This is a genomic window from Pseudoalteromonas sp. APC 3358, from assembly GCF_030408075.1.
Taxonomy (GTDB): Bacteria; Pseudomonadota; Gammaproteobacteria; order Enterobacterales; family Alteromonadaceae; genus Pseudoalteromonas; species Pseudoalteromonas arctica.
This window is the reverse complement of the sequence record NZ_JASDCE010000003.1, coordinates 346,029-461,371: the sequence shown is the minus strand read 5'-3', so window position 1 is coordinate 461,371 and position 115,343 is coordinate 346,029. Positions and strand designations below refer to the sequence as shown.

At 38.9% G+C, this 115,343-nt stretch carries 108 protein-coding genes (2 of these 108 cut by a window edge); 67 read left to right on the top strand and 41 right to left on the bottom strand.

The features are described 5' to 3' along the window. The 3 genes from QL995_RS07225 to QL995_RS07215 all read right to left on the bottom strand — a co-directional run. Positions 1–38 carry the 5' end (the start) of a 2OG-Fe(II) oxygenase gene (locus tag QL995_RS07225; RefSeq protein ID WP_007584723.1) on the bottom strand. 583 nt of this gene lie to the left of the window's left edge, so the window shows 38 of its 621 coding nt (coding positions 1–38); its start codon is at positions 36–38; the stop codon falls past the left edge of the window. Positions 39–130: 92 nt separating this feature from the next. Continuing rightward, positions 131–1,015 (bottom strand): LysR substrate-binding domain-containing protein, encoded by an 885-nt coding sequence (locus QL995_RS07220; RefSeq protein WP_007584725.1) that lies wholly within the window; start codon positions 1,013–1,015, stop codon positions 131–133. Between the two features lie 377 nt (positions 1,016–1,392). Next, positions 1,393–1,815 (bottom strand): DUF2721 domain-containing protein, encoded by a 423-nt coding sequence (locus QL995_RS07215; RefSeq protein WP_007584730.1) that lies wholly within the window; start codon positions 1,813–1,815, stop codon positions 1,393–1,395. Between the two features lie 75 nt (positions 1,816–1,890). On the opposite strand from QL995_RS07215, the gene QL995_RS07210 reads away from it, so the two are divergent. From QL995_RS07210 to tsaD, 3 genes are read left to right on the top strand one after another with little or no spacing between them, the layout of a single operon-like run. Then, positions 1,891–2,244, top strand: coding sequence for a DUF2007 domain-containing protein (locus tag QL995_RS07210; RefSeq protein ID WP_010554404.1), 354 nt, complete (start codon positions 1,891–1,893; stop codon positions 2,242–2,244). Continuing rightward, positions 2,237–2,827, top strand: coding sequence for a YjaG family protein (locus tag QL995_RS07205; protein ID WP_290293835.1), 591 nt, complete (start codon positions 2,237–2,239; stop codon positions 2,825–2,827). Before QL995_RS07210 ends, QL995_RS07205 begins: the two co-directional genes overlap by 8 nt. 38 nt (positions 2,828–2,865) lie before the next feature. Then, complete coding sequence (tsaD, locus tag QL995_RS07200) at positions 2,866–3,879, top strand: tRNA (adenosine(37)-N6)-threonylcarbamoyltransferase complex transferase subunit TsaD (protein ID WP_007584734.1); 1,014 nt, start codon at positions 2,866–2,868, stop codon at positions 3,877–3,879. An 11-nt stretch (positions 3,880–3,890) separates the two neighbouring features. On the opposite strand, the gene plsY is transcribed toward tsaD, so the two are convergent. Beyond that, complete coding sequence (gene plsY, locus QL995_RS07195) at positions 3,891–4,502, bottom strand: glycerol-3-phosphate 1-O-acyltransferase PlsY (RefSeq protein ID WP_007584736.1); 612 nt, start codon at positions 4,500–4,502, stop codon at positions 3,891–3,893. A gap of 230 nt (positions 4,503–4,732) precedes the next feature. On the opposite strand from plsY, the gene folB reads away from it, so the two are divergent. From folB to QL995_RS07180, 3 genes are read left to right on the top strand one after another with little or no spacing between them, the layout of a single operon-like run. Beyond that, positions 4,733–5,092 (top strand): dihydroneopterin aldolase, encoded by a 360-nt coding sequence (folB, locus tag QL995_RS07190; RefSeq protein ID WP_007584738.1) that lies wholly within the window; start codon positions 4,733–4,735, stop codon positions 5,090–5,092. Further along, positions 5,093–5,581: a 2-amino-4-hydroxy-6-hydroxymethyldihydropteridine diphosphokinase gene (folK, locus tag QL995_RS07185; RefSeq protein WP_007584740.1), complete on the top strand. Its 489-nt coding sequence runs from the start codon at positions 5,093–5,095 to the stop codon at positions 5,579–5,581. It abuts the gene before it with no gap. Further along, on the top strand, positions 5,578–6,378 hold the full coding sequence (locus QL995_RS07180) for an undecaprenyl-diphosphate phosphatase (protein WP_007584742.1): 801 nt from the start codon (positions 5,578–5,580) through the stop codon (positions 6,376–6,378). The genes folK and QL995_RS07180 overlap by 4 nt, the downstream gene beginning before the upstream one ends. Positions 6,379–6,443: 65 nt before the next feature. Here the strand turns inward: QL995_RS07180 and QL995_RS07175 are convergent, their stop codons facing one another. Further along, on the bottom strand, positions 6,444–7,232 hold the full coding sequence (locus QL995_RS07175; RefSeq protein ID WP_007584744.1) for a hypothetical protein: 789 nt from the start codon (positions 7,230–7,232) through the stop codon (positions 6,444–6,446). 251 nt (positions 7,233–7,483) lie between these two features. Between QL995_RS07175 and mpl the strand changes: the two genes are divergently transcribed. From mpl to QL995_RS07150, 5 genes are read left to right on the top strand one after another with little or no spacing between them, the layout of a single operon-like run. Further along, on the top strand, positions 7,484–8,839 hold the full coding sequence (gene mpl, locus QL995_RS07170; protein WP_290293834.1) for a UDP-N-acetylmuramate:L-alanyl-gamma-D-glutamyl-meso-diaminopimelate ligase: 1,356 nt from the start codon (positions 7,484–7,486) through the stop codon (positions 8,837–8,839). A gap of 1 nt (position 8,840) precedes the next feature. Continuing rightward, positions 8,841–9,461 carry a flavin prenyltransferase UbiX gene (locus tag QL995_RS07165; protein WP_002961027.1) on the top strand — a complete coding sequence of 207 codons (621 nt, stop codon included), beginning with the start codon at positions 8,841–8,843 and terminating at the stop codon, positions 9,459–9,461. Beyond that, the gene (locus tag QL995_RS07160) at positions 9,461–10,390 is read left to right on the top strand and encodes an ABC transporter ATP-binding protein (protein ID WP_165736231.1); all 930 of its coding nucleotides are present in this window, start codon (positions 9,461–9,463) and stop codon (positions 10,388–10,390) included. The genes QL995_RS07165 and QL995_RS07160 overlap by 1 nt, the downstream gene beginning before the upstream one ends. Further along, positions 10,391–11,158: an ABC transporter permease gene (locus QL995_RS07155; RefSeq protein WP_010554413.1), complete on the top strand. Its 768-nt coding sequence runs from the start codon at positions 10,391–10,393 to the stop codon at positions 11,156–11,158. Next, positions 11,158–11,829, top strand: a complete 672-nt coding sequence (locus tag QL995_RS07150) for an SAM-dependent methyltransferase (RefSeq protein WP_007584750.1) — start codon at positions 11,158–11,160, stop codon at positions 11,827–11,829. The genes QL995_RS07155 and QL995_RS07150 overlap by 1 nt, the downstream gene beginning before the upstream one ends. Positions 11,830–11,835: 6 nt before the next feature. Here QL995_RS07150 and QL995_RS07145 read toward each other — a convergent pair whose 3' ends face one another. Further along, a complete protein-coding gene (locus QL995_RS07145) occupies positions 11,836–13,719 on the bottom strand; it encodes a GGDEF domain-containing protein (protein ID WP_010554415.1) in 1,884 nt (627 codons plus the stop codon). Positions 13,720–13,983: 264 nt separating this feature from the next. On the opposite strand from QL995_RS07145, the gene panP reads away from it, so the two are divergent. Beyond that, positions 13,984–15,609 (top strand): pyridoxal-dependent aspartate 1-decarboxylase PanP, encoded by a 1,626-nt coding sequence (panP, locus tag QL995_RS07140; protein WP_010554416.1) that lies wholly within the window; start codon positions 13,984–13,986, stop codon positions 15,607–15,609. Positions 15,610–15,676: 67 nt separating this feature from the next. Here panP and serA read toward each other — a convergent pair whose 3' ends face one another. From serA to metK, 5 genes are all read right to left on the bottom strand, one after another. Further along, positions 15,677–16,906, bottom strand: a complete 1,230-nt coding sequence (gene serA, locus QL995_RS07135) for a phosphoglycerate dehydrogenase (protein WP_007584756.1) — start codon at positions 16,904–16,906, stop codon at positions 15,677–15,679. A 9-nt stretch (positions 16,907–16,915) separates the two neighbouring features. Further along, on the bottom strand, positions 16,916–17,569 hold the full coding sequence (gene rpiA, locus QL995_RS07130; protein ID WP_010554417.1) for a ribose-5-phosphate isomerase RpiA: 654 nt from the start codon (positions 17,567–17,569) through the stop codon (positions 16,916–16,918). A gap of 53 nt (positions 17,570–17,622) precedes the next feature. Then, on the bottom strand, positions 17,623–18,219 hold the full coding sequence (locus QL995_RS07125) for a 5-formyltetrahydrofolate cyclo-ligase (protein ID WP_290293833.1): 597 nt from the start codon (positions 18,217–18,219) through the stop codon (positions 17,623–17,625). 18 nt (positions 18,220–18,237) lie between these two features. Continuing rightward, positions 18,238–18,786 (bottom strand): hypothetical protein, encoded by a 549-nt coding sequence (locus tag QL995_RS07120; RefSeq protein WP_290293832.1) that lies wholly within the window; start codon positions 18,784–18,786, stop codon positions 18,238–18,240. A 175-nt stretch (positions 18,787–18,961) separates the two neighbouring features. After that, entirely contained in the window at positions 18,962–20,113 is a 1,152-nt protein-coding gene (gene metK, locus QL995_RS07115) for a methionine adenosyltransferase (protein WP_101164183.1), read from the bottom strand. Positions 20,114–20,417: 304 nt separating this feature from the next. On the opposite strand from metK, the gene tkt reads away from it, so the two are divergent. From tkt to QL995_RS07090, 5 genes are all read left to right on the top strand, one after another. Next, positions 20,418–22,409, top strand: coding sequence for a transketolase (gene tkt / locus QL995_RS07110; RefSeq protein WP_290293831.1), 1,992 nt, complete (start codon positions 20,418–20,420; stop codon positions 22,407–22,409). Positions 22,410–22,593: 184 nt separating this feature from the next. Beyond that, positions 22,594–22,908, top strand: coding sequence for a pyrimidine/purine nucleoside phosphorylase (locus QL995_RS07105; RefSeq protein WP_002958974.1), 315 nt, complete (start codon positions 22,594–22,596; stop codon positions 22,906–22,908). A gap of 177 nt (positions 22,909–23,085) precedes the next feature. After that, positions 23,086–23,442, top strand: a complete 357-nt coding sequence (gene raiA, locus QL995_RS07100; protein WP_007584763.1) for a ribosome-associated translation inhibitor RaiA — start codon at positions 23,086–23,088, stop codon at positions 23,440–23,442. A gap of 202 nt (positions 23,443–23,644) precedes the next feature. Next, the gene (locus QL995_RS07095) at positions 23,645–24,820 is read left to right on the top strand and encodes a divalent metal cation transporter (protein ID WP_290293850.1); all 1,176 of its coding nucleotides are present in this window, start codon (positions 23,645–23,647) and stop codon (positions 24,818–24,820) included. A gap of 71 nt (positions 24,821–24,891) precedes the next feature. After that, on the top strand, positions 24,892–25,344 hold the full coding sequence (locus QL995_RS07090) for a GNAT family N-acetyltransferase (RefSeq protein ID WP_290293830.1): 453 nt from the start codon (positions 24,892–24,894) through the stop codon (positions 25,342–25,344). 21 nt (positions 25,345–25,365) lie between these two features. Here the strand turns inward: QL995_RS07090 and QL995_RS07085 are convergent, their stop codons facing one another. From QL995_RS07085 to QL995_RS07065, 5 genes are all read right to left on the bottom strand, one after another. Continuing rightward, on the bottom strand, positions 25,366–26,223 hold the full coding sequence (locus QL995_RS07085; protein WP_149606559.1) for a hypothetical protein: 858 nt from the start codon (positions 26,221–26,223) through the stop codon (positions 25,366–25,368). A gap of 191 nt (positions 26,224–26,414) precedes the next feature. After that, complete coding sequence (locus tag QL995_RS07080) at positions 26,415–26,837, bottom strand: hypothetical protein (protein ID WP_290293829.1); 423 nt, start codon at positions 26,835–26,837, stop codon at positions 26,415–26,417. A 1-nt stretch (position 26,838) separates the two neighbouring features. Further along, entirely contained in the window at positions 26,839–28,026 is a 1,188-nt protein-coding gene (locus QL995_RS07075) for a VWA domain-containing protein (RefSeq protein ID WP_290293828.1), read from the bottom strand. A 1-nt stretch (position 28,027) separates the two neighbouring features. After that, on the bottom strand, positions 28,028–28,876 hold the full coding sequence (locus QL995_RS07070) for a MoxR family ATPase (RefSeq protein ID WP_024610526.1): 849 nt from the start codon (positions 28,874–28,876) through the stop codon (positions 28,028–28,030). A 52-nt stretch (positions 28,877–28,928) separates the two neighbouring features. Further along, on the bottom strand, positions 28,929–29,168 hold the full coding sequence (locus tag QL995_RS07065) for a DUF1653 domain-containing protein (protein WP_024594065.1): 240 nt from the start codon (positions 29,166–29,168) through the stop codon (positions 28,929–28,931). A gap of 60 nt (positions 29,169–29,228) precedes the next feature. On the opposite strand from QL995_RS07065, the gene QL995_RS07060 reads away from it, so the two are divergent. From QL995_RS07060 to rpoS, 11 genes are all read left to right on the top strand, one after another. After that, entirely contained in the window at positions 29,229–29,708 is a 480-nt protein-coding gene (locus QL995_RS07060; protein WP_010554439.1) for a DUF2947 domain-containing protein, read from the top strand. A gap of 74 nt (positions 29,709–29,782) precedes the next feature. Then, the gene (locus QL995_RS07055; RefSeq protein ID WP_290293827.1) at positions 29,783–30,418 is read left to right on the top strand and encodes a hypothetical protein; all 636 of its coding nucleotides are present in this window, start codon (positions 29,783–29,785) and stop codon (positions 30,416–30,418) included. A 37-nt stretch (positions 30,419–30,455) separates the two neighbouring features. Beyond that, positions 30,456–30,743, top strand: coding sequence for a cell division protein FtsB (ftsB, locus tag QL995_RS07050; RefSeq protein WP_007584772.1), 288 nt, complete (start codon positions 30,456–30,458; stop codon positions 30,741–30,743). Beyond that, entirely contained in the window at positions 30,733–31,434 is a 702-nt protein-coding gene (gene ispD / locus QL995_RS07045) for a 2-C-methyl-D-erythritol 4-phosphate cytidylyltransferase (protein WP_290293826.1), read from the top strand. The genes ftsB and ispD overlap by 11 nt, the downstream gene beginning before the upstream one ends. After that, complete coding sequence (gene ispF / locus QL995_RS07040) at positions 31,431–31,928, top strand: 2-C-methyl-D-erythritol 2,4-cyclodiphosphate synthase (RefSeq protein ID WP_010554441.1); 498 nt, start codon at positions 31,431–31,433, stop codon at positions 31,926–31,928. Before ispD ends, ispF begins: the two co-directional genes overlap by 4 nt. Continuing rightward, a complete protein-coding gene (locus tag QL995_RS07035; protein ID WP_197237022.1) occupies positions 31,925–32,977 on the top strand; it encodes a tRNA pseudouridine(13) synthase TruD in 1,053 nt (350 codons plus the stop codon). Before ispF ends, QL995_RS07035 begins: the two co-directional genes overlap by 4 nt. After that, positions 32,958–33,722 (top strand): 5'/3'-nucleotidase SurE, encoded by a 765-nt coding sequence (gene surE, locus QL995_RS07030; protein WP_007584778.1) that lies wholly within the window; start codon positions 32,958–32,960, stop codon positions 33,720–33,722. The genes QL995_RS07035 and surE overlap by 20 nt, the downstream gene beginning before the upstream one ends. Then, positions 33,712–34,350, top strand: a complete 639-nt coding sequence (locus QL995_RS07025) for a protein-L-isoaspartate(D-aspartate) O-methyltransferase (RefSeq protein ID WP_007584780.1) — start codon at positions 33,712–33,714, stop codon at positions 34,348–34,350. The genes surE and QL995_RS07025 overlap by 11 nt, the downstream gene beginning before the upstream one ends. Positions 34,351–34,359: 9 nt before the next feature. Further along, complete coding sequence (locus QL995_RS07020) at positions 34,360–34,938, top strand: YqaA family protein (protein WP_007584782.1); 579 nt, start codon at positions 34,360–34,362, stop codon at positions 34,936–34,938. Positions 34,939–34,979: 41 nt separating this feature from the next. Further along, on the top strand, positions 34,980–35,804 hold the full coding sequence (locus tag QL995_RS07015) for a peptidoglycan DD-metalloendopeptidase family protein (protein WP_165736245.1): 825 nt from the start codon (positions 34,980–34,982) through the stop codon (positions 35,802–35,804). A 35-nt stretch (positions 35,805–35,839) separates the two neighbouring features. Beyond that, entirely contained in the window at positions 35,840–36,814 is a 975-nt protein-coding gene (rpoS, locus tag QL995_RS07010) for an RNA polymerase sigma factor RpoS (RefSeq protein WP_007584786.1), read from the top strand. Positions 36,815–36,905: 91 nt separating this feature from the next. Here the strand turns inward: rpoS and mutS are convergent, their stop codons facing one another. Further along, entirely contained in the window at positions 36,906–39,491 is a 2,586-nt protein-coding gene (gene mutS, locus QL995_RS07005) for a DNA mismatch repair protein MutS (protein ID WP_290293824.1), read from the bottom strand. Positions 39,492–39,512: 21 nt separating this feature from the next. On the opposite strand from mutS, the gene QL995_RS07000 reads away from it, so the two are divergent. Continuing rightward, positions 39,513–40,001 carry a CinA family protein gene (locus QL995_RS07000; protein WP_101217726.1) on the top strand — a complete coding sequence of 163 codons (489 nt, stop codon included), beginning with the start codon at positions 39,513–39,515 and terminating at the stop codon, positions 39,999–40,001. A gap of 68 nt (positions 40,002–40,069) precedes the next feature. Further along, positions 40,070–41,113 (top strand): recombinase RecA, encoded by a 1,044-nt coding sequence (gene recA / locus QL995_RS06995; protein WP_007584792.1) that lies wholly within the window; start codon positions 40,070–40,072, stop codon positions 41,111–41,113. Positions 41,114–41,400: 287 nt separating this feature from the next. On the opposite strand, the gene QL995_RS06990 is transcribed toward recA, so the two are convergent. Next, a complete protein-coding gene (locus QL995_RS06990; RefSeq protein WP_165726514.1) occupies positions 41,401–43,509 on the bottom strand; it encodes a TonB-dependent siderophore receptor in 2,109 nt (702 codons plus the stop codon). A gap of 268 nt (positions 43,510–43,777) precedes the next feature. Beyond that, the gene (locus QL995_RS06985) at positions 43,778–44,944 is read right to left on the bottom strand and encodes a DcaP family trimeric outer membrane transporter (protein ID WP_010554447.1); all 1,167 of its coding nucleotides are present in this window, start codon (positions 44,942–44,944) and stop codon (positions 43,778–43,780) included. A 440-nt stretch (positions 44,945–45,384) separates the two neighbouring features. Between QL995_RS06985 and acs the strand changes: the two genes are divergently transcribed. Together acs and QL995_RS06975 are read left to right on the top strand one after the other, a co-directional pair. Next, positions 45,385–47,325 (top strand): acetate--CoA ligase, encoded by a 1,941-nt coding sequence (gene acs, locus QL995_RS06980; protein ID WP_197237025.1) that lies wholly within the window; start codon positions 45,385–45,387, stop codon positions 47,323–47,325. Positions 47,326–47,429: 104 nt separating this feature from the next. Next, entirely contained in the window at positions 47,430–48,080 is a 651-nt protein-coding gene (locus QL995_RS06975; protein WP_007584799.1) for a response regulator transcription factor, read from the top strand. Between the two features lie 181 nt (positions 48,081–48,261). Here the strand turns inward: QL995_RS06975 and purU are convergent, their stop codons facing one another. Together purU and QL995_RS06965 are read right to left on the bottom strand one after the other, a co-directional pair. Beyond that, positions 48,262–49,092: a formyltetrahydrofolate deformylase gene (purU, locus tag QL995_RS06970; RefSeq protein ID WP_007584800.1), complete on the bottom strand. Its 831-nt coding sequence runs from the start codon at positions 49,090–49,092 to the stop codon at positions 48,262–48,264. A gap of 213 nt (positions 49,093–49,305) precedes the next feature. Beyond that, positions 49,306–51,192, bottom strand: coding sequence for a hypothetical protein (locus QL995_RS06965; RefSeq protein WP_024593962.1), 1,887 nt, complete (start codon positions 51,190–51,192; stop codon positions 49,306–49,308). 312 nt (positions 51,193–51,504) lie between these two features. Between QL995_RS06965 and QL995_RS06960 the strand changes: the two genes are divergently transcribed. The 3 genes from QL995_RS06960 (at position 51,505) to QL995_RS06950 (ending at position 55,030) form a co-directional block, all read left to right on the top strand. Beyond that, a complete protein-coding gene (locus tag QL995_RS06960; protein ID WP_290293823.1) occupies positions 51,505–52,482 on the top strand; it encodes a DNA topoisomerase IB in 978 nt (325 codons plus the stop codon). Positions 52,483–52,691: 209 nt separating this feature from the next. Continuing rightward, the gene (locus tag QL995_RS06955; RefSeq protein ID WP_290293822.1) at positions 52,692–54,017 is read left to right on the top strand and encodes a L,D-transpeptidase family protein; all 1,326 of its coding nucleotides are present in this window, start codon (positions 52,692–52,694) and stop codon (positions 54,015–54,017) included. Between the two features lie 11 nt (positions 54,018–54,028). Continuing rightward, complete coding sequence (locus QL995_RS06950) at positions 54,029–55,030, top strand: D-Ala-D-Ala carboxypeptidase family metallohydrolase (protein ID WP_290293821.1); 1,002 nt, start codon at positions 54,029–54,031, stop codon at positions 55,028–55,030. Between the two features lie 110 nt (positions 55,031–55,140). Here QL995_RS06950 and QL995_RS06945 read toward each other — a convergent pair whose 3' ends face one another. From QL995_RS06945 to QL995_RS06910, 8 genes are all read right to left on the bottom strand, one after another. Next, on the bottom strand, positions 55,141–55,458 hold the full coding sequence (locus QL995_RS06945) for a hypothetical protein (RefSeq protein WP_290293820.1): 318 nt from the start codon (positions 55,456–55,458) through the stop codon (positions 55,141–55,143). An 88-nt stretch (positions 55,459–55,546) separates the two neighbouring features. Further along, positions 55,547–56,911, bottom strand: a complete 1,365-nt coding sequence (pelG, locus tag QL995_RS06940; RefSeq protein ID WP_024591494.1) for an exopolysaccharide Pel transporter PelG — start codon at positions 56,909–56,911, stop codon at positions 55,547–55,549. Next, entirely contained in the window at positions 56,899–58,416 is a 1,518-nt protein-coding gene (gene pelF / locus QL995_RS06935) for a GT4 family glycosyltransferase PelF (RefSeq protein WP_290293819.1), read from the bottom strand. The genes pelG and pelF overlap by 13 nt, the downstream gene beginning before the upstream one ends. Further along, complete coding sequence (locus tag QL995_RS06930) at positions 58,409–59,392, bottom strand: HEAT repeat domain-containing protein (protein WP_007584805.1); 984 nt, start codon at positions 59,390–59,392, stop codon at positions 58,409–58,411. Before QL995_RS06930 ends, pelF begins: the two co-directional genes overlap by 8 nt. Further along, complete coding sequence (locus QL995_RS06925; RefSeq protein WP_007584806.1) at positions 59,389–60,687, bottom strand: PelD GGDEF domain-containing protein; 1,299 nt, start codon at positions 60,685–60,687, stop codon at positions 59,389–59,391. Before QL995_RS06925 ends, QL995_RS06930 begins: the two co-directional genes overlap by 4 nt. Next, the gene (locus tag QL995_RS06920) at positions 60,684–61,199 is read right to left on the bottom strand and encodes a hypothetical protein (RefSeq protein WP_007584808.1); all 516 of its coding nucleotides are present in this window, start codon (positions 61,197–61,199) and stop codon (positions 60,684–60,686) included. Before QL995_RS06920 ends, QL995_RS06925 begins: the two co-directional genes overlap by 4 nt. Before the next feature lie 14 nt (positions 61,200–61,213). After that, positions 61,214–64,495 (bottom strand): tetratricopeptide repeat protein, encoded by a 3,282-nt coding sequence (locus QL995_RS06915; RefSeq protein ID WP_290293817.1) that lies wholly within the window; start codon positions 64,493–64,495, stop codon positions 61,214–61,216. Continuing rightward, complete coding sequence (locus QL995_RS06910) at positions 64,495–67,203, bottom strand: endo alpha-1,4 polygalactosaminidase (protein WP_290293816.1); 2,709 nt, start codon at positions 67,201–67,203, stop codon at positions 64,495–64,497. The genes QL995_RS06915 and QL995_RS06910 overlap by 1 nt, the downstream gene beginning before the upstream one ends. A 486-nt stretch (positions 67,204–67,689) precedes the next feature. Here QL995_RS06910 and QL995_RS06905 point away from each other — a divergent pair, with 486 nt between their 5' ends. The 5 genes from QL995_RS06905 to QL995_RS06885 all read left to right on the top strand — a co-directional run bounded on the left by QL995_RS06905 (position 67,690) and on the right by QL995_RS06885 (position 73,663). After that, complete coding sequence (locus tag QL995_RS06905; RefSeq protein WP_024593969.1) at positions 67,690–69,357, top strand: methyl-accepting chemotaxis protein; 1,668 nt, start codon at positions 67,690–67,692, stop codon at positions 69,355–69,357. A 120-nt stretch (positions 69,358–69,477) separates the two neighbouring features. After that, the gene (locus tag QL995_RS06900; protein ID WP_290293815.1) at positions 69,478–69,996 is read left to right on the top strand and encodes a MarR family transcriptional regulator; all 519 of its coding nucleotides are present in this window, start codon (positions 69,478–69,480) and stop codon (positions 69,994–69,996) included. Between the two features lie 133 nt (positions 69,997–70,129). Next, positions 70,130–70,879 carry a hypothetical protein gene (locus QL995_RS06895; protein WP_007584826.1) on the top strand — a complete coding sequence of 250 codons (750 nt, stop codon included), beginning with the start codon at positions 70,130–70,132 and terminating at the stop codon, positions 70,877–70,879. Between the two features lie 314 nt (positions 70,880–71,193). Beyond that, positions 71,194–72,546 (top strand): magnesium transporter, encoded by a 1,353-nt coding sequence (locus tag QL995_RS06890; RefSeq protein ID WP_007584828.1) that lies wholly within the window; start codon positions 71,194–71,196, stop codon positions 72,544–72,546. A 55-nt stretch (positions 72,547–72,601) separates the two neighbouring features. Beyond that, positions 72,602–73,663: a CNNM domain-containing protein gene (locus QL995_RS06885; RefSeq protein WP_007584829.1), complete on the top strand. Its 1,062-nt coding sequence runs from the start codon at positions 72,602–72,604 to the stop codon at positions 73,661–73,663. Positions 73,664–73,695: 32 nt separating this feature from the next. Here the strand turns inward: QL995_RS06885 and QL995_RS06880 are convergent, their stop codons facing one another. After that, complete coding sequence (locus tag QL995_RS06880) at positions 73,696–74,301, bottom strand: TIGR04211 family SH3 domain-containing protein (RefSeq protein WP_007584830.1); 606 nt, start codon at positions 74,299–74,301, stop codon at positions 73,696–73,698. Between the two features lie 294 nt (positions 74,302–74,595). Here QL995_RS06880 and QL995_RS06875 point away from each other — a divergent pair, with 294 nt between their 5' ends. From QL995_RS06875 to QL995_RS06860, 4 genes are all read left to right on the top strand, one after another. Continuing rightward, positions 74,596–76,119 carry a CYTH and CHAD domain-containing protein gene (locus tag QL995_RS06875; RefSeq protein ID WP_007584831.1) on the top strand — a complete coding sequence of 508 codons (1,524 nt, stop codon included), beginning with the start codon at positions 74,596–74,598 and terminating at the stop codon, positions 76,117–76,119. Continuing rightward, complete coding sequence (locus QL995_RS06870) at positions 76,120–76,350, top strand: hypothetical protein (protein WP_290293814.1); 231 nt, start codon at positions 76,120–76,122, stop codon at positions 76,348–76,350. 192 nt (positions 76,351–76,542) lie between these two features. Beyond that, positions 76,543–77,352, top strand: a complete 810-nt coding sequence (locus QL995_RS06865) for a phosphate/phosphite/phosphonate ABC transporter substrate-binding protein (protein WP_165728470.1) — start codon at positions 76,543–76,545, stop codon at positions 77,350–77,352. A gap of 73 nt (positions 77,353–77,425) precedes the next feature. Next, the gene (locus QL995_RS06860; RefSeq protein ID WP_290293813.1) at positions 77,426–79,570 is read left to right on the top strand and encodes an ATP-binding protein; all 2,145 of its coding nucleotides are present in this window, start codon (positions 77,426–77,428) and stop codon (positions 79,568–79,570) included. 39 nt (positions 79,571–79,609) lie between these two features. Here QL995_RS06860 and QL995_RS06855 read toward each other — a convergent pair whose 3' ends face one another. Then, on the bottom strand, positions 79,610–81,127 hold the full coding sequence (locus QL995_RS06855) for a carboxypeptidase (RefSeq protein WP_290293812.1): 1,518 nt from the start codon (positions 81,125–81,127) through the stop codon (positions 79,610–79,612). Between the two features lie 365 nt (positions 81,128–81,492). Between QL995_RS06855 and QL995_RS06850 the strand changes: the two genes are divergently transcribed. The 4 genes from QL995_RS06850 (at position 81,493) to mrcB (ending at position 87,007) form a co-directional block, all read left to right on the top strand. Next, complete coding sequence (locus QL995_RS06850) at positions 81,493–82,716, top strand: diguanylate cyclase (protein ID WP_290293811.1); 1,224 nt, start codon at positions 81,493–81,495, stop codon at positions 82,714–82,716. A gap of 220 nt (positions 82,717–82,936) precedes the next feature. Beyond that, on the top strand, positions 82,937–83,275 hold the full coding sequence (locus QL995_RS06845; protein ID WP_004587162.1) for a P-II family nitrogen regulator: 339 nt from the start codon (positions 82,937–82,939) through the stop codon (positions 83,273–83,275). Positions 83,276–83,284: 9 nt separating this feature from the next. After that, positions 83,285–84,514 carry an ammonium transporter gene (locus tag QL995_RS06840; RefSeq protein ID WP_010555509.1) on the top strand — a complete coding sequence of 410 codons (1,230 nt, stop codon included), beginning with the start codon at positions 83,285–83,287 and terminating at the stop codon, positions 84,512–84,514. Positions 84,515–84,664: 150 nt separating this feature from the next. Further along, on the top strand, positions 84,665–87,007 hold the full coding sequence (gene mrcB, locus QL995_RS06835) for a penicillin-binding protein 1B (RefSeq protein ID WP_290293810.1): 2,343 nt from the start codon (positions 84,665–84,667) through the stop codon (positions 87,005–87,007). Between the two features lie 65 nt (positions 87,008–87,072). Here mrcB and QL995_RS06830 read toward each other — a convergent pair whose 3' ends face one another. From QL995_RS06830 to QL995_RS06810, 5 genes are all read right to left on the bottom strand, one after another. Continuing rightward, positions 87,073–88,914 (bottom strand): methyl-accepting chemotaxis protein, encoded by a 1,842-nt coding sequence (locus tag QL995_RS06830; RefSeq protein WP_007584858.1) that lies wholly within the window; start codon positions 88,912–88,914, stop codon positions 87,073–87,075. A 178-nt stretch (positions 88,915–89,092) separates the two neighbouring features. Continuing rightward, positions 89,093–90,373, bottom strand: coding sequence for a glutamate-1-semialdehyde 2,1-aminomutase (gene hemL / locus QL995_RS06825; RefSeq protein ID WP_010555199.1), 1,281 nt, complete (start codon positions 90,371–90,373; stop codon positions 89,093–89,095). 33 nt (positions 90,374–90,406) lie between these two features. Further along, positions 90,407–91,423 (bottom strand): aspartate carbamoyltransferase, encoded by a 1,017-nt coding sequence (locus QL995_RS06820; RefSeq protein ID WP_007584862.1) that lies wholly within the window; start codon positions 91,421–91,423, stop codon positions 90,407–90,409. A 114-nt stretch (positions 91,424–91,537) separates the two neighbouring features. Then, positions 91,538–91,972, bottom strand: a complete 435-nt coding sequence (locus QL995_RS06815; RefSeq protein ID WP_007584864.1) for a CopD family protein — start codon at positions 91,970–91,972, stop codon at positions 91,538–91,540. Between the two features lie 15 nt (positions 91,973–91,987). Then, the gene (locus QL995_RS06810) at positions 91,988–93,670 is read right to left on the bottom strand and encodes a chloride channel protein (protein WP_007584866.1); all 1,683 of its coding nucleotides are present in this window, start codon (positions 93,668–93,670) and stop codon (positions 91,988–91,990) included. 322 nt (positions 93,671–93,992) lie between these two features. Between QL995_RS06810 and erpA the strand changes: the two genes are divergently transcribed. Beyond that, complete coding sequence (gene erpA / locus QL995_RS06805) at positions 93,993–94,331, top strand: iron-sulfur cluster insertion protein ErpA (RefSeq protein ID WP_002958911.1); 339 nt, start codon at positions 93,993–93,995, stop codon at positions 94,329–94,331. Positions 94,332–94,380: 49 nt separating this feature from the next. Here erpA and QL995_RS06800 read toward each other — a convergent pair whose 3' ends face one another. Beyond that, positions 94,381–94,569 (bottom strand): hypothetical protein, encoded by a 189-nt coding sequence (locus QL995_RS06800; RefSeq protein ID WP_290293809.1) that lies wholly within the window; start codon positions 94,567–94,569, stop codon positions 94,381–94,383. 452 nt (positions 94,570–95,021) lie between these two features. Here QL995_RS06800 and QL995_RS06795 point away from each other — a divergent pair, with 452 nt between their 5' ends. Further along, positions 95,022–95,261, top strand: coding sequence for a helix-turn-helix transcriptional regulator (locus QL995_RS06795; RefSeq protein WP_007584874.1), 240 nt, complete (start codon positions 95,022–95,024; stop codon positions 95,259–95,261). A gap of 70 nt (positions 95,262–95,331) precedes the next feature. Here the strand turns inward: QL995_RS06795 and QL995_RS06790 are convergent, their stop codons facing one another. The 4 genes from QL995_RS06790 to QL995_RS06775 are packed head-to-tail and all read right to left on the bottom strand — an operon-like array spanning position 95,332 to position 99,088. Continuing rightward, positions 95,332–96,711, bottom strand: a complete 1,380-nt coding sequence (locus QL995_RS06790; RefSeq protein ID WP_010555197.1) for an MFS transporter — start codon at positions 96,709–96,711, stop codon at positions 95,332–95,334. 50 nt (positions 96,712–96,761) lie between these two features. Then, the gene (locus tag QL995_RS06785; RefSeq protein ID WP_010555196.1) at positions 96,762–97,382 is read right to left on the bottom strand and encodes a peptidylprolyl isomerase; all 621 of its coding nucleotides are present in this window, start codon (positions 97,380–97,382) and stop codon (positions 96,762–96,764) included. A gap of 2 nt (positions 97,383–97,384) precedes the next feature. Next, a complete protein-coding gene (locus QL995_RS06780; protein WP_290293808.1) occupies positions 97,385–97,945 on the bottom strand; it encodes a YajG family lipoprotein in 561 nt (186 codons plus the stop codon). Continuing rightward, complete coding sequence (locus tag QL995_RS06775; protein ID WP_290293807.1) at positions 97,946–99,088, bottom strand: methyltransferase; 1,143 nt, start codon at positions 99,086–99,088, stop codon at positions 97,946–97,948. A 42-nt stretch (positions 99,089–99,130) separates the two neighbouring features. Between QL995_RS06775 and QL995_RS06770 the strand changes: the two genes are divergently transcribed. The 17 genes from QL995_RS06770 to cyoE all read left to right on the top strand — a co-directional run. Next, the gene (locus QL995_RS06770) at positions 99,131–99,742 is read left to right on the top strand and encodes an alpha-ketoglutarate-dependent dioxygenase AlkB (RefSeq protein ID WP_024589283.1); all 612 of its coding nucleotides are present in this window, start codon (positions 99,131–99,133) and stop codon (positions 99,740–99,742) included. A gap of 62 nt (positions 99,743–99,804) precedes the next feature. Further along, on the top strand, positions 99,805–100,116 hold the full coding sequence (locus tag QL995_RS06765; protein WP_007584885.1) for a BolA/IbaG family iron-sulfur metabolism protein: 312 nt from the start codon (positions 99,805–99,807) through the stop codon (positions 100,114–100,116). Between the two features lie 107 nt (positions 100,117–100,223). Continuing rightward, positions 100,224–101,417 (top strand): enoyl-ACP reductase FabV, encoded by a 1,194-nt coding sequence (gene fabV, locus QL995_RS06760; protein WP_290293806.1) that lies wholly within the window; start codon positions 100,224–100,226, stop codon positions 101,415–101,417. A gap of 629 nt (positions 101,418–102,046) precedes the next feature. Then, on the top strand, positions 102,047–103,390 hold the full coding sequence (locus QL995_RS06755; RefSeq protein ID WP_290293805.1) for a Na(+)-translocating NADH-quinone reductase subunit A: 1,344 nt from the start codon (positions 102,047–102,049) through the stop codon (positions 103,388–103,390). Positions 103,391–103,394: 4 nt separating this feature from the next. Next, positions 103,395–104,597 (top strand): NADH:ubiquinone reductase (Na(+)-transporting) subunit B, encoded by a 1,203-nt coding sequence (locus QL995_RS06750; protein WP_290293804.1) that lies wholly within the window; start codon positions 103,395–103,397, stop codon positions 104,595–104,597. Beyond that, entirely contained in the window at positions 104,590–105,342 is a 753-nt protein-coding gene (locus QL995_RS06745) for a Na(+)-translocating NADH-quinone reductase subunit C (RefSeq protein ID WP_007584890.1), read from the top strand. The genes QL995_RS06750 and QL995_RS06745 overlap by 8 nt, the downstream gene beginning before the upstream one ends. Next, positions 105,342–105,974, top strand: a complete 633-nt coding sequence (locus QL995_RS06740) for an NADH:ubiquinone reductase (Na(+)-transporting) subunit D (RefSeq protein WP_007584891.1) — start codon at positions 105,342–105,344, stop codon at positions 105,972–105,974. Before QL995_RS06745 ends, QL995_RS06740 begins: the two co-directional genes overlap by 1 nt. Before the next feature lie 10 nt (positions 105,975–105,984). Beyond that, on the top strand, positions 105,985–106,593 hold the full coding sequence (gene nqrE, locus QL995_RS06735) for an NADH:ubiquinone reductase (Na(+)-transporting) subunit E (protein ID WP_007584892.1): 609 nt from the start codon (positions 105,985–105,987) through the stop codon (positions 106,591–106,593). 19 nt (positions 106,594–106,612) lie between these two features. After that, entirely contained in the window at positions 106,613–107,842 is a 1,230-nt protein-coding gene (nqrF, locus tag QL995_RS06730; protein WP_007584893.1) for an NADH:ubiquinone reductase (Na(+)-transporting) subunit F, read from the top strand. Between the two features lie 109 nt (positions 107,843–107,951). Then, complete coding sequence (locus tag QL995_RS06725; RefSeq protein ID WP_007584895.1) at positions 107,952–108,983, top strand: FAD:protein FMN transferase; 1,032 nt, start codon at positions 107,952–107,954, stop codon at positions 108,981–108,983. A gap of 101 nt (positions 108,984–109,084) precedes the next feature. Beyond that, positions 109,085–109,297 (top strand): (Na+)-NQR maturation NqrM, encoded by a 213-nt coding sequence (gene nqrM / locus QL995_RS06720; protein WP_007376137.1) that lies wholly within the window; start codon positions 109,085–109,087, stop codon positions 109,295–109,297. 1,079 nt (positions 109,298–110,376) lie between these two features. Further along, positions 110,377–110,796, top strand: coding sequence for a hypothetical protein (locus QL995_RS06715; protein WP_007581161.1), 420 nt, complete (start codon positions 110,377–110,379; stop codon positions 110,794–110,796). Positions 110,797–111,116: 320 nt separating this feature from the next. Continuing rightward, complete coding sequence (cyoA, locus tag QL995_RS06710; protein WP_024608764.1) at positions 111,117–112,076, top strand: ubiquinol oxidase subunit II; 960 nt, start codon at positions 111,117–111,119, stop codon at positions 112,074–112,076. Positions 112,077–112,078: 2 nt separating this feature from the next. Beyond that, the gene (gene cyoB, locus QL995_RS06705) at positions 112,079–114,067 is read left to right on the top strand and encodes a cytochrome o ubiquinol oxidase subunit I (RefSeq protein ID WP_007581166.1); all 1,989 of its coding nucleotides are present in this window, start codon (positions 112,079–112,081) and stop codon (positions 114,065–114,067) included. Continuing rightward, positions 114,064–114,690, top strand: coding sequence for a cytochrome o ubiquinol oxidase subunit III (gene cyoC, locus QL995_RS06700; protein WP_007581168.1), 627 nt, complete (start codon positions 114,064–114,066; stop codon positions 114,688–114,690). The genes cyoB and cyoC overlap by 4 nt, the downstream gene beginning before the upstream one ends. Beyond that, positions 114,690–115,046 (top strand): cytochrome o ubiquinol oxidase subunit IV, encoded by a 357-nt coding sequence (gene cyoD / locus QL995_RS06695; RefSeq protein ID WP_024589276.1) that lies wholly within the window; start codon positions 114,690–114,692, stop codon positions 115,044–115,046. Before cyoC ends, cyoD begins: the two co-directional genes overlap by 1 nt. Positions 115,047–115,055: 9 nt before the next feature. After that, positions 115,056–115,343 carry the beginning of a heme o synthase gene (gene cyoE / locus QL995_RS06690; protein WP_007581172.1) on the top strand. Its footprint extends 597 nt past the window's final position, so only the first 288 of its 885 coding nucleotides appear in the window; the start codon lies at positions 115,056–115,058; its stop codon lies beyond the right edge, outside the window.

Here is a 115,343-nt window from a genome sequence, read left to right as displayed (position 1 = left end):
TCATCTAAATAGACATCAGGACCAAAAAGTGTGTTCATTCACATCAGCTGTTTAAAAAAGGTGCGACAGTGTAGCCGAAAAGCGATTTAAAGCTACTGTTTATTGTGCCGCACTTTTTCAAAAAGAAGGGTTAGTTAAATGCAGCTCCCGCTTTTTTTATAAGCGACAACAAGTGTTCTACATGTTCGGTAATAGACGTTTGTTGGCTTGTCTGTACAACGAGTTGTTCGTGATTTAAATCTTTATTTGTTTTTAGTTGCACGAGTTCAGAGTTCTCTGCGATTGTGTTCGCATGCTCAATGCTTGCTATAGCAAAGTGATCTGATTTAACTACACCAGCCATTACTTGCTCAATGCTACCCACTTTAATACTTGATGATTTATTTAAAGAATCAATTGCTTCATTAAGCATAGTTTGCACTTGTTTAGATTGAGAGAAGCAGCCAAACATAGGGTAGCTATCAAGATTTTGCTTACTTATATCGTTTTTATGTGCAAGAGGGTGATTTTTTGAAACAAATAATACAAGCTGATCAGGTAAGTGAATGTCACTGCCAATACTATTAATAGCTTGAGAGTATACACTTATGTCTATTTCACCTTGTTGGAGTCTGCGTGTTAGCTCTTGTTGATCTTGTAACTGCATTTCAATTTTTATATGAGGATATTGAGCTAAAAACTGTCCACAAGAAATAGGTACTATGCTGCTTGCCTTATTGGTATAGCCAATAACAAGTTTTTCATTAGCATTACCGTTTACTGATTGAAAAATCCGTTTTTTCGTTAGCTCAAGTTCCGATAGAGTCGTTTTAGCATATTCAAGGAAAAGTTCGCCTTCAGGCGTTAATTTAACAGAACGAGTTGAGCGTTTTACTAACTCATATCCCATTTCATTTTCAAGTGTTTGAATGCTGCGCGTTAGCGCTGAAGTACTAATTTGGGTTTGTTCAGCTGCTTGTCTAAAGTGACGTAATACACCAAGTGCTACAAATTGCTCTAATTGTTCAAATCTCACTTTATAGTCCCTTTTTATAAGTAAGTCGCAGATACCACGGATATCAAATATATTAATTTTTATTCTAAAGTTTAGTAAAATTCTATATTGAAATACGGTTGCAAGTTCATACGTGTTTCCAGCAGGATACCCCCCTTTTAGTATTAATTAAAGAGGAAAGCGACCAAATAGTATTACTTTTTTAATTGATAACTAGTTGTTTATTGTGTTTTGTCTATATTTTTGCAATTAACTATCTAGGCAAAGTTATTTTAACTCAGTGGGTTAGTTAGGATATTGGAATTTAATTGTTCTAATTAATAAAAAAGTACGCCCCAAGATAGGGCGCACATATAACATGATTATGACAAATAATAGGGTGTTTTATCTATAAGAGTTTATTTTACAAAATTTCTATTTATTCGGCTGCTTAATGGTTTATTTTCAATGCTTTGTAGTTCTATTTCAATCGCATCACAAGAAATATGTATTTCGAATAAAGACGTTAATAACGATAAACTTAAGCAAGCTAAGCTAATGCCAAATAAAATAATCCCTGTGGTATTAAATTCAATAAATAAAGCAAACATCGAAAATGTACACAGTAAAAAAGAGGCTACGCCGTATACCTGCATTGTTCTGATTAAGTTTATTCGTTTACGTAAGTTAGTGATTTGAGCGACTACAACAGGTCGGATAGATTCACCTTCGCGTGCATTTAACTCCCTAATTAATTGCGCTAAAACTAAAAATCGGTTTGTATAGGCTAATAATAGCAGCGATATGGCCGGAAAAAGTAAGCCCGGGGTTGTAAGTGTCATGTTTATTCCTTAAAAGTGCAGCATGCTAATAATTTAGCGTAGGATATTGTTAACACAAAATAAATGAGGTGAATATTGCAAAATATTAATAATAAAAATTCAACTGATAGCTCTTTTCAATGGGTTACAATTTATAAAGCCGAAAATACCCTTGAAGCTAATATTATTAAAGGTTTAATACAAACCAGTGGCATCGAATGCAAAATAAAAGGTGAGATGCTCCAAGGCGCATTGGGAGAAATTCCATTTGATCAAGCACAAGTTAGTGTGCAGGTTTATGCGATAAAAGAGCGCCATGCGCGCCAAATATTGGTAAACTATCAACAAGTAAAACAATCCGCTCCAGATTGGGTATGCCCTAACTGTAATGAGCATAATGGATCAACATTTGATTTTTGTTGGTCGTGTGAGACGTTAAAGAATGACTAAAGCAAATAATTTTCAGCGTATTAGAGAGCTTAACTATTTACAAAAAGCTGTTTTAGCAAGTGCTTTAATAGAGCGAATGCTGCCAAATTACGGTTTATTTAGCGAAGCAACGGGGTTTGGTGATGAAATCTTACTTCGTAATTCGCTTAATGTTTGTTGGGAAAAAATATTACTGCCTAAAAGTAAAATAGATCTCGAAAAACAAGTTGAAAAAATAGAACCGAATGTTCCTGAACTTGCTGATTTTGATATGTTTGGTACTTACCCTGCTATTGATGCTGCAACGTCTTTACTTAGCTTAATGCATGGTTTAATGGCGCAAGATGAGCAAGAGTTCATTAGTGTCAGTAAAATATCTCAAGCAACAGTGGCCCGCTTTATTGAATATCAAATGACGGTTGAAGGTGAGGTTGCAGATAACACGGCCGTTAGAGAGCATCCATTAATGCAATACGAAATTGAAGTATTAGGTGAGCTAATTGATTTTGTAGAAAATATGGGGCGTATTACCTCTGATAGCGTGAAGGCACTTAAAAAGTTTGCCCTAGAAGATGGCCAAACAAATATTGGCCTTACGTTATAAAAACAGCGAAGTGAAATTTTAAAGGCAGGAGAAGTACAGTGCGAATTTTAGGCATTGAATCGTCATGCGATGAAACAGGTATTGCAATATACGATGACGAAAAAGGCTTGTTAGCTCATCAACTATACAGCCAGGTAAAAGTACACGCTGATTATGGCGGTGTAGTACCGGAACTTGCATCGCGCGATCATGTTCGTAAAACGCTACCACTTATAGACGCAGCTTTTGCACAAGCGGGTTGCGGCCCAGAAGATTTAGACGGTATTGCTTATACTGCAGGCCCAGGTTTAGTTGGAGCATTATTGGTAGGTACTTCTATTGGTCGTTCATTAGCATACGGTTGGGATATTCCAGCTGTTGCTGTTCATCATATGGAAGGGCATTTACTTGCTCCGATGCTTGAAGAAAATATTCCTGAGTTTCCGTTTATTGCATTGCTTGTATCGGGCGGTCATACCATGATGGTTAAAGTAGCGGGTATTGGACAATACGAAGTACTAGGTGAGTCAGTTGATGATGCCGCAGGCGAAGCCTTTGATAAAACGGCTAAGTTACTTGGTCTTGACTACCCTGGAGGTCCGCGCTTAGCTAAAATGGCCGAACAAGGCGTTGCGAAGCGCTTTATTTTTCCTCGCCCGATGACCGACAAACCAGGTCTTGATTTTAGTTTTAGTGGTTTAAAAACTGCAGCATCAATCACTATTCGTGAAAATGACGACGACGATCAAACTAAAGCTGATATAGCGCATGCATTTCAAACAGCGGTTATTGATACGCTGGTTATTAAGTGCAAGCGAGCGCTTAAACAAACAGGTATTAAGCGTTTAGTAATCGCCGGTGGCGTAAGTGCAAATACACAGCTTCGACTGCAGCTTGAACGCGTAATGAAAGGTATGAAAGGCGAAGTTTTTTATCCGCGTACTGAATTTTGTACCGACAACGGTGCAATGATTGCTTATGCAGGAATGCAACGTTTAAAAGCAGGGCAATTTGCCACGCTTGATATGAAAACAAAACCTCGTTGGCCTATAGATAGCCTTGAGCCGATTTAATGACTCATATTTTAGATATTTTTGTTTTCATCGGTGGGTGCTTTTTTAGCACCCACTTTTGGTTCTTCCCCGCTAAATAATCGAATAATATTAGTACGGTGACGAAATATAATTAACAGCGTGATAAAAGTAACGGGAAGAGTATAAAGTGGTTTTATTAGCCATGTATATAAGGGCGCTAAAGATACAGCTACAAGCGCTGCCAGTGATGAATAGCGTGTTATTGCTACTATAACTAACCAAGTGCACACAAGTAAACCAGCCAATGATAAGCCAATAGGTAATAATGAGCCAAATGCCGTTGCTACTGCTTTACCACCTTTGAAGCTAAAAAATAGTGGGTACATATGGCCTAAGCAAGCTGCTACTGCGACTAAACCAAGCTCTAAAGGTTCAACTTCTAAAAAATAAGCCCCCCATACCGGAATAGTGCCTTTTAAAATATCAAACACTAAAACCAAGCAAGCCGGAAATGCTCCGCCTAATCTATAAACATTTGTAGCTCCTGGGTTGTTAGAACCACTATTACGAGGGTCAGGGAGTTTGAACAACCGCGACACTAGAATAGCCGACGAAATCGACCCAAGTAAATAAGCTAAAACAAACATTAAAGTGGCTAACACACGCTTCCTTATTTTTTAATTGCTATACCAATTGATAGTACTTTTAAGCTATTATTGGCAGCAAAATTTATCGTGAAAATTATTAACAGGCTATTTAATAGCTAGTTTGGTTATTTTGCTATTGTAGAAGTTATTTTCACATATTTAAACACTGGCTAAACCATATACAGTATTAATTTTATTGATGCCTTGTATAGTTGCTTAGTCGTTTGTTGTTATTTGGAGTATCAATGGATAAGGTTTTTATATCTCAATTGCACGTCGACACTATTATTGGAGTGTACGACTTTGAAAAAGAAAGTAAACAGAGCCTTTATTTTGATATTGAAATGCTTAGTGATATTAAGCCTGCAGCCGAAAATGACGATATTAATTTAGCACTGGATTACTCAAAAGTAAGCGAACGCGTTATTAAGCACTGCACTGCAAAACCTGTTGAGTTGCTAGAGACTTTGGTTGAGCAGTTGGCTGAGATTATTTTAAGCGAGTTTAATACGCCACAAGTTACTATAAGAGTAAGTAAACCTGCAGCAGTAGCACAAGCACAAACTGTGGGTGTTGAAATTACACGTGTTAAGGCAACTGACTAAATGGCTCAAATTTATATCAGCCTAGGGTCAAATATAAATAAAGCGCATTATATACAATGTGCATTAATTGCACTTAAGCAGCACTTTGAGCACATTGTGCACTCGTCTGTTTTTGAAAGTGAAGCAGTTGGGTTTGCTGGCAATAATTTTTATAATTCAGTAGTTGGCGCTACAACTGATATGTCGCTTGCTGATGTATGCGCTTTATTAAAACAAATAGAGCGTGATAATGGGCGTACAGCGAACGATAAAAAATTTAGTCCACGAACGCTCGATTTAGATTTACTGTTTTATGATGATGTAACTTGCGATTCCCCAGCGCAATTACCACGTGATGAAATAACTAAAAATGCATTTGTATTACAACCTCTGAGTGAGGTTGCCCCAGATTTTTATCATCCTGTAGCTAAGCAAACGATTGCGCAGTTATGGAATGAATATAATAACCCTCAACAAAAGCTATGGAAGGTGGAGTTTTCTAACCTATGAGTATTATCGAAATAATTATTTTAGCCCTCATACAGGGATTTACTGAGTTTTTACCAATATCGAGTTCTGCGCATTTAATTCTCCCATCGCAAATTTTAGGCTGGGAAGATCAAGGGCTTGCGTTTGACGTAGCAGTACATGTTGGTACTTTAATAGCCGTTGTTATTTATTTTCGTAAAGAAGTAGTAGATATACTAAGCGCATGGTTTAAATCTTTTGGTAAGCAAGGCACTACCGATGACAGTAAATTAGGCTGGTGGATTATACTAGGTACAGTGCCTGCCGCTATTTTAGGTTTACTTTTAAAAGACTTTATTGAGTTATATTTGCGAAGCGCTTGGGTAATTGCTACTACCACCATTGTATTTGGTTTATTGCTTTGGTACGCGGATGCAAAAGGGAAACAAATTAAAACTATTTATCAGCTCAATTGGAAAACGGCACTTATCATTGGTTTCGCACAAGCTGTTGCAATGATCCCGGGTACTTCTCGATCAGGTATCACGATGACAGCTGGTTTAATGTTGGGTATGAATAAGCAAAGCGCAGCGCGTTTTTCGTTTTTACTAGCGATTCCGATTATTTCTATGATGGGGCTTTATTATATTGCAGAGCTTGCACTGGGTGACCATGTAGTTGATTGGAATACATTATTGCTTGGTGTGGTGCTATCGTTCTTATCGGCTTATGCATGTATATTTATGTTTTTAAAAGTAATAGAGCGAATGGGTATGTTGCCATTTGTAATATATCGTTTATTACTCGGTGTCGGTTTGATTGTATTTTTAACGCTATAAACAAACTTAATTAGTAAAACCAAAAAAAAGCACCTTTAGGTGCTTTTTTTAGTTTTAAACTCAGCTTATAAATTTAATAAATAAGCTTCAATAAAACGGCGTTGGTTAGCGGCTTTTGGCGCTGTTTTAAATATAAGTGTATTACCATTTTTACGTAGTTTTAGCTCATTAGTAAATTTACATTCGATAGCATTGAACTGAGCTATGTCGTTTTTAAAACTTTGGTCTTTTTCGCACATGTATGCCATTTCGTTTGCAACTTGTGCACAAAATGAACCCACTGGATATTCTTTTAGGTTTTCATCATCAATGCTTTCCCAATCAACATTGGTATTTATTTTTAATCCGCATTGCTTATCTATTTCGCTATTAGCGGCAGCTATATTTTTTTGTTGATACCCTAAATGCTTTTCACGATTAAACTTCGCTAGTTTAGCTTGAGTACCTTTATTTAACTGTTGATCGTATTGCGCTTTTAAATCTTCAACAATGGCAGGGTTTGACTCTTCTTTTTTTGATAAGTAAATTCCATCACGAGTGTCTGGAATATAAAGATTGTAAGAGCAACAGCGGTAGCCTTCCTCAACACTTACTAAACTTCTTTGTGTACCATCGTAAGTATATTTGTAAGCTTTATTACTACCATGAGGTTTTAAATCGGTTAAAAATACAATGCCATCAATATCATGGTTTATGCCTGTTACTTTTACTAAAGCTTGTTTTTTATCTGTTGTTGGGGCAATAACAACATTAACGCCTTCGCCCGAACTTAGTTCTATTGGGTACTTAGCAAATTCCAAAGCAAAGCTTTTTTGACTAAGTAAAATACAGGCTATAAAGAATAGTTTTTTCATATTAAGTCCTTTTTAAGTTTTAAAGTTATACAGCAAGCTGGTTTATAACATTGATAATAATTGATTAAAAGCAATACAGGGTAGGTGAACGTGCCTATTTTTTGATTTTTAGCGTTTAAAAAACTAATTAACGTGTTTTTGGCACGAGTGAATTGTGCAGACGTACATAGTAACTAAGCACGAATTTTGGCATTATAGCGCCATTAAACTTTGCATAGCTGTAAAGTGAGCATACGATTTAAGGAAAGTATATGCATATACATATTTTGGGCATTTGTGGCACGTTTATGGGTGGTATTGCAGCCATTGCTAAATCATTAGGTCATAAAGTAACGGGTTCTGATCAAAACGTTTACCCACCAATGAGTACGCAACTTGAAGAGCTTGGCATTGAACTGACTCAAGGCTACGACGTATCTCAATTAGAGCCAAAACCAGATATGGTAGTTGTCGGTAATGCAATGAGCCGTGGTAACCCGTGTGTTGAATATGTGCTTGATAAAGGCCTGCCTTACACCTCAGGCCCTGAATGGCTTAAACATAATTTATTACAAAAATCGTGGGTACTTGCTGTCGCCGGTACGCATGGAAAAACAACCACAGCAAGTATGCTTGCGTGGGTTTTAGAGTATGCAGGTTTAAAACCAGGGTTTTTAATTGGCGGCATAGTCCAAAATTTTGGTGTATCGGCAAAAGTGGGTGAAACGCCATTTTTTGTTATTGAAGCCGATGAATACGACACTGCTTTTTTTGATAAGCGCAGTAAGTTTGTCCATTACCTTCCACGTACACTTATTTTAAATAATCTTGAATTCGATCACGCTGATATTTTCGAAGATTTGAACGCAATAAAAAAACAATTTCATCACTTAATGCGTACATTACCTCAAAGCGGCAAGGTAATTTGGCCTAAGCAAGACGTAGCGCTTAATGACGTAATAGCACAAGGGCTTTGGAGCGAAAGCGAAACGCTAGGCGATGATTGGAGCTATGAATTAATAAAAGCCGATGGTAGTGAGTTTAATGTACTTTTAAATAACGAAAAGCAGGGCACTGTTTGCTGGCAAGCAATAGGCGAGCATAACGTTAAAAATGCAATTATGACTATCGCAGCAGCGCGTCATGTGGGTATAGCTGTTGATCATAGTATTGATGCCTTAGGAGAATTTATTAGCCCTAAAAGGCGTATGGAGCTAAAGGCTGATATAAATAATATTAAGGTGTATGACGATTTTGCGCATCACCCAACGGCAATTAAAACTACGCTTGCAGGACTGCGCGCAAAAGTAGGCGATGAAAAAATTATCGCTATTTTAGAGCCGCGCTCAAATACTATGAAAATGGGTGTGCATCAATATACATTATTAGATTCACTGCGTGATGCTGACGACGTACTACTTTTTGAACCAGAGAATCTAAATTGGTCGCTAAAAGAGCAAGCAGATAAAGCGGGTATGCAATGCTATAGCAGCACACAAACAATTATTGATACGGTGCTTGAAAGTATTGAGCCTAATCAACATATTTTAATTATGAGCAATGGCGGCTTTAATGGCCTTCATCAACACCTTGTTGATGGCTTAGCTGATAAATACAGCGGAGAATAGTGTGCAATTTAAAGATAGAATTACGCTCGCTTTTAGTGGTGCATCGGGTGCGCCTTATGGGCTTAGGTTACTTGAAGTATTACTAGAGCAGCAATTTCAGGTCTACGTTCTCATTTCAAGTGCAGCACGCGTGGTGCTTGATACAGAATCAAATATTAAGCTCTCTGGTAATGAAGATAAAGCCACAGAGCAGTTAAGTACGCTGTTTAATGCCAAACCTGAACAGCTAAAAGTATACGGTAAAGATAACTGGTTTAGCCCTGTGGCTTCGGGCTCTGCTGCTCCTAAAAAAATGGTGGTATGTCCATGCAGTGCTGGATCGGTTTCTGCAATTGCAGTAGGGGCGTCAGATAACTTATTAGAGCGCGCCGCTGATGTGGTAATTAAAGAACGCGGACAGTTAATTTTAGTGCCGCGCGAAACACCGTTTAACGAAATTCATTTAGAAAACATGCTTAAGTTATCTCGTTTAGGTGTGACCATAATGCCAGCAGCGCCTGGCTTTTATCATAAGCCACAAAGTATTGAAGACTTAGTTGATTTTATGGTGGCGAGAATTTTAGATCATTTAAATATTGAACATAACCTAACAAAACGTTGGGGTTATGGTGAGGGTAAGTAATGAATAAGCAAAATATTGCTTTAAATATAGAAGGCCTTACCAAGGTTTATAAAAATGGTGTTGAGGCTATTAAAGGCGTTGATTTGCAAGTTAAAGAGGGCGACTTTTTTGCTTTACTTGGTCCAAACGGAGCAGGTAAATCAACCACCATTGGTGTTATTTCGTCACTTGTTAATAAAACAAAAGGCAAAGTAGAAGTATTCGGTTGTAATATTGATACTGACTTAGAAGCTGCAAAAGCGCATTTAGGCTTAGTGCCGCAAGAGTTTAATTTTAGCCAATTTGAAACGCTTAGCCAAATACTTGTTAACCAAGCCGGCTATTATGGTGTGCCACGTGGCGAAGCCCATAAACGTGCTGATAAATACTTAGCGCAACTTGGCTTACTTGAGAAAAAAGACAAACAAGCACGTACGCTTTCAGGCGGTATGAAACGCCGCTTAATGATTGCGCGTGCCCTTATGCACGAACCCAAGTTGCTTATACTTGATGAGCCAACAGCGGGTGTAGACATAGAACTTCGTCGTTCAATGTGGGATTTTTTACGCCAAATAAATGAGCAAGGCGTAACTATTATTTTAACTACGCACTACCTTGAAGAAGCAGAGTTACTGTGTAAAAACATCGCCATAATCGATAATGGCCGAATTGTTGAAAACACGACCATTAAAGCATTGCTTGCAAAGCTTGATAAAGAAACCTTTATTTTAGATTTAAAAATGCCAGCAAGCCCTGTAACGCTTGAAGGCTATAAATTTACCATGACGGACGATCATACTGTTGAAGTGGAAGTCGCTAAGTCTCAAGGCTTAAATGCGGTTTTTAGTGCATTAACAACTCAAGGTAATACTGTATTGAGTATGCGAAATAAAGCAAACAGATTAGAAGAGTTATTTGTTGGATTACTAGAGCAAGGGCGGGGCGAATAAATGTTTAAATATGGCGTAGCCTTAAAGAGTTTGTGGATCAAAGAGTGCATTCGTTTTTTACGTATTTGGGTGCAAACTTTAGTACCGCCAGCAATTACGATGAGCTTATATTTTGTTATTTTTGGTAACTTAATTGGTTCACGCATTGGCGACATGGGCGGCTTTAGTTATATGGAGTTTATTGTACCTGGCCTTATAATGATGTCGGTCATTACCAATTCCTATTCCAACGTAGCCTCTAGTTTTTACTCAACAAAGTTTCAAAAAAGCATTGAAGAGCTTTTAGTTGCACCTGTACCTAACTACATCATTGTTCTAGGTTATATGGGTGGCGGTATGACGCGCGGTATTATGGTGGGCTTTATAGTTACCTGTGTGTCGTTATTATTTGTTGATATTCAAATTCATAATATTTTTGTAATTATAGCGACGGTTATTTTAACCTCAGCCGTGTTTGCTTTAGGTGGCTTAATTAATGCGATTTACGCAAACAGCTTTGACGATATAAGCATTATCCCCACCTTCATACTAACGCCACTAACTTACTTAGGCGGTGTATTTTATTCAATTACGTTGCTGCCTGAATTTTGGCAGAATGTATCACAAATCAACCCTATAATTTATATGGTTAACGCATTTCGTTATGGCTTTTTAGGTGTGTCGGATGTTGATTTGAGCGTGGCTCTTGGGGTTATTTTAGTATTTATAACAGCGTTATTTACATTAGCGCTTACATTGATCAAAAAAGGTGTGGGGCTAAGACACTAATGAGTGATGCAAATTCACGTAGTATTGTATCTAATCAAGCGGGTATTCACGAAAAGCTTGATGAAATAGTAAATAAGCACTTAGATGCTGAATTTAAAAAGCCAATTGCAGCGCATACCCAAGCCGCATTTGACGAGGTTAATGCTAAAGTACAAGCCTTTAGTGGCCCGCTTATTTTAGACTCGTGTTGTGGCGTGGGTGAAAGCTCAGCTAACTTAGCTAAGCGCCACCCTGATGCACTTATAATTGGTATTGATAAATCGTCGCACCGATTAGATAAGCACGATGTTGAATATAAGCAAACCGACAGTGGTCAGTACATCTTAGTGCAAGCAGACTTAAATGACTTTTGGCGTTTAGCGGTAGCTGCTAATTGGCAACCTACGCACCATTATTTGTTGTATCCAAACCCGTGGCCTAAATCTAAGCATATTCGTAGACGCTGGCATGGCGCGGCTATTTTTCCATTTATCGTTAAGTTAGGTGGAAAATTAGAAGTGCGCAGCAATTGGGATATTTACGTTAAGGAGTTTGCTCGGGCGCTTGAATTAACAGGCAACCCTTGCGATGTAACGCTTTATGAGTCAGACGATGCAATTACGCCTTTTGAACGTAAATACTGGGCCAGTGGCCAGCAAAGCCACCGACTCGTTATAAACTTACCTCGCTAAAGTAAGTTAAAGTGCTAATTCTTCTTCTATAACCGTACTAACATGTGACACTGGGTGGGCAAAGTAGTTGCCTTGCATTAGTGTCACATTCGCCTTTTTAAGTGCGGTTACTATGGTTGCATTTTCTACCGACTCTGCCATTAATTGCAAACCAAGTTGATTAGCAAAACTGGCTATATGTTCAATAAATAAATAGATATCTTTGTCATTCACTATTTGCTTTATTAGTGCGCCATCTAGCTTAATACCATCTACTTCCAGCTTAAGTACGTTTGATATATTTGAATAACCACTACCAAAGTCATCAATAATAACCTTAACGCCTTTCGTTTTAACCATTCCAATAAATGCTTTCACCTCAGAAAAGTTGGCAATAGCTTGGGTTTCTAAAAGCTCTAGTGTGATATTACCAGGATGCGGGTAGCGCTTAAGTTCGTCCGCAATAAACTCACTTAAATTAGGGTCGAGCATATCTTGTGCTGTTATATTTAAACTCCAGCAAATATCGGTTTTTCTAAAGCGACTAACACATTGTGAAAATATAGTACGGGTAAGTATTCCGTCCATTCTTGAGCGAGTAACAACATTTAAAAATGCATCAGGTTTCAACACTTCCCCTTGCGCCGTTACCATTCGAGCTAAACATTCGTATTGAACGACCTTGTTGGTATTTGTATCAATAATGGGTTGAAAGTAAGGCACTATACGGTTGTTATCAAACGCTTCACGCACCTCTTTAGCCATTTCAACATTGTATTGATATTGCGTTTTTACATCGTGTAGCGCTTTTGAGTAGTTAACTACGCTATGCCTGCCTTGTTTAGCTTGCAGCGCCGCTATATGAGCGTTTTCAAGTAGTAGCGATTTATTGCCACTGGCAATACCTGCACATAGAGTTATATAAATAAAAGGGTCAGTTAACACTGGGGTATTAAAGTTATATGTTTTTACGAGATCGGTAAATTCGTCATTACTCATTTCTTTAGGAGCGAGTAATACTATTTTGTTGGTTGCTAGTCTGTATATATGGCAATGCGCAGAGCTTCTGAGTTTAAAGTGAATAAGTAAGTTTTTCATTACTTTGTCACCCACTTCAGTGCCGTAGAAACTGTTTATATCTTCTATTTCATTAACCCAAATAACGGCTAACTGCATGTGATGAGCATTACTTTTTTTAATAAAGTACTCAAGAGCAATATGATTTGAAAAACCAGTACTTGAGTCAGTTGCTAAAGAGCGCTTTAGTAAATAAATATATATGGCGGCAACTAGTATCGCGATAAAAAAGAAGAAGCTCGCCATGGCAGCTGCTTTTGATACGCTTTCTTTAAGTTTCTCGTTTAAATTGTAAATAGTTATATCGGCACCCGTTAAATAGGTATTGCCGTTAATAGGGTCAACGTAAGGAATAAAAATAGTTTTAAAGTGGCCCCACTGATCGCTCGATATTTCAAATACAGGCTCGGTTGAGTAAAAAGCACTTATATTTGCATCGGTAGCTTCAGGGTAGAGATCTAAAAATTGAGTTACTTTGCCATTATTCTGATCGTCTTGCGTGTAGCTTGATGAGCTAAAAAGAACCTTTCCGTCTTTTAAAATCATTGAATACACATAAGCAATATCAAGTGCTTGAGCAAACTCAGAGAGCTGTTTACTCTTATTTTGATAGTAAGAAAAACTTATGTTGTCGCCTTGATTAACCGCACTTAAGTAATTTTCACCTAGAATATGTTTAACGCTGGTGGCGGCATTAAGTAAGCGATTATCAACCGACTGCATTATTTCAGCACGCGTGGTTTGGTATGTGTAGTAAACATAGGTAAGCAAGCTTATTAAAAACAAGCTAAAGCCTGCCACTATCCAACTAACTTTGACTCTTCCTTCTGGCATATGTGTCCCTTTTTTGTTATCAAATTTATTATACCCAAAATAAGTAAATGCCCAATAAATAATTAGGTTTGGTAGAGTTTTAATTAAATTATCATTTTTTTGTCATCGCTTTGATTGCTTTTATAGGTTTAAACGAGACATTTTAGTTATATTGCAGTAAAGTTACCGCAATTTTTAAAGAAACACGATTGCTCTAAATGTCCTAATAAGTAGGCGTTTTTGATGGGTAAGCGCGTGTTTTAGCTACACACACTAGGTATTGAGATGGATCAAAAGCGTTGTGCCGTCGCCTCTAAAGAAAGCCTTAAGCGTATATTTACTGTACCTGAAGCGCCAGACTCAACTTTAAGCAAAATCGAGCTTGAAATTTCGAGTAATTTAGCAGGTTTTCTAAACGAGAATATAGCGGCAATTGAAAAACCATTACATGAAATCGAAAAAGATTTTCAGTCGGCAGTGATCCCAGAGGATCCAACGTTTGTATCTGCTTATGCCCAAGACATAATGGAGCAACTTGTTGCGCATTCTGTACATACAGCTGCGCCTAGCTTTATTGGTCACATGACCTCTGCCTTGCCGCATTTTTTATTACCTCTGTCAAAATTGATGGTAGGGCTAAATCAAAATCTAGTAAAAATAGAAACGTCTAAAGCGTTTACGCCTCTTGAACGTCAAGTGCTTGGAATGATGCATCATTTAGCTTATGGGCAAGAAGATTCATTTTATTCTAAATGGATGCACAGTGCTAAAACCTCACTTGGTGCATTTTGCTCTGGTGGAACGGTTGCTAATATTACTGCGCTTTGGATTGCTCGAAACCGCTTATTAAAACCCGATGGCGATTTTAGAGGTATCGGCGCACAAGGCCTAATTGCCGGTATGCTGCATTACGGCTATAAAGGTTTAGCAGTATTAATATCAGAACGCGGACATTACTCATTAGGTAAATCGGTTGATTTACTCGGTATTGGCCGCGATAACTTAATTGGTATTAAAACCTGCGAAAATAATAAAGTTGATGTAGGAGCTATGCGCGAAAAAGCACGTGAGCTTGAATCGCAAGGCATTAAAGTAATGGCGATTATTGGGGTAGCGGGTACAACCGAAACCGGTAATATTGACCCACTTGATGAAATGGCTGACTTAGCACAAGACATTAACTGCCATTTTCATGTAGATGCTGCATGGGGAGGAGCAACCCTTTTATCGAACACGCATCGCCCTTTACTAAAAGGGATTGAGCGAGCAGATTCAATTACCATCGATGCACATAAACAAATGTATGTACCAATGGGAGCGGGTTTGGTTTTATTTAAAGATCCCGCTGCAACTGATGCAATAGAGCATCACGCTGAGTACATATTACGTAAAGGTTCAAAAGACTTAGGTAGCCACACGCTTGAAGGCAGCCGACCTGGTATGGCAATGTTAGTACATGCTTGCTTACGTGTTATTGGTCGTAAAGGTTACGAAATGCTGATTGATCGAAGCATCAAAAAAGCACATTACTTTGCTGATTTAATTAAAGCTGATGAAGACTTTGAGCTTATTTCAGAACCTGAATTGTGCTTATTAACGTATCGTTATGTACCTAAGAAAATTAAACAAGCAATAGCTGATGCAGATGCTGCAACTCGGTTAGATATTTTTGCCTCTCTGAATCGTTTTACTGCCAGTATGCAAAAACGTCAGCGAGAGTCTGGTCGCTCATTTGTATCACGTACTCGTTTAACGCCTTCTAAATACGACAATCAACCTACAGTTGTATTTAGAGTGGTACTTGCAAACCCGCTTACATCAGGCGCTATTTTAAAAGAGATATTAGCTGAGCAAAAAGAGTTGGCTGCAACAGATCCGGTATTCAAAAAATACCTAAGAAAGTATATGTAATCTGAATACAAAAAAGGGTCACTTAATGAAGTGACCCTTTTTGATATTAGAATAGCTGATTAAATTACTAATGCAGAATACGTGCTCTAATTGTACCTTCAACTGCGCTTAGTTCTTTAAGTGCTACTTCAGATTGATCTGTATCTACATCAATAACTACATAACCAATAGATGCGTCTGTTTGTAGGTATTGCGCAGCAATGTTAATACCGTGCTGTGCAAACGCTTGGTTAATTTGCGTTAGTACACCTGGGCGGTTGTGGTGTACGTGTAATAAACGGCTACGATTAGCAAGCTCAGGCAGCGATACCTCAGGAAAGTTAACAGCTGTAATAGTTGAGCCATTATCTGAGTATTTAGCCAGTTTACCCGCTACTTCAATACCAATGTTTTCTTGTGCTTCTTGTGTAGAACCACCAATGTGCGGCGTTAAAATAACATTGTCGAATTGGCGCAGTGGCGATACAAATTCTTCATCGTTAGATTTTGGCTCAGTAGGGAACACATCGATTGCTGCACCACTTAGTTTTTTCTCTGTTAGTGCTTCTGCAAGTGCATCAATATCAACAACAGTTCCGCGTGAAGCGTTGATCAAAATAGATCCCTGCTTCATAACAGCAAGTTCTGCACTACCAATAAGATTTTTAGTTTGCGGTGTTTCTGGTACGTGTAAACTAATAATATCAGAGCGTTGTAATAGCTGAGTTAGGTTGTGAACTTGTTTTGCATTACCGAGTGATAATTTATCTTCGATATCGTAAAACTCCACGTTCATACCGATATTTTCAGCCATAATACCTAGCTGAGTTCCAATGTGACCGTAGCCAATAATACCTAATGTTTTACCACGTGCTTCAAACGAACCATTTGCTGTTTTTAACCAGCCACCACGATGAGCCGCTGCATTACGCTCTGGAATACCGCGTAATAAAAGTAGGATTTCACCAAGTACAAGTTCAGCAACTGAACGAGTATTAGAAAATGGTGCGTTAAATACAGCAATACCGCGTTCGCGTGCTGCATCTAAATCAACTTGGTTTGTACCAATACAAAAACACCCAACAGCAACTAGCTTGTCAGCTGAGTCTAATACGGCTTGGTTAATATGAGTACGAGAACGAAGTCCTACAAAGTGAACATCTTTAATGCGCTCTTTTAATTCGTCCTCAGGTAAGGATGTTTTAACGTAGTCGATATTGCTGTAACCGTTACGTTTTAGCGTTTCAACAGCGCTTTGGTGAACACCTTCAAGCAAGAGAATTTTAATTTTGTCTTTTGCTAACGATACCTTACTCATAACCTCATCCTATTTAATTTGTGGCCCATTTTTAGTACCGATAATCACTTTATCAGCACCACGTATTGCAAATAGGCCGTTGGTAACTACGCCAACAATTGAATTTATTTGTGCTTCAAGTTGTTTAGCATTGGTAATTTTTAAGTTAAATACATCTAATATAACGTTACCGTTATCGGTAACTACGCCTTGGCGATAAACAGGGTCACCACCAAGCTTTAATAATTCTCGTGCAACGTAGCTGCGCGCCATTGGAATAACTTCTACCGGAAGCGGGAAGTCGCCTAATGTTTTTACTAATTTGGTGTCATCTACAATGCACACAAATTGTTTAGCTACAGCGGCTACTATTTTTTCGCGAGTAAGGGCTGCGCCGCCACCTTTAATCATTTCGTTTTGATCGTTTATTTCGTCAGCGCCGTCAACGTATACATCTAAAGCAGCAACGTTATTAAGCTCAAATACTTCAATACCTAACGCTTGTAGGCGCGCGGTTGAGGCTTCTGAACTTGATACAGCGCCTACAATAGTGTCCTTTACTGAGCCAAGGGCATCAATAAAGTGATTAACAGTAGAGCCTGTACCCACACCTACAATAGTGTTTTCTTTTACAAACTCGAGTGCTGCCCAAGCAGCTGCTTTTTTTAATTCATCTTGTGTCATTGCTTTGTGCTCATGTATGTCAGAAATATGCGGTTAGTAATCAAATTTAATTGTTACCAACAGTATGTTTTATCTGGGGTGATAATGGTTTTAAGTGGTACATCCCACGACTCGATTGGTAGGGCCTCAACTTTTTGGCATTCATGTGCAAGGCCAATTAGTTGTGGTTTTTGCCAATTTTGTTCGTGCAAACGCGCCAATGTCCGGTCGTAAAACCCACCTCCCATTCCTAGGCGATTACCTTGTTTATCAAATGCAACTAATGGCATAAGAAGGTAATCAAGCGCTGGTAATGGGCATATCTCAGAGCAATTCAGCTTAGGCTCCAAGATACCATAGCGATTTGCCTTCATGGGTGAGTTTTTTTCATAACGTTGAAAGAGTAAATTAGCCCCGTTAAAGGGGTGTATTATAGGGAGGTAAACTTTATGGTTTAAGTTCCATAACTCTTTAATTAACAATGAAGTGTCTAGCTCCCCATCGTTACTTAAGTAAATGGCAATATGCTTTGAATTCGTTGTTTTTTCGCTTTTTAAATGTTGAATAAAATTCATTTTTAGCGATTGCGCAGCAATTATTTGCTGATTATTTGACAAGTTTTTACGGGTGTTACGAATTTCTGCTCTTATTTTTGCGCGTTTATTACTCATTAAATTAATTAGCCATTCTTAAAAAGAGAATAAATCGGGAAAAATTAAAAAAACAACCAGTACGACTAGCAAAATTGTGGCAGTTGCAATCAATGAATATAAAAGTAAGTTGCTGCGTTTTTTAGGAGGCGCTAAATCATCATCTAGCATTAGATCGTCACCTTGCCATTCGTCAATACTTTCGTCTGGTGCTTTTAATTGAGCTTCAGGAAGGCGTTGCTCTAACTCGTCTAACTTTTCTTCAAGGCGAATTAAGCTGCTAGTGATGTAATCGAGTGCATCAAAAATACGTTCGTCACGTTGGTTGTTATTTGCAGCAGGGGTTGAGCCATTTTGAATGATGTTTGAAACAGCTTGAAGCTTACTTTTAATGCCTAAGCCTGCTAGTAACTTAGCCTGTTTTAACGCTTTGTCTTTATCGCTTGGTGCAAACAGCGGCTTACCTTTAAAAAAAAGAGCTACTTTTTCATCTGACGTTTTTAATTTTGCAGCTAAATTTGTACATGCTGTTTTTATGTCAACGTTATCGGCAAGTCCTGCAAATATAACGCGAAAGTTATCGGCCATTTAACTGTCCCTAAAGCTTTTATAATGAAATGAGTATATACCTAAAGTACAAAAGAATTCGAGGTCGATTTAATAGTTATTTTGTAGACGCTCTACAAACAATATAGCGAATAAGTTTTAGATGCAAAAACGGCCCTTAAAAGGGCCGTTTTTAATTTACTACAACAATTTTGGCTTAAAGGCCAGCAGCTGCGCGAAGTGCGTCTGCTTTATCTGTACGTTCCCAAGGGAATTCGTCACGACCAAAGTGGCCGTAAGCCGCTGTAGGAAGGTAGATAGGGCGCTCTAAATCAAGCATTTGAATTAAGCCGTAAGGGCGCAGGTCAAAATGTTCACGAATAAGCTCGATTAAACGGCTTTCTTCTAGCTTGCTTGTACCAAACGTTTCAACGCTGATAGAAGTAGGCTCTGCAACACCAATTGCGTAAGAAACTTGTAGCTCACACTTGTCAGCAAGACCAGCAGCAACAATGTTTTTAGCAACGTAACGTGCAGCGTATGCTGCTGAACGGTCAACTTTTGATGGATCTTTACCAGAGAAAGCACCACCACCGTGACGAGCCATACCACCGTATGTATCTACAATGATTTTACGACCAGTTAAACCACAGTCACCCATTGGTCCGCCAATTACAAAGCGACCTGTTGGGTTAATGAAAAACTTAGTTGCACTTGTGATAAGTTCTGCAGGAAGTACCGGCTTGATGATTGTTTCCATCACCGCTTCTACTAAATCTTTTTGCGAAATGTCTTCGCTGTGCTGAGTAGAAAGCACTACAGCATCAATACCTACAGGTTTGCCATTTTCGTATGCAAAAGTAACTTGAGATTTTGCATCTGGACGTAACCAGTTAAGCTCGCCGCTTTTACGAACCTCAGCTTGGCGCTGTACTAAACGGTGTGAGTAAGTAATTGGGGCAGGCATTAGTACTTCTGTTTCGTTACATGCGTAACCAAACATTAAGCCTTGGTCGCCAGCGCCTTGCTCTTCTGGGCTAGTACGGTCAACACCTTGGTTAATGTCAGGAGACTGTTTACCAATAGTGTTTAAAATTGCACATGAATCGGCATCAAAGCCCATGTCTGAATTTGTGTAGCCAATGTCACGAATTGTTTTACGTGTAATTTCTTCGATATCAACCCATGCGCTAGTAGTGATTTCACCACCAACCATAACCATACCGGTTTTTACGTAAGTTTCGCATGCAACACGGGCATGAGAGTCTTGCTCTAGGATAGCATCAAGTACCGCATCAGAGATTTGATCGGCGATTTTATCCGGATGACCTTCAGAAACTGATTCAGAAGTAAATAAATGTTTTGCCATTATAATTCTGCTCACAAATATTGCGCTTCACAAACGTCGGTATTAGCGCTAAAAAATTAAGGGGCGTATTTTATCGAAAACAAAACACCTTGCATAGTGTTTTTACGCCTAGACGTCTAAATAAAATTACTAATAACTTTTTGGTCTTAAAAAATATTCATAATGCCTCACTTTTATAGGGTTTTTAATTGCACACAGCCCCCACAATAAGTAAGAATGGTCGGTATAAACGAACCCAAGTTACTTGGGTGCATAAACAAACACATAAATACCCGCGCAAATACACATAAAGGTAGGAGAATTCATGCCATCTCGCAAAGAACTTGCAAATGCTATTCGCGTCTTGTCAATGGACGCAGTACAAAAGGCCAAATCTGGTCACCCTGGAGCCCCTATGGGCATGGCTGATATCGCAGAAGTATTATGGCGCGATTATCTAAAACATAACCCAACGAATCCAGAGTGGGCTGACCGTGACAGATTTATTCTTTCAAACGGCCACGGTTCAATGCTTATCTATTCTCTATTGCACCTAAGTGGTTACGACTTACCACTGGACGAAATTAAAAACTTCCGTCAAATGCATTCTAAAACACCAGGTCACCCTGAATATGGTTATGCACCGGGAATCGAAACTACTACGGGTCCATTAGGTCAAGGGATCACAAATGCCGTAGGTATGGCAATTGCTGAAAAAGCGCTAGCTGCACAGTTTAACCGTGAAGGTCACGATATTGTTGATCACTTTACCTATGCATTTATGGGCGATGGCTGCCTTATGGAAGGTATTTCTCATGAAGCAGGTTCACTTGCAGGCACATTAGGTCTGGGTAAACTTGTTGCATTTTGGGATGACAACGGCATTTCAATCGATGGCGAAGTAGAAGGTTGGTTTACAGATGACACGCCAGCTCGCTTTAAAGCATACGGTTGGCATGTAGTTAGTGGTGTTGATGGCCACGATAGCGATGCTGTAAGTGCTGCAATAGCAGAAGCAAAAAGCGTTACCGACAAGCCTTCACTAATTTGTTGTAAAACAATTATTGGTTACGGCTCACCTAATAAATCTGGTAGCCACGATTGTCACGGTGCACCACTAGGTGATGACGAAATTAAAGCGTCTCGCGAATTTTTAGGTTGGACTGGCGATGCTTTCGAAATTCCTGATGATATTTACGCACAGTGGGATGGCAAAGAAAAAGGTCAACAGCTTGAATCAAGCTGGGACGAAAAATTTGCAGCATACGCAAAAGCATACCCAGAGCTTGCAGCTGAATATAAGCGTCGTATTAATAACGAACTGCCTGGCGATTGGGCTGAAAAATCTCAAGCGTACATTGAGCAATTACAAGCAAACCCTGCAAACCCAGCGTCTCGTAAAGCATCGCAAAATGCATTAAACGCATTTGGTCCGTTATTACCAGAATTTATGGGTGGTTCAGCCGATTTAGCAGGCTCAAACTTAACAATTTGGGATGGCTCTAAAGGTTTAACACGCGATGATGCAAGCGGTAACTACATTTACTACGGTGTACGTGAGTTTGGTATGTCGGCAATTATGAATGGTATTGCCCTTCATAAAGGCTTTATTCCTTACGGTGCTACGTTCTTAATGTTTGTTGAATATGCAAAAAATGCTGTACGTATGGCTGCATTAATGAAGCAACCAAGCATTTTTGTATACACGCACGATTCAATTGGTTTAGGTGAAGATGGTCCAACTCACCAACCAGTAGAGCAAATTGCAAGCATGCGTTTAACGCCTAACTTATACAACTGGCGTCCATGTGACCAAGTTGAGTCGGCAATTGCATGGCAACAAGCTATTGAGCGTAAAGACGGTCCTACATCGTTAATCTTTACTCGCCAAGGTCTTGAGCAACAAGCACGTGACGCACAGCAATTAAGTGACGTTAAAAAGGGTGGTTACATCCTTAGCTGTGACGGCAACCCAGAGATCATTTTCATTGCAACGGGCTCTGAAGTGCAACTAGCACAAGATTCAGCAAGCGAACTACGCAGCCAAGGTAAAAAGGTACGTGTTGTATCTATGCCATGTACTGATGCCTTTGAAGATCAAAGCGCAGCATACAAAGAAAGCGTATTACCGGCATCTGTTTCACGCCGCGTAGCAGTAGAAGCTGGTATTGCTGACTACTGGTACAAGTACGTAGGCCTAAACGGCGCAGTAGTAGGTATGACTACCTTTGGTGAGTCAGCACCTGCAGGCGAGCTGTTTGAGCACTTTGGTTTTACAGTGGCAAACATTGTAAGCAAAGCAAACGAGCTTTTTTAATCGCTTTGATTAAATAAAGTAAGTAATTGAAAAACCCGCACATGTTGCGGGTTTTTTTATGCCCTTACATGAAGCAACTTCACCTTGATCAATGCAGCTTTCCTTGCAAGAAAGTAAGCTATCAGGCAAGGTAGTGCGATAAAATTTATAAATAAAAATCTTAAATTAATAGCAGGAGCTAAAAATGCCAAAGTTCGATAACGTGAGTGTAGTAAAAAAAGCCAATGTATATTTTGACGGAAAAGTGTCGAGCCGTACCGTTATTTTAGGTGATGGCGAAGCGAAAACGTTAGGTTTTATGCAACCAGGTGAGTTTGTTTTTGATACAAACCAAAAAGAGTGCATGGAGCTTTTAGCTGGCCAATGGGATATTTTATTACCAGGTGCAAGTGAGTGGAAAACATTTAACGCGGGTGAATCGTTTAATGTTGATGCAAATGTAAGCTTTAAAGTAAAAGTATCTGATTTTGCTGACTACTGTTGTTCGTACACAGATTAATCAGTACAGCTAGACGTCTGAAAGCCCATGCACTATGGGCTTTGCATAAACTTTGCGCAACTCATGATTTAAATCACCAAAAACCGCAAATAAACCTCAAATATCTCTCTTTTTTCCTTGTGTTAATCTAAATAGCCCCCAATACTATTTATGAGGTAACAAATAAAAGGATACCCTATGAAAATTAATCTTTCTGGTCACCATGTTGAAGTTACTGACTCTATTAGAGAGCACATCAACGAAAAATTTTCAAAAATCGAGAGCCATTTCCCATCGCTTATTGCACTCGAAATTATTTTGTCTAAAGAACATCATAAAATCCAAGCTGAAATTAGCACTAATTATGAAGGCACGCGCATATCGGTAAAAGGGGAAAACGAAGTTATGTACCCTGCCATTGCAAGTGCAGCTAAAAAACTCGATGCAGCACTAAAACATCGAAAAGGGCAGATAAAAGCAAACTTACACGAAAAGCCTGTTAGCACTACACCTGAAATCGCACACGAGATCATCCAAGAGATGGATCTTAAATAAAATTTAGTCACAAAGTATTGTAAAAAAGAGCCGTATGGCTCTTTTTTATTGCCTGTAATTTAGGTAAGTTATGCGTTCTTGCAGTTTATTAATTATAAAAATTAATAAAAAGAACACACAACACACATATTTTGAGAAATTAATGCACACAACAAAAGCAGTATGGAAGTCTCGACTAGGTGCGCTTGGGCCTGGAATACTCATGGCAACAGCCGCTATTGGCGGATCTCACCTAGTTGCCTCTACGCAAGCTGGGGCAATATTTGGCTGGCAATTATTTTGGCTTATCCTCGTTGTTAATGTTTTAAAGTACCCGTTTTTTCGCTTTGGTATGGAATACACACTCGCCACTAAAAATAGCCTAGTGGAGGGCTATAAAAGCAAAGGCCCGTTTTACTTCTACAGTTTTATTGGCTTAAACATTGTTGCCGCTGTTGTTAATACCGCCGGCGTATTACTACTTACTGCAAGCCTGCTGCATTACGCCTTACCTATTGTTATTGAAGTAACCTTGCTTTGTTGGATGCTGCTGGGTGTATGTTTAGTTATATTGCTACTTGGACACTTTAAAGCGCTAGATAACGTTGCCAAAGGCATTATGGGGCTGCTTACGCTCGCTACTTTGATTGCCCTTGCCATTGCATTTAGTAACGGCCCAATGGCACCTGCTGACTATGTAGGCCCTTCACCGTATGAACTTGCCATGCTTAGCTTTATGGTCGCTTTAATGGGCTGGATGCCAGCCCCTATCGAAATATCTGCATTAAGTTCTTTATGGCTAAAAGAAAAACAAGCGCAACAAACAGTTTCTAAAAGCCAAGGCTTGTTCGATTTTAACGTAGGCTATTGGCTTACAGCTGGCTTAGCCTTGGTATTTTTTAGCTTAGGTGTATTAGTGCAGTACGGGCAAACCAGTAGTATAGAGCTCGGCGGCGTCGCGTTTGCCAAGCAGCTTATTGATATGTACGCATTAACAATAGGCGAGTGGGCAAGGCCGCTTGTATCAGCAATCGCCTTTTTATGTATGTTTGGCACTACACTCACCGTGCTTGATGGCTACGCCCGTACGCTTAACGAATCTCATAAACTACTTGGCTTTAAGCAATCAAAACACAGTCTAAATATTTGGTTAATACTACAAGCACTTGCCGGTATGGCCGTTATTTTATTTTTTAAATCAGCCCTTGGCCCCATGCTTACGTTTGCTATGACACTTTCATTTGTTACAACGCCTGTATTTGCATGGCTCAACTTTAGCCTTGTGCGATCAGAGCCTGCTATTAAGCATAGCGTTTTACTACGTAGTTTAACGTGGTTAGGGCTAGTTTATTTAGTAGGTTTTGCTGTCGCTTTTGTAGTGTGGAAACTAGCATTCTAAATACAGCCACTTACTTTAGGGTTTTAATTAAAGCCCTAAAGCATTAAATTCTAGGATTAAACGAGGTATAAATGGATATTAGAATAGGTGAGCTTTCAAACCCACACGTTATAAAATTACTACAAGCGCATCATAACGATATGCTAAAGCACTCACCCGTTGAGAGCGTACATGCACTTGATGTGAGCAAACTCACTCAGCCCGACATAACTTTTTATAGCTTATGGATTGATAATAATTTAGCGGGTGTTGGCGCTTTAAAAGCGCTTAATGCCACTCATGGCGAAATTAAATCAATGCGCACATCAAGCAACTATTTACGCCAAGGCATCGCTGCTAAATTGCTCACGCATATTATTGAGCAAGCGACCTTGCGAGGTTATAAAAAGTTAAGCTTAGAGACCGGCACGGCAAAGGCATTTTTACCCGCACAAAAGCTTTACGCTCAATTTGGTTTTAAAGAATGCGAACCATTTGGTGATTATGAGTTAGATCCTTACAGCTTGTTTATGGAGCGCACTTAGTAAGAGGTTGCTTATAATTAGCTATAATTTCTCATAAGACTTTTTCAATGTAGTTAGCATGGTCTGTATCTCCTCTGCTCTGACTCTTAAGGTATGTAATAATACTAAGTCAATATTACTGTTTTGGACGGAGTCAGTTTGGAGCAATCGATTGAGTTCATCAACATTGCTAATTGATTCATCTAAATAACTTTTTTTCTCAGTTAGCATTGTAATAATTGAGCTTAATTCGGCATTCTTAACATTTAAGCCTTCTAAAATCACATTGTTAAGTTTTACAGTTTTTGTTTCATTTTGAAGTTTATTAGATAATTGACTGTTCTCTAATGTAATTCGTGATATGTCGTTTTCGCTAGCAGATAGTGTTTCTTTGAGTTTATTAGCTTTATCTTGGTATATACCAATTTCAGTAAGTGAGTTTGATAGTTTTTCTTTTTCCTGAAAAAGCTCAATTTTAAGTTCATTTTCTTTCTTTTTTACATCTTCATTATTATTGGCTAGTCCATAAACTTTTGACTTTAAATTGGCGATTTCTTCAATCGCTATGGAGTGCTCTTCTGATGAAATCATTTCTTTCCAGCCATGCTTATGAAGCCACTGATTATATTTATTCTCAGCAAACCGTTTCAAAAACTCCACAAAGTTATTGATCCAAGGAACAAATACTACTATGACTATAGCGATAAATAGCGGTATGAAAATGTCCCACTTAAAAGGGATATTTTGAAGTTTTAAACTAGGCTTTAAGGGCTCATAAATAAACCAGTAAATAGCCTTCCAATTCCAAGTGCACGAAACCCAAAAATACGTAAATATGAAAGGGCTTGCTAGCCGCTCTCGAAATAAATCAATAATTCCATTTTCTGTTTGTTGAGTCATAATCTTGTCATTCCATTAGTTTTAGGCATATCTAATTTTAGATTGTTAAATTAACTCAGTTCTTTTATCACCTTACCTATTACACCTAAATCCAGCTGATATATTCTGTTATCTACAGCTACTTTATAAAGTTAATTTATAGTGCAGCCAATGCTCAACGAGTTATGAGCTAAGCCAATCTAGCCTAATTGTTACTCATTTGAGTAAACAATAATTTCGTCAGAATTTGGTAATTTATAAAATCCAACATTTTTTGATTGCTTACCCATGAAATCAATAGCATATTTCATCTCTGCAATTGTTCTTACTGTAGAAAATTTATCTTTAAAACATGCTGAGAATTCGTATGTGAAAGATGTTGACTGATCATAACCTCCCAGCTCTAAAAGGTTATACTCAGTAAAAGGATCTGGTCCTAAAATTTGATGAGAGGTAATAAAAGGCACTCTAGAGTCTTGTGATTTCCAATCATTCAAGCATTTAGCTTCAACATTGCTTGCTAATAAATAAATGCTTTTATCCTTTTTAGAGTCACTTATAAAGTTAATAATAAAAACCAAATTTATAATAAGTGATGCAAACAAAACTAATTTTAATATATTTCTATTATTCACTTTAACTCAGCTCTTTTATCGCTCTACTTATCCCATCTAGACTAAGGGCATACATGCGGTTGTTCATTAACTCTTTTATAAAGCCAATTGATTGATAGTACGGCCAGTGTTCAACCGGTTGTGGGTTGAGCCACGCGACTTTATCAAAGTGGTTTGTTATACGTTGTAACCATGCACTGCCGGGCTCTTCATTGTAGTGTTCTACCGAGCCGCCCGCATAAGCTATTTCGTAAGGGCCCATAGTGGCATCGCCAACAAATATGACTTTATAGTCGCTGGTAAATTTATTAATCAGCGTCATGGTGTCTATTACGTTTGAATGGCGGCGCGCGTTGTCTTGCCAAACGTGCTCGTATAAACAGTTATGAAAGTAGTAAAACTCTAGGTGTTTAAACTCGCTGTGGGCGGCGCTAAATAGCTCTTCGCAGGTATGAATGTAGTCATCCATTGAGCCGCCAATATCAAACAGCATCAATACTTTTACTGCATTGTGGCGTTCGGGTGCCATTTTTACATCAAGCATGCCGCCTTGTTTTGCAGTAGCGCGAATAGTCTCGTTTAAATCCAGTGTGTCGCTTGCGCCAGTGCGGGCAAACTTACGTAACTTTTTAAGGGCGAGTTTAATTGTGCGCGAACTAATTTCTCTGTCGGTGTCGAGGTTTTTGTATTCTCGTTTATCCCACACCTTTACTGCTTGGCGGTTACGGTTGCCGTCTTGCCCTATACGCACGCCTTCTGGGTTATAGCCGTATGCACCAAAAGGTGATGTACCGCCAGTACCCACCCATTTATTGCCACCAGCGTGGCGTTTTTGTTGCTCTTCTAAACGCTCTTTTAGGGTTTTCATAAGCTCGTCGAGTCCGCCCATGGCTTTAAGTTGAGCTTTTTCTTCATCGCTTAGGTTTTTTTCAAACTCTTTACGTAGCCAATCTTCAGGTAAGTTGTGTTGTTGCTTTAAGCTCTCGAGCAAATCAAGATCGGCAATACCGCTAAAGTAGTCGCTAAAGGCTTTGTCGAAGCGATCAAAGTGCGTTTCGTCTTTTACCATTATGGTGCGTGCTAAATGGTAAAAGGCGTCTACGTCGGCAAATATAACGCCTTTTTTTAAGGCGTTTATTAAATCGAGTAGCTCGCGCAGGCTTACCGGTAAGCGGTATTCACGCAGTTTGAAGAAAAACGCAATCAACATCTTAACGGCGGCTCATAAAGGCTAATTTTTCGATTAGGCTGATGTCTTGCTCATTTTTAAGTAATGCGCCAAACATGGGCATTAAACCGCCTTTTTTAGCTTTATCGTGCAGTGTTTTAGCGTCTATGTCTTCAGCCATTAAAAGCTTTAACCAGTCGAGTAATTCGCTCGTGGATGGCTTCTTTTTAAGGCCGTTGGCTTCGCGCAAGTTAAAAAACACCTCAAGTGCTTGGCGTACTAAATCCTGTTTAACGTTAGGGTAGTGCACGTCAATAATTTGCTGCATTTCGTCGCTGCTAGGAAAATCAATATAATGAAAAAAGCAGCGGCGTAAAAAGGCGTCCGGCAATTCTTTTTCATTATTTGATGTGATGATCACAATAGGGCGCTCTTTTGCGACAATGCGTTCATTAGTTTCGTAAACATGAAACTCCATTTTATCAAGCTCAAGTAGTAAGTCGTTTGGGAACTCTATATCGGCTTTGTCTATTTCATCAATTAATAATACGGGGCGTTTGCCGTTAAGCTCTGCATATGTAAACGCTTGCCAAAGCTTCCCTTTAACTATGTAGTTACTAATGTTGTGTACACGTTCGTCACCTAATTGGCTGTCGCGCAGGCGCGAAACCGCGTCGTACTCGTATAAACCTTGCTGCGCTTTAGTGGTCGATTTTATGTGCCACTGAATAAGCGTGGTATCTAAGCTTTTAGCTAACTCCTCAGCCAGCATGGTTTTACCTGTGCCTGGTTCGCCTTTAATTAAAAGTGGTTTTTCGAGCATAATAGCAGCATTTACAGCTTGTTTAAGCGCGCTACTCGCTATGTAATTGTCAGTTGAATTAAATTGCACGGTGTACCCTTGTCTGGTCTGAGCAGTAAGTTATTTTGTTATAATGCCATAGTTAAACGGCAGGTCCAAGGTAGGCGAAACGCTGTATGACCTCACCTTCTTTTTCAACAGTTTCTAAAAACATACTAAGTGGGCGCGCCCACATACCAAATTCACCATATAGCGCTTGATAAATCACAAGCTGCTCCTCGGTTTCGCTATGGGTGGCAACATGAACAACTTTGTATTGCGGCCCTTTGTAGTGTTGGTATATGCCTGGTTTGAGTGAAAGTGGTTTTATTGCTGTAGTCATGTTTTGATCTCTTGTATAATTTGGCTTTGCACTTTTAATGTTAACTAATTTGCCAATACTATGAACTATATTTCGCTAGATGATTACAAAAAAGCATGGGTTTTTCGTCATAAAGACTTACCTGTATCAGATGAAGACGCAGTAAAAATAAAGCCTATGGGAGATGAGCGCGCAGCCGTACTTTGGACAACCATGGTAAGCCGTGAGTTTGATCACCCCGATTTTTTTGAAGACACCGATTGGTGTGGCCAAGAAAAAAGCTTTAGCCAAGAAGTAGATTGGCAAGATGCGTGGGAAAATGGTGATGCGCAACCACCAGAAGCAATCTTAACGTTTTTAGATTGGGAAGCTAACACCACTGTTTATTTTTGTATGGCACGCGATAATATTATCGAAACAACATTTGATGTATTTAAACGCAATTGGCAAAACTTTATGTTTTTAGCTGATGGCAGTTTGCTGATTGGTAAAAAGCGTAATACGGTTGTGCAATTTTTAGAATCAGGTAAAGCAAAATTAGGTGAAAAGCCAAGCGCTTAATTAGTGCGCTGCGCTTAAAAAATATTCAATACTGTGTTATAAAACATTTACCTGAATATTTTTGAGTACAGCTTTTGGTCGCTAAAAATCAGTCACTTGGTGCTCAGCAGCAAGTTGAAATTTGGCAAACTGATGCACAAAAAGTGTTGTATGCACAATTGTGTAATGCGTTTTATCAGCGTGAGGTTCAGCGATTAGTTGCAGAGCCTAATGCCGATAAACTGCGCCGTCAGTTAAAAAGCCTACCTTATTATATTGAGCGAGCTGCAACGTTAGTTGCCAATGCTGACACGCCTTTTACGCTGGACGCGCAAAATGGTACGTGGCTTGAAAAGCAAAAACTGACCCCACCCGATGTGAATGTTCAAGCTAATGAACTTTTTTATCAAACGTATGCCAAAGTGGGGCTTATAGTGCCCGTTATATTACATGGCTACGATCAGGTGCGTCTTAGAATAGACAGTATCGATCAGTTAGGCGAAAATAAGCTGCATTGTAACGAGCTTGGTTGGTTTGATTTTTTAGGAAATGGGCTAGAGCAGCAAAATGCTCAGTTAATAAAGCCAAGTAAAGTGAGTTTAACCGCTGCATGTTGCGGGCATCAGTGGCAATTTTCGAAGCGTTGTATGCCACGGGTTTTATCACTACGCGAAATGCTTTTAGCGGGTAGTATTAATTGGCGCAATTTAAAGCGCCCCTTAGCGTATTAAAGTTAAGGTATTTGGAATTTAAAATAAGGAGTGTTAAATGCGTATTTTTCAAGTTGGCTTACTGTGCTTAGCACTGTTTGTACAATACAGATTATGGTTTGGTCATAATGGTTTACAAGACTACACACGGCTAAAAGGTGCTGTAGCGTCGCATCAAGAAACCAACGAAAAGCTCATTAAACGTAATAAAGTACTTAAAGCCGATATTGAAGACTTAAAGCTTGGCCAAGAAGGCATTGAAGAGCGTGCACGCAACGAATTGGGAATGATTAAACCGGACGAAACATTTATTCGTGTTTTACCGGGCAAACAATATGACAAATAAACAGACTATTGCAGCAATTGTTCCTGCTGCGGGCGTTGGCAGTAGAATGCAGCACAATGCGCCTAAGCAATATATACAATTAGCCGGTAAAACCATTTTAGAACACACCTTAGCTAAACTTTCTCAATTATCTCAATTACGCACTATTGTTGTTGCCCTTAGCGACAGCGACCCCTATTTTGACGAACTCCCAATACTTGATAAGCGCATTGTTCGCGCCAGTGGCGGTAAAGAGCGTGCAGATTCAGTACTCAATAGCTTGCTTTTTTTAGCGCCTAACCCGCCTACATGGGTGTTGGTGCACGATGCTGCGCGTCCGCTAGTTAATATTAGTGATATAGAACGTTTAATTGATGAATGTATACGCGCTGATGAAGGCGGTATTTTAGCTAGCAAAGTAAAAGACACCATAAAACGCGGCCACACTCATGCCCTACAAACTGTGCCACGAGACGATTTATGGCAAGCACTTACCCCGCAGTTTTTTAAATATGACGAGCTTAAAAATGCATTGCAAAACGCATTAGCAAACGGGGCTACTATTACCGATGAAGCCAGTGCAATTGAGTGGGCGGGTAAACCGGTTAAGCTTGTAGCAGGTCGCAGCGATAATATTAAAATAACCACGCCAGAGGATTTAGACTTGGCTGGGTTTTTATTACATAAACAACAAAACGAGAGTGCATTATGATACGAATTGGCCATGGTTTTGACGTACATAAATTTGGCGGCGAAGGCCCGTTAACTATTTGTGGTGAAAAAATTGATTATCCACAAGGCTTTTTAGCGCACTCAGATGGCGATGTTGCTATTCATGCATTATGTGATGCTATTTTAGGCTCGCTTGCAATGGGTGATATTGGTAAGCACTTTCCAGATACGGCTAGCGAGTATGAAAATATCGACAGCCGTATTTTACTTCGCCATGTGGTGAGCTTAGCTAAAGAGCAAGGTTATGTAATTGGCAATGGCGATGTGACTATTGTTGCACAGGCGCCAAAAATGCTGCCACACATTCAAGCTATGCGTGCTAATTTAGCCAGCGATTTAAATTGTGACCTTAGCCAAATTAACGTTAAAGCCACTACTACCGAAAAGCTAGGCTTTGAAGGGCGTAGGGAAGGCATTTCTAGCCATGCGGTGGTTATTATGAGTAAAGAGCTTGCGAGTACAAAAAACGCATGAGCGATTTAAATTATTTATACGGTGCACCGCTTTCTAAAGCTGATTTTAAAACCACTGCTGAAGACTTTATGGTTGATGAAGACCTAGGTATAGAATTTACCGGCAGTGGCGAACACGTGTGTTTACAGGTGGTTAAAAAAGGCGAAAATACGCAATACGTTGCAAAGCTAATTGCACAACGTGCGGGTGTTTCACCGCGAGACGTAAGTTACGCCGGCATGAAAGATCGTCACGGAGTGTGCTCACAGTGGTTTAGTGTAAAAGTACCGATTAAAAAGCCTATCGATTTTAGCGATTTAAATAGCGAGAGTATTTTTATTGTGTCGCAACAGCGCCACGACCGTAAATTACGCACGGGCTGCCACAAAGGTAATAAATTTACGATTACGCTTCGTAATGTAACCAAGCCCCTTGATATTTTATGCCGTATTAACGCAGTACGCGCAGGCGTGCCTAATTACTTTGGCGAACAGCGCTTTGGGCATGGCGGTCATAACTTAGTAATGGCTGAAAAAATGTTTGCCGGGGAGCGCATTCGCGATAAAAAACTGCGCGGTATTATTATTTCAGCAGCGCGTTCTCATGTGTTTAATCAAATAGTAAATTTACGTGTTAAAGAGCATGGTTTAGCTAAAACAATGCACCGTGAAGTATTTATGCTCAGCGGCAGTAATGCATTTTTTGAAGATGCAATTAACGACGAAAACATAGAGCGATTAGCCACTGGCGATATTATGATGTCGGCACCTATGGTGGGTAAAAGCGAAAAAGGTTTAACCGAACAAGAAAAAATATGGCTTGAACCTTTCCAAACATGGTGCGATGGCTTGGGTGAGCTAGGCCTTAAAAATGAGCGCAGGATGCTGCGTTTAATTCCGCAAAACTTAACGGTTGAGACCATAGATGAAACCAGTTTAAAACTGAGTTTTGGTTTGCCAAAAGGGTGTTTTGCAACTGCATTATTACGTGAGCTGGTGGATTATAAAGATGCTAGCCCTCGAGAGCGCAAAGAAAAGGATAATGACATAAATGAAGATACTGTTAAGTAACGATGATGGCGTAAATGCTAAAGGCATTGCGGTTTTATATCAGGCGCTTATACAAATTGCAGATGTAACCCTTGTTGCACCTGATCGCAACTGTAGTGGCGCAAGTAATTCTTTAACATTAATGAACCCGCTACGAGCAACTACACTCGAAAATGGTTTTATGTCGGTTAATGGCACACCTACTGATTGTGTACATTTAGGTGTAAATCAGTTAGCTGATGAAAAACCAGACCTTGTTGTTGCTGGTATTAACCATGGTGCCAATTTAGGCGATGATACGCTTTACTCTGGCACTGTTGCAGCTGCAACTGAAGGTCGCCATTTAGGCTTACCTGCAATTGCGGTATCGCTTTGCTCACATAAAGGTGAGCATTTTGAAACAGCCGCTGCTGTTACCGTAAATATTATTAAAGGTTTGGCTTCGCATCCGCTTCCAAAAGATCAAATAATAAATATAAATGTGCCAGACATTCCATTAAGTGAATTAAAAGGGGTGCAAGTAACACGTTTAGGTGCTCGTCATAAAGCAGAAACCATGACCAAACAAACCGATCCTTGGGGTCGAGATATTTATTGGTATGGATCGCTGGGCATAGAAAGCGATGCAGGTGAGGGTACCGACTTTTACGCAATCAATAACGGTTATGCCTCTGTTACGCCATTGAGTGTTGATATGACAGCCAAAGACAGCCTAAAAGCAGTAGGAGACTGGTTAGCCGATTTGGAGATTAATCGTGCTCGCTAATTATACCCGCAGTGCAAAAGCGCTATCTGACTTACTAAAGCGCGAAGGCGTTGAAGATACACAAGTACTGAGTGCTATAGCTGATATTCCGCGACATATATTCGTAGACGATGTGCTAAAACACAAAGCTTATGAAAATACGGCGCTACCTATTGGGCAAGGGCAAACTATTTCCCAGCCTTATATAGTAGCGCGCATGACAGAGCTACTTCGCTTAGCTGGTGTGCGCAATAAAGTGCTGGAAATTGGTACTGGCTCTGGATATCAAACTGCAATATTAGCCAAAACGTTTACAAAGGTTTATTCGGTAGAGCGTATTAAAACGCTTCAGTGGCAGGCAAAGCGTCGATTGCAGCAACTCGATTTATATAATGTAACCATGAAGCATGGTGATGGTTGGCAAGGCTGGCAATCACAAGCACCTTTTGATGGTATTATAGTGACTGCTGCGGCCTCTAAAGTTCCGCAAGACTTACTTGCTCAGTTAGCCGATGGAGGCGTGTTATTAGCGCCGATTGGTGAGAGCGATCAAAAATTAGTAATGGTTATCCGCGAAGGCGATAATTATAAAGAGCATGTTATTGCTCCCGTTAGATTTGTGCCGTTAGTACCTGGCGATATTGAATAGGAATTCATTTTGAAGTTGTTTACCAAGTTATACGATATGGCCCTAGTGTGGGCAAAGCACCGCCATGCGGAACGTTATTTAGCTGCAATGAGCTTTGCAGAGTCAGTTTTTTTTCCAATACCGCCCGATGTAATGCTTGCACCTATGTCGCTTGCGCAACCCAAAAAAGCATGGCGTTTTGCAAGCTTTGCCACAATAGCATCGGTTGTTGGTGGAGTAGTTGGTTACTTGCTTGGGTTTTGGCTATTTGAACCCGTTGTTGAGCCATTGATTGCACAAATGCACTGGCAAGAAAAGTTTGATATCGCATTAAATTGGTTTAAAGATTACGGTGTTTGGGTTGTGTTTTTAGCTGGTTTTTCGCCTATACCATATAAAGTATTTACCATTGGCGCAGGTGTTTTACAAATGGCATTTTTGCCATTTTTACTCGCATCGGCGATTGGACGTGGTGCGCGATTCTTTTTAGTTTCAGCCTTAATGAAGTGGGGCGGGGCTAAAATGGAAGCAAAATTACGTCAATATATTGAAATACTTGGTTGGGGATTAGTGGTATTAATTGCGCTAGCGTACTTTTTATTGCGTTAAGCGTTAAAAATATCAATTGTCTAATTTGGGAGAAAAATACAATGAATAAACAGTTTTTACTGTATGTGACTATATTTGTTGGTGTTTTTCTTTCTGGTTGCTCTTCTCGCCATATTCCAGCGCCTGTTAGCAGCCTAAATAATAATGTTAATGATTTAGGTCATACCATTAACATAAATGGCGATATTTATAAGGTGCAAAAAGGTGATACGCTCTATTCGATAGCCTTTAGCGCCGGTAAAGATTTTAGATTACTTGCAAAAAACAATTCAATTCCATCACCTTACACAATTTTCCCTGGGCAAAACATCTCCTTAACCCCCAAGCCCGAAAAAACAAAAAGGGATGAAAAATATACGAATTTGAGTAAAAAGTCTATAAAAAACACACAAAAAAATAACATAATATTAAAGAAAGAGCTTGATCCTCCAAAACAACGAGAGTATGTTCAGAAACAAGCCAGTAACAAAGTTAGTAATACTAAACGTTTGTCGAGCAGTAAAGTTAAGTGGTTTTGGCCTGCAAAGGGCAAAATTACCAAACGCTTTTCTAATAAGGAAAACGGTTATAAAGGTTTACAGATTACTAATCGCAAAGGGGCTTCAGTCTTAGCTGCGGCACAAGGAACAGTGGTATACGCGGGTAACGCTCTACGAGGTTATGGTAGTTTAATCATATTGAAACATAATGATGATTACCTAAGTGCTTATGCACATAACTCGAAATTACTTGTTAAAGAAAAGCAGAAGGTTAAGGCAGGACAAAAAATAGCAGAAATTGGTAATTCAGAATCTCCGGTCACCGCGCTTCGTTTTGAAATTCGCTACCGAGGGCAAGCTGTCAATCCTGCTAAATACCTACCCTAATTTTCAGGTATTGATAATTGCTCGGGAGAAGGCTTATGGCTAGCGCAGCAAAACTTGACAAACACACTACGACTGACGAAAAATTCGATGACATCGCTGCTGATGAAAGCACAACTTTACTAGATAAAGTAGAAGACGATGAAATCTTTGCAAAAGAAGAAGTAACTAAAAATCTTGATGCAACCCAACTTTATTTAGGCGAAATTGGTTTTTCTCCTTTGCTTAGCGCAGAAGAAGAAGTGTTTTTTTCTCGCAAATCACTTCGAGGTTGTGAAGCCTCACGCAAACGTATGATTGAAAGTAACTTACGTTTAGTTGTTAAAATAGCACGCCGTTACAATAACCGTGGCCTTGCTCTACTCGATTTAATTGAAGAAGGTAACTTAGGCTTAATTCGCGCTGTTGAAAAATTTGACCCCGAACGTGGCTTTAGATTTTCTACTTACGCTACATGGTGGATACGTCAAACAATTGAACGTGCCATTATGAATCAAACTCGCACCATCCGCCTACCAATACATGTTGTTAAAGAGCTTAATGTTTACTTACGTACAGCGCGTGAATTAACTCAAAAACTTGACCATGAACCAACAGCTGACGAAATTGCAGCTTGCCTAGACAGACCCGTTGAAGACGTTACTAAAATGCTACGTTTAAACGAAAGAATAGCATCGGTTGATATGCCGATTGGTGGTGAAAACGACAGTGTACTGCTTGATATCATCCCAGATGAAAAAAGTGCAGGCCCTGAAGGCGAAGTACAAAATAATGATATTAATAAACACATTGTAGATTGGTTAGGTGAATTAAACCCTAAACAACGCGAAGTGTTAGCACGTCGATTTGGATTACTTGGCTACGAGCCATCTACACTTGAAGATGTAGGTCGTGAAATAGGCTTAACACGTGAGCGTGTAAGACAAATTCAGGTAGAGGCATTACGTCGTTTAAAAGACATTTTGCAACAAGAAGGTTTAAGTACAGATAGCTTGTTTAATCAGTTTTCGTAACTGGTTAAATAGTTTAAGAGACTATGTGTGTTAAAAAGCCGAAGAATTTATTCTTCGGCTTTTTTTATGCTTGTAAATTAGATGATATAAATTACAACAATGCTTTTAGTTTATATAATAAATCGTGCGCTTGGCGTGGCGATAAATTATCAGGGTCAATAGCTCCCAACTGCTCTTCCACTTCTGAAGGTGTATTTTGTGCAGCTTCATTATTAAAAGTAAATGCTTGTTGCTCTGTATTTGGTGCAGTAACGCTTTGATGATTTTCGAGTAACTTAAGTTTTTGCTTTGCTTGTGCAATAACAGCTTTTGGCACACCCGCAAGAGCAGCTACCTGTAAGCCAAAGCTCTTACTTGCTGCGCCATCAAGTACTGTATGCATAAAGGCGATTGTATCGTTATGTTCTATTGCATCGAGGTGCACGTTTACAAGGCCTGTTGTTTGTTCAGCAAGTTCTGTTAACTCAAAGTAGTGCGTTGCAAACAATGTTTTAGCTGATATTTTTGACGCTAAATGATCGGCTGTTGCATACGCAAGCGAAAGCCCATCGTAGGTACTTGTACCACGACCAATTTCATCCATTAATACCAAAGACTGCGCCGTGGCATTATTTAAAATAGTCGCTGTTTCGGTCATTTCTACCATGAAGGTTGAGCGACCTGATGCTAAATCATCGCTTGCACCAATACGTGTAAATATGCGATCGATATTGCCAATTTTAGCGCTGTCTGCAGGTACATAACTGCCAATGTGAGCCATTAGTACAATAAGTGCTGTTTGGCGCATATAGGTTGATTTACCGCCCATGTTTGGACCCGTAATAATCAACATTTTACGTTGGCTGTTTAATTCAACAGGGTTAGCAATAAACGGTTCTTTCATTACCTGTTCAACAACAGGGTGACGACCTTGTTTAATGCTTATATTGTCGTTATCGCATAGTTCTGGTTTTGCATAATTGAGTGCAAATGCACGTTCGGCCAAGTTATTTAATACGTCTAAATCGGCCAGTGCTGCTGCCATCATTTGCAGCTGTTCAATATGTGGAGCGATAAATCTGAACAGCTCTTCGTATAGTTGCTTTTCAAGCGCTAAGGCTTTTGATTGGCTACCAAGTACTTTATCTTCGTGCTCTTTAAGCTCTGGAATAATGTAACGTTCGTTATTTTTGAGTGTTTGACGACGAATGTAGTCGGCTGGCACTAAGTGAGCATTGGCGCGGCTTACTTCAATAAAAAAGCCATGTACGCGGTTATAACCAATTTTAAGCGTACTAATACCCGTGCGTTCGCGTTCACGCAACTCTAGTTGATCAAGTACGTCGGTTGCACCTTTACTTAAGTTACGCCACTCATCTAGTTCGCTGTTGTAACCAGGGGCGATAACGCCACCATCACGAATAAGTACCGGTGGGTTTTCTATCACTGCACGTTCTAATAACTCTTGTAAATCAGGGATCTCAGGCGAGTGCTTGATAATACCAGTAATACGAGGATCGTTAGCATCACCTAACAAAGTATGCAGTGGCGCAAGTGCTTGTAATGCGCTGCGAAGGCGAGTTAAATCGCGCGGGCGAGCTGTGCATAAAGCTAGGCGTGCAATAACACGCTCTACATCACCAATCTCTTTTAATGATTCGTGTAATTCGCCGCACAGTTGTACATCTAAAATAGCGCTAATTGCATTTAAGCGAGAATTTAGCTCGTCTTTATTACGTACAGGTGTATGAATACGGCGCTTAAGTAAACGAGAGCCCATAGGTGTTGCTGTTTTATCAAGTACCTGGGCAAGTGTATTTTCAAACCCACCTGATAAATTAACGGTAAGTTCTAAGTTTTTACGAGTAGCGGCATCTAAAATAACAGCGTGTTCGTTGTGCTCAAGTGTAATTGCACGAATATGTGGCAGTGCAATACGTTGTGTATCTTTTACGTATTGCATTAAACAACCGGCAGCAACAAGCGCGCTGTGGGCTTTATCAACACCAAAACCAACTAAATCTTTAGTACCAAACTGATCGCATAATAAGTGCTGAGCCGTATCTAAGTCGAACTCCCACTCTGGGCGGCGGCGGGCACCTTTTATATGCTCAATTAAATGAAAGTTTTCAAAGCTTTCGCTATACAGAAGTTCTGCCGGAGCTAAACGCTGAATAGTTGAGCTAAAGGCTTCGTCGGTGTTAACCTCTACAACGTTAAAGCGACCAGAGTTAATATCAAGGTACGCGATACCGTACAGACCTTTTTTACTTTGCCAAACGCTAGTAAGAAGATTGTCTTGTCGTTCTTGTAAAAGCGCTTCATCAGAAATTGTACCAGGTGTAACTATACGAACAACTTTACGATCGACAGGGCCTTTACTAGTTGCAGGGTCACCCACTTGTTCACAAATAGCGACTGATTCACCCATTTGGACTAGGCGTGCTAGGTAGTTTTCTACTGCATGATAAGGTACGCCCGCCATAGGGATAGGATCGCCACCGGCTTTACCGCGATGAGTTTGCGAAATATCGAGTAATTGAGCGGCGCGTTTAGCGTCATCAAAAAAGAGTTCGTAAAAATCGCCCATACGATAAAACAATAAAATATCGCGATGCTCTGATTTTATTTTTAGATACTGCTGCATCATAGGGGTTTGTTGTTTTATAGTGTGTGGTGCATAAAGATCAAACGACATGTATTTACCCAAAGGCTGAATATGGAATTACATCAAGAGATTAAAACACTTGCTGCGCAATTAGGCGCTATTTTAACGGATAAATGCTTATGGATCACTAGTGCTGAGTCATGTACTGGTGGCGGAGTGAGTTATGCCCTTACAGATACGCCCGGAAGCTCGGCTTATATTGACCGCGCATTTGTGACTTACAGCAACCAAGCAAAGCAAGATTTGCTAAATGTAAGTGCAAGCACATTAGCAAAGTACGGTGCTGTGAGCGAACAAACAGTGCGTGAAATGGCATTAGGTGCTATTAAAGCAACAAATGCAAATATATCTATAGCTGTATCGGGTATTGCAGGACCTGGCGGGGCAACTGATGGCAAACCTGTGGGACTTGTGTGGTTTGGCATACAAATTAATGACAAAGTACTGACCTTTAAACAAGTATTCTCTGGCGATAGGGCTCAAGTTAGACTGCAAGCTATTGTATTTGCATTGAAAAGTGTAATAGATGAGATAAAATAAAAAAATTAGCTTGATACTGTAATTTCATACAGTATACTTGATTCCATTAGCTGGATTTGGAGAATAAAATGAACGATAACAAACAAAAAGCGTTGGACGCTGCACTATCACAAATTGAACGTCAATTTGGTAAAGGCTCAATTATGAAATTGGGTGATAACAAAGCGTTAAACATTGAATCTGTATCTACAGGCTCACTAGGTATTGATATTGCTTTAGGCATAGGTGGTTTACCTATGGGACGTATTGTTGAAGTATACGGACCTGAGTCATCTGGTAAAACAACGCTTACTTTACAAGTTATCGCAGAAGCGCAAAAAGAAGGCAAAACATGTGCCTTTATTGATGCTGAGCATGCTCTAGATCCAGTTTATGCACAAAAGCTTGGTGTTAACATTGATGAGCTTTTTGTATCGCAACCAGATACCGGTGAGCAAGCATTAGAAATTTGTGACATGTTAGTGCGCTCAAGCGCAGTAGACGTTGTTATTATTGACTCGGTTGCTGCACTTACACCAAAAGCTGAAATTGAAGGCGACATGGGCGACTCGCACATGGGCTTACAAGCACGTTTAATGTCACAAGCATTACGTAAGCTTACTGGTAACATTAAACGCTCTAACACGTTATGTATTTTCATTAACCAAATCCGTATGAAAATTGGTGTTATGTTTGGTAACCCAGAAACAACAACAGGTGGTAATGCACTTAAGTTTTACGCATCTGTTCGTATTGATATTCGTCGTATTGGTTCTGTTAAAGAAGGCGATGAAGTTGTTGGTAACGAAACACGCGTTAAAATTGTTAAAAACAAAGTTGCGCCGCCGTTTAAACAAGCTGAATTTATCATCATGTATGGTGAAGGTATTTCTAAGCAAGGCGAGCTAATTGACCTAGGAGTTAAGCATAAAATTGTTGAAAAAGCAGGTGCTTGGTATAGCTACTGTGGCAACAAAGTTGGCCAAGGTAAATCTAACTCAATTAAGTTTTTGAAAGAAAACCCAGAAATTGCAGATGAGATTGAAGGCAAGTTACGCGAAATGCTTTTACTAAAAGCAACTATTGAACCAGAAGATGGTGAAGATAAGTTAGGCGATGACGCTGACCTTTAACAGCCTAAAATGAGTTTTTAAGCTTGATTTGACCCGAGCATTAAAAAGCGCTAATCAGTAATGATTAGCGCTTTTTTGTTGTTAAAAACTTAAAGTAGATAAAATAAAAACGACACATTAAAAATGTGTCGTTTTTTAATTTAATCTATAAAAAACATGCGGTTACATCGATCATGAGTAGGCGCTGCACTAGTGATTACTATACTAAATGAAGAGCAGAACGATCATACGCTATACATTTTAATCAGGAGAAGAGTTAAAGAATGCGACCTAATTAAAATAGAATTTTAAAAGCGATAAGTTAAGCTAACTTTTCCGCTAATAGGAGAGCCATAAAAACCAACATTGGCTAAGCTAGTAATATGTTTTTCATCTGTGATGTTATCAATGTTAGCTTGAATTGATAAGTCTTCGCTAGCATCCCATCGAGCAAATACGTTCATAAGTAAATAAGAATCCTGCTTAACATTACTGGCTATATTTTCTGTTTTTGATTGCCATTTACCGGCTAAACCAAATTTAAATTCAGGTAGTTGAGGCAGCGTATAATCTAATGAAAAATTAACAACATTTTCAGGTTCCCATTCATGAGAACTATCGCCTGCGTCATCATTTATATCTAAGTATGTATATGCAAATACAGCATTTAGATCATCAGTTATATTTCCGGTTAATTCTAATTCAAAGCCTTGGGTATCTTGATCAGCTCCTTTATAGTAATTAAATCCAGCTGCGTTTAGCCCTGCATAAGTTGCAATATTGTCTTGTTTTGCACTAAATACGGCAAAGGTTGCAAGTAGTTGATCATCGAACCATTGAGTTTTCACTCCAACTTCGTAATTAACACCTTTACTTGGATCTAAAAAGTTACCATCGTAATCGTACTGCTCTTGTGGCTGATAAATATCGGAATAGCTTACATATACATTAACATCATCATTAATTGCATACGTTGTTGCAAGGTAAGGGCTTACCTCACTTTCATCATTATCTATATCAACGCCTTGGCTAAAGCCTGTGCGCTCATAATCGATAGCGTTAAAGCCCGCAATAACAAATAAGTCACTTGTTAGGTTTAATTTAGTAGAACCAAAAAAACGCTTTAAAGTAACATCAATATCAGCATACTTAGTTCGTTCACCCCAAATAGGTTCAGCAATCGCATCTAATGCGTATGGAAAAGCAGGCGCTAAACCATAAGCTTCAGTTGTTGCTGCATCGTAAGAGTTAGTAAAAGAGTAAGATGTACTTTGTGAAATACTACCACCAAGCATTAACTCATGCTCTTGACCAAACAAGCTGTACTCACCTTTAGCTGTTATATCAAATAAATCAGCTGAGAATTCTGTATCATATCGTCCAGGAATACTGACTAAACCTAAATTAGTTTCACTATCAAACATTCCATAAGCGTCATAAAGGTAAAGTAATTTACTTTGATCTTCTGAGTCTTGGTAATTATAAGTTGTTTTAATTTCCCAGTTATTATCGAATACATAAGTATATTCAATAAAAGCTGTGGTATTAAGAGTATCCCATTTAGTCCACTCTTGGGTTGTACTTGTACTTACATCCCACTGCGCTTGTGTGCCATCGGCATATGAAAGTGGTAATCCTCCCCACATGGTTCCATCTGTATTCGCATCTTGATGTGAAGCACCAAATGAAAGTGTTGAATTACCAGTAAGTTGTCCATCAACTACAGCAGAGAAGTAAGTACGATCGTTTTCTAAACCATCAAGGTATGAATCAGAGCTTTCTGCAGCCCCAACAACACGTGCAGCCCAGCTACCAGAATCTGTTAATAAAAATGAATAATCAGCTTGTAAGCGCTTTAAACCATAAGTACCTACAGAAATACCTACTTCACCTTCATTCTCATTTGTTGGGCGTTTTCGAACATAATTAATAGTACCAGCTGCATTACCAACGCCTGTTAATTGCCCATTAGCACCACGAATAACTTCTATTTTTTCATAACCGTAGCTTTCCATAGCACCAGTAACAAGGCCCCAGTTATTAGGTAGACCAACACCATCAACTTGAGTGCTTTTAATATCAAAACCACGAGACGTGTATCGTGTGCGGTTAGTTTCACCTTGTTCTACAGTAATACCCGTAGCCATTTTCAATGCGTCATTAATACTATTTGCTGCAAAGTTTTGAAGTTGCTCTGCGCCAATTACACTAATAGATTGTGGTGTTTCGTTAAGCTCCATAGTTAAACCGGTAGCACCTTGGCTAACTCGATCTTGGCGTACACCTACTATTAATATTTCTTCCATTTGTTCATTGTTATTTTCAACTGTATTCTTAGTTGGTGTTTCTTGCGCTTGAGCTGAAAAACCCATAGCTAAAACTAATGAAGAAAGTGCAAAAGTGCGATTGAGTTTCATGTTTTCCCTTAATTAATATTTAATATTATTTGAGTTTATTTAAATAATTGGGACATTCTACTATTTAGAATTAACAAACTCAAACAAAAACTATTATCATTTGTAAACGCGTTTGCGCTGTTTTAGGGGAAATTACTTAGTCTGTAAATAATATTATGATTAGGATAAGCGATATGACTTATAAAAATATGGTTGTTTTTTTAACTTAAATTGAATTATAAAAAAAGCGGCCTAGGCCGCTTATTTAAAGTAGTTAGCTTTTTAGTTATTAAAAAGAGTATTTAACAGAGAATTGTAAACGATCTAAATCGCCATCTACGCCACTTTCAGTTTCACGCTCAGCATGTTTTAGCTCAGCTCCAAATGTTAGGCGTTTAACAGGGGAATATAAAATGTTAGCGCTATAGCTTTGGCTTGATTCAGTCGGATCACCAGAAATAGCTAATAAATCAGTGTTGTTATCAGCAGAGAAGAAAGAGTATAAGAACGTTGAACGCCATTGGCTTGTCCACTTGTGCTGGTAAGCAACAAAACCAGAAGTCGAATCAATGGCATCTAGTTCATCGCCATTAAGTACTGCGCCGTGAGCAACGTTTAAGCCTACGTAACGGCCTAAGCCTTTACCTTGAGTAAGCATAAATTTAAGGTTGTCTTCACCAAGGTTTATTTTACCCGACGCACTAATACCAAAAGATGTTTCATCTGCATCAACACTGCCTACTTTATAAGTTAGTTGGCGAGCAAGCGCTGCAACAACAATGTTACCCCAATCAGCTTTGTGTGTGTAACGAGCTGTAAAGTCAGGCAAGGATGCATCATCAGTTACTACCATACCGCTAGTAGTAGAAATTGTACTTTCTGGGTTTTCTAATGAGAAAGACCATGCGCCAGTGGTATATTTAATTTGCGATTGGCGAACAAATATAGTGCCTTCAGCTGGGCCTACAAAATCAAGCGTTTCAGCAAGGGCACCCACGTTTTGAAAGTTAGACCATGTTTGACCAAATAACCAACCGTCGTATGTCACAAACGCATGGCGAATACGTGGAGCATAAGAGTTTGATACACGTTCATTGCCGCCAGCAGCTGAGGCTAAAAAATCAATCTCAATTTTAGTGTTAACGGTCTTACCGTTATCCATAACAGTGGCTGTGCCAAAGTTAAAGCGTGACTCGCGAGCATGCATATCAAACACAGCATCTGAGCTGTTATCGTCGCCAACTGTTAGCGTACTTGGTACGTAAAAGTCACGACCTACGTTTGAGCCTGCAGGCGCACCCGCTGAATAATCACTCCACATAGAGTCGAGTTTAATGTATCCACCGTAAGTAAATTCGGTATCACCAATTTTTGCAGCAGTTGCCGCGTATGCAGTACTTGATAGTGCACATAGTACAGCGCTTGCTGCCAATGTTTTTAATGGGGTAAATTTCATTGTGGTGTCCTTTATAGGCTACTTGTTATTTATTACTTTTTTTTCATAGATATTTGTATTACTTGCTACGAGTATTACTTACGAATAAAAAGGGTTGTTAATTTGGCTTTCAATTCACTTTCTATTTTCATTCGTTAAATAAAGCATTTTAGTAAGTACAACAAAATATCTTTATTAGAGTACGAGGACACTGTTGAATATGTGCAATATTTACTCAATTACCTATTGGTCTATAAGACTAAGGTTTGAGAGCAGATTAGTTTGTATTTACTTACATTTAACGCGTTGTATTATTTATGTAAAAAAATTGAAAGCAGAAGGATTATAAACTACAAATGAGGAAATTGAAGGGGTGTACAACTAAGGTCTAATACTTAATGTAGCACTGCTGAGTAATCCTTGATAAAAGCTTAAGGCAAGTAATTTAAATGGAGACTAAGATGTCACAAAGTATCTATCCAGTTCCTGCGCATATTAAAGATGCGACTCTTGTAGATAAAAATAAATATAATACGCTTTACAAGCAATCTATTGATGACCCAGAAAGTTTTTGGCGTGAGCATGGCAAACGTCTTGATTGGTCTACCCCTTATACAAAAGTTAAAAACACATCATTCGACAAAGGCCATATAAATATTAAATGGTATGAGGATGGCTACCTTAATGCTTCGTACAATTGTATCGATCGTCACTTAAAAACCAAAGCAGACAAAACTGCGCTTATTTGGGAAGGTGACAGCCCATCTCAAAGTGAGAATATTACTTATCAACAATTGCATGATGAAGTGGCTAAGTTTGCCAATGGTTTAAAAAAGCTAGGTGTTCAAAAAGGTGATCGTGTAGCGATTTATATGCCTATGACGCCTCAAGCTGTTTATGCAATGCAAGCTTGTGCACGTATTGGTGCTATTCATTCGGTTGTATTTGGTGGCTTTTCACCTTCTGCGATTGCAGATCGTATTCGAGATTCGGGTGCCAAAATAGTTATTACTTCGGATGAAGGGCGCAGAGCAGGTAATTGTGTTCCATTAAAAGCAAATGTAGATGAAGCGGTAGCGCAAGAAACTGTAACCTCAATTGAGCATGTTATTGTGCACCAATTAACCGGCGGTGAAGTTGATTGGAATGAGCACGATATATGGTGGCATGACCTAGTTGCTGATTTACCAGCAAAGTGTGAACCAGAGCCAATGAACGCTGAAGATCCATTGTTTATTCTATATACGTCAGGTTCAACAGGTCAGCCGAAGGGGGTTGTGCATACGACTGGCGGCTACTTAGTTTACTCATCAATGACACATGAATACGTATTTGATTTAAAAGAAGACGATGTGTATTGGTGTAGTGCCGATGTAGGTTGGATCACAGGCCACAGTTACATTGCATACGGGCCATTAGTAAACGGTTGTACACAAGTATTATTTGAAGGTGTACCAACTTATCCAACTGCAGGACGTATGGGCGAAATTGTTGATAAACACGGTGTAACTATTTTATATACTGCGCCTACAGCAATTCGTGCGCTAATGGCGAAAGGTGATGAGCCAACTGCTTCGTCAAATCGCGATAGTTTACGTATTTTAGGCTCGGTGGGTGAGCCAATTAATCCAGAAGCATGGACGTGGTATTACGAGAGTATTGGTAAATCTAATTGTCCGATTGTTGATACGTGGTGGCAAACAGAAACCGGTGGCATAATGATTACGCCTTTACCGGGTGCAACTGATACAAAGCCTGGCTCTGCAACCCATCCATTTTTTGGTATTGCGCCAGCATTATTTGATGCTGAAGGTAATACACTCGAAGGTGCCGTAGATGGTAATTTAGTTATTTTAGATAGTTGGCCATCGCAAGCGCGAACTGTTTACAACGACCATGAACGTTTTGAACAAACTTATTTTAGCGCCTACCCAGGTGTTTACTTTACTGGTGATGGTTGTCGTCGTGATGAAGACGGTTATTACTGGATCACAGGACGTGTGGACGATGTACTTAACGTATCAGGCCATCGCTTAGGTACTGCGGAGATTGAAAGTGCTCTTGTATCACATCCAGCAGTAGCAGAAGCCGCTGTTGTAGGTTACCCGCATGACATTAAAGGCCAAGGTATTTATGTTTATATTACGCCAAACGAAGGTGTAACAGTAAGCGATGAATTAACTAAAGAGGTACGTAACTGGGTTCGTAAAGAGCTTAGCCCAATAGCATCACCAGATATGATTCAATGGTCTCCAGGTTTACCTAAAACGCGCTCAGGCAAGATTATGCGTCGTATTTTACGTAAAATCGCTGCAAATGAGCACCAACAACTCGGTGATACGTCAACGCTTGCAGATCCATCTGTGGTCGATGAACTAATCGAGAACAGATTAAATCGTTAAATGTGCGTTAAAAACTTGATTACAAGTTGATTCTAAACGTAGTATATCGGCTGTCAGTAAGGGTTTTATACCTAACTGGCAGCCGAATTTATTAGGAGTGAACCATGAGTCAGTTTTTAATAGCGGACGACCATCCGTTATTTCGTGAAGCACTAAAGGGCGCATTGAGCGCAAAATTTGAAGGTTTAGAGGTTTTTGAATCATCCGATTTTGACAGCACACTGCAAGTGTTAAGCGAGCAAGAGGATCTTGATATATTACTGCTAGACCTTCACATGCCAGGTAATGGTGATTTATATGGTCTTATTCGTATTAGAGAAGAATACCCAAGCTTACCTATTGCCGTTGTTTCGGGTAGTGAAGACGCTAATATAGTTTCTAAAGTAATGGGTTACGGCGCTATGGGTTTTATTCCTAAATCGTCATCGTCTGATGATATTGCCAGTGCAATTAACCAAATACTTGAAGGCGATACATGGCTACCAAAAGAGTTAAAAAACAAAGTAGCTGAAATTGAAGGTGAAGACCGAGAAATAGCAGCGCAAGTTGCCTCATTAACACCTCAACAATACCGAGTGCTGCAATATCTGCACGAAGGTTTACTTAATAAGCAAATTGCTTATGAACTGCACATATCAGAAGCAACAGTAAAAGCACACATTACAGCCATATTTAGAAAACTCGGCGTGTACAATCGTACCCAAGCCGTTTTAATTGCCGCTAAATTAAAACTCGAGCCAATAGAGCAGGCATAATTTACATTTAAAAAGTCACTTGCTTATTTATGAGCAAAAAAATGCCAGCAACAATGCTGGCATATTTTTATGTGTAGAATAATCAATCAGAATTCAGGTTAATAACAAAATGCATACCTTGTTATCAACACTGTTTTATTACCTCAAAATAAACTACTTAATTAAGCGAATTGGTACAATGCTAAGAAAACACTACAGTTTTATTACCATTAATAAATAGCTTATGCTCTGATGCAAGTTGGAGTGCTTTACAAAACACTGTTTTCTCTACATCTTTACCCATTTTAGCCATCATTTCGGCGGTATTAGCATGTGTAACGCTTGTTACATCCTGCAAAATAATAGGGCCTTCATCAAGCTCATTGTTCACAAAGTGAGCGGTAGCACCAATGATTTTTACGCCGCGCTCAAATGCTTGATGATAAGGTTTAGCACCAATAAATGCGGGTAAAAATGAATGATGAATATTAATTATTTTGCCTTCGAAGCGACCCACAAATTCAGGGCTTAAAATACGCATGTATTTGGCAAGACCAATAATATCAGGGTTGTAGCTGGCAATTAAATCGCCTACTTTTTGATCGTGCTCGCTACGAGTTAGTCCTTCGTGCGATACAACATGAAAGGGCACATCAAACCCTTTTGCTAAAGGCTCTAAATCAGCGTAGTTAGCAATAACGGCTAATACTTCAATATTAAGAGTTTGTTCAAATTGCTTTAGCAACATACCACCTAAACAATGGGCTTCTTTAGTTGCAAGTAAAACAACTTTAGTTTTTGCACCGCAATGTAGGGCAAGTTTAGCGCCTTGTGGCAACAGTGCGCGTAGTTGATCTAAAAAGTCGCTTTGTGGCTCGCCTGTAAGCTCTGTGCGCATAAAAAATCGCTGTGCGTCTTTATCTACAAACTCGTTGTTACGCGTAATATTTAAATTGTTTTTATGACAAAGCCCTGTGATTTTAGCTATTAAGCCTACGTCGTCAGCACATTGGGTGGTTAGTATATAGCTCATTGTCCTCATTCTTACCCTGTGATTAATACTTCATTATTTGTGTTTTGGCACATAAAGCAAGGGCTTTGTGGACTAATCCAATATTAATCATGTTGTTGAGTATAAAAGAGGTAGTAAAGTTAAAAGGTATTGAATAGAGGTTAATAAAGGATAAAAAAATGCCACCTAATTTACAAGGTGGCATTAATACTAATAATCCAGAGTTTAAGTTAATTAACCCTTTGGCTCGGGAGATAAGTTTTCTTCTTGTCTTAAATACCCTGCAGCTTCTTCGTCATCTTTAGCTATCGCTTGCTGAGTAGGTATAGCACGCGTTTGCTGGTTTAATTGATGTATTTGTGACGCATTACCTAAATCACGCTCACTGGTGATTGAGGCGATAGATTCACGGTCTTTCAAGAACGCGATAACGTCTTTTTTGATTGCTTGTAATTGTCCTTCGTCTTTATGCATTTCCATAATATGGCGAGGATGTTCAAGATTTTTCATACCTGTTGCTGCAAACGTAGTAGAAATAACACGAGAAACAATAATCCAAGGCGTTATGCTACTGCGTACTAAAGTATTTTCTGAGCGAGTACTATCGTGAATACCAGTACCTGTTGATATTTTAGACTCAGTAAATGTGCCTTCGCATTTAAAGTACACTAGTAGTGATTCAAATTGCATTTCAGCAAAAAATAGATGAGCTGTATTTGTAAGCAATTGCGCAAATGCTTTAATAAGTATACCTATTAGCAATAAGTGAAAGCTTGTCATTAATAGCTCACTAAATTGAATAACATGTTGGTTATTAAATGCTTGTTTAAAGCTACTAATATTTGCAGCGTCAACGTAATGATAAATATTAATAAACGAATACGCTAAAAACACAGTAAACGCTAAGGCTATAATATAAAGCAAGTTACCACTTACTAAAGCAAGTAACCGTGCTAGCGTAAAGTTTTTACCTAAGTCTATCGAGTGCAGTTTAGGTTGAATCTCTTGGATCATTTCACCTTTAAAACCGCCTTTACCTTCAATTTGTTCTTGAAGCTTAGGATCTAATTCGCGATAAACTCTGTTAGGTACTTCTTTATAACGACGGTTAGCCATTACTAGATTGTCTAGGTTTATAAAAATTTCGTCTGGATGAACAGACTCTTGCCAGTTTTCACGTAGTTCTGATACTTCAGCAGAAGGGGTAACTGCATTTAAACGCGCTTTAATCATAATAAAAGCAATTGCGCAGCTCAGAGTGGCTAATACAATAATCGCAATTAAGTACATGCCAGCATGGAGACTAGGTAGTTGCTCAATCCAGCCATCTATTTCTTGTTTGCTAATGTGTTGTTCTTTCATCAGCCATGACATAGAAAGGCCAATAGCGATTGGTAGAATAAAAGATAAAGAAATAATTTTAGCGAGTGCACCGGTACCAAGTGCTTCAATATTTTTTTCAGCGTTTCTAGAAATAGGTTTACCCGTAGAGCGCCACGAAAAAAGCACGTAGAACATTAATATGGCACTATAAACAGGAAATGCTAATTCGCCTGCTTCACCGGTAAAACCCGATAAAGATACAAATGCCACAAGGCCATAAGCAATAAGTGCAACAAGGGTACTTACCCATGAGCCAAATAAGCGCTGAGCAACATTACGAATAGGATAAGGTAGGAATAATAACTTAGGGATTAAGCTGTGAAGTAAACGTGATAAAAAACCATTAGGCTCTTTAAACGTACTGTTTTTACGACCAACCAGCATTTCTTCGAGTGATTGCGCGGTGTAGGCTACTTCTTTTTGTTCTTCTTGGGCGGTTGATGCTTGTGATTTGCTGTAGTTATAAGCAAGTGAAGTAGGGTGGTTTCTGCCTACAAAATACTTAAGAGTTGCATAAATACCACTTGAAAGTGAGCGAATGCCGAATGCTAAAATAAGCATGCCAAACACCATTAAAATCCATCCAGCGGTTGTATCTTCTTTTACTGAGCCCGCAGCAATAACAAGTAAACTAATACCCGCTATAGACTCAATGAGTCCTCTTACAGCTGTTACTTTACCTTCAAGTTTGAAGGGGTTTTTTAGTCCAAGATCAATCGATCCATAATCAAAAGCCATTGAATTCTCCATTTAAACAGCACCCCACTTGCGGGGGACAAAGTGTAATTAATCTGAACTTAGGATAATAAATCTATCTAAAGTAGTTACTTTTAGCGCTGAGTGCATCAAGTTTAATCGTAATAGACTCGCTGCTGGCACGTAAGTTCTACCTACTTTTACAAAAACCTAAATAGAATTATTAATATATATTAAGTATTTATAATTGTTGTTGGTTTTTTATTATATATCAATAGTCTTGTTCAGTTTAAGGTTATTTTAAAGTGATACATTTTAAAGCTCGATGCATGCTTAAATATAACTGGAGGGTTAATGAAGCTAATTTATGTAGACGATAATTTACCAGGGATCACGCGTAAACTTAAACATAAAAGTTGGCTTTACTTTGATCCAATCGGTAAGCAAATAAAAGAGCAAAATGTGATTGATCGTTTGAATGGATTGGCATTTCCGCCTGCCTATAAAAACGCCTGGTTTTGCCCAGAAGAAAACGGACATATTTTAGCGACAGGGTTTGATAGTAAGGGGCGAAAGCAATACCGCTACCATCCTGAATTTAGGGCGCAACAAGAGGCTAAAAAATACCAAGCATGTGGAGTGTTCGGTAATAAACTCCCTTTGTTAAGAGCGCGTTTAGAAACAGACTTACAAGGCGATGAGCTTAATATTGAACGCACTTTAGCGGCAGTTGTAAGACTTATGGATTTAGGTGCGTTGAGGGTAGGTAACGAGCGTAACGTAAAGCAAAATAAAAGTTTTGGCGCTACAACACTACGCACACGCCATGCAAAACTCACGGGTAAAAATATCCAGCTAAAGTACCGTGCTAAATCAGGCAAGGAGCGTGAAGTAAACATAACCGATAGGGTGCTTAGCCATGTAATAAAAGATTTACAAGATTTACCCGGCCAGCATTTATTCCAGTATATAAATGAAGGTGAGCGCACAAATGTTACATCAGGTGAAATAAATCAATACATTCAGCAAATAATGGGTGAGGAGTTTAGTGCAAAACACTTTAGAACTTGGCGAGCAAGCGTTATTGCATTCAAACAATTAGCTAAAGCTAAAGGGGCGCTTACTTTAAAAAGCATGCTTGATAGCGTATCTGAGCAACTTGGTAATACTCCAGCTATAGCACGCAAATCTTATGTGCATCCCGATTTAATTACGCTGTGTAAAGAAGATGAAGATACTCAAACTGCGTGGAGGGAGTCGCTTTCATTACCACGAAAAACGAAGTACTTGAGTCGTTATGAGCGTGGCTTTTTAGCTTTTTTAAACGATTAATTGCCATAGCAACTTTACACACTTGGGCATATTAATTACATATTAACTAATCTAATTAATTAATGTTTAGAATAAGGTTTTTAAAAAGTCATTAAATTTCAAAGGTTTAATCTAAAGCTTTAATTTGGCATTACCGTTGCACCTCCAGTGTACTACTTAGTGGTAAGTACATAAGCATTTATCAACGATATTTAGCGAGGAGGTACACAGTGAAGGGGTCATTTTCAAATCAAGCGCTTACTAAAGCAAAGGGTTTTACATTAAAAACTGCATTGTTTATTGGCATGAGCGGCTTATGCTCAGCACCCACTTTTGCTGCCAATGAGCTTGAGAGTGTGATACTCGCTAACTCTTCACTAACTACTTACAACTCACAAAAGTACATGCAAGCTGATGACAGCTATTACTTTGACCAATATTCAGCCCAGTTAATTGAGCGCACTGAAAAAGCGATTAATTGGTATCAAGAAATAGTTAATAACGGTGGTTTTACACACTTATATAACGACGAATTGCTTGAACTGGGCAGTAATAATAAGCAGGTTAGCTTACTTGCACAGCGTTTATATCAAGAGCATGATTTAAAAAGTAATGTATGCGACGAAGCTATATGCACGTTTGATAAAGATATAGAGCAAGCTGTTAAGCAATTTCAAAGCCGCCATGGTTTAAAAGTTGATGGTCGAGTGGGCAAGCGTACTTTTGCATCGCTTAATGTGCCTGCACAGAAAAAACTTGATAAATTAAAACTTAACTTTTATAGAATAACTAACTTTGCTGGCGCAAGTGATGAGCAATATGTGTATGTAAATATTCCAGAATACAGCTTACGATTTGTAAAAACTGGCGATGTAAAATTAAAAAATAACGTAATTGTAGGTAAACCAAGTTGGGAAACACCTGCATTTAGTGACGAAATAGAAAAGTTTGTAGTTAACCCTGAGTGGCGTATACCCACCTCAATTGCTACTAAAGAAATTGCTCCAAAGGTAGCCGAGGATCCTGACTATCTTGTAAAAAATAATATTGAAATTAGAAAAAACAGTTACCTAGACTCGCAAACTGTTAATCCTAACAATATTGGTTGGGATTCTATTAAGCCGTACCAATTTGATCACTTTTTAGTAAAACGTGCTGGTGAAGAAAATCCTCTAGGAGAGGTTAAGTATTTATTCCCCAACGCTGAAGCAATTTATGTTCACGATACACCAGCTAAGCAGCGTTTTAGCCAATCAAATCGCGCTTTATCGCATGGCTGTATAAGGATAGAAGAACCCTTTTCGTTAGCGCGTGAGATCATTAAGCACGAAGGTGAGACACAAACACTTAGTCATATCGATAGCGCTCGTGACCAAAATAGTACTCAAACGTTTCATTTAGATGAGCCTCTTCCTATTCATTTAGTCTATTGGACTGCATGGGTTGATGAAAACAAACTGGTTAACTTTAGAGATGATATTTATCAACGTGATAAAAAAGCACTTTTAAACAATAATAAACAATCGGTAATTGCTGCTTTGTTAAAAAATAAATAATGAGAGGGTTTATGCAATTTATTCATTATATTTCTATCGCTATATTCACACTTATATTTAGCAGCAGTGTATTTGCAGAAGCGCCTGTAAAAGCTGCGCACCAAGTGGTTGATATAAAAAATAAAGCTAACTTTGAAGATGCAGAATTTAGTTTAAAAATTAACGATATAGTTATGCCGTACTCAGTGTTTTCGGTATTTGTAATGCCTCAAGAGGAGGTTGAGTTTGAAGTGCTTTTTGCCCAGTCAAAAAATGCCTACACGCTAATTAATACCCAAGGGAAATCTAAACTTACAGACACCAACCGTTGGCAATGGCAAGCACCCAAAGAGCCTGGTTTAACAACGGTAATTATTGAGTCGCCCGATAAAAAACAGCGTATGAAAATCAACGTTTTTGTAAAAGTATCCGCAGACAACGTTGAAGGAGGAAAGCTCAAGTATTACCACATTGGCCACTACCCTAAACCTTCACAGATTAAAGACACTGCTCATTACATAGTGCCCGATGGATTTGTTGAGGTGACGCCTGAAAATGAAAACGTAAAAATTTCACCTCACTTTTCACTCAAAGAGTTTGTTAGTAAGCAGCGAAGTAAGTACCCAAAGTATTTATTTTTACAAAATAAGTTGTTACTTAAACTAGAAAAAATACGCAAAGAACTGATTTTAGAAGGTATACCGGTTAGTAATATGGTGGTTATGAGCGGTTATAGAACTCCGTACTACAACAAATCAATTGGCAATGTAAAACTTAGCCGACATGTATTTGGTGATGCTGCCGATATTTTTATAGATAACGATGGCAACTACCGTATGGATGATATAAATAATGACGGTAAGCATTCAATTGGTGACGCTAAAGCGATGGCCGATATAGTGGAGTCGTTAGCTAGACGTGAATCATTTAAAGGTTTACTAGGTGGTTTAGGTATTTATGGGCCTAAGTCGCACAGAGGCGCATTTATACATGTTGATACGCGTGGTTTTAAAGCGCGTTGGGTGAGTAAATAGTTATATTAATAAATATATTAGCGCAATTACCACCTCGCATATTTAAAAAGTGCTGGTAAAACTCATATTACCAACACTTTTTGAGACAAGCTTATCAAAAGCTAATAGCATTAAGATAACAACGCCCATGTCATTAAGATGCTAAATGCGTACGATTCGCTAAAGTTAATTTGGCGAACATTAAAAATATCTGAAAATAAACGATTCCAAATTTCGTTAAATAACTTTGATAAAACTAACGCACCAGCGATCCATGTTGCTAACAGTAATGTCGTTTTTACAATCAAAGAGTCAATATACATATCTATAAGGGCATTTGATTCGTGTGTACTTCCTACTTCATAATTAGTTAATGCAAAGACAAAGCTTATAGCCCATAAGGCTATTGTGGCTAAAATATTAAAACGTGTTGTAATTCCTTTTTCCATTTAAATACTTCCTTTTCAATATTATGTTTAAGCTATAAGTGCTTGTGCTGATTTAGTCTATGCTCGCTCTTATTAAGTCTATAATATATTACTGCAGCATAAACGTTTCGTATTCTAAATCTTCAAATTGTTTAGAAAGCCAAAATAAGCCAACAACAGAGGTAATAATAGTTGAGAGAGCAAAGCCGTAACCATAAAACTGCGGCCCAAAAGCGATTGATAGTAAAGTTAAAACAACGTTTATTACCAAAAATAACCCCGCTAAAAATAGCACTGTTGAGCGTTTATCTAAATAAAACAAAATATTTAAAATAGATAAAAATATAACTTGTACGCCTACACCAACTACATCAATAAATAAAAGCGTTTTATAGTTTGGATCAATGCCAATAAAGGTAAGTATCTGCTCACCCCATAATAATAAGCAGGCAACGGTAATACCCTGAATTTTAAATATATCGTATAAACCGGCACGCGCAGTTTGGATCATACTGTCTTTTAATATGTAGATCTCTTCAAGAGATGAGCCACCACGAATAGCGGTGTAAAAACGGTCGTACTCTTCTACAAAGTCGGTTTCCATTTTTACTAAAAATACCGCCATACCGGGAATAATAGACAAATAAGCCAAAAATATAGGTAAGTCATAAATTGGGCTGGCTCTTAATGTGCCAATAATTTGAATTGATGTGCTTGGAGAATACCAAAAAATGATTTTATCAGCCCATACACCAATGTTATAAAACAGACCACAAAAGAATAGGCTGTAATACACTTTTTTATTGCTTAAAAAGTCAAAGCTTATAAGTTTTTCACCTGGGTAGCGGCGAATAATCATAAATAAAAAGCTAAAAAAGAGCAGTGCTTCGCCAGCAAAAAACGCAAAAAATAAGCCGTCTAACTGCCAGTCTCTTAATAAATATGCAAGCAATACCATAAAGGCGTAACCACTTAGCATGGTAATTAAAATTAACCGGTATTCTTTCATACCTGATAGAAAAATAGCGCCAAGCCACTGATTACATAAGCTTACAAAGGCACCTAAAATTATAATCTTAGTAACAACGGGTATAGGGAGCATAGGCCATACAGCTAAGCCCACCAATAACGCAGCTATTGTTGTTACAAGTTGTGCACCAAGTAAATTAGGGAGTACTTTTGCCTCTTCTTTTTGAAAAAACAAATCGGCAATAAACCGAGTTAGTAATAACTGCAAGCCACCCGTTAAAATAAGTGAGGCAGCCATCATGTAGGTAACAAGCGTTAAAAATTGAATAATAAGTACTTTAGGTAATACAATTCCTAAACTTAAAATACCAATTAGCATTAACGCTACAATAGAGAGCAGCCAGGGGCCTGAGCCTATTAAACCTGCGTAGCCGTATGCTTCAAAAACTGAGAGCAGGGTATTTTTTTTGAGAATTTTTCGTATCTCAAAACCTATTCCGGCCATGCCATTGTATCCTTATAAAGTTTATCGTAACGGGCAAACATGTGGCTCTCGTCATAAAATTTTTGTACGCGGTCTAAACCACTTTTTTGATACTCAAGCCAAGCTTGCTCATTTGTTAGCATATTTGATATTTGTTGTGCTGTTTCGCTAGGAGAAGCAATTGAGACAACTTCACCTGCTTTACCTAATGCTTTATCTTCATCGGTTCCGCCTTCGATTATTTCGCGGCACGAGCCAACATCACTAGCCAGTACAGGCACACCGGCCGCCATTGCTTCTAAAAGTACTAAAGGCTGCGCTTCGGAAATCGAGGTTAAAGCAACAATTCCGAGCTTAGGCAAAATTTTGGTAATATCTTGCATACCTAAAAACTTAACACTGTTTTGTAAATCAAGGCTGCCTACAAGTAGTTCACACTCTTTGTAATATTGCGGATCTTCTTCATAAGGGCCGATGATCCAGCCTTCGACCTCTGGTAATATCGATTGCGCTTCTTTAATCGCACGTATAAAGGTTTTAATATCTTTTATAGGCACTACACGTCCAATTAACCCAACAACCGGTGGTATCTGTTTTGGACGCTGATCAAGCGCTTCAATAAAGCGTACTGTTTTAATGCCATTAGGTACAACAAATGCTTTTTCAGGCGCTGCACCATCTTTTATTTGGCGCTGTCTGTTACCGTCGTATAGCGAAATGATCTTATCAGCTTCTTGATATGTTGTTCGGCCTATTTGCTCAAAAAAGCTGATCCACATTCGGCGAATAAAGCCCATCTCGGTATTTAAGTTTTTACCTAGGCTTTGTTCAGACTCTTTGATCCAACTGGCTTGAATAAGATCTATTTTTCTCTCTTTGGTGTAAATACCATGTTCGGTCAACAAAAAGGGAGTATCGCTTATAACACTGGCACCAGATCCTAAAATACCAGCATACCCGGTAGATATTGAGTGAATAAGTTTAACTTTTGGAAGTCCACGTGCAATTTCGGCTATTTTAAATAGCGGTTTATATAAATTGCGATATGACCAAAAAAAGTCAATAAAAGAGGATTCATCACAAAAAGTTGAATAGTAATTAGTGAGCACTTGCCACGATGATTCACTATATAAAAAGTCGGCTTCGTAAATACCGTCTTTTTTAGCCAAAGTTTCAAATGCAAATTTTAACAATTCAGTCGGGATAGGCTCGTTACAATCTCTAAAATAATTTTGTAGTTGTTGCCAGAAATCAAAGAGCTCTTTTTTATATTTAACCCCATGCTTGGCTTTTATTTCAGAAGTATCATTTTCCACTAAATAATGAACATGCAGCTTGATAACGTTTTCAGGTAAAGTATATTGAATCTCGCCATAATGCTCTGGTGCTCCACCTATAAAAACAAGCTCAAAGTTATAATGAGGTAACCCTTCAATTATTTGATGAACCCAACTAGATACACCACCACGTACGTAAGGGTAGGTACCTTCCAAAAGCAGTAAAATGTCTGCATTTTTATTACTCATGCCAATACTCCTGCAAATGACGTAATTCACTGCCTTTAGGTTGTTCTGGGAGTTCTTTTAAATAGCGTTTACAGTCGTCAAACTTGTTCATACAAAAGGCAACTTCGGCTTTATAAGGGAGAACATGACGCCTTGCCATACCAAACTCAGTTGCTTTAAGTAAGTACTCATGAGCTATTTCGTATTTGTCTAAGGCTAAAGATATACGGCCTAAAAATATAAAGGTTGCAGGTGTTTTTACGTGCTCAATACTTTGCTCTGCAAGTGCTTCTGCTTTTTCTAAAACGTATTTACGCAGTGCACCTTGGGCTAAACCTAAATAGCTTAGTTCCCAATACAGTTCGGCTAGCTGTTTTTGTAAATGGCTCAATTTAGGCTGCTTAGTCGTAACGGCTATTTCTTGCTGATACAAACTGATTTTTTCGTTGAGTTTGGTTTCTTTACCATCAAGGGTTGAGTAGGCGAGTAGTCGAATATCATCTTCTAAATCTTTAAGTGCTAGCTTTAAAATAGGAATAGCTTGTGAGTCACTCATGTGACGAGCTGCCATTACAGCACTTAAACGTTTATTTGGTTCACTTGCGTGCTTCAAAATTGCTTTAAGTCCGCCAATAGAATAGGTCGGGTTTGCTGATATTGCTCTGGCTTCAAAAGGAAGCTCAGGTATTTTATGCTCTTCTATTTCTATCTCGTCGTTTTTGAGAGGTTTACAAAGAGCAAACGTAAGCGCTACTACAACACCTATAATTCCAAGTACTGGTAATGTAAACAATAATAAAAACATGAGTAACAAAGAGCTATAAGGAGTCGTTTTGTATTTTTTAGGTATAAAAACATAACTAACAATAGCAAAAAGGATGCTAGCAATAGCATGCAATAATATAGCTAAAAACCAATTAGGTGTTTCCAGTACTTCTATTAGTGCAAAGTACTGGCAAATACACCCTAAAATAGCCGCTACAATAATTATAATCATGAAAGTGAAACCAATCTCTTTATATCATCTGAGCTTATTGGTAGTGCAAGTTGTTGCTCAATAACAATATCAAGCTCAGCTAAAGTGTTACCCGTACGCTCTTTACACCAGGTGTTCATTCGGGCAATAAAGCCTGCTTTTTCAAGTTCATCAGCTAATGGCATTAATAGCAGTAATACCTGATTTTGATTATCATACAAATAAATGTCTAAACCACGGCGTGCTTCACTTAAATAACTCATAAGTTGAGTCGATTTATCAGTAATATTATTGGCTTTTATTTTTAGCAGCTGCGATGGAATGTTGTATCGTTTTGCTTCTTTATTCGCGCGTTTAACTTGGCGAATAAAGTATGGAGACTCTTCATACGTCATTACTGGGTTTGTTATTTCATGGCGCAGTAGGTCGCCAATATGCCCAGCCATAACAGCAAGTAGTGTAAGAGTGGTATTTTTAAGCGCAAAAAATTGTACTCTTTCAACTAAAATAGCGCCATAAATTGTATTATTTACGTCGATAAGTGGGATTGCCATATGGTATTTACTTATACCTAACGCAGTTTTTGCGTCTTTTACTGATACTAATTCTTTTTCTTCAATCATCGCTAATATAAGAGGATCATTTTCAGCTATTTGACCCATTTGGCCAATAGAGGCAAGTGGTGGCTCTAAAACAGTGTCGTTTTCAACTTTATATAAACCCGCTCTTTCTAATAAACCATATTCAACGAATAGGTCGATTATTTTTTGCGCTGCGCTATCAAGCCTTCTTTCTTTTAATAGCCCGATAGAGGTTCTTACTGCTTGTAGCGATTCACGCAAACTTAACGTATGGCCAGCAAGCATTTGCTCTATTCTATCGTGAGATGAATTAATTAAGTGATACTGACGAGTAAATGTTTCAAGGCGATCGGTTACGTACTCAAGCTGAATACTTTGTTGTTGATTAGTACGTTCCCACACATCCCTAAATTCGCCAGTGATCATAATTACAATAATGTAGCCAATCATGGCGTTAATATTGAAGTCGCTTTGTGGTGATAAAATATTTGCTTGAAGTAAAAAAAGTTGACCAACAAGCAAACATAAAATACTAATAAAGCCTTTTGAAAAGCCATAACGTAGAGAAACTAAAAGTGGGCCAAGTACAGGCCACGAAAACCCTCCCTCAGTCCAAAATGGGTCCTCTGCGTTAAATAATACAGGCAGCCCTAAAGCAAGCGCGGTAAATATAAATACCTCAGCCCATATTTGTAGCTCAGGAACGTCTCTTGGTCTAAGGAAATGTGTTTTCACTCACTAACCTCTATATAAGAAATTAAATCGGCAATCACATCTTGTGCTGTTGCTGCAATGCTATCGCGGCCCCAACCACTTTTAGCAATAGTACCCGTCCAAATCGGCGTTGTTTGTCCATTTTCAGTGAGTGATAATGTAAGTGCAACAACGGGTTCGCCGTCAAGCCCAGCTTTATAGCGCCACTCTTCAATGCTGCCTGTTAGTACATAGTCAGCTTGTTGAGTGCTTAACCACTGCATAGCATTGTCTAAACGGTATTGATCGTCCAGTGGTGGAAGCTCTTTGGTGTTTACGCGAGGTGCGCGTATAAGAGTTGGTAATTTATTTTGTTGCCAAATACTGGCTAAAATATCTTCAGCACGCTCACCTGCAAGCGGTGTTTGAGCATGATTAACAAGTGGCATTAATGCCACAATTTTTGAAGGGCTAAGCTCTACATCATCAGCAACTCTGCTGGTGGTACATGCTGATAATAGTAATACCAAACACGGTATAATTAAACGAAACATACTCTCTCCTAACATTAAAAATGTACGTAATAACCTAATTGTAATTGTGTATCTGAGTTACCCACTTTATTACTACTTTGGTAACCCAGCTGTAATTTAAATAAATCATCGCCCAGTACAGACCAACCAGCGCCACTTGAAACTGATACATCTACTGTATCGTTAAGTGTTTGATAGCCAGTACTTATATCAAATAACCATGAAGGGCTTGCGCCTAAATAAGGAGGTTCTAAAGAACCAGTTGAAGCAAATGAGGTCCCTAGTGCAAAACGTCTAAATGGTTGAAGGTCAACTCTTAGCGGTCTTGATTCTGTATTTATTAATGCATTTACACGTTCAAAGTCTTGCCACTGTGCACTAAAATAAGCGTTCCAAATTGGGCGGTCTTTTAAAATGCTGTATTGGTAACGTGCATTATATTCTTGGCCATTTATTAGTGAGCTGCCATCGCTTCTTCGAGAAAAAGACATCGCTGCTGCTGATAGCTGTACGTTTTGTCTACCATCAATATTGTAGTTAACATAGGCCGTGGCTTTATCTAGCTGAGCATAGCTAAGTAGCGCTTCTGATTGGCGGTTTTCAACATTATATTCAAGCTTTAAACCTACCTGTGTACGCGAATCCCATTGATAACGAGAGTCCAAGCTAAAACCTTGACGGCTAACTAAGCTGCCTTGGTGAGAATCTATTTTTGCATCAAAATACCAACGACCAAATGTCATTTTATCTTCTATCGCAAACAGTAATCCGTTGTTATCAAGATTTTGCTGATTACTTAAACTTAATTTCCATTGCCCATTAGCATAAGGAAAATAAACGTTTACATCGTACTGGCTACTGTTTAAACCAGCCTCTGGCGATAGGTTTATTTCAAGCGCTCTAAAATAGGATGCGCGTGCATTTCTGAGTAAACTCAATTGCGATTCATTTGCCTCGCCAGTAAGTTCTTCGTACCAACGTTGCATGGTGGCATAGGGTTGTTTTAAATAGAGTAGGGCGTTTAGCTCATCTAATTTGCTTAGTGAACCTTCAGCTATAAGCTGTTTCGCTTTATTAAATTCGCCGTTGGTCATATAAAGTTGTAGTTTTTGCCATGGCTCTAATTTTTGTGCAGCCCTGCGCGCTAACCACCAGTTTGTTTGGGGCTCACCAATAGTGTCGGGGGCAAGTCCTTCCATTGTGTTTAATTGCATTAAATGAGGAACAGCCATCGCGCCCGCCCAGCGGAACATTAAGCCTCTGTATGCATATTTATCTTTAGGTAAGTGTTGCAGTAAATAGTGATTAAGTTCAGCAGCATTTGCATAATAACCAAGTTGCTTCATTACATCGGCTAAGTTAACCAGTGTTGTTAAGTCACTTGGATCTGCAATGGCTAATTTACGCAAATAAAAGTAAGCACTGTTATATGATTTTTCGTGAATAGATAAGCTTGCTAATAGCTGGGTCCACGCATAGGAAGGATCGCTTTGAGAATAGCGAGCTAAAATGCGGCTAATCATCACAGTGTCGTGCATTTGCAGCGCTAACCAACCTTGTGCAAGCACAACATCAGAGTCATATTCACTTAATTTAGCGGCGCGGTTTAAAGTTGTATAAGCTGAATTTAAATCACTTTGGTTTTGATACCAATTAGAAAGAATTAACCAAGCAGGGTAGAGGGCTTTATTGTAGCGCTGCTTATCAAGTTCAGCATGAATACGTGCAACTGATTTAGCATCATTTACTTGTGTACTTAATAATGCAATTTGAATCAATTGACGGTCAGTTTGCGACTCACTTTTCCATAAATAATCAAGAAGCTCCTGAGGCCTACCTTCAAAGCGCAATTGTTGGTAGTGCAGCATGTCGCCTACGCTTAAAGGGCTTATTTGTTGTAATTGCTCTAATGCATATAGCTCATGAGCTTTGTCTTTGACTCGCGTAGCCATATCTACATTGGCGCTCCAAAACTCATCATCAGAGCTTTGTTGTTTACTTTTTAGTACTTGCAGAGCTGTAGCAAAGTCATCTTCTAGCCAAAATGCGCGGGCAATCCAAAGTAAGTCTTCTTCATTTTTAGGCCCTTTATATGTAGGCCACAAGACCCTTAAGGCTTTTAAATTACCAGTATCGTGAAGCACTTTTGCTTTCCAGTATTGTGATAATACACTTTTACCATTTATTTGCTCAAAGCGTTCAATATTGTTTAACTCTTGCTTTGTGTTACCAATAAATTCGTTAGCTTGCATCCAATTAGCAAAACCATTGCCTTTCAGACTTCTGTTTTGAGCTTTATATTCGTATATATCATTAGCATCTTGGTATAAATATAAAGCGGTGGCATCGTTAATACTGTCGGTAAGCATCGCAGGAGTTACGGCTTTGTTAGACATTAGCCATTTAAATTCTCGAAGAGCTTCTTTAGGCTTGTTTTGCCAGCGCTTTATCTTCCAATTTAATAAATGTAGCTCTTTGTCATCTGGGCTCTGTAGTAATAACTTTGCGAGTAATTGTTCTGCCCCTTTTGCATTTCCATTTGCTAAACGCAGGTGCATTGCTTTTGTTAAGTAGTCGGTGTTATTTGGCTCAGCTTTTAATAAGCTTTCAATGGCCTGAGCTGCATCTTCTGTATTGCCAGCTAAGTTAGCTAAATAAAGGGTGCGTTTAACATCGGCTTTGTCACCATAGGTTTTCCACCATGCATAAGCTTGAATCGGGTTATTTGCGCCCAGTGCAGCTTCAATCGCTTTAGCTGCAATGTCAGCATTTATATTTGTTTTATAAATTGCGAGTGCTTTGTCAGGTTCCCCTGCGCTTAACCAGTAATCGGCTGCAAGGAGTGGCTGTTTATTTTTTTGATAGTACTGAGCAACTTTTGCGTTTAACCCAACTGCTTTTGCAATAGTTAGTATTTGTTCGTTCCAATTTTTATGAGCACCTATTTTTAAAGATAGTTCTTCAAAACGGTCGTCAATATTAGCCCCGCTTGCTAGCCATAGTGAGTAAAGCAGCTTTATTTCAAGCGTCGCTTTGCGCTCACCTCTAGGTAGTTTTTCAAGCTCGTTAGTGGCTTGTGAATACTCACTAAGCCCTATATGCAGCTCAACTAATTTTGCGCGTAGCTTTTCGTTGTCGGGCTCTGTGTTGAGCGCTGCATTAAGGTACGATTTTTCAAAGGTATAATCTTGTGAAAGTTCATCATCTTCAAAAAATAAGGTGTGAGGAAATAATGCATAAAGTGCAAAACAACTTACAGCTAATATTGCTAATATTGTTTTTACAGAAATTAACTGAGGGCGCTTTTTAGCATTCATTATCGAGCGACTCCATTGCAGTTAAGATAACCATAAAATTGACCCTTTGGTAGATTAAAGTGTGTCACATTAGCGCGTGTTACACCTTTAAAGTGCTCACCCAAATTAGATACAAATTCGCAAGAGCGTGCATTCATTAAATCAAGTGAAGCGGGTACCCACGCTTTAAAACTAACAGGCCCGTTAACTTGCCAGTTATTAATAACAACATTTGCAGACGCTAAATAAGGTTTTTTACTATTTTGGCTGTGATCAAAGCTAAGGCGAGCTATGTTATTTATAATATGTATGTAGTCACCTTTTTCAGTTACACCCGATACACCTTCACTTTGAGCTATGTTTGGCACATCAAAATCGGTAGGTATCCGTAGAGTACGAATGTACTTTGAGCTAAATAACCATTCATTATTATTGTTTTTTGCAAGTGCAGAAAAGTAAAAATCTTTTGCTACTTTTGCATAATGGCTTAAATGCACAGGCGTATTTGGTCTTGCTAAAACATAATCTATGTTGTGTTTAAGAGCGTCTAAACCCGCAAGAACTTCGCCTGAGTAAAAGTGATAGTAAATAGTGTAAGGCTTTAACCTATATGGTTTTTCTGTTATTTCGAATGTTTCAGTTAAGCGTCTAAAACCGTAATAAGGGCCATGCCATAGGTTTGTGTAAACATTTTCATTTAATATGGGGGCATAAATTTGATACAGCAAATCACGCTCAGGTCGGCCAATAGGTGATATATGTGTAAGGCTAGGATTATCGGCATTTACATCAGTGTTACCACCGTTGACATTTAACACACCTGCATCACGAGCAAGTTCAAGTGCTTTAGGACCAGGAGTTGCATCACCAGACCAAAGTATCATCACTGTTTTTTTATTTTTAGGTGTGAGCTTTTCATCAATGTACTTTATTGAATCTGTAATTTCTTTTTTAATGCTGATAGTGTTGTAGCCAGGTACATCTAGATGAAAACCGTAATCGGTGTCGTCTTCATCTATTTTTTTTCGCCCAGACAGTGCTGTCCAAAAATAGGGGTGACTATAAGTATGCGAAGCAACTTCTACGTAAGGTAGGTTAAAAATACTACGTGCAATGCCTTCAAGTTTGGCACTTTGTTTAGAGTGAATACCGCCTTCTTCAATGTCAGCTTGGATCACAGATGACGTTAAAGGCAGTTTATAGCGTTTAATTATTTCATCTCGAATTACTTCTGCTGAATAAGGCTTACCTTCGTAATGGGCAACACTTGTAAATCCATCTCCATCGATATGCAGCGTTAGCATTCGCCTGCCACTTTCGGTGGTTGTATCTGGCACTAATATAGGTGGTAGTCCCATAGCCTGAGTTAGTAGTGTACGCGGATCAATAACCCATTTGCTGCCTTCCATCGGAAATGTATCAATTAGCCAAGGAGCAACTACTACTGCACCATATTTAGTTTTAGCAGCTTGTACAACTATTGTGTCATCCGATGATTTTATTGTAATTAAAGGAGTCGCATCAGTTGCTAATTTGAGTAAGTATGGTTTAACAATAGGGGGAGGTGTTGTGGATTCTCCTTTGAGCCAAGGTGCAAAGCTATCTTGTTTATATGGACCTTCAGGCAGTGTGTTTAACGACTCAATACCCAAGCTTAATAATAATTTAGTTGATTGTGGTAACTCGCCTAAAATAAGCTCTGGCACCACACCTAAATTAGCTTCAAGCCAATTGGTAAGTGTTGGTGTGTAAAATGCATCGCTTGAGGTCCACGAAATAATACCAGCATGTAAGCTAGGGTCAACCAAAGGTAAATCGCGCTTTGCCATATCTATGTAATCAGGTATGTACCCCAAATACTCAATCATGGTCGCAAGCTTTAAATGGACGGTAGTGTAAATGAGTGGCTTTACACTACTGTTGTACGGAATTAGGATGCGCCTAGGCACTGGTGTAATTGATGATGTTCCCCATGTTTGCAGGTGACCATCGGTTACCCATGGATTAAAACCGGCGTCTATAATATTTTGTGCCATAGCGAGGCGATTATCGGGCTTTGCATAATCAATAACTTGGACGTTGAGGCCTAAGTCTTGTGCTGTTTTTAATTGTGCGCTTAGCCAATCTTGGTCGTTTTTGTTGGTCAGTTTATAGCTATTGTCGGTCGGATTAAAGTGGCTATACAAACCCTCAGCAACTAAGTCTTTGGCTAAATTAGCGAGTTTAGGCAATAACTCAAAGCCCCGGTTAAGAATAAGGTGCTTATCAAAAGTCTCAGATAGTGAGCTTATTATGGTGACTAACCCAGCTTGTTGATCGGGTTTACTGTGTGTAGCATCTAATAGCTGATAGCTATCAAGGGTATCTAAAAATAAGCCGCTAAAGCCACGTGCTTTTAATGCCGCAGCGCTATTTGCAATATATTGTTGCCAATGTGCTGATGTTAAATCCGCAATGTGGCTATTCCAGTTGGGGTTTATGCTAAGTGATGACTCACTTTGATTAAACGACTCACCAACACTTAAATAAGCATAAACAGCAATATTACGCTGTTTAAACCAATTAAGTTCGTGCTCAGTCACAAGATCAGGCTGGACTACAACGCGAGAATAAAAGGTCATTTCGGCTAATGGCATCGGCGCTGAGTAGTAAAAAGCGATACTATTATTTACAGGTGCTGAGAATGCATGAGCAGACACTAAAAGTGCAAGGTATAAAATATATTTCATTAATAATTCATTTTTATTAGATTATAACTGTGACTCAAAGTGATGCGTTCCGATTTTTCTAGTTGTTTGGTATTAGTAATATAGGGTTATTATATGTTAATGGAAGTTTAATATCTATATGTTCATTATTTATATGAACCTAAAATCAATACTAACATGAGTCCTGCGTTAACTCATTACATAGCTGGTGATTAATCGTCTTAGTACGCTATAAAATTAAGTTTAGATCAATGCAGCTGCTAGAACTTTAAATCTCTAATGAAAGAGTGGCAAATTATATATTAATTAATACGAAGGTCTCAGTGTTTTTAGTGTCCAAATACCTTCCTTGTGACTATAATATCAGCTAATTGAGCATGGTATGAGTTTACTCCCACCAATTTTTTTATTTACTATGCTTTTAAACCTAATAAAACAATGTAAACAGCCGTAATTTAATTTTTGGCTATTGTCGCTATATATGCATTTATATACCCCGGAGAAATAATGAGTAATTTAAGCTTGAAAAACAAACTGTTGTTATTAGCTATATTGCCCTTAATGCTACTTTTGATTAGCTTGATGCTGAGTTCTTATTATTTAGAGAATAAAAATCAGCAACAAAATTTTGAAGCATTTCAAACTAAACTAATAAGTGACAAACAAACGTTGCTAAGCACCGAGGTGGAAATTGCCAGTAAAATTGTGCGCTATCAAATAGCAAATGGCTCTGAGCAAGATGCTAAAAACGCTTTAAGAGATTTAACATTTGGTCAAGGCGGTTACTTTTTTATATACGACACAAATGGCGTTAGTGTTTTTCATGCATTATTAGGTGATGCTATTGAAGGGCAAAACAAAATAGGGATGACTGACCCTAACGGTAAAAAAATAATAGTGGGCTTATTAGATCAAGCTAGAAAAGGCGGTGGCGCTTTTAACTATCATTTTCAAAAACCAAATACCACAGGCTTAGTTGAAAAAATGGGCTATGCAGCAATGATCCCAGGTACAAACTGGATGATTGGTACTGGCGCATATATGGATGATATAGACGCAGAACTACTTAAATATCAAACAGCAATGCAAGAGCACATGAATGATAAGGTAGTGACCTTATTGCTAATTGCTTTATTTTGGGTTGTGTTAACTATTGTATGTGCGTTAGTTGCCGCAAATACAATGGTAAAACCAATACAGCGCATGGCGCAAAGCCTTGACGACATTGCTAAAGGTGAGGGCGATTTAACCAAACGTTTAGATATTGATACTAACGATGAAATAGGCCAACTTGGCGAAGCATTTAATATGTTTGTAAGTAAGCTACATGGCATTATTGCCAATGTGGTTGATGTAACACACGATGTAAAAACAGCCTCTAGTGATATAAATACACAAACACGGTTAATTGAAGACAAGCTACTTAATCACAATCATGAAACAGACCTTGTTGCGACGGCTATTACCGAAATGTCGGCTACTTCTCATGAGGTGGCTCAAAATACGAATCAAGTGGCAGAGTCAACCCAAGCGGCAACGCAAGAAGTTGCTAAAGCTCAAGAGTGTGTTGATATTTCACTCAGTGAGGTGTCTAACCTAATGGGCGAGATAAACCTAGCCGCAGAACAAGTTGATTCACTCAGTGATCAATCTAAAAAGATTAATAGTGTACTAAGCGTAATTGGTGGAATTGCCGAGCAAACAAATTTACTTGCACTTAATGCTGCAATAGAAGCTGCACGAGCAGGTGAGCAAGGGCGAGGGTTTGCTGTTGTTGCTGATGAGGTAAGAAGCTTAGCAAGTCGTACTCAAGTTAGCACATTAGAGATTAGTGAAATGTTGAGTGAGTTACATAATTTAGTATCGGATGCTGTAGCCGCAATGCAAGCGAGTCAGAATAGTTGTAATCGCTCAGTAGAATCGTCTCGTGCTATTTCAGAAAGTTTAGGTGCGGTAACAACCTCAGTTAGATCAATTAACGACATGAGTACGCAAATTGCGACAGCGGCGCTGGAGCAAAGTAGCGTTACAGAAGAAATAAACCGTAATGTATTTGCCATTCAAGAAATCGTTAATGAACTAACTATTTCAAGCAAAACTACCTCTTCGGTAGGCCAGCATTTAGCTGCGCGTGGTGAAAACTTAGGCCAGCTTGTTGGCCAGTTTAAAATTTAACAAAGTTTAAAGCTTTACAGTAAAAGCCGCTAATAGCGGCTTTATTTTTGTGGCTTAGCTTTAGCTGCTTAGTTTTTATAAAAATTATTGAATTTTTTGTATGTGTTAAGGTCTATCAGCATGCAAATATACCTATACAGTGGAATAACCATGCAAAACATGCCATCAATTAAACGTTGTACTCGAGAAGAGTTAGCGCCAGAGCAAGACTTGGGGCGTTTAGTGTCTTTTTTACGCTCGAGATTAGCCATTCATGTTGATGCCAAGTTACTTCCTATGGACTTAACTTCTGCGCAATATATTGTGGTAGTACTACTTGCGAGAGAGTCGGTTAATACGCTTGCAGGACTTTGCGAGTATATGGTTTATGATCGTGGCGCTATGAGCCGCTTACTAAACCGACTTGAAGAAAAAGGACTCATTATTAAAACGCAATGTGAGCTTGATAAGCGCTCAACTATTTTGTGTTTAAGTGAAAGGGGTAAAGCTCTTTGCCCTGAAATTATGCCTGTAGTAAACGAAGTCTATGCTCAAGCATTAAATGGTTTTTCAGAGTCAGAAAAAAACCAAATAATAGACTTACTATTTAAAGCTATAAATAATCTAGATACATTACCCGAAATTCCCCCCCACAAATAGATTATCAATAAAATAGCGATACTGTTTCAACAGAAAGTTAGCGTGCTAATTAGTTGATCTGATTGTGCGTAGAATCTAACTTTGATAATATAGTTGCCTAGGCAATTAAAGTTATCATCTTGTTAGGTTTGTTATGATTGAAAATAATTTGTTAGTACAATTACAGCAGCAATATCCAGAACATACTTTTATGCAACATCACTTAAGTGTTGTCCATAAGGGACGTTTTGCTAACGCGATTGTGTATCGATATAAAGATAATGAATTTGATTTAATTGTTAAAGATTTTAGCCAAAGCCCGTTATTTATCCGCAAAACATTTGCGCGACTATCTGTAAACCAAGAATATAAAGGATTGAGCCGTTTAGCTGAGCTTGATGCAGTCGCTAACCGCTTTTGTAGACTATCGCCGATAGCTGTAGCTTATAACTATATTGAAGGCACACCACTGCGCGCTTTAATTCATGAAGATAAAACGCTACCAGTAAGCTTTTTTAGCGAGCTTGAGCGTCAAGTAGCAAAAATGCATCGTAAAGGCATCGTGCATTTAGACTTGCGTAATATGGGTAACATTTTATGTGGCGCAGACGGTAAACCTTATTTTATTGATTTTCAGTCCACTATTAGCTTTTCACGTTTTCCGCGCTGGTTGCAACGCTTTATGCGAGGGTCTGACATGTCAGGTGTATATAAAGCATGGAATAAATTGGGTGAGCAACCTCTACCACAAAAAAAGCAGGACTATTTAGAGCGCTTTAATCACGTGCGTAAACGCTGGATTTTTAAAGGTTACCCAATACAGCGTGGCTATGCGTGGGGCGCTGCACTTATTACTCAATTTGTAGATTCAGACTTAGTACGAAATATTACTGATAGACTTTAATTTAAAGCACAAACCGTAATTTAAAAACACCTAATTCATTGTGTGATTTTGCCCATATTAGCCTAGCTAATATGGGATTTTTTTTATTATAAGTAATCCCTTTGGTTTGCTTACTTGTTGTTTAATCCCTCAAAAACAATTCCTTTTACTGTTTTTTTAATTTTTTAAAATAAATATTAGTACTGCATTTAGTTTGCCCATACAATGCGCAAAAATAGCTTGCGCATGCTTAATAAGTTCACGTTTTTTCTGCAATTTTTTATTGTTCAAGTAGACTATAAATAATGTGCGCTTTTAAATTTTAAGGTTTTAAGATGATTGAGTATCCGGTAGACCAACTTCCACAGCTCATAAATGATTTATTGCAATGCGATACAACAGAACGCAAAAATAAATTATTAGCAGATGCGCAGTTAACGCTTTCAACAGAGCACCTGTCATTACTTTTTGAGGCGATACCAAAAGAACAACGACTTGAAATTTGGCAGTTGCTTGACGAAGACACGCAACACGAAATTTTTGTTAATTTAAGTGAAGATAGTTGCTTGTGGTTGCTGCAAACACTAGAAGACACTGAGGCTTTTAAACTTCTTGATGAAGTTAATGTAGAAGAGCTACTGGAACTTGAAGAAGTTATACCAGAGCGATTTGTTGAGTATGCAAAAAAGCAACTCGATGAAGCGCAAACCAAACAATATGATTTAGCGCAGCAATACCCGCCAGAACAACTTGGTCACTGGTTAGGTTTTGACTTTTTAAAAGTATCAGAGAAGCTAACTGCCGGTGGCGCTAAAAAATTGCTACATAAAGGTTTACCGCAATACAGTGAGGTTATTTATTTGGTAAGCCGTAAGGGCAGCTTAATAGGTGAGGTTGCGGTAAATGATTTAATAAAAGCCAGCGACACCGATAACTTAATGACATTGGCAAATCATGACTTTTCATCGCTCCATGCTGATGATGATTTATATGAAGCGGCAGAAGTGGTGATCCACAGTGAAAAAATGGCACTGCCAGTGGTTAATGCTGATAACAAATTACTTGGGCGATTAACCATTGCCTCAGCGTATGAATTACGCCAAGAAATTGCTGATGAAGCTGCCGCTAAAGCCGGTGGTTTACGTGAAGACGAAGACCTGTTCGCAAGTGTGCGAAAAAGTGCTAAAAACCGTGGTATATGGTTAGGTATTAACTTAGCTACTGCCTTTTTAGCGTCTTGGTTCATCGGTTTATTTGGCGCAACTATAGAACAGGTTGTAGCACTAGCTGTATTAATGCCAGTGGTTGCTTCTATGGGCGGGATCGCAGGTAGTCAAACATTAACCGTTATTGTACGTGGTTTAGCGCTTGGACAGGTTACAGATTCAAACCGTAATGCGTTGCTTAAAAAAGAGCTGCGTGTTGGCGCTGTAAATGGCTTGGTATGGGCGTTTGTAATAGGCCTACTTACCTTTTTATGGTTTAACGACTTAATGCTTAGTATTACGATTACGGTAGCCATATTATTGAATTTAGTGGCCGCGTCACTAGCAGGTGTTGTTATTCCGTCTATTTTAGACAAAATGAAAATTGATCCTGCGTTATCTGGTTCGGTAATTTTAACTACCGTTACCGATATTGTTGGGTTTGTTACCTTTTTAGGTTTAGGCAGTTTATTGCTTTTATAAGCCTTATACCAATTCGCTTAATTAAGTGAATTGGTATTACTAACAGGAAAATACAATGACCTTTGAAGTCATGATTTGGTGTGCAATTGCTTTGTGTATTTCACAATCGGCAATATTTTCGGGCTTAAACTTAGCGTTTTTTTCACTAAGTAGGCTTCAGCTCGAAATGGAAAGTGCAAAAGGGAACGAGGCGGCCATAAAAGTGATGGCCCTTCGAAACGACTCTAACTTTTTATTATCGACTATTTTGTGGGGCAACGTAGGTATTAACGTACTACTTACACTACTTTCTGATTCGGTATTAATGGGCGCAAGTTCGTTTTTATTCTCAACTATTGCAATTACTATTATTGGTGAAATAACACCGCAGGCTTATTTTTCGCGTAATGCGCTAAAAATGGCGAGCCTACTTTCGCCGCTAATTAAGTTTTATCAGATTCTGTTTTATGTAGTTGCTAAGCCAACGGCTTTAATTCTCGATGCATGGTTAGGTAAAGAGGGGATTACGTACTTTGCTGAAAGTGAGCTCAGAGGTATTATTCGCAAACACATAGAAGCAGAAGAGGCTGATGTTCAGCACGTTGAGGGAATAGGCGCGCTTAACTTTTTTAGCTTAGATGAAATAAGCGTAACCAAAGAGGGTGAAGTAATTGATCCAGACTCTATTATTGCTTTGCCTACTAAGCTTGATTTGCCTATTTTCCCAGACCTTACATTAACGACTGATAATGAGTTTTTACGAAAACTACATAAGTCAGGTTATAACTGGGTGATCATTACCAATGAAGACGGTTGGCCTTTATTAGTGGTAGATGCTGACGGCTTTTTACGTTCGGCCTTGTTTGAACCAGAGACGTTCGACCCTTATCATTATTGTCACAGACCTATTATTGTTGCTGATGAAGCGATGCGCCTGAGTGAAGTTATTTTAAAAATACGGGCTAGTCATTCTTTAGATAAATCGTTTGATGGGGCCATTGATCACGACGTGGTGTTAGTGTGGAGTGATGTGAAGCGCATTATTACTGGCGCTGATATATTTGGTCGGTTACTCAAAGGTATGAGTGCACCAAAACTCGAACTGCATGAAAATACAGAGAATAAAAAGCCGCTATAAAGCGGCTTTTTGTATTCTATAGAAAGAGGGGGTTATGCCCAACCTTCATAGCGTTTACGACGTGACAACACTATCGTTAATATAATACCTAAAAACAGGCCTAAAAACGCAATAGCACCACCGTAAGTAAGTAGCTGACGTTTCTCTTTTGAGCTAGCAGCTTCTTTTTGGGTGCGCTCTTGCTCTAGCGTTGTTTTAAGCTTAGTTATTTGGGCCGATAACTGCAGGTTTTGATCAGTTAAAGTTTGGTTTTGCTCTTGTAGCTGCGGAAGTTCTATTTGAGCTTGGCGCAGGTTTTCTTGCATAGTACTCATTTCGCTACTTAGTGTTTTGTACTGTTGGTGTAAGCCTGCCGTTTTGGTAACAAACTTAGTTTCTATCCAACCTTCGCGGTCTTTATCATCTTTAATTTTTATAAAGCCGTTTTCTTCAGCAGATAACAAGGTTAACTTTGTTCCAGCATCTACAGAGCCGAGTAGTCGATAATTCTTACTCGCACCAGAGCGCATAAAAGTATATAAATTATCGATAATATAAGCGGTGTTTGCATTAGTTGAATTTGCAGGTTTTGCTTCTTCTGCATAACTCATAAATGTGGTGGCTGTTAAAAGTAGCCCTAATAAACAATGTTTTAGCATTTATCTACCTTGTTGATCTAACTGCGTCCGTTATGAACGTGATTTTCATTTCACATAAGTAGTTAGATAGTATGGATTAAATAGCTCAATAGCAAGACTGATATTGTAACCCAGTAGCAGTTACCTAGCCCACTAGGTTACAAACCTCGCCCCGCGATTAAATTGCCTCTAGATAGAACGAATTTTAATCCACAAAGGTCAACAGGCACTAAAATAAGGCTAAAAAATTTGCATTGTTAGTGTGCTTTGTTTATTTTGAGCACTTATTTATTTTAAAGGTAATCCGCAAACCGAATGGATACTGAGATAGAACTGAAATTTTTGGTATCAGATGCCGTTATTCCACTGATCCCCTCGTTAATTACTCAATTTGCAAAAACGGTGAAGAATAAACCGTCACGCAGCTTACAAAATGCATACTACGACACGCCAAGCCGAGAGCTTAGAGCGCTTGACATAGGCTTTAGAACTCGCTGTTCTGACAGCGAATGCGAGCAAACTATAAAGCTTGCAGGTGAAGTTGTAGGTGGTTTACACCAACGTCCAGAGTACAATTTACCAATTGAATCAAGTCGCCCTAATTTAATGGCGTTTGATGCTGATATTTGGCCTCATGGCATGCAAATAAGCGCAATCTCAAAAAACTTGTATCCAATATTTAGTACTAACTTTATTCGTCGTACTTGGTTAATTGAAACCGAAAGTGGCGCTAAAATTGAAGTTGTACTCGATAAAGGTGAAATTGCGGCTTCGGGTAAAATTGAAATTATTAGCGAGCTTGAAATTGAGCTTGTTGAGGGCAGTCGTAATGAGTTGTTTGCGTTTGCAGATGTACTGGTTAGCCAGAACTGTATCCGTTTAGGATTATACTCTAAGGCCGCGCGTGGTTATCGCCTTGCAGATGAAAAACCTTTAACACCAAGCAAATCTATTGGTTTTGTTCAATTACCAAAGTCGACTACCCAAGAGCGTGCTTTAGTTGAAGCCATGAACTTTGGCATTCGCTTTGTGCAAAAGCATGAGCAATGCTATTTCGATAAGCCAAGTTTAAAAACGCTTAAACGCGTAACTGACGGCATTAGCCTAATACGCCATACTTTTTGGCTGTACGACGATATAGTATCCAAAGAAAGTACAGAACATTTACGTACAGAGCTTAAATGGTTATTAAGCGAATTAGCGTGGGTAGAAAACGCGATTCAATTAAAAACGTACACGTCTAAACGCCATGCTTTTTATAAAAAAATTAATGCTGCTCCAGCACTTACTCAAGTCATCGGTGACTTAAAAGAGTTACAGCCAAGTATTGACGATATAAATGCACTGTTTCATAGCGCGCGTTATAATCGTTTATTACTGTCGTTAACTACGTGGTTAATTGATAAACAGTGGCGTAAAGATTGGGGGCAAATAGAGCTTCAAGCGGCTGAGCAAAACGTGTCGTCCATTGCGAGTAGGCTTTTTAATAAAGACTGGAAAAACCTGCACGAATTACTGCCTAAAGAACAAACACTCGATGTCGCTTCGTATTTAAACCTGCGCACTCAGCTTGAAAATAGTTTACTGAGCGGTAATTGCTTAGGATCGTTATTTGATAAAGAGGAACGCCTAGAGTTTAGATTGCCTTGGCTTGATATTTCTCATGGTATTTATGAGTTAAGTACGCTTGAGTATTTAAAGCAGTTATGTGCTGGGCAAGAAGACGAACAGCTTGCTAAAATCCAGTCATGGCTTGAACAAAAGTCTGAATATCTGGTTAGTGCGATGGAGCAAAGTCGCCTTGCTTCATTTGACATAGAACCTTACTGGCAAAAATAAATGATGCGCTTTTGTAATGAAATTCAGTTACAAAAGTGCTTATTCGTTATTCTTTTATTAGTTAGTTTTAACACTTACGCTGAGCCAACATGGCATTTGTATAAAAACAAAAATGGCGTAAGTGTGTATTATCAAAGCCACAGTGATAATATTTTTGAAATAAAAGCGCAGATGAGCAAAATACCAACCAGCTTTGCCTCATGGATCAATCCCTACTTGGCTAATCAATAAAGCCGGCCTAAAAAGTACTTACAACATCTTTATTAATTTACATCGTATGCTCACACATAAAAATACACTCCAAAACTACCTGTAATCAAAGCCGGTCAGTGCTAAATATCGAATATATAATAATTTTATGGTGTGTTGAGTAGTCTTTAACTACGCTTAAACAATAATGACACGCTATTATTTGGAGAATTGATGAAGTATTTAGTGGCTATATTATGTTTGATGCACAGCTCACTCTTATTGGCTCAAGAATATACTTTTGGTGTAGTGCCGCAATATGAGCCGCAAAAGCTAAATGCTATTTGGCAACCTTTGTTAAAGCAAGTAAGTAAGCAAACAGGGGTATCAATAAAGCTAATTACAGTTGAGTCTATTCCTGTTTTTGAAAAAGCCTTTGCTAATGGCGAGTACGACTTTGCATACATGAATCCATGGCACAGTGTTGTAGCATATGAAAAGCAGGGATATTTGCCACTAATAAAAGATGCAGGGCGAAAGCTGCAAGGTATTTTGCTCGTAAACAAAGACAGTAATATTGATAATTTAAGCCAACTAGAGGGCGCCGAAATAGCATTCCCTGCACCTAATGCATTAGGTGCGTCATTATTAATGAGAGCCGACTTAGCGTTGTTGTATGGGCTAACAATAAAGCCTGTATATGTACAAACCCACCCTTCGGTATATTTAAATGTAGCACTGCATTCAACAATGGCGGGCGGTGGTGTAATGGGCACATTTAAACAACAACCAGAAAGCTTGCAAAATAAGCTTAAAATTCTTTATAAAACGCGTGAAATTAGTCGCCATCCAATTGTAGTCCACCCAAGGGTTGACCCTGCAATACAGTTAAAAGTGCAACAAGCTATTTTAGATATTGGGCAAAGCCCAGAGCATAAACATTTACTTGCAGGTATCCCAATTATTAAACCTAGTATTGCAACTTTAGCAGAGTATCAGCAGTTAACTCAGTGGGGCTTGCGCTCATTTTATGTTGAAAATTAGAGGGTTTCGTAGTCTGAGGGCACAAAGCTTTATTGTTGTATCGCTTTGTGGCTTGCTTATGGCCTGTCTTTTTATGTTTTACGCCTTACCTGAGCAAGCGCGTTGGGTAAACGATGGGCTTTCAAAGGCTGCTCAGCGTTCTTTAGCGCAGTTATCGACTTCTATAACGACTCCGTTGTTAACTAGGCAGTATGCAGAGCTGTATGAAGAAATAGACAGCCAACTCCAAACTCGCCCTAATTGGAAAAGTATTAAAATTGTTGATGTGGATTCAAATAACCAATTATACCCGCTTGAAAACTGGATTGGAGCAAATGAAAACGGTGACATGTTGTTATCTCAGCAGGTGGTGTTTTTAGATAAACCGCTGGCTAATATTAGCTTGGTTGTTAATTTTACGAATGAAATAAACGAATCTTCAAAACTTCATTACACCTTAATATATATACAATTTATTATTTTAGTTATCGTTTTTATAGGTTTAGCTTGGCTGGTGGATTACAGGGTTACGTCGCCTTTAAGGACTTTAAAACAGGGGTTTTCACGTTTAGCCAAAGGTGACTTTGACTGCCACATAGATAAACAACAACAAAACGAAGTGGGCAGTGTAATAAGTGCATTTAATAACATGGTTGATGAGGTTGCTAATAACCATCAAAAATTAAATGTATTACGAATTCAAGCTGAGTCAGCAAGTAAAGCAAAGTCAGATTTTATGGCCAGTATGAGCCACGAATTAAGAACCCCATTAAATGCAATTTTAGGCTTAGCCCAGCTGTATGGATATGATGAGAGTGCTAATAAAGTACAAAAAGAAAACGCGAAAAGCATTTATCAAGCTGGAGAACATTTACTATTACTTATAGACGATGTACTTGATTTAACGGCTATTGAGTCGGGTAATATGCAGTTTAGTTTTTCTTATGTGCCTATTAAAAGCATATTAGAGGAGTCAGTAGAGCTTGTCACTGAGCTTGTTAAAGGGCAATCAATAACACTGCATACCCAAGGTTTCGAGTCCTTAGAAGGGTTGAGTATTTACATTGATCAGCGCCGCTTTAAACAAGTGATGCTTAACTTGCTTTCAAATGCGATTAAATACAACAAACCAAATGGCAGCATTAATATAAATTGCCGGGTGTTAAGTAATAAACAATGCGAAATAGATGTAATAGATACCGGATGTGGATTTGCTCCAGATGATATTTCTCGCTTATTTAAACCTTTTGACCGTTTAGGAGCTGAAACCAGTAAAGTAAACGGTACGGGTATTGGTTTAGTGATAACTAAGCAGCTGGTAGAGCGTATGCAGGGTTCTTTAAGCGCGCAAAGTGAGCAGCACAAAGGTTCTTGTTTTACACTAAACTTTAACAGCTTTGATCAAACTGATTTGCCAGCACAAGTGCAATCTCCTCAAATAACACTTCAAAGTTTAGATACAGTAACTCTTCCTACGCTTGAGGTTTTAGTAGCAGAGGATCAGGTTACAAATCAGCAAGTATTAAGGCAGCAATTAACCATGCTTGGAGTGTGTTCTACTTTTGTAAGTAACGGGGAACAAGCCTGGGAAACTCTGCAAAATAAACACTTCGATATTTTACTAACCGACATTCAAATGCCTTTACTAGATGGGTTAGGGTTAGCCAAAAAAATACGCGAAAACACTCATTTTGATAAACTTATTATAATTGCAATTACGGCCAACATTACCAAAAACAATATAGATAATTGTTATGATTGTGGAATGAACGGCTTTTTAACCAAGCCCATTGAGCTTGTTAAATTAAAGTCGTTATTGATGGAGCACTCTCAAACAGTGGTCAACACGCGATCAGAAAAACCTGATAGTGAAAATATAGCTTCAGATAGTTTTGATCAACTAGATATCACGTTATTAAAAGCAATGCTTGGTGATGATCCTACTGTGCACTGCATGGTGTTTAATGCGTTTTTACAAACGGCAGGGGAGCAAATTAAATTAGCTAATGCGTATGCTAAGAGTAAAAATTATGTTGATTTGGCTTTTCAGGCCCATGCATTAAAATCGTCTTCAAAGTCTGTGGGGGCTATTGAGTTGGCAAATATATGCCAGCAGATAGAAACACATGCAGAGAGTGAAATAGTTAAAGGTGAATATATACAGCAGCTTGAAGTATGCTTTAACGATGTAGTAACGCAACTTAAAAGCTATTGTTTACGATATGAAAAACGCACATAAAAAATGGCTCATAAAGAGCCATTTTATGTTTTAAATATTTTAGTATTTAGCCGCTTCTCCTTTCTTAGGTAAAGCGTCCTGTATAAAGTCACGTAAATCGTTATTAGAGCTTTCTAAGTCAGCGTGGCGAAGGTACATCATATGCCCACTTCTGTAGCCTTTAAAGCTCAAACGGTCTTTCATTTTACCGCTTGGGTCTAATTGCCATAACGTATATTTAGCGTCAAAGTAATTGGTTGCACCATCAAAGTATCCTGATTGAATCATCACGTTTAAGTAAGGGTTTTGCGCCATTGCCAAACGTAGATTTTCGCCCGTATTATTACCGGTTCTATCCCATGGGTGAACATTACCAAATAAATTATATTTTACATCTGTTTTATAGTTTAGCTCTTCACGTAAGTAGTGATTAATTGCAGGAGTGAAAGAGTGTAACCAAGAGGTAAGTTCAGCCCAGTAGTCTGGGGATTCACCCGCGCCTCGTTTATCTATTCCTAAATAACGAGAATCTAAGCGACCCACAGTTTGACCACGTTCACGTAGTAGCTCTTTCCAGAAAAATTGAGTTGGAATATCCAAGTTATTTTGTTCAACAAACATTTCTGATAAGCCAGCGTAGTGTGCCATTTTTGTAATAATTCGACGTTTTTCTTCAGCATTAATAAAGCCACCCTTAGCAAGCGCTGGGATTAACTCGTTTACAGTAAACTCTTCAACTTCAGGTAATAACTCATCTAGATCTTTAGCTTGTAAATCGGCTTTAAGTGCTTTGTGATACCAAGCAGTCGCTGCAAAGTAAGGTAGGCGGTTAGCGGCTTTAATCGGGCCGTCGCGCTTAATACCAATATCAGTAGGTGATACGAGAACAACACCGTTTATGTACATCCATTGACTATTTTGAAGCTCATGAGCAAGACCCGATACACGTGTTGTACCGTAGCTTTCACCAATTAAAAATTTAGGCGATCGCCAGCGCTGTGCTCTATTTACAAAAGTATTTAACCACTCAGCAAGGTATTTAATATCGGCATTAACACCAAAAAATAGCTCTTTTTGTTTTGCTTTAGAAGGAAGTTCGCCTTTTTCGTTTTCAAGTACGCGAGAGTAGCCTGTATTTACAGGGTTTACGTAAACAATGTCGGCAATATCAAGTACAGAATATGGGTTGTCTTTTACGCCATAAGGTTGAATTGGATAGCCTTCGTCATCAATTTTTAATACGCGAGGGCCAGTATAAGCAAGGTGCATCCATACAGAAGCCGAACCTGGCCCGCCATTAAACGAAATGAGTAATGGACGAGTTGTCCTGTCGTCAACTTTGTCGCGTGTGTAGTAGGTGTATTGCAATGTCGCAACCGCGTCGCCTTTATCATCCCATACAGGTTGTGTGCCTGTGGCAACGGTGTAATTAAAGCGTTGACCGTTGATTTTAGCTTTATGTTGAGTAACAACTTTGCTGTCTACATCAATACGACGTTGGTTATCGGCAAGCGTGCTTGTACTGATTATTAATGCAATAACGGTTATCGGTAAACTGATAATACGACTAAGCTTCATTAGGTGTCCTTATTATTGTTGATACACCATTAAAGACATTAATGAGTTAAATAACAAAAGTATTGAGACTAGTGGCCGATAATACTAGTTAAGTAAGGTATTAATGCGCTTAGAGACGCGTGCTAACCACTTTTATAGTTATTTGGGATTTGGTTTCTTTATTTAGTTAATCACAGAATTCAGGTATATTGCGGGCCTACTTGTATTGATTTTATATACAAGCTATCACCAAAAAAATCTAATGGATTACGCTTTCAAGCACATAAGTGCACTCTACACCGGATGTTTATGACTAATGCTATTGCAGTAATAGCGTTGTATTTGTCGTTTTGTTACAAAATTAATTAAAGGTAAAGAGAAGCTTTATGCAAAGAGTATTAGTGGTTGAAGACAGTAAAGTAGTGCAGCAGGTGCTTCGCCACTTAACTGCACAATACCTTGATGTAGCAATTGATTTTGCTTGGTCTTTAGCAGAATGCGCTACGTTCGTAGAAAAATACGACTATACGCTTGCGTTAGTTGATTTAACTTTGCCAGATGCTCCGCACGGTGAAGTTGCAAAATATACTTTATCTAAAAAAATTCCTACGGTTGTTTTAACCTCAAAAATAGATGAGTACAAGCGCCAACAAATGCTTGAATTGGGCGTAGTTGATTATGTTATTAAAGATAATCGCGATTCTTACCATTATGCCGTTAAGCTCGTTGCGCAATTACTCAGAAATCAAGGCTGTAAAGCACTAATAGCAGATGACTCATTACTAAGTCGCTCGTTAATGAAGCAAATGCTAGAAAAGCAATTGTTTGATGTAACAGATGCCCACAATGGACAACAAGCACTCGAAATATTAAAAGCTAACCCTGATATAAAGCTACTTATGACCGACTACGCTATGCCCTCTATGGATGGCTTTGAACTTGTCAAAGCGGTACGTAATTTTAGAGGCCGAGACGACTTAGCAATTATTGGCTTGTCGGGCGCGGGGAAGCATGGCCTATCAGCACGATTTATTAAATATGGCGCCAATGACTTTTTAACAAAGCCATTTATGAATGAAGAGTTTCATTGTCGAGTACTTCAAACAATGGAGCAACTGTCGTTAATTTCAGATATTAAAGAAAGCGCACATAGGGATCACTTAACAGGGCTTCATAACCGACGCTACTTTTATCAATATGCAGAAAAGCTCCTTAAAAGTAAAAACCAGAAAAATACTTTGGCATTGCTTGATATCGATTTTTTCAAAAACATTAACGATACATTAGGCCATGAAGGCGGCGATCAGGCTTTAAAGCAGGTTGGTTCATTAATACGATCTACGTTTTCAAAGTTTACGGTTGCACGGGTTGGCGGAGAAGAGTTTGCCATAATATTACCTGAAATAGAGCTAGAACGTGGTCGTGAATACTTTGAAGCATTTAGGAAAAAGATGGCTAGTTACGATTTTTCTATTAGCGATAAATCAATTAAAATTACCACCAGTATAGGCTTGGCTGACTTTCAAGACACTAGTCTAACGCAGGCTATGCGTGTTGCTGACAAAGCATTATACGAAGCTAAAAACCAAGGCAGAAACTGCGTGGTATAAACCTTCTTAAACAAAGCTAGGTACGTGATAAATATATAGAGATATAGCACGCACCAATGTAGCTGACTTGTTAAATTAACGCACCTAATTGGTGCGTTTTTTTTAATCTTGAGTTTGTGTTTGTTACTAAGTAGCTGTTTTTAATTGATATAAAATAGTGGCACAAAGGTTGGATTGTTTAACTCAATAAGATAACAATAAAGAGTCCGAGGGGGCCGCTATGAAAATGATTAGTGCAATCATAAAACCATTTAAATTAGACGACGTGCGTGAAGCACTCGCTGATTTAGGAATTGAGGGGATGACAGTAGTTGATGTTAAAGGTTTTGGACGTCAACGAGGTCATACCGAGTTATATCGTGGTGCAGAATACCAAGTAGATTTTATTCCTAAGATCAAACTTGAAATTGCAACTCGTACTGAAAATTGTCAACGCGTTGTTGAAGCAATCACTAAAATTGCATCAACAGGTAAAATTGGTGACGGTAAAATTTTTGTGTACGACTTGGATCAAATTGTTCGTATCCGTACTGGCGAACTTGACGAAGAAGCAATTTAAGGGGGTCTCATGGAAAATACAATAATAGAACTAAAGTTTTCACTCGATACCTTCTATTTTTTAATATCAGGTATATTAGTAATGTGGATGGCAGCAGGTTTTGCCATGTTAGAGGCTGGCTTAGTTCGCTCTAAAAACACAGCTGAAATTTTAACTAAAAATGTCGCGCTATATTCAATTGCATGTACGATGTTTTTATTAGTTGGCTACAACATTATGTATGTAGACAATGCCGAAGGTGGTTTTATTCCTTCAATAGGCGCTTTAATTGGTACACAAGCTGCCGATGCTGACCATTCTTTAGAATCTGACTTTTTCTTCCAAGTAGTATTTGTTGCAACCGCTATGTCGATTGTATCGGGTGCTGTTGCTGAGCGTATGAAACTGTGGGCTTTCCTAGGTTTTGCTGTAGTACTAACTGGTTTTATTTACCCTATTGAAGGTTACTGGACATGGGGTGGTGGTTTCTTATCTGAAATGGGCTTTGTTGATTTTGCAGGTTCTGCAATTGTGCATGGCGCAGGTGCAGCAGCTGCACTAGCTGGTGTATTAATCCTAGGTGCTCGTAAAGGTAAATATGGTAAGAACGGTGAAATATACCCAATTCCAGGTTCAAACTTACCACTTGCTACACTAGGTACATTTATTTTATGGATGGGTTGGTTTGGCTTTAACGGTGGTTCTCAATTACTACTTTCGGATAAAGAAAACGCAACTGCAGTAGGCCAAATATTACTTAACACCAATGCAGCAGCTGCAATGGGTGCTATTGCAGCACTGTTTGTATGTAAAGTACTTTGGGGTAAATCAGATTTAACAATGGTCTTAAATGGTGCATTAGCTGGCTTAGTTGTTATAACAGCAGACCCTCTATCTCCATCACCATTAATGGCATGTCTACTTGGTCTACTTGGTGGTGCACTTGTTATATTTAGTATCATAGCACTTGATAAAGTTAAGATTGACGATCCAGTGGGTGCTATCTCTGTTCATGGTACGTGTGGCGCATTAGGTATTATGTTAGTACCGCTAACCAATGGTGACGCAAGCTTTGTTAATCAGTTAACGGGTCTAGTATGTATTCTTGCCTTTGTATTTGTAGCATCATTTATTGTTTGGACTGTGCTTAACAAAACAATGGGTATACGAGTAACCGAAGAAGAAGAACTAAACGGTATGGATCAACACGATTGTGGTATTGAAGCCTACCCAGAGTTTGTTTCTGTTCGAAATAGCTAATAGTTTATTTAAATAATAGTGTGTTTACACAAAGCCCTACTTCGGTAGGGCTTTTTTTGTTTCAGGGGGGGTTAACTTTTCGGATGTTAGGATATATCCAATATGCTAAGCTCACACTCGTGAATAACCCTTGGAATAAATTACACTTAAATGGCCGACAATAAAAAAACACCTACCAGTAAACCTGCAGCTAAACGTGCAAGTAAATCGTCAAGCACAACAAAAAAAAGCACCTCAAAGAGCAGTAAAAAAACAGTGCAAACCACTGTTAAACGCTCTTTTATGAGAAAAACATGGTCAGTGTTTTGGAAACTAAGCTTGGCTGTTTTTATTGCAATGGCAATGTACTTCATTTATTTAGATTCAAAAACAACGCGTATATTTGAAGGTAATAAATGGCAACTTCCAGCGCAAGTGTATGCTCGTTCTATGGAGTTTTATCCGGGGCAATTTTTATCAAGCCAGGAAGTAGTGTTTGAGCTAGAGCGTTTAAATTATTCATCGGTTAATAGATTAAGCCGCACAGGGCAGTTTGTTAAAACAGCTGATAGCATCAAGATTTATCGTCGTGATTTTGAATTTTATGATGGCCTTGAAGAATCACATATTATTGAACTTCGCTTTGCAGGGCAAAAAGTTGCGACCATTAAAGATAAGTTTGGTAGGCGTTTAAATTCAGCTCGTCTAGAGCCTGTGCAAATAGCGCGTATTGGTAATGACTCTAAACAAGATAGAGAATTTGTACCACTAGATAAGTTTCCAGCAATGCTAAAAGATACGTTATTGGTGGTTGAAGATCGTGATTTTTACGAACATCATGGTGTATCAGTGTTTTCTATTTTACGCGCGCTTTATTCTAATATTAAAGCGGGGCGCACCGTTCAAGGTGGCAGTACGCTTACCCAGCAGTTAGCTAAAAATATTTACCTAACACGTGAGCGTTCTTTAGTACGAAAAATAAATGAGGCCTTTATTGCCCTTATTTTAGATTATCGTTATTCAAAAGATCAGATATTAGAAGCTTACTTAAATGAAGTATACCTAGGGCAGTCATACAACCAAGGTGTGCACGGTATGGGGCTTGCTGCTGACTTTTACTTTTCAAAGCCGGTAGATGAGCTTGAGTACGATCAAATTGCTTTGCTGGTGGCAATGGTTAAAGGTCCATCTTATTACAATCCACGTCGCTATAAAGAGCGCACAATGGAGCGCCGAGACTTAGTGCTTCGCCTTATGGTTGAAAACAAGCTACTTAGCACAAAAGAGTACCGTGCATCGCTTAATCGCCCAATTGATATTGCGCCAATGAAAGCGAGTTTACAAAAATCATATCCAGGCTATTTAGAGTTAGTAAACAGAGAACTAAATGAATTATTGCCAGATCAGCAAACACTTGATGCAGGCGTAAGAGTATTTACTTATTTTGACTTACAAAAGCAAACAGCAATGGAAGAGTCTATTGAAAAGAGCTTACCGTACCTGGAAAATCGTCCTAGAACCGAAAAACTAGAAGCAGCCATGATCTCTGTTAATGTAGAAAAGGGCGGTGTATCTGCACTTGTTGCAGGGCGCGATGTTCGTTATTCAGGGTTTAACCGTGTTTTAGATACAAAGCGTAATATTGGCTCGCTGGTAAAACCGGCTGTGTATTTAAGCGCATTGCAATTACCACATTATAATTTAGCTACTTTGCTTGATGACTCGCCAGTACAGGTTACAAATGAGCAGGGAAAAGTGTGGCAACCAGAAAATTTTGATCATAAATACCGTGGAGCAATCCCTCTTTATAAAGCATTTAGTAACAGTATTAATATTCCAGCGGTTAATTTAGGCCTCGATGTAGGTGTTGATAAAGTCGCGAAAACACTAAAAGGATTAGGCGCTAAAGGGGCGATAAACGAATACCCATCGTTGCTTTTAGGGGCTGTTGAAATGTCGAGTTTTGAAGTTGCTCAGCTTTATACGACAATTGCTGCAGATGGCGAATATAAAAAGCTTACTGCAATTTCGGCATTAACTGACTCGGTTGGTAAAGTACTTTATAAGCATAAAGTAAATGCAGAGCCTCGTTTTGATAAATCTGCAATGTATATGACTAAATACGCGATGAAACGCGTAACGAAAGACGGCACTGCTAAACGCTTAAATTTACACTTCCCATCAATCCAACTTGCAGGCAAAACTGGCACTAGTAACGATTTACGTGATAGTTGGTTTGCAGGCTTTGATCAAAATACAGTGACGGTAGCTTGGCTTGGTCGAGACGACAACAAAAGCACGGGTTTAACGGGCAGCGTAGGTGCATTAGAAGCATATATTCGCTACTTAAAGCCACTTAATCCACAAGCAATAGCCGATACGCGTCCGCCATCAATACGCTGGGCATTTGTAAATGAGCAAACGGGTAAGCAGGCACCACCAGGATGTGGCAAGGTGATTCAGCTACCGCTTAGAGCGAGTGAGTTCGAGCCAAGACCACAATGTATTCGTTAATTTAAGATTACTTTAAACAACAAAGCCGCTTATTTAGCGGCTTTGTTGTAAGTTGTAGTTAACGCTTAAGATTTAAAAAACTGCATTGATTTGGTTAAATCATTAGATAAGCGACTTAGCTGCTGTGCATCTTGCAGCGTTGATTGAGCTGATGTTAGCGTTTGATCTGCTAAATTGCTCACCTCTTGCGAATCATTCAATGCCTGTGTTGTCGCATTTGACTGCTGTTTAACACGCTCTGCAATAACTTCACCTTGATGTTTAATGTCGCCCATACTTTGCTCTGCGCTTTGCAATACTTCATTGGTTTGATTGGCTGCTTTTACTGATTGCTCCATTTTTTCAACACTTGAGCGCATTTTTTGCTGAGTGTCGTCAGATGCTTGTTGTAAGGAGCTAATAATTTGATGTATTTCTTGGGTTTGTGTTTGTGTACGCTGAGCAAGAGTTCTTACTTCATCAGCTACAACGGCAAAGCCTCGACCATGTTCGCCAGCTCGTGCAGCTTCAATAGCGGCATTGAGTGCAAGCAAGTTTGTTTGATCGGCTATCTCACTAATACCTTTACTTACTTTGCTAATTTCTTGGCTATCTTGTGCTAGCTTATCGAGCGCTTGTTGGCTCTCTGCAAATTCAATTTGTAGATCTTGCATATATTTAGCAAGCTCCATTGTATTGTCAGAACCTTGCTTTACATGCGCAGCAGCATCTTGCGCAGTAAGCGTTGCTTGATGCGCTGACTCTTCAACAGCAAGTGCGTTTTGAGCCATTTCGCTGAGTGCATTATAAATGGCATTTACTCGAATTTGCTGTTTTGAAACATCATTGCTTGTTTGGCTACTCGCATGTGATAGCGATTTAGTTGCGCCGCATAGCTCTTCTGTACTTGCTTTAACATCAAATAATAAATGTGAAAATGCATTAAGTAATGCATTGTAGCGCGATGCAATAATTCCCATTTCATCATTAGTACTCGAATCGATAGTGGCATTTAAGTCGCCATTCGCGGCTCTGTTAGCGGCATCAGCAAAGCGATTAATAGTATCAACAACTGCAAAATAAAAACCAATCATTAAATAAAATGCAAATAACAAACTAATCAATGAAGCGGCTAAAACAAGATTTCGAGTCCACTGTTGAGTTTGCAGTTTTGCTTCAATAAGGCTCTCAAGCGTTGGAATACTCTTACTAACAAGTTGATTAATACTGCTGTGAACATTGTTTGTTAGTTTAGTAAATTCTGATTGAGTTAACAAAATATCGTCTGGCTCAAGTAGTTTTTCATCTATCGCTTTTTTAAATGCACCAACAGCACTGTGTAAATTATCTAACGAGGGCATGAGCGCTTTATTTACTGATTTATCTGCATTGGTGGCTACATTGAGTATTTTATCGAGTTGTTTTTCGTATAAAGGAAGTGACTTACTAAAATTTGAAAGTGCTATAAACGTATCTGGCGTAAAACGATTACTTGCCAAAACAGTGTTTGCGCTTTGCGCTGTCGAGTTTATTTGCATTATAAGTGCAGGAATTGGCGTGACTAAAGAGCGGTTTACATAAGCACTAGCTAACTGACTATCTAATGCTAAGTTAGACTGAATAGAAACAAGTTCAAGTACATCATTTGCTTGATCGTCTTTTATATCAAAACCGAGTGAGCGAGCTATTTTTATATTTTGATTTGCTTCCCCCTGCATTTGATTTGAGAGTATTGACCTGTAGCCTTTTAAACCTTGTTGCTGCATTTTTGAAACAGCGATACTTTCACTTAATAATGAGACTAAAAAAAACAAACTAAGTGCAAGAGGAACGAGTAAAATTCCAAACATTAAGCTGATTTTAGTTTTGTATTTTAAATTTGCCATTAGCTGGATAGCGGGAAAAGAAAATTGGCGTAATCCTGACATAAGGCTCTCTTGTATTTTTGTAATTAGGGTAAAGGTGAATAGACCTTGTTATGCTTAATTATCATTCATTTATAGTACTTTACAAATAAAAAAAGCCCTTTCGGGCTTTTTTCAATCTTTAGTCTTAATTACACACTGTAAAAACAAGCGCTTATAAAATATAAAAAGTAATTTTAACTTAAAGTTTAGCAAACGAGCGTTCTGCTGCCGCTATTGTTTCTTTTACTTCTTGCTCAGTATGCGCAGCACATACAAAACCAGCTTCAAATGCTGATGGAGCAAGGTACACACCTTCTTCAAGCATAAGGTGGAAAAAACGTTTGAAGCGCTCTAGGTCGCATTCAGTAGCTTGTTTGTATGTCGTTACTTTTTCAGCATCAGTAAAAAAGAATCCATACATGCCGCCAGCATAATTAGTTGTTAATGCAATGCCTGCTTTTTTAGCGCCCGCTTCAAAGCCTTCACAAATTGCTTTAGACGTTGCTTCTAACTTATCGTGTAGACCTGGCTCACATAATAGCTCAAGTGATTTTAAACCTGCAGCCATCGCAATAGGGTTACCAGAAAGAGTACCCGCTTGGTAAACAGGGCCCACAGGCGCAATGTAATCCATTATTTCGGTTTTACCACCAAACGCGCCAACGGGCATGCCGCCGCCAATGACTTTACCTAAACACGTAAGGTCTGGTTTAATGTTGTAATACGCTTGTGCACCGCCAAGTGCAACACGAAAACCCGTCATTACTTCATCAAAAATAAGTACTGACTTATATTCGTCACACACATCACGCAAACCTTCTAAAAAGCCTTGCACTGGTGGAATGCAGTTCATGTTACCAGCTACTGGCTCTACAATAATACAGGCAATTTCGTCAGCGTATTTTGCAAAAATAGCTTTTACTTCATCTAGGTTATTAAACGATACAGTAAGTGTATGCTTAGCAAAGTCCTCAGGAATACCAGGAGAATTAGGTACGCCCATTGTTAGTGCACCAGAGCCTGCCTTAACTAATAACGAGTCAGCATGGCCGTGGTAACAACCTTCAAATTTTAATATTTTATCGCGGCCGGTAAAGCCACGTGCTAAACGAATTGCACTCATCGTTGCTTCAGTGCCTGAGCTAACCATGCGTACTTTTTCGATTGATGGAACCAGCTCTTTTACTTTTTCAGCCATTAATATTTCGGCTTCAGTTGGCGCACCATAGCTAAGGCCATTTTCGACTGCTTCGTGCACGGCTTGTTTAATTGCAGGGTGGTTATGGCCCATGATCATAGGCCCCCAAGAGCCAACATAATCAATGTAACGATTACCGTCGGCATCAAATGTAAACGCGCCTTCTGCTTTTGTAATAAATAGCGGCGTACCGCCTACACCATTAAAAGCACGAACTGGCGAGTTTACGCCACCTGGAATAGAGGCTTGAGCGCGTTCAAATAAGTCTTGGCTAATTGTCATGAAAAATCCTATAAATTGTCACTTAAAGAGGGTTTAGCTGTCGCGTTTGCGGCTAAACCAAGGTACGTCCACTTCATACTTATCGACTTTATTTTCTACGCCGAGTGTTAAAGCAAACAGTGCCATACGAATTAATACGCCATTTTGTACTTGGCGGAATATTGCTAAATTGTCGTTACTGTTTAAGTCGTTATCAAGCTCGTTGGCTTCTAAGCGACTATCACGTGGTAACGGATGCATTAACACAGAGTTAGGTTTGCAATGAGCGCTGTAAATAGATTGGCTAATTCTAAAACCGCCACGGTATTTATTTGCTTCTTCTTGTGAAGGAAAACGCTCTTCTTGAATACGTGTTTGGTAGACAATATCGGCGGCTAAATTACCTTCCATCTTGTTTACTAGCTCAATTTTGTGTCCTGCATTTTCTACGGCATCTAAAATGCTCGTTGGCATTTGTAGGCCATCAGGCGCGACCATCGAAAACTTTACGTTTTTATAATGGCACAATAGCTTTGATAGAGAATGCACTGTGCGACCATATTTTAAATCACCCACAAGCGCTATATGCATGCCATCAATATTTTGATCAAAACGGTGTAATTCACGCTCAATGGTTAATAAATCAAGTAATGCTTGAGTCGGGTGCTCATTTGGGCCGTCGCCGCCATTAATAACTGGCACAGTACAGCCATCAGCAAATTCACTTACTGAGCCTGCATCGGGGTGGCGCATAGCAACAGCATCGGCGTAAGCTGAAATAACGCGCGCGGTATCGTAAAGTGATTCACCTTTTGCAAGCGCTGAGCTTTGCATACCTGTAGTTTCACGTACACCACCGCCTAGTAAGTTAAAGGCTGTACCAAAGCTAACTCGCGTGCGAGTACTTGGTTCAAAAAACAAATTAGCTAAAATAGCGCCTTTAAGCACCGTTGTTTGCTTTTGTTTTTTAGCATAAGGCTCCATTTTTTTAGCTACTGCAAAAATACGTTCAATGCAGTCTCTGTCTAGCTGATTTACAGACAGTATATGTTCGCCTTGGAAACTTAACATGGGGTAATTCCTAATCAATCAAATGGGCGCGATAATCCATAAATGGAGCACGCAATCGCGCGTGTTATAGCAAGTATTGTAAATTGCAGCGCAGTTTAACATGCACCGAAACGCTTATAAATTAGGTTTTATTACCGCAAGTGCCACAATGATGAGCAGCGCAATAACAGGGAGCTCATTAAAAATACGGTAAAAGCGGTCTGTTTTAGTGTTTCGGTCATGTTTAAAGTCACTTAATAACTTAAAACAGTAGCCGTGGTATAGGTATAAAATAATTACCAGTACAAGTTTGTAATGTAGCCACATACTGTATTTAAACCAATCACGACCATATTCAACAATGGTTAACACACCAAATACAGCCGTTAAAACAGCAAATGGGGTTACGAAATAAAGTAACCTGCGCTCCATAACTTTAAGCATAGAGTTACATGATCTTTCTTCGCTCATTGCGTGATATACAAATAATCGAGGCAAGTAAAAAATACCGGCAAACCACGCAATCATAAAAAATATGTGGAGTGTTTTATAAATCAATAATGCGCTCATAATAGTCCTTATTGCTTAAAGTAAGCTGTTACGAATGGTTAAAATATGATGAATTTGATCCCAGCGTAATAGCCCCATAATTTGTTGATTATCTAAAAGGTTATAAACGTAAAGCGCGCCACTTCTTTTATCTTTTAGTATATCGAATGCATCGGCTAGGGTGGCTTGGCTGCTGATTCCCTGCAAGCTAATGTAGTTTATATTTATTGCTTCATCAGACATTAGCGTTAAATCATATTCAGCGAGGCGATAGCCATTTTCTTCGTCAAAAACAATCAAGGGTGTTTGGCTATCCATGGCATCAAGCGTATTTTTTATTTGCTCTTTATCGTCTGAATAAAGCAATTTAAAGTCTTCATCCATATCATCCATTATTCCCACTTTTTGTAATGCTTCGGTAGCGGGAGATACATGGTACGGCAATCCCTGAAAATCTAATTGCTGCAAAAATATGGAGCGATTTCCAAAAAATTGTAATGCAGTTACATATGCAGTGGTTATAACTATCATCGCAGGAACGATTATTTCAGGTGATGATGTAAGCTCCATTACTGTTGTTAATGCAGCAAGTGGTGCATGCAGTGTAGCCGCTAATAATCCAGCCATACCTAAAACCCCATACGTACCCGCAATATCAGTACCCGGGCTAATATATTGAGCAAAAAAGGCCATTAGTGTACCAATTAATACGCCAAGTCCAATTACCGGACCAATTAAACCGCCCGGAATACCCAAACCAATAGCAAACAATGTGGCAAGTAGTTTAGCGATTAAAATGGTAGTAAGCAGCTTTACGTTATCAGGCGATTCAACCGCGATAGTAATCGCACTCATACCAGAACCCATAGCATGAGGCACCGCGTAAGCTATTAAACTGGCAATACAGCCTGCGATTAGTAAACGAGGAAACATACTTAAAGGTTTAAATGTTTTAATAATTAGCATTAAATTTTGATTAAAGCTAAATGCTATAGCGCCCAGCGCCATACCGCATAATATTAAATACGGGTAATGCCAACCACTTAATGGCGCTATTGTAATGAGTGCAAGTTCAGAGCCTTCACCAAAAACAAACTGCGTAGCGAGTGCACCAGTAACAGCAGCAAGCATGATTGGCACAAATATGTGTACTTTATATTCTCGAAGTACCACTTCCATTACAAAAATAACGGCTGCAAGTGGGGTATTAAACGAAGCGGCTATACCTGCTGCAACGCCGCAACCACTTAAAGTACGCATGGCGTTATGCGGTAAATGTAGTTTATCCGCTAAAATACTCGCACCTGTTGCGCCCATATGTACGGAAGGCCCTTCTCGGCCAACCGAAAAACCGCTAATGAGTGCAAGTGCGCCACCAACAAATTGATTAACCGTATTGTATAAAGGCATTTGCCCGTAATGGCGTTTAATACGATGAATAACAAAAGGAATGCCTAAACGGTAATGTTTAAAGCCAGTAAATGCAGCAAAGCACGCAATTAAAAATGCGGCTATTAATGGCATTAAAACGCGTTCAAGAGTGGGTAGGGTAGTAAAGTCGTCAGGTGTTTCCAAAAATAAGCTTTGAAAAAACAAAATAGTTAAGCGAAATAAAATAATAAAAAATGCAGCAATTAATCCGGCAACTACGCCTAATAAGCATAATTGTACAGATGTTTTAGGTTTTGCCAGTCGACGCCTGAGTTGCTCAAGCCACATGCATTATTTCCTCGCCGCATTTTTCAGCAGCATTTTAGCAAAAGAGTTTAGTTAAGTCCTTGTGATTTTGAATTTTTCGTAACTTATATTAACAATTTGCAGTAAAGATTAAGACCTATTTTTTATAACTAAAATTTTTAATGAATTTATAGTTTACAAGGGTCGCTTTTAGTTTGCTTAAGTATTATTTTAGTGAGCTAATGTTTAGCCACTTTTTTACTAATTTATAGGTATAACTTAGAGTAAAGAGTTGTTTTACTATACTTGATTAAAACACTCGGGTATTAGATAATCACGCCATTGCGATATTGAGGGTTTTAAAATGTCTGAAGAATTACCAATTAAGTTCAGCGATGCAGCTGCTGTTCGCGTTAAACAGTTAATCGACGAAGAAGAAAATCCAGATTTAAAACTGCGTGTTTATGTAACAGGTGGTGGTTGTTCTGGTTTTCAATATGGTTTTACTTTTGATGAAAAAGCGAATCCTGGCGATTTAGAAATTGTAAAAAATGGTGTAACACTCGTTATCGATCCAATGAGCATTCAATATTTGGTTGACGGTGAAGTTGATTACACTGAAGGATTAGAAGGCGCACGCTTTTTTGTATCTAATCCTAATGCAACAACAACCTGTGGTTGTGGTGCAAGCTTTAGCGTTTAACAGCCAAACGCTAAATAGAATGAAGCCGCTTTTGCGGCTTTTTTAATGCCTACAAATCGGTTGGGGCATATTCGGTTATTTGCATTATCAATACAAAAAAGCCAAGTACAAAAGCAGAAAACGCTAAAATGTATATGAAGCCTTTTTTGCCTTGCTTAATTGGTACGCCGTTGTGGCGCAAAAAAAAGTACCAACCAAAGCACAACACAATCGGTAATAAAAAAAGAAGTCTGAACATTATTCGGCCTTTTTGGTGCTAATTATTGCTTAATCATAAACATGTGACGATAAATTGGAACAACATTGTTATAAAAATTCATTTAAATATTTTATAACTAGAAATTAATTTATTAATACTTTTTGAGTACTTAGGTCAATATTCAGCGTTTATAAATATTCACTCGTGTTCATATTTGTACCGAGTATGTAATTAGTTATTTAACCAAAGTGTTAATAGTATATAATGTATCCAAGAATGAGACGGGCAAAATTTCATTCTCAATAAAAACAAATCTTTACCACATTATTAGCGTAGTTTTTTAGCTATATTGGTGGAGTGAGTAGCAACACATGCTTTGTTAAGCAATAGCTTGCTATTGAAAATATGGTATGACTGCTTACTTGCCTACAGCTATTGATAGAGACTACTGCTTTAATAGGTACGTCAAATCATCTAGTAGGAGATGTAAAATGATGGGCAAAACAGTTTCTTCTGAAGAAAATGCAAAGCTAACAAAGTGGCTTAAAAGTAAGCGCCACGAAAAGGGTCATACAATGCGAAGCCTAGCACAAGTGCTGGGAACGCCTCATTCGTTTATCGGCAAGATTGAAAATCAAGAACGCCGTTTAGATGTGATTGAGTTTGTTCGTTATTGTACAGCTCTAGAAGTTGATCCACATGAAGCACTTAGCTTGCTAAAAGTAGATTAACTCAAACATTGCTTAGTACACTTTAAGGGGCACTTGATAGTGCTAAGCAATATGTTAATGCAGGGATGCATTAAATATTTTTATGATAATTTTTCTCAAGCTCATATAATTTATGCCTAATCAGGTATAAAAATATCAGCGAAGGTATAACCATCAAGGCTGTTAAAACAAAGAACAGCGACCAATTTCCCATTAACCAATCATCAATTACTACACCACTGTAGCTCGAAAGTAACGTTCGTCCTAAATTCCCTAATGACGCCAGTAATGCATAGTGTGTTGCACTAAATGCTCTATCGCATAACATCGATATAAAGGCCACCATAGCGACCAGCGACCATGCTTGCGTAAACCCATCAATAACAATAGCAAAGGCATACAGTCTTAAATCAGGGCCAACTAAAGCAATCCACGAAAAGGCTAAGTTTGAGGCCGCCATCGCAATGCCACTGACAAATAAACCCTTAACAATGCCATATTTTTGATTAAATAAACTGCCAACAAAGGTGAATATGATTGTAAGTACGGCAGTACCTACCTTTGAAAATGTAGCTATATCGCTATTGCTAAAACCAATTTCTTTATAAAAAACAATCGACATTCGCCCTAAAAACGCTTCGCCTATTTTAAATAAGAAAATAAACGCAAGTAATGCCAGTGCCGTTTTAACACCATTTTTAGTAAAAAAAGCTCTAAAGGGATCAATAACGGTTACCGCGAGCCACGCAACAGTTTTTGTAAGAGGGGTTTGTTTTGTAGAGGACAGTTTTTCAAGGTACACACGTTCAAGCTCGGCATGTACCGCTTCTCTATTTGATTCAGGTTCTTTTGCAAACAATGCTCCACTCATTAGCAGCAGCATTACAGCAGCTAAAAAGTAATAAATTTGTGGCCAGTCGAGCGAGGGGATATCAGCCATATAAAATGGAATTGCACCTAAAAGCGCATAACCTGTCCACCAACCAGATGTTGCCATAGCGGCTGCCGCTGTTGCTTTGTGAGATTCGTTTGCTTTAAGTGTATCTATTCTGAATGCATCAATAGCAATGTCTTGCGTTGCAGAAGCAATGGCGATTAACAAACAAATCGCAGCAACAATTGCTAAATTAGCTTTTAAATCAAGCCCAGCTAATAATAAGGTGCCAATAAAAATAAAGCTCTGGCACAATAGTATCCAGCTGCGACGTTGGCCTAGCCATTTATATAAAATAGGGAGTTTTGTACGGTCAATGAGCGGTGACCATAAAAAATTGATACTGTAAGCGCCAAATACAATGCCGAATAGGCCAATCATGCTGCGGCTTAGGCCTTCATCCTTTAGCCAAGCCGACATAACAGAGCCAATTAATACCCACGGAAAGCCGCTACTCATACCAAATATAAAAATATGGATTAAGCGTTTGTCTTTAAAGTAAGAAAAATATTCGCTAATAGAGAGAGATTTGCTCATAGGGCCTTCATTGGCTTTGATGCAGAGCAGCTAAGCTGCTCTTAAATAAATTACAGTGGAACTTGTTCAAGCATTTTAATATTTAAGATGATCACCGGTTTTTTAGGAACAAAATCGTAACCAATCTTTTCATTAAACCCTGTTTCAACAGCCATGATCTTATCAAGGGTATCGTAGCCATCCATTACATTACCAAATACAGCGAATCCCCAATCTTTACCTGGGTTTAAGTGATCGTTGTTATCCATATTAAAAAAGAATTGGCGTGTTCCTGAGTGCGGTTCACGGTCTTGATACGCCATAGCAATGCTGTACATATCATTTTTTAAACCATTGCCACTTTCATTAAAAATAGGATCGTTTTCGTGTAAGCCGTCGTAATCTTTATCGTAACCACCACCTTGAATAACAAAGTCGCGGTCGTTTTCTACATCGCGCTCAATACGATGAAAAACACTGCCTTGATAGCTCTTATCTGACACGTAAGTTAAAAAGTTATTGACCGTAATGGGTGCTTTTGAACGGTCCAGTTCAACAACAATACTGCCCATCGTCGTTACGATTTCGACGCGTGGAAAAATATTGTCTTTTTGCACAAAGCGGCCTTCTTGGGCTGCCAAGCTACTTACACTAAAAAATAGGCCTAAGCAGATTAAAAAAAGTCGTTTCATAGTTAACCTTCTAAAAATTCTATTAATTCAGGGTCAGATACAATGCGGGTAATAATTTGCTCAGTCAACTTATTGAGCTGACCTTCTATTTTTACTCGCTCGTGACTAAACGGACCTTCTAAATTAGCACTGCCTCTATACACTTTACTAAAATTACTTGAGGCGCGAATAACGCGCACGCCAAGCTCTATATGGGCTTCGCTGGTATGGCTCACAAGTTTTTCGGTCACAACAGCCTGCAGTGCATGAATATCTACTTCAAAGCGAACAGCTGCCAAGTTAGAAATGCTGGCACCATTGCGGCTAAGGGCGCTGTCTAAAACACTTTTAACTGATTCAGTAAGACCTTGGCTTGCAAAGGTTTTAGTTTTGTCTGATTCAATAAGTTTAAGTGTTGACGAATCGCCACGTAAATCAATTACACTGGTGCTTAAGCTACTATTTATAGTGCTTATTTGACCACTTTTATAAACAGGATTGAGTATTACTTGGCTAGGCTGATTCGCACAGCCACCAAGTATTAGTAATACACAACACCCAATTATAATGTTTGTTAATTTCATTTATAGCATTCCACTATTTTTAGTTGCACTTAGAACGACAAACTTTTTGTTTGAGCCTAACAACTTACAGTTTCCGAACATACGGTTTAATTTATCGTGATAATCTAAATGACGATTACCAATAATACGCAGCTCGCCGCCTTCTTTTAAAGTATCTTTTGCTTGTTTAAACATTTGCCAAGCAATGTGATCGGTAACAGCTTGAGCTTGGTGAAATGGAGGATTACAAAGCACCATATCCACACTGTCTCTTTCAAAGCCTGTTAAACAATCGTTTTCGATGAACTCACAGTTATCAAACCTATCGCCTAGGTTAATTTCTACATTTAACCGAGCCGATTCTACTGCCATGTAAGACTCATCAACAAAGGTAACTGATGCATTAGGGCAACGAGCAAGCGTCATTAATCCAACAACACCGTTACCGCAGCCTAAATCAATAATGCTTTTAGCTTTTGGCGTTTCTGGTAAGTAGTTAAAAAAGAAGCGCGCACCAATATCCAACGAATCACGCGAAAACACATTTGCATGATTTGTTATATTAAACTCAGTACCTTCAAGTTCCCATGTTATAGGGAAGTCTGCTGCTTTATATCCGCCTTTAGCTGTGCTTAATATAAGGCGAGACTTTTTAACTGCTAGGCTTGTTGTTGTTTCACCAATAAATTGCTCAAATGATTTTATTGTTGAATTATGAATTTCTTTTGTTTTACCTGCGGCAATTACTGGCGTACCAGGTGCAAGTACTTCACTGAGTTCACTTAATTGGAACTGTAAAAAACCTACATTACGAGGGATTTTAATAAGTACTAAATCTACATCCTCTGGTAATGCCGACAAACTATCTACTTGCGTAAACTCTGCTGTAGGTAGCTTGTTTTCTTGTAAGTTATAAGCCGCAGCTTGGTGGCTAATATAAGAATCATTAACTGAACAAACCGTTAACTTATTAAAATAACAAGCAAGTGCACCAAAGCTATCGTTTAAAATAAGCAATGAGCGACAATCTGGGTGATGTTCGTTAACATAATTGATAAGGTACTCATCTGCCGAATCCCACGCTTGTAAGCTGCGGTTTTTTTGATCCAATGGAAAGCGTTCAAGAGTAAAGGTTTTATCGCCTAGCTGGGCTTGCGTCGTCATAATGGTTCGTTGATCAGTAATCTAATGTAGGTAAATTCTAACATGCAACGGCAAAACGCCAACCCCCAACAGTTACCAAATGGCTTTTCTTATCAAAGTAGGGCACTTAGTGCACAAAAAAGCCTCGATCTATTTTATTATTTGCAAAAAAACCTACGTTGGCAGCAACCCGATGTAACCGTTTATGGCAAAACGGGGCCTATTCCTCGGCTGCAATGTTTCATGAGCGATTTAAATATTGAATACGGCTATTCAAGTAGTAAGCAAATAGTAGAACCATGGGATGAATTGTTACTCAATATGCGAAAGCGTTTAGAAGCACATTTAAACCAGCCTCTAAACTCATTGCTCGTTAATTATTACCGAGATGGTAATGATACGATGGGATGGCACAGTGATGATGAAATAGAGCTTGGTGATAAACCAACAATTGTATGTGTCTCTCTAGGAGCTGATCGGGTTTTAAAGTTAAAGCACAAGGCGAGCAATAAAGTAACCGACTTAAAATTACAAAGTGGCAGCTGTTTAATAATGAATGGACATAGCCAACGAGATTATCAACATGCAATACCTAAGCAAACCACGCTTGCGCATCCGCGAATAAGTTTAACTTACCGATTTATAAAGCACATTAAGCAAAAGCAATTTAGTTAGCCAATCACTGCGTTAAATTGTTATAGTAAGTGTATAAATTAGCTAATTAAAACGGTCTTTTTATGTCAATGCAGCAACAGATCCAAGAAAAAATAAGCAACGCCATTGCGTGTAAACATTTAAACGTGATTAACGAAAGCCATATGCACAGTGCTGGCACTGAATCACACTTTAAAGTAGTAGTGGTTAGCGAAGGTTTTGCGGGTAAGCGTTTATTACAACGTCATCGCGAAATTAATGAAATTTTAAAAGATGAGTTAGCAAATCATATTCATGCACTCGCTATTCATACATATACACCCGATGAGTATGCAGAGCAGGGCGGTGAAGCGCCTGATTCACCTAATTGTATGGGTGGCTCTAAAATTAGCTAAGTAATGTTTTAGAGTATTTGATGAATGTTTAACTGATCAGATCAGTGTTTTTAGTATTAGCCTTTAAACTAGCGCTAATTTTTATTGTAAAAGATATAGGATGATCAATGGTCATTAAGCCTAAAATTCGTGGATTTATCTGCACAAACGCACACCCAGCTGGTTGTGCGGAGCATGTTCAAGAACAAATTAACTATGTAAAACAACAAGGCGCATTAAAAAGTGCACCAAAAAATGTATTAGTTATTGGCGCATCAACAGGCTACGGCTTGGCATCGCGCATTACAGCTGCATTTGGTGGTGGTGCTAAAACATTAGGTATTTTCTTTGAAAAAGAAGGTACAGATCGTAAGACAGGTTCTGCTGGTTGGTACAATACTGCTGCTTTTCAAGATGCAGCGGACGAAGCCGGCCTTTGGTCTAAAAATATTAATGGCGATGCGTTTTCTAACGAAATCAAGCAAAAAGCAATCGACACCATTAAAGCAGATTTAGGTAAAATAGATTGTATTATTTACAGCCTAGCGTCTCCGCGTCGTACTGATCCAAATACCGGCGAAGTGTTCTCATCTACACTTAAGCCAATCGGAAATGCTGTTACAACAAAAAACTTAAATACATCAAAGCGTGAAATTGATGAAATTACTGTTGAAGCTGCAAATCAAGACGATATCGACAACACCATTAAAGTAATGGGTGGTGAAGACTGGGAAATGTGGATTGACGCATTAAAAGAAGCCGGTGTACTTGCCGATAACTTTAAAACCACAGCGTACACTTATATTGGTAAAGAGCTAACATGGCCAATATACGGACACGCTACTATTGGTAAAGCTAAAGAAGACTTAGACCGTGCAACGGCTGCAATTAAAGAATCAACAAAAGATTTAAATGGTGAAGCATATGTTTCGTCACTTAATGCCGTTGTAACGCAAGCAAGTTCTGCTATTCCTATTATGCCGTTATATATTTCTGCTTTATTTAAAGTTATGAAAGCGGATGGCACATACGAGGGCACCATTGAGCAAATTCACGCATTATTTAGTGAAAACTTATACAATGAATCACCGCGTTTTGACGACGGTGGACATTTATTCCAAAACTATAAAGAGCTAGAGGACGATGTGCAAGCACGCGTTCAAGCTGTATGGGATAGTGTTGATACAAGCAGCATTGATGAGCTAACAGACTATGTTGGTTACCATAATGAGTTTTTACGCTTATTTGGTTTTGGTATAGACGGTGTTGACTACGATCAAGACATAGATTCAGTTAAGCCAATAGCTAATATGATTGACTAACAGAACTTAGGGCCTGTTTATCTTTCGAGGTTAAATTTGCAGCAGTCTGTTTGGTATTTAGGCAAGGCAGAGCCTATGTAGTGTGGTTATTCCCCATAAATGGGCGATAACGTAGCATTAATGCCAAACAGGCGCTGCCCAAAGGGTTCTGCCTAGGGGCTATTTACTCTTTGTTGCTCGGTTTTTACTTAGCCCACTAGGTTACAAACCTCACGCCGCGATTAAATAGCCCCTAGATTGAACAAATTTTAATCCTGAAAGGTCAACAGGCCCTAGTTATAAAAAGCCGCAATAGCGGCTTTTTTTGTGTGACGTAACTTGTTTAATTTACGATGAAATCAGGAACGATAATTGCTTAGGCTACCACTTTGGTCTAACTTGATTTTTATTAAAGTCACTTAACAAAACTAAATAAGTGTTTCTGTCGTATAATTTTCATAAATACACTCGCATAGTCATCTAAAATAATGTTAAAATCTCGGCAATATGTGATGAGTTTTACTACGTTGCTTGTTTGATATATCTAGCAAGCTGCTCTTTTGTACCTTGATATAACTTGGAATAATTCAAATGGCGACGTGGTTGATACGATTTTTCAGTTTCTTTCCTTTAATGTAGTGCAAGTGCGTATGATCAATATAAAAAAAGGTCTGGATTTACCCATAGAGGGCTCGCCACAGCAAGTTATACATGACGGTTCTACTGTCAAACGTGTAGCTGTGCTTGGTGAAGAGTTTATCGGTATGCGTCCAACCATGCATGTTCGTGTGGATGACCAAGTCAAAAAAGGCCAGGTACTTTTTGAAGATAAAAAGAACCCAGGCGTCCTATTTACTGCTCCAGCTTCTGGCACAGTAAAAGAAATAAATCGTGGTGCTAAACGTGTGCTGCAATCTGTTGTTATTGAAGTTAGCGGCAGTGAGCAAATCACCTTTGACTCTTTCAATGCAGACGAGCTTGCGAGCTTAGAGCGTGAAAAAGCCAAAGAAGTACTTATCCAGTCTGGTCAATGGACAGCACTTCGTGTTCGCCCATTCAGTAAAGTAGCGGCTGTGGATGCAAATCCTAGTTCTATTTTTGTGACCGCAACTGACACAAACCCATTAGCTGCAGATCCTGCAGTGATAATTGCCGAAAATGCGCAAGCATTTGAAGCGGGTCTTGCTGTTATTTCGCGTTTGACCGATGGCAAAGTATTTGTGTGTAAAAAAGCTGGTAGCCAAGTTCCTAGCTCATCTATAGCTCAAGTAGAAGTACATGAGTTTGGTGGTGTGCATCCGGCTGGCCTCGTTGGCACTCATATCCATCATCTTGATGCAGTTTCTGTTAGCAAACAAGTTTGGCATATTGGTTACCAAGACGTTATTGCGTATGGTCACCTATTCCTTACTGGTGAAATTTACACAGATCGTGTTATTTCGCTTGCAGGTCCTCGCGTTAAAAACCCACGTTTAGTGAAAACACAATTAGGTGCTTCATTGGATGATTTAGTGGCTGGTGAGCTAGAAGACGGAGATAACCGCGTTATTTCTGGTTCTGTTCTATCAGGTTCTATTTCAAACGGTGTTCATGCATTCTTAGGTCGTTACCACGTTCAAGTATCTGTTTTACTTGAGGGTCGCGAAAAAGAATTGTTTGGCTGGATTGCACCAGGTAGTGATAAATTCTCTGTAACGCGTACATTCCTTTCTCACCTTGCGCCGAGTCGTTTATTTAAAATGACAACGTCAACAGGTGGTTCAAAACGTGCCATGGTACCAATTGGTAGCTACGAGCGCGTAATGCCGCTAGATATTTTGCCTACTCTATTATTACGTGACTTAATTGCACGCGATTTAGACAGTGCAATTTCATTGGGCGCGCTTGAACTTGATGAAGAAGATTTAGCGTTATGTACCTTCGTTTGTCCAGGCAAATACGAGTATGGTTCTATCCTACGCGATTGCTTAACTACGATCGAGAAGGAAGGCTAGAGAGATGGGTTTAAAAAAATATCTAGAAGATATCGAGCCGAATTTTGAAGCCGGTGGTAAATATGAGAAGTTTTATGCACTGTATGAAGCAGCTGCAACTATTTTTTATACACCAGGCTACGTAAATAAAGGCGCGACACACGTACGCGATAATATCGACCTAAAACGCATGATGATTTTAGTGTGGATGGCGACGTTCCCAGCTATGTTTTTTGGTATGTTCAATATCGGTCATCAGGCCGCAGGTGCTTTAGCACAAGGTTTTGAACTAGGAAACACGTGGCAAGTTGGTTTGTTCCAGTTATTCGGTGGTGAATTAACCGCTGATGCAGGCTGGGGCGCTAAGATGTTCTATGGAGCATGTTTCTTCCTACCTATCTACGCGGTAACATTTGCAGTAGGTGGTTTTTGGGAAGTAATATTTGCTTCTGTGCGTAAGCATGAAATTAACGAAGGTTTCTTCGTTACTTCAGTATTATTCGCACTTATTTTGCCTGCAACGATCCCTTTATGGCAAGTTGCGTTAGGTATTACGTTTGGTGTAGTAATCGCTAAAGAAATCTTTGGTGGTACTGGCCGTAACTTCTTAAACCCTGCTTTAGCCGGTCGTGCGTTCTTATTCTTCGCATACCCAGCTCAAATCTCGGGTGACACAGTATGGACAGCAGTAGATTCTTTCTCTGGTGCAACTATGCTAGGCCAAGCTTTCATCGGGCAACTAGACTTTGCAAACATGGAATTATGGAGGAATGCGTTTTACGGTTTCATTCAAGGTTCTGTAGGTGAAACATCTACACTTGCATTGTTAGTAGGTGGTTTGTTCTTAATTTACGTTCGTATCGCTTCTTGGCGCATCGTACTAGGTGTATTCCTAGGTATGGTAGCAACTGCGTTTTTACTAAATGCTGTTGGCTCAGAAACTAACCCTGTATTTGCAATGCCTTGGTATTGGCATTTAGTACTAGGTGGCTTTGCGTTTGGTATGTTCTTTATGGCTACTGACCCTGTATCAGCTGCATTTACTGACAAAGGTAAATTGGCATATGGTCTATTAATTGGCTTTATGGTGGTTATGATACGTGTTGTGAATCCTGCTTTCCCAGAAGGTATGATGCTAGCAATCTTATTTGCTAACTTATTCGCTCCACTGTTCGATCACTTTGTAGTGCAGGCTAATATTAAGCGGAGGTTGGCACGTAATGTCTAGTAATAACGAATCAATCGGTAAAACGTTATCAGTTGTTGTAGCACTATGTTTAGTGTGTGCAATCATTGTATCGTTTGCTTCTGTACAGCTTCGTCCTTTACAGCAAGCTAATAAAAACAAAGATATTCAAAGCAATATCTTGGCTGCTGCGGGTATCGATAAAGTTGAAAATGTTTTAGAAACATTTGATGCAAAAATCGAAGCGCGCGTTGTAAACATGACTACAGGTGAGTTTGTAGATACAGACCCAACAATTTTTGATTTTGAAAAAAGCAAATATGATGCAGCGCTAAGTGTTTCTCTTCAAGAGAAAGGCGTTAAAGATATTGCTGGTATTCAACGTGTGACTAAAGAGTCGCCGGTGTATATCTCTAAAAAAGAAGATGGCTCAGTTGATGCAATTATTCTTCCTATCCAAGGCTACGGCTTATGGGGCTTAATGTACGGTTTTATCTCGCTTGAAAGCGACGCTGAAACAGTTAAGAGCATTATCTTTTACAAGCATAATGAAACCCCAGGTCTAGGTGGCGAAATCCAAAATCCACAGTGGACTGCTACATGGGAAGGTAAAGAACTTCCAATTCAAATTGTTAAAGGTACTGCGGGCAATGATGAGCATAAGATCGATGGTCTTTCAGGTGCTACATTAACGTCTAACGGTGTTGATCATGCAGTTGACTTTTGGACTGGCGAAAATGGCTTTGGCCCTTTCCTTGCGAAAGTACGTAAAGGAGCATTGAAATAATGGCTGATACTAAAGAAATGAAGGCGGTCCTATTTGGTCCGGTTTTAGCTAACAACCCAATCGCACTACAAGTACTTGGTATTTGTTCTGCGCTAGCGGTAACGTCTAGCTTAAAAAATGCGTTAATCATGTCAATCGCATTGACATTAGTAACTGCATTTTCGAGCTTCTTTATCTCGCTTATTCGTAACCAGATCCCATCATCTGTTCGTATCATCGTACAAATGACAATTATTGCATCGTTGGTAATCGTTGTTGACCAAGTATTACAGGCATTCTCTTACGCTACGGCAAAAGAGCTTTCTGTATTCGTTGGTCTAATTATTACTAACTGTATTGTAATGGGTCGTGCTGAAGCATATGCGATGAAGTCGCCACCAATTATGTCTTTCCTTGACGGTATTGGTAATGGCTTAGGTTACTCTGTAGTACTACTTACTGTTGGTTTCATTCGTGAGCTATTCGGTAAGGGTTCACTATTCGGTGTTGATATTATCCCATTAGTACAAGATGGCGGTTGGTATCAGCCTATGGGTCTATTGATCTTACCACCGAGTGCATTCTTCATCATTGGTTTATTCATATGGGTACTTCGTACTTATAAGAAAGACCAAGTAGAAGCTAAAGCGTAAGGGGCAAATAGTGGAACATTATATTAGTTTATTTGTAAAAGCCGTTTTTATTGAGAACTTAGCGTTGTCATTCTTCTTAGGCATGTGTACTTTTTTAGCAGTATCTAAAAAAGTAACTACATCAATTGGCCTAGGTATAGCGGTTATAGTTGTATTGGGTATTTCTGTACCTGTTAACAACTTGGTTTACCATGCGGTACTTGCACCAGGTTCACTTACTTGGTTAGGTTATCCAGATGCGGATCTTAGCTTTTTACGTTTCTTAACTTTCATTGGTGTTATTGCAGCACTTGTGCAAATTCTTGAAATGGCATTAGATAAGTTTTTCCCTGCACTATACAACGCATTAGGTATCTTCTTGCCACTTATCACAGTTAACTGTGCAATATTTGGTGCGGTATCTTTCATGGTTGAGCGTAACTATGACTTCGGCGAGTCTGTTGTCTATGGTATTGGCGCTGGTGTTGGTTGGGCGCTTGCAATTACATTACTTGCAGGTATCCGTGAGAAACTGAAATATTCAGACGTACCAGATGGCTTACGTGGTTTAGGTATTACCTTCATCACTGTTGGTTTAATGGGACTTGGCTTTATGTCATTCTCTGGTATTTCACTGTAAAGGGTAGCGAGGATAAATCATGGATTATCAGATTTTCTTAGGCGTTGGTGTTTTTATCGCTATCGTTGTACTACTAGTTTTAGTGATCATTGGTGCTAAATCTCAGTTAGTTGCAAGCGGTGACATCATCATCGGTATTAATGGCGATAAAGACAAAGCCATTACTACATCAGCAGGTAATAAGCTTTTAAGTGCATTATCTGAGTCAGGTATATTTGTATCATCTGCTTGTGGTGGCGGTGGCTCTTGTGGTCAATGTCGTGTACACATTAAAGAAGGTGGTGGTGATATCCTGCCAACTGAGCTTGATCACATTTCTAAAGGTGAAGCCCGTGAAGGCTGTCGTTTAGCGTGTCAGGTAAATGTTAAAAACGACATGGAAATTGAGCTTGAAGAGTCAATTTTCGGTGTTAAAAAATGGGACTGTGAAGTTATCTCTAACGATAACAAAGCAACCTTCATTAAAGAACTTAAACTGCAAATCCCTGGTGATGAGTCAGTGCCTTTCCGTGCGGGTGGTTACATCCAAATCGAAGCGCCACCTCACCATGTTAAATATGCAGATTTCGATGTTCCTGAAGAATATCGCGGCGACTGGAATCATTTTGGTTTCTTCGACCTGGAGTCAAAAGTAGACGAAGAAACAATTCGTGCATACTCAATGGCTAACTACCCAGAAGAAGAAGGCATCATTATGCTTAACGTGCGTATTGCTGCTCCGCCTCCAAGAAACCTAAGCTTGCCATGTGGTAAAATGTCTTCGTACATTTGGTCACTTACAAAAGGCGACAAGGTAACTATTTCAGGTCCATTTGGTGAGTTCTTTGCTAAAGACACAGATGCAGAAATGATCTTTGTTGGCGGTGGTGCTGGTATGGCGCCAATGCGTTCACATATCTTTGACCAACTTAAACGTTTGAACTCTAAACGTAAGATGAGCTTTTGGTATGGTGCACGTTCTGAACGTGAAATGTTCTACGTAGAAGATTTTGACGGCCTAGCCGCTGAAAATCCTAATTTCGTATGGCATACAGCACTTTCAGATCCACAACCTGAAGATAACTGGGAAGGCTATACTGGCTTTATCCATAACGTGTTATTTGAGAACTATCTTAAAGATCACGAAGCGCCGGAAGATTGTGAGTACTACATGTGTGGTCCTCCAATGATGAACGCGGCAGTTATTACTATGCTTAAAGATTTAGGTGTTGAAGACGAAAATATCTTACTAGATGACTTCGGTGGCTAACACTAATACCAAAACAGTTTAGTTTTGGTTAAAATACCAGCCTCGTAGCACTTGTGTTACGAGGCTTTTTTTATTCTTTAATTTTATCAATCTATTAAGTAGAGCTGTTATGAATCGAGTAAGTACTTCACAAGGCATAATGGCCTTTTTACTAATCACACTGACCTTATTACTGTCTGGGTGTGGTGAAAAACCAGAGTCGAGGGAAACCTTTTTAGAAGGTAAGACTATGGGCACCACTTATCATATTAAATATTACGATGAGCAGGGCCAGCTATCAGCTTCACAATTACAGCTGCAAATAGACGCTGTTTTAAAAGATGTGAATCAGTCTATGTCTACTTACATAGAAGACTCTGAAATAAATACATTTAACAGATTACCAGCAAATCAAGTTATGCCAATTAGCGAAGATTTTAGGGCTGTTATCAGCGAGTCTATTCGCTTAGGCGAATCAACTAAAACACTCGATGTAACTATGGGGCCTTTAATTGATTTATGGGGCTTTGGTCCTGATAAAAAACCAACCAATCGCCCAAGTGATGAAGAGCTTGCAACTATGGTCGAAAAAATAGGTATTGATAAACTTATTTTAGATGAGCAAGGACTGTCTAAAACAGTTAATGGGTTAGAGCTTTCGTTTTCGGCAACGGCTAAAGGCTATGGTATTGATAAAGTAGCGCAGTTATTAGAAAGCCATAGTATTACCAATTACATGGTTGAGATTGGTGGAGAGCTGCGTATAGCAGGTGAAAAGCCAAATAATCAGGATTGGAAAATTGCGATTGAGCAACCAGATGCGCAACCTGGAGAGCGAAAGGTACACCGTGTTTTATCGCCAGGTACAAACGGTATTGCTACGTCAGGTGATTACCGTATTTTTTATAAAATGGATGGCGAGATCTATACTCATTTAATTGATCCCGTGACCGGCATGCCTATTAAGCACGACTTAGTGTCGGTAACTGTGCTTCATCCAAGCGCTATGACGGCAGATGGTTTAGCGACTGCACTTACTGTGATGGGTATGGAAAAAGCGCAAGCATACGCTCAGCAGCACGATTTACCGGTATACTTAATAGGTAAATCAAATAAGGGTTTAGTTACTTATTCAAGCCCTGCATTTAAACCTTATTTGTAGTATGGTGCTGGCTTGTTTATTTTCGCGTTATTTGGGTATATAATAGCAGTCGCTCAAAAATGTTTGAGTTTAATTAATTGCTGATCAATAGGGGCTAAGCAATGTCACTTTTTCTTCTTACTTTTGGCTTACTAATTTTGATAGTTTCGGCTATGGCCGTTGGTATGATCGTGCAAAAAAAATCTATGGCAAGCAGCTGTGGTGGTTTAGGTTCGGTTGGTATTGATAAAGCCTGTGATTGCGATGATCCATGTGATAAACGCAAAAACCGTTTAGCAAAAGAGCAAGCCTGGAAAGAAAACCAAATTATTTAAGCCCGCCTTAAATATTAAAAAGCGCTTTATAGCGCTTTTTTTGTGTCTGTAAAACTGCTTAACTCGATAGCTTCTAAAGTAATCCAATCTTAATGTATTAGACAAACGTCTATAGTTTAGTTTTTTTCACCTATTAGGTTTATTTTTCTCGTTTGTCAAATTGGAGCTAACACTCTAAAGTTTAACCATAGACACAGAGCAAGGCTCTAGTCATAAGCTTGAGGCAAGTTAGCCTCGCTTAAAAGAATCTTTATATTGTGTGTGAAGATGTTGTCAGTGTGAAAGGCAACTCAAGTTCGGTGGATTCACTTCCATAAAGAACGAGTTTGAGTTGTTTTTATTTCCTTTCAATGCCACGTAATGTAAGCCATGAATCTTTATATTGTGTGTGAAGATGTTGTCAGTGTGAAAGGCGGCTCAATTTCGGTGGTGACTGAATTTGAGCTGTTTTTATTTCCTTGCAATTGCCACGCAGTGTAAACCAAGAATCTTTATATTGTGTGTGAAGATGTTGTCAGTGTGAAAGGCAACTCAAATCCGGTGGATTCACTTCCATAAAGAACGAGTTTGAGTTGTTTTTATTTCCTTTCAATGCCACGTAATGTAAACCAAAAATCTTTATATTGTGTGTGAAGATGTTGTCAGTGTGAAAGGCGGCTCAATTTCGGTGGTGACTGAATTTGAGCTGTTTTTATTTGTGCCACACAATTATTATTCCTTCCAAAAAAACCTATAGTTTTATTAAATATTCTGCTTTAAATCATTTTTAATTCAAGCCAACTCAATGTTTTTTATATTGTTATTTTTTATTAACAAAATAGCTTCGAAAGCTTAACCCAAATTAATTGATTTTTAGTTGAACAGAAAATTCTCTTTGTTATACTCACGTTCGAACTTTCAGTAAGTTTTGAAAGTTTGATTGATACGGATCAATTTTCGCTAGGTAAATATGTGCTAGCTGGATTTGATTGTATTTAGCACCTGGTTTTAGGGCTTACAACAGCAATGTTTTTTAAATTTTTCCATTGCAAACTGTATTCCTCTAATTTTGTTATAGTCATTTTAGTAGGTTAATGTTTTTGAACACACTTTCTTTGCATCATACAAATACGGATCTTGCCTCTGGCGAGCCGCAGACGTGTGAGCGCTTGAATAAAGCAGGCAAGGGCGTGTGTGTAGCTATAACTTTATTAGTGTTTAATACTGTAATGTTGCTAAGCGGTGCACTAGAGGATGCCTTCAAGCTTGAAGCGCTATTAAGTGATGGGTTTATTGTAGAGCCGCTGTTACTTACTATTGTGCAATTTTTAGCTCATCCGATCATATCAAGTCAGTTACTTATTGGCCTTTGCTGGCTATTGTTCCATATTTTTCCAGCGCGTCGTGCTGGAATTATCCTCCGTAAAGCAGCCTTTGCTTTTAGCGAGGCTAAAGTTCTTCAGCCAGTGCAAGTTGCACACGGTTGTCGTGCTCCACCTAGCTTTACAGGTTGTCTGTAAGGCTGCATTTTGTTGCTGGTTTTAATTATTTGTTCTTGCTGTAAATAATTAAGGTTAGCTAAAACAAAGTAGCTCAGTGTTTTTTAAACACATTTCAGCCAACCACCACTCACCCAAGTTAACTTTTATTACGTTATATAAATGCGTTTAGAAAGCTGGGTTTGTTGCTAGGTCATTATTGGCATGAGCTTTAGGTTTTGAATAGCCCCCTTATTTTTTATAATTTAATTCCAGTTAACTTGGGTTTTTACCGAAAAATCGTTGCTTTGTTTTTTATTTAAAGCAGCAAATTAGAACTTTTAGGTTTGTAGGATACTCCCTTGTTAATTCGTAACCTTTGTAATATTGCTTTAGCTAGTACAGTGCTGGCGTTGTCAGGCTGTAAAGGCGGGATACTCGATCCAAAAGGGCAGATAGGCATAGATGAGAAAAATTTAATCATCATCGCAACCGTGCTTATGTTGCTTGTAGTAGTTCCCGTTATTGTGATGACTTTGTATTTCGCATGGAAATATAGAGACACGCAAACTCATGAAATTTACGCTCCAAAATGGGCTCATTCAAATAAAATTGAAGCCGCAGTTTGGGCTGTCCCTATTGTTATTGTGATTATTTTAGGTGTTATTACCTGGGTGTCTACCCAAGAGCTAGACCCTTACAAACCAATTGAAGGTAAAGGTAAGCATCTTACTGTTGAAGTGGTTTCATTAAACTGGAAGTGGCTATTTATTTATCCTGAGCAAGGTATTGCTACGGTTAATGAATTAGTGTTTCCGGCTAATGTACCTGTTGAATACAAAATCACTTCAGAGAGCACAATGAACTCGTTTTTCATTCCGCAATTGGGTAGTCAAATATACTCAATGGCCGGTATGGAAACCAAGCTTCACTTAATTGCTAATGAGCCAGGTACATTTAAAGGCTTTTCGGCAAACTACAGTGGTGCAGGCTTTACTGGTATGAAGTTTAATGCCATTGCTACACCTACTCAAGCTGGTTTTGATAAGTGGGTGAGTGATGTAAAAGCGAATTCAAGTGCTAATAATCTTACTCATGCAAATTATGTTGAGCTTGCAAAAGCAAGCGAAAATAACCCAGTTGCTTATTACGGTAAAGTTGATGACGGCTTATTTCATACCATCGTTATGAAATACATGCAGGCACATGGCGATATGAACAAAAAGCAACATGCAATGGGCGAACATGGGCAAATGAGTAAGAAGCATCAAGCAATGGATGAACACTCAATGCCATCATCTCACAGCCAGGGCGAGGAATAATAATGTCGTTATTAGGTAAACTAACAATAGACGCAATTCCGTTTCATGAGCCAATTCTTGTGTTCACGATGTCGGTTATTGCTATAGCTGGGCTTATTATTGCCGGGCTTATTACAAAGTATAAAAAATGGGGCGTGCTTTGGCGCGACTGGATCACGTCTGTTGATCATAAACGCTTAGGCGTAATGTATATTCTTTTAGCACTAATAATGCTGTTCCGTGGTTTTTCTGATGCCATTATGATGCGTGCTCAGTTAGCGCTTGCTACCAGTGGTGCGCCCGGTTATTTACCACCTGAACACTACGACCAAATATTTACTGCCCACGGCGTAATTATGATCATATTTATGGCTATGCCATTTATGATTGGTTTAATGAACATTGTTTTACCACTGCAAATTGGTGCTCGCGATGTTGCATTCCCATTTTTAAATAACTTAAGCTTTTGGTTTACAGCCAGCGGTGCCATTTTAATTAATATGTCGCTAGTGTTTGGTGAGTTTGCTAAAACAGGTTGGGTGGCCTATCCACCGCTTTCGGAGTTGACCTTTAGCCCTGGGGTGGGGGTAGATTATTATATTTGGGCCTTGCAAATATCCGGGCTCGGTACACTTCTAACAGCAGTAAACTTTTTAGCAACCGTGTTTAAAATGCGTGCACCAGGTATGACCCTAATGAAAATGCCAATTTTCACATGGACATGTACATGGGCAAACATCTTAATTGCAGCATCATTCCCAATTTTAACTGCTGTACTTGCAATGCTAACGCTTGACCGTTATCTCGATTTCCACTTCTTTACCAATGAATTGGGCGGTAACGCCATGATGTACATCAACCTGTTTTGGGCATGGGGTCATCCTGAGGTATACATATTAGTATTACCAGCGTTTGGTATTTTCTCTGAGATTATTTCTACCTTTGCCGGTAAACGTTTATTTGGTTACAAATCGATGGTTTACGCCAGCGGTGCAATCTCAATTTTAGGCTTTATTGTTTGGTTACATCACTTCTTTACGATGGGGTCGAGTGCTAACGTTAACGCGTTCTTTGGGGTAATGACCATGGTTATTGCTGTACCAACTGGGGTTAAGTTGTTTAACTGGTTATTTACCATTTACCGAGGTCGCTTACGTATTAGCGTACCGGTACTTTGGACACTTGGCTTTATGGTTACCTTTACCGTAGGCGGTATGACCGGTGTATTACTTGCTATTCCTGGTGCCGATTACGTACTGCATAACAGCTTATTCTTAATTGCACATTTTCATAACACCATTATTGGTGGTGCTGTATTTGGCTACCTTGCTGGTTTTGTATTTTGGTTCCCTAAAGCAATGGGCTTTAAACTTAACGAAAAATGGGGCAAAGCATCATTCTGGTGTTGGATTATCGGTTTCTTCGTTGCATTTATGCCGTTGTACGTACTTGGTTTCTTAGGTATGACACGTCGTTTAAACCACACTAACAACCCAGATTGGAACATTTGGTTATACATTGCCGCAGGCGGTGCTGTAATTATTATGTTTGGTATTGTTAGCCAAGTAATTCAATTATATGTGAGCTTTAGAGACCGTGAAGCGCTTGACGATACAACAGGCGATCCGTGGAACGGCCACACACTTGAGTGGGCTACAAGTTCACCTCCGCAAATTTATAACTTTGCAACAATTCCACACATCGATGATATTGATGCATGGACCGACATGAAAGAAAAAGGCCAAGCATACCAAGATAAAGCAAACTATAGCCCTATTCATATGCCTAAAAACACATCAGCTGGCGTGTTAATGGCAGCAAGCTTAACAGTATTCTGTTTTGCAATGATTTGGCATATTTGGTGGTTAGCTGTTGTTGGGCTAGTAGGCGCAATTGCCATCTTTATCAAACGTTGTTACACCAGCGATGTTGATTACTATATTCAACCTGATGAAATTGCACGCACTGAAGCTGCGTATAATTCAAGTGGCATTAAGGAGCTAAAAGCGTGAGTACACTTTCTGCAAATTTAGAATCAGTATCGCACGATGATCATGCCCACGCGCATGATCATCACGATACATCGGGTGACACCATATTCGGTTTTTGGTTATACCTAATGACCGATTGCCTATTGTTTGCCTCGTTTTTTGCCACTTACGCTGTGTTATTTATGAACACAGCGGGTGGTGTATCGGGTAAAGATATTTTTGAACTCGACTTTGTAGCAGTAGAAACTGCTGCACTACTTATTAGTAGTATTACCTTTGGCTTTGCCATGATTGCCGCTCAAGGGCAAAAAAAGGCACTAACACTGACTTGGTTATTTGTTACGTTTTGTTTAGGTGCTGTGTTTATTGGTATGGAAGTATACGAATTTCATCACCTAATTGTGCACGGTAATGGCCCACAACAAAGTGCCTTTTTAACATCGTTTTTCTCATTAGTTGGCTTACATGGATTACATGTAACGGCTGGACTAATTTGGATGACCATAATGATGATTGAAGTTGCTAAACGTGGTCTAGGCAAAGCAACCGTAACGCGTTTAAGCTGCTTAAGCCTATTTTGGCACTTCTTAGACATTGTTTGGATTTGTGTATTTACCGTTGTTTATTTGATGGGAGCAATGTAATGAGCCACAGCGAAACGCATGCGTTAAAACAAGCGCAAAGTGATCATCATGATGAATCTCATGGAAGTGTTAAAACTTACTTAATTGGCTTTGTGCTATCGGTAATTTTAACTGCTATACCGTTTTATATGGTTATGGAAGGTGACTTCTCAAAAGCAACAACGCTTTGGAGCATTGTTACTTTTGCAATCGTACAAATTTGGGTGCATTTAAAGTACTTTTTACACCTTAATTTTACCACCGAAAATGGCCGAGCAAGTACTTTCTCATTCCTATTCAGTGCTCTGATCATCGTAATGGTTGTTGGGTTATCTGTTTGGATCATTTATGAATCTAACGCAATGATGATGTACTAGGAGTTGAAGATGTTTCGTCGTTATTTATCAGTGACAAAGCCGGGTATTATTATGGGCAATTTGATTAGCGTAGCGGGTGGGTTTTTACTTGCCTCGCGCGGTGATATAGACCCATGGTTAATGATTGCCACATTAATTGGTTTGTCGCTAGTGGTTGCATCGGGCTGTGCTATCAACAATGTTATAGATAGAGACATAGATGTAGCCATGGCACGTACTCGTACGCGGGTAACAGTAACAGGCGAAATGTCGGCCTTTGCTGCACTTAGCCACGGTGTTTTATTGGGCGTTATTGGC

Coding starts and splice junctions, on each gene's coding strand:
- QL995_RS07215 (WP_007584730.1), bottom strand. CDS start 1,815: ATGACACTTACAACCCCGGGCTTACTTTTTCCGGCCATATCGCTGCTA.
- QL995_RS07205 (WP_290293835.1), top strand. CDS start 2,237: ATGACTAAAGCAAATAATTTTCAGCGTATTAGAGAGCTTAACTATTTA.
- folB (WP_007584738.1), top strand. CDS start 4,733: ATGGATAAGGTTTTTATATCTCAATTGCACGTCGACACTATTATTGGA.
- folK (WP_007584740.1), top strand. CDS start 5,093: ATGGCTCAAATTTATATCAGCCTAGGGTCAAATATAAATAAAGCGCAT.
- QL995_RS07180 (WP_007584742.1), top strand. CDS start 5,578: ATGAGTATTATCGAAATAATTATTTTAGCCCTCATACAGGGATTTACT.
- QL995_RS07175 (WP_007584744.1), bottom strand. CDS start 7,232: ATGAAAAAACTATTCTTTATAGCCTGTATTTTACTTAGTCAAAAAAGC.
- mpl (WP_290293834.1), top strand. CDS start 7,484: ATGCATATACATATTTTGGGCATTTGTGGCACGTTTATGGGTGGTATT.
- QL995_RS07160 (WP_165736231.1), top strand. CDS start 9,461: ATGAATAAGCAAAATATTGCTTTAAATATAGAAGGCCTTACCAAGGTT.
- QL995_RS07155 (WP_010554413.1), top strand. CDS start 10,391: ATGTTTAAATATGGCGTAGCCTTAAAGAGTTTGTGGATCAAAGAGTGC.
- QL995_RS07150 (WP_007584750.1), top strand. CDS start 11,158: ATGAGTGATGCAAATTCACGTAGTATTGTATCTAATCAAGCGGGTATT.
- QL995_RS07145 (WP_010554415.1), bottom strand. CDS start 13,719: ATGCCAGAAGGAAGAGTCAAAGTTAGTTGGATAGTGGCAGGCTTTAGC.
- panP (WP_010554416.1), top strand. CDS start 13,984: ATGGATCAAAAGCGTTGTGCCGTCGCCTCTAAAGAAAGCCTTAAGCGT.
- serA (WP_007584756.1), bottom strand. CDS start 16,906: ATGAGTAAGGTATCGTTAGCAAAAGACAAAATTAAAATTCTCTTGCTT.
- rpiA (WP_010554417.1), bottom strand. CDS start 17,569: ATGACACAAGATGAATTAAAAAAAGCAGCTGCTTGGGCAGCACTCGAG.
- QL995_RS07125 (WP_290293833.1), bottom strand. CDS start 18,219: ATGAGTAATAAACGCGCAAAAATAAGAGCAGAAATTCGTAACACCCGT.
- QL995_RS07120 (WP_290293832.1), bottom strand. CDS start 18,786: ATGGCCGATAACTTTCGCGTTATATTTGCAGGACTTGCCGATAACGTT.
- metK (WP_101164183.1), bottom strand. CDS start 20,113: ATGGCAAAACATTTATTTACTTCTGAATCAGTTTCTGAAGGTCATCCG.
- tkt (WP_290293831.1), top strand. CDS start 20,418: ATGCCATCTCGCAAAGAACTTGCAAATGCTATTCGCGTCTTGTCAATG.
- QL995_RS07105 (WP_002958974.1), top strand. CDS start 22,594: ATGCCAAAGTTCGATAACGTGAGTGTAGTAAAAAAAGCCAATGTATAT.
- raiA (WP_007584763.1), top strand. CDS start 23,086: ATGAAAATTAATCTTTCTGGTCACCATGTTGAAGTTACTGACTCTATT.
- QL995_RS07095 (WP_290293850.1), top strand. CDS start 23,645: ATGGCAACAGCCGCTATTGGCGGATCTCACCTAGTTGCCTCTACGCAA.
- QL995_RS07090 (WP_290293830.1), top strand. CDS start 24,892: ATGGATATTAGAATAGGTGAGCTTTCAAACCCACACGTTATAAAATTA.
- QL995_RS07085 (WP_149606559.1), bottom strand. CDS start 26,223: ATGACTCAACAAACAGAAAATGGAATTATTGATTTATTTCGAGAGCGG.
- QL995_RS07075 (WP_290293828.1), bottom strand. CDS start 28,026: ATGTTGATTGCGTTTTTCTTCAAACTGCGTGAATACCGCTTACCGGTA.
- QL995_RS07065 (WP_024594065.1), bottom strand. CDS start 29,168: ATGACTACAGCAATAAAACCACTTTCACTCAAACCAGGCATATACCAA.
- QL995_RS07060 (WP_010554439.1), top strand. CDS start 29,229: ATGAACTATATTTCGCTAGATGATTACAAAAAAGCATGGGTTTTTCGT.
- ftsB (WP_007584772.1), top strand. CDS start 30,456: ATGCGTATTTTTCAAGTTGGCTTACTGTGCTTAGCACTGTTTGTACAA.
- ispD (WP_290293826.1), top strand. CDS start 30,733: ATGACAAATAAACAGACTATTGCAGCAATTGTTCCTGCTGCGGGCGTT.
- ispF (WP_010554441.1), top strand. CDS start 31,431: ATGATACGAATTGGCCATGGTTTTGACGTACATAAATTTGGCGGCGAA.
- QL995_RS07035 (WP_197237022.1), top strand. CDS start 31,925: ATGAGCGATTTAAATTATTTATACGGTGCACCGCTTTCTAAAGCTGAT.
- surE (WP_007584778.1), top strand. CDS start 32,958: ATGAAGATACTGTTAAGTAACGATGATGGCGTAAATGCTAAAGGCATT.
- QL995_RS07015 (WP_165736245.1), top strand. CDS start 34,980: ATGAATAAACAGTTTTTACTGTATGTGACTATATTTGTTGGTGTTTTT.
- rpoS (WP_007584786.1), top strand. CDS start 35,840: ATGGCTAGCGCAGCAAAACTTGACAAACACACTACGACTGACGAAAAA.
- mutS (WP_290293824.1), bottom strand. CDS start 39,491: ATGTCGTTTGATCTTTATGCACCACACACTATAAAACAACAAACCCCT.
- QL995_RS07000 (WP_101217726.1), top strand. CDS start 39,513: ATGGAATTACATCAAGAGATTAAAACACTTGCTGCGCAATTAGGCGCT.
- recA (WP_007584792.1), top strand. CDS start 40,070: ATGAACGATAACAAACAAAAAGCGTTGGACGCTGCACTATCACAAATT.
- QL995_RS06990 (WP_165726514.1), bottom strand. CDS start 43,509: ATGAAACTCAATCGCACTTTTGCACTTTCTTCATTAGTTTTAGCTATG.
- QL995_RS06985 (WP_010554447.1), bottom strand. CDS start 44,944: ATGAAATTTACCCCATTAAAAACATTGGCAGCAAGCGCTGTACTATGT.
- acs (WP_197237025.1), top strand. CDS start 45,385: ATGTCACAAAGTATCTATCCAGTTCCTGCGCATATTAAAGATGCGACT.
- QL995_RS06975 (WP_007584799.1), top strand. CDS start 47,430: ATGAGTCAGTTTTTAATAGCGGACGACCATCCGTTATTTCGTGAAGCA.
- purU (WP_007584800.1), bottom strand. CDS start 49,092: ATGAGCTATATACTAACCACCCAATGTGCTGACGACGTAGGCTTAATA.
- QL995_RS06965 (WP_024593962.1), bottom strand. CDS start 51,192: ATGGCTTTTGATTATGGATCGATTGATCTTGGACTAAAAAACCCCTTC.
- QL995_RS06960 (WP_290293823.1), top strand. CDS start 51,505: ATGAAGCTAATTTATGTAGACGATAATTTACCAGGGATCACGCGTAAA.
- QL995_RS06950 (WP_290293821.1), top strand. CDS start 54,029: ATGCAATTTATTCATTATATTTCTATCGCTATATTCACACTTATATTT.
- QL995_RS06945 (WP_290293820.1), bottom strand. CDS start 55,458: ATGGAAAAAGGAATTACAACACGTTTTAATATTTTAGCCACAATAGCC.
- pelG (WP_024591494.1), bottom strand. CDS start 56,911: ATGGCCGGAATAGGTTTTGAGATACGAAAAATTCTCAAAAAAAATACC.
- pelF (WP_290293819.1), bottom strand. CDS start 58,416: ATGAGTAATAAAAATGCAGACATTTTACTGCTTTTGGAAGGTACCTAC.
- QL995_RS06930 (WP_007584805.1), bottom strand. CDS start 59,392: ATGATTATAATTATTGTAGCGGCTATTTTAGGGTGTATTTGCCAGTAC.
- QL995_RS06920 (WP_007584808.1), bottom strand. CDS start 61,199: ATGTTTCGTTTAATTATACCGTGTTTGGTATTACTATTATCAGCATGT.
- QL995_RS06915 (WP_290293817.1), bottom strand. CDS start 64,495: ATGAATGCTAAAAAGCGCCCTCAGTTAATTTCTGTAAAAACAATATTA.
- QL995_RS06910 (WP_290293816.1), bottom strand. CDS start 67,203: ATGAAATATATTTTATACCTTGCACTTTTAGTGTCTGCTCATGCATTC.
- QL995_RS06905 (WP_024593969.1), top strand. CDS start 67,690: ATGAGTAATTTAAGCTTGAAAAACAAACTGTTGTTATTAGCTATATTG.
- QL995_RS06900 (WP_290293815.1), top strand. CDS start 69,478: ATGCAAATATACCTATACAGTGGAATAACCATGCAAAACATGCCATCA.
- QL995_RS06895 (WP_007584826.1), top strand. CDS start 70,130: ATGATTGAAAATAATTTGTTAGTACAATTACAGCAGCAATATCCAGAA.
- QL995_RS06890 (WP_007584828.1), top strand. CDS start 71,194: ATGATTGAGTATCCGGTAGACCAACTTCCACAGCTCATAAATGATTTA.
- QL995_RS06885 (WP_007584829.1), top strand. CDS start 72,602: ATGACCTTTGAAGTCATGATTTGGTGTGCAATTGCTTTGTGTATTTCA.
- QL995_RS06880 (WP_007584830.1), bottom strand. CDS start 74,301: ATGCTAAAACATTGTTTATTAGGGCTACTTTTAACAGCCACCACATTT.
- QL995_RS06875 (WP_007584831.1), top strand. CDS start 74,596: ATGGATACTGAGATAGAACTGAAATTTTTGGTATCAGATGCCGTTATT.
- QL995_RS06870 (WP_290293814.1), top strand. CDS start 76,120: ATGATGCGCTTTTGTAATGAAATTCAGTTACAAAAGTGCTTATTCGTT.
- QL995_RS06865 (WP_165728470.1), top strand. CDS start 76,543: ATGAAGTATTTAGTGGCTATATTATGTTTGATGCACAGCTCACTCTTA.
- QL995_RS06860 (WP_290293813.1), top strand. CDS start 77,426: ATGTTTTACGCCTTACCTGAGCAAGCGCGTTGGGTAAACGATGGGCTT.
- QL995_RS06855 (WP_290293812.1), bottom strand. CDS start 81,127: ATGAAGCTTAGTCGTATTATCAGTTTACCGATAACCGTTATTGCATTA.
- QL995_RS06850 (WP_290293811.1), top strand. CDS start 81,493: ATGCAAAGAGTATTAGTGGTTGAAGACAGTAAAGTAGTGCAGCAGGTG.
- QL995_RS06845 (WP_004587162.1), top strand. CDS start 82,937: ATGAAAATGATTAGTGCAATCATAAAACCATTTAAATTAGACGACGTG.
- QL995_RS06840 (WP_010555509.1), top strand. CDS start 83,285: ATGGAAAATACAATAATAGAACTAAAGTTTTCACTCGATACCTTCTAT.
- mrcB (WP_290293810.1), top strand. CDS start 84,665: ATGGCCGACAATAAAAAAACACCTACCAGTAAACCTGCAGCTAAACGT.
- QL995_RS06830 (WP_007584858.1), bottom strand. CDS start 88,914: ATGTCAGGATTACGCCAATTTTCTTTTCCCGCTATCCAGCTAATGGCA.
- hemL (WP_010555199.1), bottom strand. CDS start 90,373: ATGACAATTAGCCAAGACTTATTTGAACGCGCTCAAGCCTCTATTCCA.
- QL995_RS06820 (WP_007584862.1), bottom strand. CDS start 91,423: ATGTTAAGTTTCCAAGGCGAACATATACTGTCTGTAAATCAGCTAGAC.
- QL995_RS06815 (WP_007584864.1), bottom strand. CDS start 91,972: ATGAGCGCATTATTGATTTATAAAACACTCCACATATTTTTTATGATT.
- QL995_RS06810 (WP_007584866.1), bottom strand. CDS start 93,670: ATGTGGCTTGAGCAACTCAGGCGTCGACTGGCAAAACCTAAAACATCT.
- erpA (WP_002958911.1), top strand. CDS start 93,993: ATGTCTGAAGAATTACCAATTAAGTTCAGCGATGCAGCTGCTGTTCGC.
- QL995_RS06800 (WP_290293809.1), bottom strand. CDS start 94,569: ATGTTCAGACTTCTTTTTTTATTACCGATTGTGTTGTGCTTTGGTTGG.
- QL995_RS06795 (WP_007584874.1), top strand. CDS start 95,022: ATGATGGGCAAAACAGTTTCTTCTGAAGAAAATGCAAAGCTAACAAAG.
- QL995_RS06790 (WP_010555197.1), bottom strand. CDS start 96,711: ATGAGCAAATCTCTCTCTATTAGCGAATATTTTTCTTACTTTAAAGAC.
- QL995_RS06785 (WP_010555196.1), bottom strand. CDS start 97,382: ATGAAACGACTTTTTTTAATCTGCTTAGGCCTATTTTTTAGTGTAAGT.
- QL995_RS06780 (WP_290293808.1), bottom strand. CDS start 97,945: ATGAAATTAACAAACATTATAATTGGGTGTTGTGTATTACTAATACTT.
- QL995_RS06775 (WP_290293807.1), bottom strand. CDS start 99,088: ATGACGACGCAAGCCCAGCTAGGCGATAAAACCTTTACTCTTGAACGC.
- QL995_RS06770 (WP_024589283.1), top strand. CDS start 99,131: ATGCAACGGCAAAACGCCAACCCCCAACAGTTACCAAATGGCTTTTCT.
- QL995_RS06765 (WP_007584885.1), top strand. CDS start 99,805: ATGTCAATGCAGCAACAGATCCAAGAAAAAATAAGCAACGCCATTGCG.
- fabV (WP_290293806.1), top strand. CDS start 100,224: ATGGTCATTAAGCCTAAAATTCGTGGATTTATCTGCACAAACGCACAC.
- QL995_RS06755 (WP_290293805.1), top strand. CDS start 102,047: ATGATCAATATAAAAAAAGGTCTGGATTTACCCATAGAGGGCTCGCCA.
- QL995_RS06750 (WP_290293804.1), top strand. CDS start 103,395: ATGGGTTTAAAAAAATATCTAGAAGATATCGAGCCGAATTTTGAAGCC.
- QL995_RS06745 (WP_007584890.1), top strand. CDS start 104,590: ATGTCTAGTAATAACGAATCAATCGGTAAAACGTTATCAGTTGTTGTA.
- QL995_RS06740 (WP_007584891.1), top strand. CDS start 105,342: ATGGCTGATACTAAAGAAATGAAGGCGGTCCTATTTGGTCCGGTTTTA.
- nqrF (WP_007584893.1), top strand. CDS start 106,613: ATGGATTATCAGATTTTCTTAGGCGTTGGTGTTTTTATCGCTATCGTT.
- QL995_RS06725 (WP_007584895.1), top strand. CDS start 107,952: ATGAATCGAGTAAGTACTTCACAAGGCATAATGGCCTTTTTACTAATC.
- nqrM (WP_007376137.1), top strand. CDS start 109,085: ATGTCACTTTTTCTTCTTACTTTTGGCTTACTAATTTTGATAGTTTCG.
- cyoB (WP_007581166.1), top strand. CDS start 112,079: ATGTCGTTATTAGGTAAACTAACAATAGACGCAATTCCGTTTCATGAG.
- cyoD (WP_024589276.1), top strand. CDS start 114,690: ATGAGCCACAGCGAAACGCATGCGTTAAAACAAGCGCAAAGTGATCAT.